Here is a 92,950-nt window from a genome sequence, read left to right on the forward strand (position 1 = left end):
GACCAACGCCGGCTCCGCGCTGATGGGCATCGGTTACGGCAGCGGCGACGGCCGCGCCATCAACGCGGCGCGCGCCGCCATCTCGAGCCCCCTCCTGGAGGCGTCCATCGAAGGCGCGCGCGGGATCCTGCTGAACATCTCCGGCGGGAGCGACCTCGGGCTGTTCGAGGTGAACGAGGCGGCCGAGATCATCCACGGCGTCGCGCATCCCGACGCGAACATCATCGCGGGCATGGCGATCGACGACGCGATGGGCGACGAGGTGCGCGTGACGGTCATCGCGGCCGGCTTCGACCGCTGGGACGAGGGCAAGGACCGCCGGGGCGGGCGCCGCGGCGAGGGGCTGGGCCTGGTCGACGACGACGTCTTCAGCCCGGGTGGCGACGACCTCGACCTCGAGGGCGACGACGACTTCGACGTCCCGTCGTTCCTCAAGTAGCCAAGGGGGGCGTGAGCGACACCGGGCACCATCGCGTCGGCGACGCCTACGTGGTGTTTACCGGTCGCGCGGCCGGCGACCTGGGCCACGCCGGCGACTACGTGCATGCGGTTCGCCCCGAGGTCCAGGCGCGGCGGCGTGCGGTCGTCGACCTGCCGTGGACGTGGCTGCGTCAGGCGCACGGCGAGGATGCCGCCGTCACCGACCGGTCGGGTTGCGCCCTCGCCGTCCTCACCGCCGACTGCGCGCCGGTCGCGCTGCTGGGGTCGAACGGCGTGGTGGGTGTGGCGCACGCAGGCTGGCGCGGCCTCGTCGCCGGCGTGCTCGAGCGCGCGGTCGAGGTGATGCGCGCGGCCGGCGCGGGCGACGTGCACGCGCTGCTGGGTCCGTGCATCCGGCCCGGGTGTTACGAGTTCGGCGCGGACGACCTCGCCCAGGTCGCGCGCCGTCTCGGCGACGGTGTGCGCGGAACGACGTCGACCGGTGCGCCGGCGCTCGACGTGCCCGCGGCCGTGCGCGCCGCGCTCGGGCGCGTCGGTGTCGTCGACGTGGGCGACGTCGGCATCTGCACCGCATGCTCTCCGGCCCACTTCTCGCACCGGGCCCGGCGCGAGCTCGGGCGCCAGGCGCTCGTCGTCTGGCGCGCGTGAGGTGATGGGAGCGATCGACGGTCGCGATTTGGCCGCGCGCTTCGCGCACGTGCGACAGCGCATCGAGCGCGCCGGTGGCGACCCGGCGCGCGTCACGCTCGTCGCGGTCACCAAGGGCTTCGGCCCCGAGGTGGTGGCGCAGGCGCGCGCGCTCGGCCACGTGGACTTCGGCGAGAACTACGCGGTCGATCTGGCGCGCAAGGCGGAGTCGCTGCCCGCGGAAGGCACGCGCTGGCACTACCTGGGCGCGGTCCAGCGCACCACCGCCCGCAAGCTCGGGGCGCTCGTGCACCTCTGGCAGAGCGTCGACGGGCCCGGCGCGGCGGAGCGCATCGCCCGGGCCGTGCCGGGGGCCCGGGTGCTCGTGCAGGTCAACGTGAGCGGCGAGCCGCGCAAGCTGGGTTGCACCTTCGACGCCGCGCCCGCGCTGGTGGCGGGCCTGCGCACGCTCCGCCTCGACGTGCGGGGCCTGATGGCCGTGGGGCCGGCCGGGCCGCCCGAAGCCGCCCGCGCCGGGTTCCGGCGCCTGGCCGAGCTGGCCGACCGCCTGGGCCTGGCCGAGCGCTCGATGGGCATGAGCGCCGACCTCGAGGTGGCGGTCGCCGAAGGGGCGACGATCGTGCGCGTGGGCACCGCGCTGTTCGGCGCTCGTCCACCGCGTCCGTAGCCGTTCGCATTAGTGTCCACGCCGAGGAGCCCCGGGGACCCGATCGCGGGGGAGATTTGAGATGGCTTCTGGAGCGCTGCGAAAGATGGGCGTCTGGCTCGGTCTGGTCGACGACGACGAGTACGACGAGTACGCGCCCTACGACGAACCGGCTTCCGCGCCCGTCCGCCGGAACGGCGCGCAGGTCGCGGTGGCCGAGCCGGAGGTGAGCGTCGCAGGTGTGCGGACGCTGCCACGCGACGCCTCCGGAATGCCCGACACGGTCAGCGTGCAGCAGGTGAAGCCGGCGGTCGTCCGACCCATCAGCCCGGTGCAGAGCGCCAAGGTCCACGTGGTCGCTCCGGGTGGGTTCAACGACGCGCAGGAGATCGGCGACAAGCTGAAGTCCAGCCTGCCGGTCATCGTCAACCTGCAGGGCTCCGACCGCGAGCTGTCGCGCCGGCTCATCGACTTCGCCAGCGGCCTCACCTACGGCCTCGGCGGTCAGATGGAGCGGGTGGCCGACCAGGTCTTCCTGCTGACCCCCACCAACGTCGAGGTCTCTCCCGAGGAGAAGCGGCGCCTGCAGGAACGCGGCCTGTACGGCACCTAGCGACGACGCCCTGTGGCCAACATCCTCTGTCCCCTGCTCCAGCTCTATCTCGTCGCGCTCTTCGGGCGCATCATCCTGAGCTGGTTCCCGATCTCGCCCGACAGCGCCATCGCGTCGATCTACGGCTTCCTGTACACGATCACCGAGCCGGTGCTGGCCCCGGTGCGACGGGTGATCCCGCCGATCGGGGGTGGGGGGATGGCCTTCGACCTCTCGCCGATCATCGTGCTCATCGTCCTCCAGGTGCTTCTCGCCCCGCTCCACTGCGCCGGGTTCCTGTTCGGCTGACGCTCGCAGCCCGCGGCGCCGTCCCCGGCGGTCCCGCGCCCGGCGATTAGCATTGCGCCATGGAGCTGACACCCCAGCGGTTGCGCGAGGTCGAGTTCAAGGAGCGCTGGCGGGGATACGACCCGGAAGAGGTCGACGACCTCCTCGAGCGGGTCGCGGCGGGGCTCGAGGACTTCGAGAACCGCGTCCGCCAGGCCACCGAGCGCGCGGTGCGTGCCGAGCAACGGGCGAGTGAGGGCAGCGACACCGACGAGACGTTGCGCCGCACGCTCGTGCTCGCCCAGCGCACCGCGGACGCTGCCATCGCCGACGCCGAGGAGCGCGCCAAGCAGTTGGTGGCCGACGCCGAGCATCAAGCCGCCACCATGGTGAGCGACGCCGAGACGGAGGCCCGGCGCGTCACCGAGGAGAGCGAGACGCGCCTGCGCGAGAACGTGAGCAGCCTCGAGTCCGCCCGCTCGACGCTCCAGCGCGACGTCGACACCATCGGCCGGTACCTCGCCGACGAGCGGGAGCGGATCCGCACCACGCTGCACGCGCTCATCCAGCGCATCGACGGCGACCTGCAGCCCGACGGGCCGGTGCCGGCGGCCAGCGAGGTCGAGGTGCCCGAGCCGGCACCCGCCGTCGACGAGGCCCCGCCCGACGAGGCGGACGAGGACGACCGAGCCGAGGCGCGGCCGGACGACGAGCACGAACCGGCGGCCATCGACCTGGCCGGGGCCGAGCGCGCCCCCGACCCCGAGGGCGACGCCACGCAGGCGCACGACGTGCTCGCGGACGAGAGCACCGACGAAGGCGCCGCCGCGGGGACCGCCGGCACGACGTCCACCGCCGGACCCGCGAGCGCGGCCGTCGCCGACCACGATCTGGTGCTGTCGGGCCCGGGCCGCGACATCGACACCGACGACGATGCGTTCTTCGCCCAGCTACGCGGTGCGCTCGACGACGACGAGCCGCTCGGGCCGCGCGACGACGAGCCGGTGCGGAATCACGTGGGCGCCTCGGGCCCCGCGCTGTTCGATCAGGAGGGCGCGGAAGAGGGCCGGCTCGGCCCGTTCCTGCGCCGCAAGCGCCGCGACAACTGACGACCTGCCGCGACTAACTGCGGTGGAGCTCGACGACGACGCGCTCGCCGTCGATGTCGATCGGGTGGCGGTGTGACGCAGCCGGGCCGAGGCTCGCCGTCTCCAGTGAGACGGCGAGCACCTCGCCCTTGATCCAGTCGCGGTGCGCGTCGACGGCAGCCGCCGAACGGGGCGCGGAGGACACGTCGAGACACAGCTCGATGCGGTCCGAGAGCGCGAGCCCGACGACGCGGCGCAGGTCGTTGAGCGCCCGCACGAGCTCGCGGGCGGTGCCCTCGAGTCGGAGGGCGTCGTCGAGGTCGAGGTCGATGGCCACCGCCCACGCCCCCTCCTGGGCGAGGGCGAAGTCCTCGTGCTCACGCGCCCGCACCTCGACGTCGTCGGGGCCGAGGCGCTCGCCCGCGACCTCGATGAAGCCCTGCTCGTCGAGCGCCTGCTTCAGCTCGGAGCCCGCGGCCGCGGCCAGCGCCTGCTTGACCTGGTTGACCCGCGGGCCGAGACGGGGGCCCAGGGCCTTGAAGTTCGGCACCACGGTCCACGACATGAGGCCGGCCAGCGACTCCACGTCCTCGAGCACCTTCACGTTCAGCTCGTCGGCCACCTCGCGGCGCACATCGTCGGACAGCTCGGCGCCCGGATGCAGCAGGAGGGCGCGGCGCAGGGGCTGACGCACGCGCACGCGGGCCTCGGTGCGGGCGGCGCGCCCGAGGCCGACCAGGCGCCGGCCCACGTCCATCTCGCTCGCGAGTGTCCGGTCGACGTCGCGTCCCGCCTCCGGCCAGTCGCTCAGGTGAACGGACGTCTCGCCGGTGAGCGCGGTGTAGAGCGCGTCGGCGAGGAAGGGGCAGAACGGCGCGAGCAGCTGAGCGGTCACGACGAGGCAGTGGTGCAGCGTGGCGTGCGCGACGGCGTCCGACGCCTTCCAGAACCGCGGTCGCGACCGGCGCACGTACCAGTTGGACAGGTCGTCCACGAAGGTGGCGAGGTGGGTGGCGCCGGTGAGCGCGTCGAAGTCGTCGAGGGCCTCCGTGACGGCGGCGATGGTGACGTCGAGCCGGTCGAGCACCCAGCGGTCGAGCGCGTGCGTCGGCCGGGGCGACTCGCCGGTGGGTGACCAGCCATCGAGGTCTGCGTACGTGGCGAAGAACGAGAAGACGTTCCACAGCGTGAGCAACGTCTTGCGCGCCGCCTCGCGGATGCCCTCTTCGGAGACGCGGCGACTGGTCCAGGGCGAGCCCGAGGCGAAGAAGTACCAGCGCAGTGAGTCGGCGCCGAAGCTCTCGAAGATGTGCCACGGGTCGATGACGTTCCCGCGCGACTTCGACATCTTCTGGCCGTCGCCGTCGACGATGTGACCGAGGCAGACGACGTTGCGGTACGGCGTCTCGCCGAAGACGAGGGTGTTGACCGCGAGGAGGGTGTAGAACCACCCCCGCGTCTGATCGATGGCCTCGCAGATGAAGTCGGCGGGGAACGCCTCCTCGAAGGCGCGGCGGTCGGCGAACGGGTAGTGGTGCTGGGCCGAGGGCATCGAGCCCGAGTCGAACCAAGCGTCGAGCACCGGCGTCAACCGCGTGGCACGCGCCGAGCAGTCGGCCTGGGGACACCGGAACGTGACGTCGTCGACGAACGGGCGGTGCAGGTCGAGGTCACCGAGGTCGCGCCCGGCGAGCTCGCCCAGCTCGGCGACCGAGCCCACACACGTGTCGTGCCCCTCGACGCAGCGCCAGATCGGGAGCGGGGTGCCCCAATAGCGGTCGCGCGAGACGGCCCAGTCGACGTTCTTCGCGAGCCAGTCGCCGAAGCGGCCGTGGCGGATGTGCTCGGGGTACCAGTTGATGATCTCGTTCTGGCCGACCAGGTCGGCCTGGCGGGCGGTCGTGCGCACGAACCACGCGGTCTTGGCCCAGTAGATGAGGGGAGTGCCGCAGCGCCAGCAGTGCGGGTACGAGTGCACGTACGGCTGCCGGCGCACGAGCAGGCCGCGCCGGTCGAGGTCGGCGATGATGTCCTCGTCCGCGTCCTTCACGAAGCGGCCCCGGTAGGGCGCGACGGTGGCGTCGAATGTGCCGTCGGGGCCCACCGGGTTGAGCACGGGCAGGCCCTCGACGCGTGCCGTCTCCATGTCGTCGGCGCCGAACGCAGGCGCCAGGTGCACGATGCCGGAGCCGTCGTCGGTGCTCACGAAATCGGCGGCGACGACGCGACCGCCGGTGTCGTCGAGGGGGAGGTAGTCGAAGGGACGCGCGTAGTGGCGGCCGACGAGGTCGCGGCCCGTGAGGCGCGCGACGACCTCGACGTCGTCACCCGCGCGCGCCGCCGCCATGATCAGGTCGCGGCCCCCGCGCGCGTCGCGCACGCGCACGTACGCGATGTCGGCTCCGACCGCGGCCGCGACGTTGGAGATGAGCGTCCAGGGCGTGGTTGTCCACACGAGCAGGTCCGCGTCGTCGTCGACGAGTGGGAAGCGCACGTACACGGACGGGTCGGTGACCTCGCGGTAGCCGAGCGCCACCTCGTGGGACGACAGCGCCGTGCCGCAGCGCCCGCAGTAGGGGACGACACGGCGACCCTCGTCGAGCAAGCCCTGGTCCCACAGCCGGCGCACCAGCCACCAGACCGACTCGATGTAGTCGTTGCTCAGGGTCCAGTACGCGTCCTTGGTGTCGATCCACACGGCCGCCCGTTGGGTGATCTCGGCGAAGTCCCCGACGTAGCGCTGCACCGACTCGCGACAGCGGTCGTTGAACTTGGCGATGCCGTAGGCCTCGATGTCGTCCTTGTGGTGGAAGCCCAGCTCCTTCTCGATCTCGAGCTCGACCGGGAGGCCGTGGCAGTCCCAGCCCCCCTTGCGGGGAACGTGGCGCCCGCGCATGGTCTGGAAACGCGGGTAGAGGTCCTTGAACACACGGGCCCACACGTGGTGCAGGCCCGGGCTCCCATTGGCCGTCGGCGGGCCCTCGTAGAAGACCCACGGAGGCGAGCCCTTGCGCAGGTTCTTCACCTGGTCGAAGAGCCCGATCTCGCGCCAGTGCGCGAGCATCTGCTGCTCGAGCGCGACGAGGTCGACTTGAGGGTCCACCGGACCGAACGGCACCGCCCTACAGTACGCGCGCATGGTCGACGACCTGTTTGTCATATCGGGCGAGAGTGAAGGTGGCGGGGACGGCGCCGAGCCGGCCGAGGCGACGGTGGTGCTGCACGTCCACGTACAGCCCGGCGCGGGGCGCACCGCGGTGGTGGGCCGGCACGGCAACGCGCTCAAAGTTCGGGTCGCGGCGCCCCCGCAGGCGGGTCGCGCGAACGACGCGAGCGCCGCGCTGCTGGCGGAGACGTTCGGCGTGGGGGCCGCCCAGGTCGAGCTCGTCGGCGGCGCATCGAGCCGGGAGAAGCGCTTCCGCATCAGCGGGATCGAGCTCGACGGCTTCCGGCGACGGCTGGAGCAGGTGGTCGAGGAGGGGAAGGCGGGACCCGGTCCCGAGGTTCGCCAAGGCATGCGCTGAGGTAGTCCGACCCCCGTGGTAGGGTGCGCAGCCTTTCGCCCCGGGGAGCCGTAACGATGCCGAGCACCGGCAGAGCGAGCAGAGCAGTCGCAGCCAGCAAGCCAGTCGCAGCCGGCAGGGCGCGTCCGGCGCGGGCCGCGGCCCGATCGACCCCAGCCAAGACGACGAAGGCGGTCAAGGCGGCGGCGCCCGCGAAGCCGGCCAAGGCGACGGGCCGAGCGGTCAAGCCGCCGGCCCCCACCGCGACCAAGCGGCCGCCGACGAAGGCCACGACCACCAAGGCCGCGGCGACCAGGACCGCCACCAAGGCGGGGCCCACCAGAGCCGTGCCCACCAAGGCGGTGCCGGCGAAGGGCAAGGCGTCGCCGCCCGCCAAGGTCAAGCCCGCGTCGGCCAAGCCCCTCCCTGCGAAGGCGGCACCCACGAAGACCGCACCCACGAAGGCCGCAGCTCCAAAGGCCGCAGTCGCAAAGCCGGTGCCCGACAAGGCGGTGGCGGCGAAGGCCACACCCGTCAAGACGGTGCCGGCGAAGGCGGCGAAGGAAGCGCCCGCCCCGAAGCCGGTGAAGACGCCGGCGCCGAGGAAGCCGTCGGCCGCGACGTTGCGGTTCTTCGAGAAGCAGCGCGAGAAGCTGCTGGAGGAACGGGCGACCTACACCCATCAGGCCGAGACGCTGCGGCTCGAGGCCGAGCAGCTGGCCGAGGAGATGGAGCCCGGCGACATCCAGTTCGACGAGGAGTCCGGCGAGGGCGCGACCATGAACGTCGAACGCGAGCGCGACCTGACGCTCAGCGCCCAGGCCTCGGCGGCCGTCGACGAGATCGATCGCGCGCTCGCCAAGATCGACGCGGGCACCTACGGCCTGTGCGAGCAGTGCGGCCAGCCCATCGTCCGAGCCCGGCTGGAGGCGCTGCCGTACGCCTCGCTGTGCGTCGCGTGCAAGAGCGGCGGGCTGTCGCGCCGGTAGGCCCGCCCGGCGGCGGCGACAACCCGGTGCGGCGGCGCTCTGGGCTCGTCGCCGTGGTGGCCGTGATCGTGATCGTCCTCGATCAGCTCACCAAGTGGTGGGCGCTACGGACGCTCGACGACCGCACCATCCACCTGGTCGGGTCGCTGCGGCTCGCGCTCACCTTCAACAAGGCCGGCGCGTTCGGGCTCGGCTCCAGCTTCGTGCCCGTCCTGGCCCTCGTCGCGGTCGGCGTGGTCCTGGTCGTCGTCGTGCGGGGCGAGACCAACACGCGGTTCGCGGTCGCGATCGCGTTGGGCCTGGTGCTCGGCGGCGCGTTCGGCAACCTCGGCGACCGCCTCTTCCGTGGCCCGGGGATGTTGCGCGGCGCGGTCATCGACTTCATCGACCTGCGGTGGTGGCCGGTCTTCAACCTCGCGGACTCGGCCATCACCTGCGGGTGCATCCTGCTGGTGCTGACCGCGGGGCGGCGTCGGGCCGAACCTTGAGGGAGACCATCCCGCGCGCGCTCGACGGTGAGCGCCTCGATCGCGTCGTCGCCCTGCTGACCGGCCTCCCGCGCTCGCGGGTCGCCGAGCTCGTCGACGCGGGCGACGTCCGCGTGGGAGGCGCGGCCGGCGGCTCGCGCTCCCGGCGGGTCGTCGAGGGCGAGGTGGTGGAGGTCGACCTGCCGCCGAGTGACGTCGAGGCCCCGCGGCCCGCGCCCGACGCGGGCGTCGCGTTCGACGTGGTCCATGCGGACGAGCACGTGATCGTGATCGACAAGCCCGCGGGCCTGGTGGTCCATCCCGGCGCGGGCAACGTCGGGGGCACCCTCGTCAACGGCGTGCTTGCGCGCTTCCCCGACGTGGCCGAGGTGGGCGATCCCGGTCGTCCGGGCGTCGTGCACCGGCTCGACCGGGGCACGTCGGGACTGCTCGTCGTGGCCCGCACCCCCGCGGCCCACGCCTCGCTCGTGGCCCAACTGCGCGCCCGTGCCGTGGAGCGGGCCTACGTCGCGCTGACCTGGGGCCACTTCGACGCCCCGGCGGGCCTGATCGACGCGCCCGTTGGGCGGGCCGAGGTCGACCGCACGCGCATGGCGATCTCGGCGCGCGGTCGCGAGGCGCGGACGCGGTTCCGTGTGCGCCGGTCGTTCACGCGTCCGGCCGAGCTCGCGCTCGTCGAGTGTCGGTTGGAGACGGGCCGCACCCACCAGATCCGGGTGCACCTGGCTGCGATCGGCCACCCCGTCGTGGGCGACACGCGCTACCGGGGGGCGCGGCCGTCGGTGCCGCTGGGGCGGCCGTTTCTGCACGCGTACCGCCTCGCGTTCGACCATCCCGCCACCGGCGCGCGTGTGGAGTACGACGCGGCGCTGCCGCCGGACCTGGCGGAGGTCGTCGCCGGGCTCAGGTGACGGCGGGCTCAGGTGAGGGCGTCGAGGGGCCGGCGCAGCCCCTGGGCCCGCGCCGCGATGTCGGCGAGGGTGAACGACAGCAGGTGCTGGCGCATGTGCTCGCCGACGTCGGCCCACAACGCGAGCAGCACGCACTGGCCCTCGTGGTCGCACGCGCCGTTCTGGTGCGGCTCGCCGAAGTCGCCGGCCACGATCGGACCGTCGACCGCGCTCACGATCTCGCTGAGCGTGATCTCCGCGGGGTCGCGCGCGAGCACGTAGCCCCCGCCCACGCCCCGCTTCGACCGCACCAGTCCCGCGCCCTTGAGCGCGAGCAGGATCTGCTCGAGGTAGGGCTGGGGGAGACCGGTGCGCTCGGCGATGTCGCGCACCGAGGTCGGGCCGGCCTCGTCGGTGTGGAGCGCGAGTGACAGCAGGGCCCGGCTCGCGTAGTCGCCCCGCGTGGAGACCTTCACGGGCCCATGCTACCGGCGAGGTACCCGTCTGTTGTCGGTTGTCCCCGTAGTCTCACGGTATGGATGCGGCCGCCGGCGGGGCTGACTGGCGCAGCGGGGAGGCGGGCCGCGGCGCGGGCCGCCCCGTCCTTCCCGCGTACGGCGGTGCGTGCATCGACGGCGTCATGCACGCACTCCTCATGGGGCCGACGCCGGCGTGGGTGCCCGCGCCCGCACGCGGCGCCCGCCAGACCGTGCTGCTCGTGCTCGACGGGCTGGGCTGGGAGCAGCTCACCGAGCGGGCGCGTCTGGCTCCCACTCTGTCGCGCATGACCGGCGGCCCCATCACCACGGTCGTGCCCTCGACCACGGCCACCGCGCTCACGTCACTGACGACCGGACTATCGCCCGCCAAGCACGGCGTCGTCGGCTACCGCGTCCGCGTCGAGGGCGACCAGGTGCTCAACGTCCTGCGCTGGCGCACGTCGGCGGGCGACGCCCGCGTCACGCTGCCGCCCGAGGACTTCCAGCTCGCCGAGCCGTTCGGCGGCGTCCACCCACCGGTCATCACGCGCGCCGAGTTCGCGGAGACGGGCTTCACGACCGCGCACCTGTCGGGCGTGCGGTTCTACGGCTGGCGCATGCCTTCCACCCTCGTGAGCACGGTGGGCCAGTTGCTGGAGGACGGCGAGCCCTTCGTCTACGCGTACTACGACGGTGTCGACAAGGTCGCGCACGAGTTCGGTCTGGGCCGGCAGTACGACGCCGAGGTCGCCGCGGCCGACCGCGTGTCTGAGGAGATCATGGCGCTCCTGCCACCGGACGCGGCGCTCGTCGTCACGTCCGACCACGGCCAGGTCGACGTGGGCGAGAACGTCGTCTCGCTCGCCACCGACGTGCTCGATCGGGTGACGATGCTGTCGGGCGAGGGACGCTTCCGCTGGCTCCACGCCCGTCCCGGACAGAGCGATGCGCTCGCGGCGGCTGCCCGCCGCTGTCACGGTGACCGGGCGTGGGTGCGCACGCTGGCGGAGGCGACGAGCGAGGGATGGTTCGGTGGCGACCTCACGGCCGACGGCATCTCCCGGCTGGGCGATGTCGTCATCGCGGCGCGTGACGCGGTCGCGTTCCTCGATCCCGGCGACACCGGCGAGGTCCACCTGCGCAGCCGCCACGGTTCGCTCACGTCGGCGGAGATGCTCGTCCCCTTGTTGGCCGCGCGGGCCTGATCGGGACTACGAAAGGGGGCATGTCCGACTCCCACACGCCCCAACCGCCCGAGCTCGTCGTCGTGCCCGACGGTGGCGGCACCGACGGGCAGGAGCAGGCCTCGGCGGCGATCGAGTCCGTCGCCGAGCCGGCCAAGGTGATGCGCATCGGCGCCATGGTGAAGGAGCTCCTCGAGGAGGTACGCCGGGCGCCGCTCGACGAGAAGGGCCGGGCCCGCCTCCGCGAGATCCACGAGACCTCGATCCGCGAGCTCGCCGAGGGCCTTTCCCCCGACCTGAAGGAGGAGCTGGCGCGCTTCTCCCTGCCGTTCGACGACAACGCGCCCACCGAGGCGGAGCTCCGGATCGCCCAGGCCCAGCTGGTCGGGTGGCTCGAGGGCCTGTTCCACGGCATCCAGGCCGCGCTCTTCGCCCAGCAGATGGCCGCGCGGGCCCAGCTGGAGGAGCTGAACCGCCGGGGCCTGCCCCCGGGCACCCGCTCCGAGCCGGGCCCCGAGCGCCCCGGCACCTACCTGTAGGCCCTGGAGGCCGGCAGGAGCAGGAGCGGGTCGGGAGAAGCCAGTGACGGGCCCTCGACGCGCCGACTAGAATCACAACTCTGTAACTCGTCCACAGGCCCTGTGGAGAACCTCCAGAACCGACGCGAGGGACGGAGCGGCCGCGTGCAGAAGACAGGCCCGGAGAACGCAGGCAGAGAGAACCCGGGCGGGGCGAGCTCGTTCACCCACCTGCACCTGCACACCGAGTTCTCCATGCTCGACGGCGCGGCCCGCATCGGGGAGGTGGTGGCCGCCGCGGTGGCCGACGGGCAGCCCGCGATCGGCATCACCGACCACGGCAACATGTACGGCGTCCTCGACTTCTACAAGGAGTGCCGGGCCCAGGGCATCACCCCGATCATCGGGACCGAGGCGTACATGGCCGCCGAGAGCCGTTGGGAGCGGCCCGTGCGGCGGGGGCGGGTCGACGACACCGGCGGCGACGTCGACGGTGGCGAGAAGCTCTACTACCACCTCACCCTGCTGTCCGAGAACGACGCCGGCTACCGCAACCTCATGAAGCTGTCGAGCGCGGCGTACCTCGAGGGCTACTACTACAAGCCCCGGCTCGACTGGGAGCTGCTCGAGCGGCACCACGACGGCGTCATCGCCACCACGGGCTGCCTCGGTGGCGTCGTGCTGCAGGCGCTGCTCGAGGGCGACGTCGAGAAGGCCACGGCGCTCGCGGCGCGGCTGCAGGACATCTTCGGGCGCGACAACCTCTTCGTCGAGCTCCAGGACCACGGGCTCGAGGCGCAGCGCCGCACCAACCCGCAGCTCATCGACATCGCGCGCCGGCTCGACGCGCCGCTGCTCGCCACCAACGACAGCCACTACACCCACCGCGACGACCACGTCGCCCACGACGCCCTGCTCTGCGTGCAGACCAACTCGTCGATGGACGACCCCAAGCGCTTCAAGTTCGACGGCGAGGAGCACTACCTCAAGTCCGCGGCAGAGATGCGGCGGCTCTTCGAGCACTGGCCGGAGGCGTGCGACAACACGCTGTGGATCGCGGAGCGCGCCAACGTCGAGATCGAGTTCGGCAAGCCCGAGCTGCCGTCGTTCCCGCTGCCCGAAGGCTTCGCCACCGACGCCGAGTACCTGCGCCGGCTCACGCTGCAGGGCGCCGAGCGGCGCTACGGCGCACCGGTGCCCGAGCAGGCGCGCGCTCGCGTCGACTACGAGCTCGGTGTCATCGCCGACATGGGGTTCTCCGCGTACTTCCTCGTCGTCTGGGACCTCATCCGCCACGCGCGCGAGAAGGGAATCCGGGTGGGCCCCGGGCGCGGGAGCGCGGCGGGATGCTGCGTGGCGTACTGCCTCGGCATCGTCGACCTCGACCCGATCCGCTACGACCTGCTGTTCGAGCGCTTTCTCAACCCGGGCCGCAAGCAGATGCCCGACATCGACATGGACTTCGACTCGCGTTACCGGGGCGAGATGATCCGCTACGCCACCGAGAAGTACGGCTGGGACCACGTGGCCCAGATCGTCACGTTCTCCACGATCAAGGCCCGGGCGGCGGTCCGCGACGCGGCACGCGTCCTCAACTACCCGTACGCGGTCGGCGACCGCATCGCGAAGGCGATGCCCGCGCTGATCATGGGACGCGACACGCCGCTGCGCGCGTGCCTCGAGCCCGAGGCGGGCCACGACGACGGCTACAAGATGGCCGGCGAGCTACGCGAGATGTACGCGGCCGACCCCGATGCCCGCAAGGTCATCGACGTGGCCAAGGGCCTCGAGGGCCTGCGGCGCCAGGACGGCATCCACGCGGCGGCGGTGGTGATCACCAACCAGCCGCTCACCGAGTACCTGCCCATCCAGCGCAAGCCCCTCACCGCGGCCGGCAGCGGCGACCGGGCCGCGAGCAGCGACCGGGCGAACGGCTCGATCGACGACGCGCCGATCGTCACGCAGTACGAGATGCACGGCGTCGAGGACCTGGGCCTGTTGAAGATGGACTTCCTCGGCCTGCGCAACCTCGACGTCATCGAGCAGACGCGCGAGATCATCCGCGAGTCCCGCGGCGTCGACGTCGACATCGACAGCGTCCCCCTCGACGACGAGCTCACGTTCGCGATGCTGCAGCGGGGCGACTCGATCGGGGTGTTCCAGCTCGAGGGCGGCCCCATGCGTGCCCTGATGCGCTCGCTCACCCCGACTTCGTTCGACGACGTGGCCGCGCTCGTGGCGCTCTACCGGCCGGGGCCGATGGCGGCCAACATGCACAACGACTACGCCGACCGAAAGAACGGCCGCAAGCCCATCACCTATCTGCACCCCGATCTCGAGGAGCTACTGGCGGACACGCAGGGCCTGATGATCTACCAGGAGTCGGTCATGCGCGTCGCCCAGAAGTTCGCGGGGTACACGCTCGAGGAGGCCGACAACCTGCGCAAGGCGTGCGGCAAGAAGATCCGCGCCCTCCTCAAGGCCGAGCGCCAGAAGTTCGTCGCCGGCTGCACCGCCCGGGGCTACGGAGAGCAGCTGGGCACCAAGCTCTTCGACGTCATCGAGCCGTTCGCCGACTACGCGTTCAACAAGAGCCACTCCTACGGCTACGGGTACGTCGCCTACCAGACCGCCTGGCTCAAGGCCCACTACCCGGTCGAGTACCTCGCCGCCCTGCTCACGTCGGTGAAGGACGACAAGGACAGGACCGCCGTCTACCTGGCGGAGTGCCGCGCCCTCGGCATCAAGGTGCTGGTCCCCGACGTCAACCTGTCGTCCTCGGACTTCATCGCGCGCGGCGACACCATCCCGTTCGGCCTCTCCGCCATCCGCAACGTGGGCACCGGCCTGGTCGCGCACGTGGTGAGCGAGCGCGAGCGCAACGGTCCCTTCGTCGACTTCTACGACTTCTGCGAGCGCGTCGACCCGATGGTGCTCAACAAGCGCACGGTCGAGTCACTCGTGAAGGGCGGCGCCTTCGACTGCCTGGGCCATCCCCGACGGGGGCTGCTCATGGTGTTCGAGCAGATCGTCGACCGCGTCCTCAACCGGCGCCGGCGCGAGGCCGAGGGCCAGTTCGACCTCTTCTCGGGCCTCGGTGGCGGGAGCGAGCGCCCCGGGGCGTCCGACGAGCGCGTCCCCATCCCCGACCACGAGTTCGACAAGTCGCAGCGCCTGGCGTTCGAGAAGGAGATGCTCGGGCTCTACGTGAGCGACCACCCGCTGATGGGCGCCGAGGCCGCGCTGCGCCGCGAGGTCGACTGCACGCTGGCGGAGCTGCGCGAGATGCGCGACGGCGATACCCGCTGGGTCGGCGGCGTCGTCACCGCGCTGAGCCGCAAGTACACCAAGAAGGGCGACCTCATGGCCGTCTTCACCCTCGAGGACCTGCAGGCCGCGGTCGAGGTGATGGTGTTCCCGAAGACGATGCACGAGTACGGGCCGCAGCTCGCCGACGACACCGTCGTGTGCGTCAAGGGTCGCCTCGACCTGCGGGAGGAGCCCGCCAAGATCATCGCCCTCGAGATCAGGCGCCCCGCGCTCGTGCTCGGCGACCAGCGCGAGCTGAGCCTCACGTTGCCGGTGCACTCGCTCACCTCGTCGCTCGTCGAGCGACTGAAGAGCGTCCTGCGGGAGCACCCGGGCGCCACCCGGGTGGTGCTGCACGTCGGCGACACGCGTATTCGCCTCCCCGACGAGTTCAACGTCGACGATCGCAACGGCCTCTGCGCCGAGTTGCGAACCCTCCCCGGACCGATTGGACTGATGGGCTGACGGCTGGCGTGGGAAGAACACGTTCTGCCCCGATAAACTGGTGGCAGGACTCACCCCGGGGAGCGCGCACGCACAATGGCGATCGAAGTCGACACCAAGGACTGCACCGCCCTGGGCGACGCCGAGCTGGCGGGGATGGCCGACATCTGCGCCGACGGCCCCGCCGGCTACGACGTGGGCTTGCTGTCGAAGCAGCGCGACGAGTGGGTGCTGGTCACCCAGGCCCGCGAGGGCAACCGGCTCCACGGGTTCTCGTTCTGCACGCTCGAGCGCATCGGCGGCACCCCGTGCGTGCTCGTGGGCATGGCGTCGGTGCGGCGCACGTCGAAACGCGACACCGTGCTGCGGGCGATCATGGGTGACCAGCTGCGCCGAGCCGTGCTGGCCTTCCCCGACGAGGACGTGCTACGACATCGTGCCCCGCCCCGGTCACAAGGCCACGGGCGAGGAGCGGGCATGGAGCCGGCGCCTGGCCAAGCGCTTCGGCGCCGAGGGCCGCATCGACGACCGCACGTTCGTGCTCAAGGGCGACGGCAACCGTCCGCCCGCAGTCGACGTCGAGAGCGTGAAGCCCGACGCCATCGACCCCGAGGTGCGCGCCTTCTTCGACCCGGTCGACGACAACCGCGGCGACGCGTTGATCGGCTTCGGCTGGGCGATGGCCGAAGACCTCGCATCGCTGCTCTGATCTGATCCGCTTCCGCGGCGGGACTCTCAGCGGCGGGGCAACAGGCCGGCCACGACCTTGTAGCAGTAGCCGTTCACCGGCGGGCTGAGCGCGACGAGCAGCCGGCCGGGGCGGAAGCCGAGGACGCGCGAGAGGTGCGCGGGGCCCCAGCGGTCGAGGGCGGCGGCAGCGCCGCGATCGGCGAGGGGGAGCACGTGGCGCAGGCCGCGCCATTCGAAGTGGCACTCGTAGCCGTGGTCCGTGGGTCGGAGTCGCGGTCCGCGCTCGGGCTCGACGATGGCCACCGACGGACGATCTCCGGTGAGCGTCCAGAACCGCACCGCGGGCCCGACGAAACCCAGGAGCGGGCGGCCGCGCGGGTGGTGGAGCGGTCGCAGGAGCCGTTCGGCCCGGCGCCCGGCCAGACGGCCGACCCGTCTTGGCGCGGCGGCGAGGTCGACCAACTCCGGGCGCGTCGCGTCGACCGGCGTCGCCGGTGCCGCGAGCTCGGCTGTAGCGAGGTCGAGCGGCGCGAGGCGCGCGAACGCGCCCTCGGGGTAGCGGGCCCGTACGAAGGCGCCCGACGCGGTGTCGACGCTCACACACGCGTGCGGCTCCGCCGCGAGCACGAGCATCTCGATGTCCACACGCTCGATGTCCACACGCTCGATGTCCACACGCTCGATGCCCACACGGCTCAGCACGGCTCCCCCCACGCCTCCATAGTGGGCGAGTCGCGCGCGCGTAGGGTGGACCCCGTGCAGTTCGACGACGTCGTCCGGCGCCGGCGGATGGTGCGCAACTTCGACGACCGGCCCGTGCCGGCCGACGTGGTGGAGCGCATCCTGGCCAATGCCCAGCGCGCGCCGTCGGCCGGGTTCAGTCAGGGTTGGGCGTTCCTCGTGCTCGAAGGTCGCGACGAGACGGCGCGCTTCTGGTCGGCGACATTCGACGACGATGCCGCGCGCGCCGCCTTCCGGTGGCAGGGCCTTTTCCGCGCCCCGTTGGTGATCGTACCGCTGGCGCACAAGCAGGCATACCTCGACCGCTACGCCGAGCCCGACAAGGGCTGGACGGATCGCGACGAGCGGCGCTGGCCCGTGCCGTACTGGGACATCGACACCGGGTTCGCGGCGTTGCTCATGCTCCTCACCGCCGTCGACGCGGGTCTGGGCGCGCTGTTCTTCGGCATCTTCACGCCCGACGCGTTCCGCGCCGCCTTCGGCGTGCCCGACGCCTACACGCCGATCGGCGCGCTGGCCATCGGCTGGCCGCGAGCCGACGAGCCCTCACCGTCGCTGCGGCGCGGTCGCCGGCCGGCCGCCGACGTCATCCACCGGGGACGCTGGTGAGCTGCGCGACCAGCGCGTCGGCGTCGTCGACCGGTCGCTTGCACGCGTAGTTCTCGCAGACGTACGCGAGGCCCGGCTCTCGTCCCTCGAACATCGGTGAGGGGTACGGCTCGCCCCACGCGAGCACCGCGTCGGGGAGATAGCGCGCCTGCACGGCGCGCACCAGCTCGGGTCGGTCGCCGACGACGGCGACCTCGCTGATCGACGACGTGGCGAGGTCGACGGCCGCGAGCAGGTGCGCGAACGCGGTCGGCTGCCGGACGAGCGGACCGGCGAGGAGGTCGATGATCGTGGTCGCCCGCTCCTCGTAGCGCGGCTCGCCGACCAGCGCGCCGAGGCGGAGGAGCGCGACGGCGGCGAGCGAGTTGGCGGCGGGCGTGGCGTTGTCGAGCACGTCCTTGGCACGCGTGATGAGGCGCTCGGCGTCGTGGCCCGTCGTGAACAGGCCGCCGCCGTCGTCGTCCCAGAACAGGTCGAGCATCGCGTCGGCGGTCTCGCGCGCCACGTCGGTCCAGCGGCGGCGCCCGGAGGCCTCACCGAGGCGGGTGAAGGCGTCGACCAGGGCGGCGTAGTCGGCCGCATAGGCGAGATGGTGGGCGCGTCCGGCGTTGAACGACCGCAGCCAGCGCCCGTCCACACCGCGGAGCCTCGCCAGCAGGAACTCGCCGCACGCGGTCGCCGCGTCCATCCAGTCGTGGCGCCCGGTGGCGGCCGCCGCCTCGGCCAGTGTGGCGAGGAACAGCGCGTTCCACTCGGTGAGCACCTTGTCGTCGAGCCCGGGGCGGACGCGCTTCTCGCGTGCCTCGAAGAGCACCTGCCGGGCGTGCTCGAGCCCGCTGTCGCGCGCGAGCGCACCGCGCTCGGGCAGGTGCAGGATGTTGGCGCCCTCGAAGTTGCCCGCCGCGGTGATGCCCCAGTGCTCGACGGCCGCACGCGCGTCGTCGCCGAGCAGAGCCGTGACCTCGTCGAGCGTCCAGACGTAGAACCTGCCCTCCTCGCCCTCGGAGTCGGCGTCCTCCGCGGAGTAGAAGCCGCCGTCGGCGTGACGCAGGTCGCGCAGCACGTAGGTGATCGTCTCGTCGAGCACCTGCAGGAAGCGCGGCTCGCCGCTGATCTGCCAGGCGTGGAGGTAGCACCGCCCGAGGAGCGCCTGGTTGTACAGCATCTTCTCGAAGTGCGGGACCAGCCAGCGGTTGTCGACGGAGTAGCGCGCGAACCCTCCGCCCAGGTGGTCGTAGATGCCTCCGGACGCCATGGCGTCGAGCGTCGTCACCGCGAGGTCCAGCAGCTGCGGGCGATCACCGCGCGCGGACGCGCGGAGGAGCAGCTCGATGCCCGTCTCGTGCGGGAACTTCGGCGCCCGGCCGAAGCCTCCCCACTGCCGGTCGAACTGCGATGCGAGCGCCTCGGTTGCGCCGTCCAACACGTCGCGCCCGACCTCACCGGCCGTCGCGTCGCTCGTGACCGTGAGCGTGCGGTCGAGCGCGGCCGTGAGCTTGTCGGCCTGCCCGAGCAGCTCGTCGCGCCGCGTCCGCCAGGCGTCGTCGACCGCGCGGCACACGTCGGTGAAGCTCGGCATGCCGTGGCGGGCCACCGGGGGGTAGTAGGTGCCGCCGTAGAACGGCCGTCGTTCGGGCGTGAGGAACATCGTCATCGGCCAGCCCCCCTGACCGGTCATCGCCTGCACCGCGTCCATGTAGACCGCGTCGACGTCGGGGCGCTCCTCGCGATCGACCTTCACGTTGACGAAGAGGTCGTTCATCAGCGCCGCGGTCTCGCCGTCCTCGAAGGACTCGTGCGCCATCACGTGGCACCAGTGACAGGCGGAGTAGCCGACGGAGAGCAGCACCGGCTTGTCCTCGGCGCGTGCCCGGGCGAACGCCTCGTCGCCCCACGGGTACCAGTCGACCGGGTTGTCCTTGTGCTGCTGCAGGTAGGGGCTGGTCTCGTCCGCCAGTCGGTTCACGACGCCCGAGCCTATTGTTCGCGGCATGGAACTCCGACTCGACGGAAAGACCGCGCTCGTCACCGGGGCGTCGAAGGGCATCGGCTTCGCCATCTCCAAGGTGTTCGCGGAGAACGGCGCCCGGGTGATGCTCTCGTCGCGAAAGCAGGAGGCCCTCGAGAAGGCGGCGGCCGGCATCGACGGCGAGACCGAGGTGTTCGCTGCCAACGCAGGCGACCCGGCACAGGCGGAGGCCTGCGTGGCGGCGACCGTGGAGCGGCTGGGCGGACTCGACGTCCTGGTCAACAACGCCGCGACCAACCCCTACATGGGCCCGGCGATCGACTGCGACCTGCCGCGTTACGACAAGACCTTCGACGTGAACCTGCGCGGTCCGTTCGTGTGGACCCAGCTGGCGTGGCGGGCCGCGATGAAGGCGCGCGGTGGTGTGGTGCTCAACATCGCGTCCGTCGGTGGCCTCAGCTTCGGCGGCGCCATCGGCACGTACGACAACACCAAGGCCGCCCTCATCCACCTCACCAAGCACCTGGCGGTCGAGCTGGCGCCGAAGGTGCGCGTCAACGCCATCGCCCCGGGGCTGGTGAAGACCGACTTCGCCCGCGCCCTCTGGGAGCCCGCGGAGGAGGCGGTGGCTTCACACGTGCCCCTGAAGCGACTGGGCGAGCCCGAGGACATCGCCCGGGCGGCGCTCTTCCTCGCCTGCGACGCCGCCTCGTGGGTCACCGGCGAGGTGATGGTGATCGACGGCGGCGCGCTCATCTCCCCCGGCTTCGGCGGGTAGCGCCGGCGTGCGTGTCGGCCTGTTCGTGCCGAGCGTGGCGCCGATCGCGACGCCCGAGTTCCTGACCGCCTTCGCCCGAGCGGCAGAGGACAACGGGTTCGCGTCGGTGTGGTTGGGCGAGCACGTGGTGCTCTTCGACGAGTACGAGTCGCTCTATCCGTACGCAGGTGACGGCAAGATCACCATCCCTGCCACGTCGGGGATGCTCGACCCCTTCGCCGCCCTCGGGTTCATCGCCGCGAGCACCGAGCGCGTGCGCATCGGCACTGCCGTGTGCCTGCTGCCGCAACGCAACCCGGTGGCGACGGCCAAGGAGATCTCGACGGTCGACTGGCTGGCCGCGGGGCGGCTCGACGTGGGCATCGGCATCGGTTGGCTGCGCGAGGAGTTCGAGGCGCTCGACGCCCCGTTCCCACAACGCGCCGCCCGTTGCCGCGAGTACGTCGAGGTGTGCAAGCGCCTCTGGTGCGACGAGGTGTCGTCCTACGAGGGCCGCTTCTACCGCCTGCCCGCGTGCCGCATGTTCCCCAAGCCGGTCCAGCAGCCGCATCCACCCCTGTACTTCGGCGGCGAGAGCGACGCCGCGCTGCGCCGGGTGGCCGACCTGGGCGACGGCTGGCACGCGTTCAACCTGATGCCCGACGCGGCGCGCGAGCGGGTCGCCGCGCTCCATCGCCTGCTCGACGAGCGGGGCCGCAGCCGCGCCGACGTCGACGTCACCGTCTCCCCGTACCTGGAGCCGGTTCGACCCGAGCACCTCGTGCAGTTCCGCGACGCGGGCGTCGACCAGCTCGTCCTGATGGCGTTCGCGCTCGATGCCGCGGGCATCCGCGACACCATCGGACGGTTGGGCGAGGAGTACTGCGCGCCCGCGACGAAGTTGTGACGTCGGGCCGAGCCGGCCCCTCGACCGCGTTCTTGTCGTACGCAGCCGTGCTCACGACGGTTGTCTACGACGAGAACGAGTGGGGGCCGGGCCCCGGCCAGGCGTGAACGGGTAGGCCGGGCGTGGTGAGCCCCTCCCACACGACGACGCGGCCGGGGACGGCGTCGGTGGCGAACAGCAGCCGCCCGTCGGCGCCACCGAAGCAGCAGTTGGTGGTGACGCCCTCGCCCTCGATCTCGAGGAACTCGACGTCCTTGCCGTCTTCGATCACCCGCACGCCGTGCTCGATGGTCGAGGCGACGTAGTAGCGGCCGTCACGGTCGAGGCAGAAGCCGTCACCCGCGCCGTGACCGAGCGTCTCGATGACCCACTCGCGGGTGCCGTCAGGGTTGAGCCGCTGCAGGCCGGCGCGCTCGATGACGACCAGGTTTCCCGCGAGGTCGAAGGCGATGCCGTTGCAGTACCAGAAGCCGTCGGCATGGGTGCGCAGGGTGCCGTCGCGCTCGTAGGCCATCACCCGCCCGACGAGCTCGCCCCTCGGCGGTGGGAAGTGCCCCGGGTCGGTGAAGTACACGACGCCGTCGTCCCCGACGCACAGGTCGTTGGGCGCGCGCAGCCCGTCGCGGGCGAGGTAGGTGACCTCGCCGTCCGCGCTCACGTGCTGCAGTCCCGGCGGCGCGAACCGCGGGGGCGGAGGGTTCTCGATCACGCCCGTCGCAGTGAGGTCGACGCCCCCGTTGTTGGTGACGAGGAAGCCGCCGTCGGCCGTCGGTGTCGCGCCGTTGGCGCCGCCGTCGGTGTCGGCCAGCAGCTCGCACCGCCCGGCTTCGGGCCAGACGCGCCAGAGGCAACCGCCCGTGACGCTCGTGACGACGAGGGTCCCGTCGCGCTCGCACCACACCGGGCCCTCCCCGAACTCGATGCCGTCGACGACGACCTCGGCGCGCACAGGTCGACGCTAACCGTTGGTCGGTGGAACATCCTCGTTCCTCGGCTGTTCCACCGCCATCTTTTCATGGAGCTGCGATCCTCCGCTGCGCTTCGGTTCTCGCTCAGGTGGCCGGACCTTGCCGCTGCGCGTGCGCGGCAGGTCGTCCACAAGCACCAGCTCACGCGGCGCCGCGGGCGCGGGGAGGTGCGCCTTCACGAGCGACCGGAGGTCGTCGAGGGTGGGTGGGTCGGAGTCGCGCACCGCGATCACCCAGGCCACGACCCGCTCGCCCCATTCGGGATCGGGCCGTCCGCCGACGGCGACCTCACCGACGCGCGGGTGTTGCCGCAGCACCTTCTCGATCGCGGCGGGCCACACGTTCTCGCCGCCCGTGATGATGAGGTCGGTCAGCCGGCCGTCCACGCGCAGGCGGCCCTCGCCGTCGAGCGAGCCCGCGTCACCGGTCGCGAGCCAGCCGTCGACCGTCTTCGGATCGGTGCCGTCGCGGTAGCCGCGCAGCAGCACCGGGCCGCGCACGAGGATCTGACCGTCGTCGGCGATGCGGGTCTCGACGCCGGCGAAGGGCCGGCCGTCGTACACGCACCCGCCGCACGTCTCCGTGAGCCCGTAGCTGGTGACGACGTTCGCAGGCAGCTCCCCGGGCACGGGCGCCCCGCCGAGCACGATGGCGCGGAACAGCCCGGGGTCGACGCGCGCGAAGGCGGTGGGGACGAGGGTGGTCAGCAGCCGGTGGCCGCGGGCCGCGACGTCGGCGGCAGTGCGCGCCACCGCGGTGGCGTCGAACCCGGCGTGCACGGTCAGGGGCGTGCCGGTGAGGAGCGCCTTGGTGACCACGCCGAGGCCGCCGAGGTGCGAGAGGGGGAGGCAGGCGAGCCATTCGTCCCCCGCGCCGGGGTCGACGCCGAGGGCGGCGTTGCCCGCCCGGGCCGAGGCGCCCACCGCTTCGTGGGTGAGCACGACGCCCTTGGGCTCGCCCGTCGAGCCGCTGGTGGCCACGACCAGGGCATCGCCGTCCTCGACCGCGTCGCCCGCCCCCAGGCGGCGCAGGACCCGCTCGCGTGCGGGCGCCGGGAGGCGGTGGTCGAGGGGCAGGACCGCGTCGCCCCGGTCCCACGCCCGGCGGAGGCCGGCCACGAACCCCTCGTCGGTCTCGACTGCCACCAGGCGGGGCACGGGCGGTAGCGTACGCGAGACCGTATGAGTGAACGCTCTAGGAGTGATCGCATGAATCGGGAGGGCGATGCTTTTGGCCTCGAGGGCCGGCAGGGCCCCCGCTGGCGTCCCTCGGGGGAGTACGGCGACATCCGCTACGAGGTGCTCGACGGCGAGGGCATCGCCAAGCTCACCATCTGTCGCCCCGAGGTGCGCAACGCCTTCCGGCCCCGAACGCTCTTCGAGCTCAGCCACGCCTTCAACGAGGCGCGCGACGACCCCGACATCGGCGTGGTCATCCTCACCGGGGAGGGCACCGAGGCGTTCTGCTCGGGCGGCGACCAGCGCGTCCGGGGCGACGACGGCTACAAGGACGACAAGGGGATCGGCCGGCTCAACGTGCTCGACCTCCAGGTGCAGATCCGGCGCACCCCGAAGCCGGTGATCGCCATGGTCGCGGGCTACGCCATCGGCGGCGGGCACGTCCTGCACGTCGTCTGCGACCTGACCATCGCGGCGGAGAACGCCCGGTTCGGGCAGACCGGCCCGCGGGTCGGGAGCTTCGACGGTGGCTACGGCTCGGGGCTCCTGGCACGCATCGTCGGTCAAAAGAAGGCGCGCGAGATCTGGTACCTGTGCGAGCAGTACGACGCCCAGGCCGCGCTCGACATGGGCCTGGTGAACAAGGTCGTGCCCCTCGAGCGGCTCGAGGAGGAGACCCTGGCGTGGTGCCGCCGGATGATGCAGCACTCGCCGCTCGCGCTCCGCATGCTGAAGGCGTCGCTCAACGCCGCGGACGACGGGCTTGCCGGCATCCAGCAGCTCGCAGGCGACGCCACCCTCCTCTACTACCTCAGCGAGGAGGCTCAGGAGGGCCGCAACGCGTACGTGGAGAAGCGCCGGCCCGAGTTCGATCGATACCCCAGACGCCCGTGAACCGGTGGGTCGCGGGGGCGCGGCCGCGCACGCTGCCGGCCGCGGTCGTGCCGGTCCTCGTCGGGTCGGGCCTCGCCGCGGGCGACGACCGCTTCGTCGGGTGGCGAGCCGCGTGCGCGTTGGCCGTCGCGCTCGCATTGCAGGTGGGCACCAACTACGCCAACGACTACAGCGACGGCGTGCGGGGCACCGACGACGTGCGGGTGGGACCGGTGCGGCTCGTGGCCGCGGGTCTCGCCGCGCCCGCCTCGGTGAAATGGGCGGCCTTCGCCTCGTTCGCGGTGGCCGCCGCCATCGGGCTGGTGCTGGCGGCGGCGGTGAGCTGGTGGCTCGTGCCGGTGGGAGCCGCCTGCGTCGCCGCGGGCTGGCTCTACACGGGGGGCCCGCGGCCCTACGGCTACTCGGGGCTCGGCGAGGTCTTCGTGTTCGTGTTCTTCGGGCTGGTTGCTACGGCCGGCACCGCCTACGTGCAGGAGGCGCGGCTCACCACCGCGATGGTGGTGGCCGGTGTGCCCGTGGGCCTGCTGGCCGCGGCCCTGCTCGTGGTCAACAACCTCCGCGACATACCGACCGACGCGGCGGCGGGCAAGCGCACCTTGGCGGTGCGCCTCGGCGACGACGCGACCCGCGCGCTCTACGTCGCGCTCGCGGTCGGTGCCTTTGCCATCGGCGCCTTCGCGACCGCGGTCCCGGCTTCGCTCTTCACGCTGCTCGTGCTGCCGTTCGCGGTGCCGCCGTCCCGGCGCGTGCTCCAGGGCGCGAAGGGGCCCGCGTTGATCGGCGTCCTCCAGGCGACGGCGCGTCTGCAACTGCTGTTCGGCGTCGTGCTCGCCGGAGCGCTGTGGGCGAGCTAGCCGCCGAGGAACGCCTCCAAGATCTCGACGAACGTGTCGGGACGCTCGAGGTGGGCGGCGTGACCCGCGTCAGCCACGAGCGCGACGCGTGCGTTGCGGCCGATCGCGGTTGCCATCTCGTGCGCGAGAGCGGCGAACGTGTCGTCGCGCTCGCCCGCGACCAGCAGCACGGGCATCTCCAGCTCCGCGAGGCGGTTCCAGAGCGGCTCCTGGGCGCCGGTGCCCGCGAGGCGGAGGCTGGCGGCCAAACCCGAGGCGGTGTTCGTACGGCGGTCGTCGAGCCCGCGCGCGTCGGGCGGGAGCGAGGCGAACAGCGGCTGGGACAGCCATTCGCGCAGGAACGCGTCCATGCCCTCGCGCTCGATGCGGGCCGCGCGCGCCTCGTCGTCGCGCCTTCGGTCGTCGCGTTCGACGTCGTCACGGATGCCGGCGGTGGCGCCTACCAGCACGAGGGCCTCGACGAAGTCGGGATGGGCGAGCGCCACGTGCAGGCAGAGGCGCCCGCCCATCGAGTACCCGACGTACGCGGCCCGTCCTCCCTGCTGGGCCACCAGCCGGGCGCCCTGCCACAGGTCGAGCGCCACGTCCGAGAGCTCGCCGTGGCCCGGCGCGTCGAGCGCGACGACGTCGTGCTCGCGTGCGAGCGCGTCGGCGACGACGTCCCACGAGCGGTGGGTCTGGGTGAACCCGTGGACGAGCACGACGCGGGTCATCGTCCATGACCGTACAGGCGACGTTCGCGGCGACGGTCGTCGACGAGTGGGTGCGCGCCGGGGTCACCGACGCGGTGCTCGCGCCGGGCTCGCGGTCGACGCCGCTCGCGCTGGCGCTCCACGCCCGCGCCGATGTCCGCGTGCACGTTCACCTCGACGAGCGCTCCGCGGGCTTCTACGCGCTCGGGCTCGGTCTCGCCACCGGAAACCCCGCCATCGTGTTGACCACCAGCGGGACGGCCGCCGTGGAGCTCCACCCGGCCGTCGTCGAGGCTCACCACGCGCACGTCCCGCTGCTGGCGTGCACCGCCGATCGTCCGCCGGAGCTGCACGACGTCGGGGCGTCGCAGGCCATCGACCAGGTCCACCTGTTCGGCCGGGCGGTGCGCTGGTTCGCCCAGCCCGGCGTGCCCGACGACGCGTCACGCGGCGCGTGGCGCTCGCTCGCGGCGCGGGCGGTGGCCGAGGCGCGGGGTGCCGGCGGCGCGCCGGGGCCGGTGCACCTCAACCTCGCGTTCCGCGAGCCGTTGGTGGGGGAGCCCGACGCGCTGCCACCCGCGCGACCCGGAGGCGGGCCGTGGCACACGGTGGAGCGGGCCGAGCCCGGGGCGCTCGACGTCTCGGATCGGGTCGCGGGGCGGCGCGGGGTCGTCGTCGCAGGCGCGGACGCGCCCAGGCCGCCCGTGGTGCACGGCATCGCCGAGGCGCTGGCCTGGCCACTCGTCGCCGACGCGCGGTCGGGATGCCGCGTGCCCGCCCGAACGACGGTGGGCGCGTTCGACGCGCTGCTCCGCTCGCCGGAGTTCGCGGCTGAGCACCGCCCCGAGGTCGTGCTGCGCCTGGGTGCGCCGCTCACGTCGCGCGTGCTCAACGAGTGGTTGGCCGCGTCCGGCGCGGATCAGGTGCTCGTGCACCCGCGGCATGCGTGGCTCGACCCCGATCGCACCGCGGCGACGGTGACCGCGTCGGTGACGGTGGCGCGGCCGGTGCCGTCTCCTCCGGGGTGGCTCGACGGGTGGATGGAGGCGGAGCGCCTCGCCCAGGCGACCATCGCGTCGGTGCTGGACGCGCACACGGCGCCCACCGAGCCCGGCGTCGCACGCGCCCTGCTCGACCTGCTTCCGAGCGAGGCCGTGCTCATGGTCTCGTCGTCGATGCCCGTGCGCGACCTCGAGTGGTACGCGCCGCCCCGCGAGGGCGTGCGGGTGGTGGCGAACCGCGGTGCGAGCGGCATCGACGGCGTCGTGTCGACGGCCCTCGGCCTCGCCGCGGGCACCCCCGGCCGGCGCACGTTCGCGCTGCTCGGTGATCTCGCGTTCCTCCACGACGCGGGCGGCCTGGTCGCGGCCGGCCGGCGCGACGTCGACTGCACGTTCGTCGTCGTCGACAACGACGGCGGTGGCATCTTCTCGTTCCTTCCGCAGGCCGAGCTCGTCCCGCCCGACGGCTTCGAGACGTTGTTCGGAACGCCGCACGGGCTCGACCTGGCGCGGGTCGCGACCGCCTACGGCGCGCCCGTCACCCGACTGGAGCGGCTCGACGAGCTGTGCTCCGCGCTCGACGGAGGCGGCGTGCGCGTGGTGCACGTTCGCACCGACCGGGCGGTGAACGTCGCCGTCCATCGCGAGATCAACGAAGCGGTGGCGGCCGCGCTCACGGCCGGACGACCGCGGCGAGGAGCGCCTGCAGCTTGAGTTGCGTCTCGGCGAGCTCGTCGTCGGGGTCGGAGCCGGCGACGATGCCGTTGCCCGACATCAACCGGGCCCGGTTGCCGCGCACCTCCGCGGATCGGATGCCCACCGCCCACTCGCCGTTGCCGCGGGCATCGACCCATCCGACCGGCCCCGCGTAGCGGCCGCGCGTCGAGCCCTCGAGGCGTGCGAGCAGCGCGAGCGCGGCGACCGTCGGCGTGCCCGCGACCGCAGGCGTCGGGTGGAGGCGGCAGGCGAGCGCGAGGGCCGAGGGTGCGGGGGCCGCGAGCCGGCCCTGGATCGTCGTGCCCAGGTGGGCCACGTTGCGGAGGGGGACGATCGCAGGCGTCGCCGGGATGTCGAGGCGGTCGCAGACGGGTCGCAGGGCCGCGGCCACGGCGTCGACGACGAGCCCGTGCTCGCGGCGATCCTTGCTCGAGGCCAGCAGCGCGCCCGCCAGCCGCGCGTCGGTCGCGGGATCGCCACTGCGGGCCACGGTGCCGGCAAGCGGCTGCGAGCGCACGTCGAGGCCGAGCCGGGCGACGAGCAGCTCGGGGCTGGCTCCCACGAAGCCGTCGACCGAGAACACCATGCACGACGGGAAGAGGGCGCGCAGACGACGCAGGATGTCGGGCACGACCAGGGGCCCGTCGGTCTCGACGTCGACCGCGCGCGCGAGCACGACCTTCTCCACCTCGCCGGCCTCGATCCGTGCCACGGCCTCCGCCACCGCCCCGCACCAGTCGGCGTGGCTGGGCACGGCGGTGAGGCGGAAGCCCGACGGCGAGCGGCGCGGACTTGCAGGGGCGGTGTCCGCGTGAGACGGGGTGTCGGGCGCTCCGATGGTCGTCTCCCAGACCACACCGTCCGCCGTGCGCCCGACGACGCGCTCGGGCACGATCAGCGCGGCCCCGCCGTCGGGCGTGAATGGCAGGGCGCCGATGGCGATGGCGCCCGTGCCCGGCACGTCGACCTCGTCCTGCTCGACCTCGATGGTGGCGAGGAAGTCGTCGACGAGTGCGGGTGGAAGACGGGTCGCGACGCCGCGGCCCGCGAGGCTCACCCCCTCGTGCTCCCAGAGCACGCCGTCCGCTCCCGCACAGCCGATAAGGTCGACGTCGGCCGGATCGACATCGAGGCGCACGGTGCGCGCCACCAAGCCGCCGCGACGCAACTGCGCAGTCAAGCGAGAGCGGGTCATGCTCTCGTCCCGGTGAGGAGCTGGGCGATGCCGCCGGCCAACCGTGTCCGGCGGAGGTCGGGGAACCCGGCCCGCAGGAACAATGCGGCGAGCTCGTCGGGCGGAGGCAGGTAGGCGACGGAGCGGGGCAGGTAACGGTATGCGTCGGGATCGGAGAGCCAGCCGCCGACGCGCGGTACGACCTTGCCGAAGTAGATGCCATGGCCCCAACGCACGACGGGGTTGGGGGGCTCGGCGGTCTCCAGCAGCGCGATGCGCCCGCCGGGCCGCACCACCCGTGCGAGCTCGCGGGCGAAGGGGTCGAGCGCGACCAGGTTGCGGAGCGCGAAGCCGCACGTGACGCCGTCGGCGACCGCGTCGGGAACGGGAAGGTGGAGCACGTCGGCGCGCACGAGCGGCGCCGTCGCGCGCGTCGCCGCGAGCATGCCCGCGGAGAAGTCGAACCCGATGGGCGACAACCCGCAGCGCGCGAGCTCGCGGCAGAGATCGCCGGTGCCGCACGCCAGGTCGAGCACGAGCGAGCCGGGTGACAGCTCCAACGCGGTGACGGTCCGCCGGCGCCAACCGACGTCCATGCGGAACGTCATGACCCGGTTCACGAGGTCGTAGCGCGGCGCGATTGCGTCGAACATGACGCGCACCGCGCGCGCCTTCTCCTCCCCCTCGGGTAGCCGGCTGTTGAGCCGGGTCACCCGGCCCCCTCGAGCCGGCGCTGGCTCTCGGCGGCCACCGCCGCCCGCTCCGCGTCCGCCCCCACGTGCTCGATGTGCTCCTCGGCCACCGCGAGCAGGGTGCGCCGGAAGTGGTGGCTCACCAGGTCGACGGTGGCAGGCAACAGGACGGCGAACGCCTCGACCAGCCGGGCCGCCGCGTCCTCCTCGTCGAGCCCCGCCGTACGCAGGGGCTGGCGCACGTGGGCGTCGAAGAGGGCGACGGCTCGCTCGGCCGTCTGCCTCATGCGGGCGTGGTGCTCACGCGCCAGCTCGAGGACCTCGGGCAGCGGTAGGCCCAGTTCGAGGAGCCGGAGGCCGGCAGTCGCCACCGCCAGGTCGCCCGGTGTGTAGGCGGGCCGGCCTTCGTGCCGCCGTCCGACCAGCAGGCCCTCGCGCTCGATGGCCTGCAGCAGGGCGACGGGGATACCGCTGCGGACGGCCAGCTCGTCGAGGTCGAAGAACTCCTCGACGGCCTCCCCGTCACCCTCTTCACCGGCCACCGCCTCGATCAGCGCCTCGTCGGCGGCGTCGAGCTCGCCGCGCACCAGCCGCCCGATGGTGGCCAGGGTGAAGCCCTTCGCCTGCAGCTCCCGGACCCGGTCGAGCCGGACCAGGTGGCCGTCGTCGTAGAGGGCGATGCGTCCGGTGCGGCGGGGCGGATCGAGCAGGCCCCGGGCCTGGTAGAAGCGGACGGTGTCGACCGAGACCTCGGCCCGGGCCGCCAGCTGCTCGACGCGATACTCCATGACCAATCACTCTACGAGTGATCACTCACGTTGTGCCCACTCGGACCGTCCTATCCTCGTGACCATCGTCAAGGACACCGACCCGGCCCGGCCGGCCCGTCAGACGGGAAGCAGGGCCCGCTTCCTCGTCTCGTTCCGCTACGCCTTCCGAGGCGTGTGCTGGATGGCGCGCCACGAGCCCAACATGCGGTTCCATCTGGTGGCGACCGCCGCGGTCGTGGGCGCGGCCGCCGGGTTCCGGCTGCCCATCGAGCAGTGGGCGGCGCTGGTGTTCGCGATCGCGCTCGTGCTGTTGGGCGAGACGCTCAACACCGCCATCGAGGTGGTGCTCGACCTGGTCCACCCCGAGGACGACGAGCGCGTCGGCGTGGTGAAGGACGTGGCGGCCGCGGCCGTCCTGGTCGCCGCGGCCGGCTCGGCGGTCATCGCCGCCATCGTGTTCGGGCCCCACGTGTGGAGGCTTTTCACGTGATGCTCGAGGCGACGGGGATCACGATCGACCTCGGCCATCGCGTGCTGTTGCGCGACGGGTCGTTCCGCGTCGCGTCCGGCGAGAAGGTGGGCCTCGTCGGGCCCAACGGCGCCGGTAAGACGACGCTGTTGCGCGTGCTCGCGGGCGACCTGAAGCCGACGGCCGGCAGCGTCTCACTGCCGTCCCATTTCGGTTGGCTGCGGCAGGACGTGCAGGCGCGGCCCGAAGAGGCGCACGAGGTGTCGATCGACCACCTGCTCGGCGGACGCGAGACGGCCCGACTGGCCGAGGAGCTGGAGGCGACGCGACTGCGGATCGAGCAGAGCGACGGCGTGCAGCGCGACCGGGCCGTCCGACGCTTCGCGAGCCTCGAGGAGCGCTTCCGCGTGCTGGGCGGCTACCGGTCGGATGCCGAGGCGCGCCGCATCGCGTCCGGCGTCGGGCTCGACGACGAGGCACTGTCGCGTCGGGTGGGCACCCTGTCGGGTGGGCAACGGCGCCGGCTCGAGCTGGCCCGACTCCTCTACGCGGGCGGCGACCTCCTCATCCTCGACGAGCCGACCAACCACCTCGACCTCGACGCCAAGGCGTGGGTCATGCAGTTCCTGCGCAGCACCCGATGCGCGGTGCTCGTGGTGTCACACGACATCGGGCTGCTCGACGACGCCATCGACCGGGTGCTGGCGCTCGAGGGCGGACGGCTCGACGTCTATCGCGGCACGTACACGCGCTTCCTCGAGCAGCGGAGGGCGCGCGAGGCGCAACGGGCCAAGGAGGCGAGCCTCTACGGCGAGAAGGTGGCGCAACTCAAGGCCACGGCCGAGCGCTTCCGCCACGGCAACGAGAACGTCGCCAAGAAGGCGAAGGCCATCGACTCGCGCCTCGAGCGCATGGCGAAGACGGCGCCGGTCGATCTGGTGCCGCGCCGCCGCAGGATCAGCGTGCGCTTCCCCGATCCGCCGCGTGCGGGCGACCTGGTGCTCACCGTCGAGGGGCTGGCCAAGGCGTACACCGCCGACCCCGTGTTCAAGGACGTGTCCTTCACCGTGGGCAGGCGGGAGACGTTCCTCGTGCTGGGGCTGAACGGTGCGGGCAAGACGACGCTGCTCCGGATCCTCGCGGGCGTCATCGACGCGGACAGCGGCACGTTCCGGCTCGGCGCCAACGTCGAGCTCGGGTTCTACGCGCAGGAGCACGAAGACATCCGCGACGGCGTCACCGTGCTCAACCACATGCGTGAGCGCGCCCCCACCACCGCGGTCCCCGCCCGCGGTGGAGGCGGCCCGTCGCACACCTCTGGAGGCATGCCCGACAAGGACCTGCGCGCCGTGCTGGGCCACTTCGGCCTCACCGGCGACGTCGCGTTCCAGGACGCGGCCACCTTGTCGGGTGGCGAGAAGACCAAGCTGGCGCTCGCCCGCCTCGTCGTGGGCCGGGCCAACCTGCTGCTCCTCGACGAGCCCACCAACAACCTCGACCCCCAGTCGCGCGAAGCGGTCCTGGCGGCGCTGCAGCACTACAAGGGCACGACCGTCCTCGTGTCCCACGACGCGGAGTTCGTCGCGTCGCTCGCGCCCGACCGGGTGCTCGTCATGCCCGACGGCGACGTGGTGCCGTTCGACGAGGGCGCGCTGGAGCTGGTCGAGCTCGCGTGACGGGGCCTTGACGATCTCTTAGGAACGGGGAGGAGACTGACCGTCATGCGGTCTGACGACGACGACGACCCCGGCCTGCCCATCCCCTTCGGCCCCGTGTCGAACGGCGAGTACGATCCGCCGCCGCTGACCGCGCTCGAGCGCGTCGCGCAACGCCGGGCCGTGGCGGAGTGCGACGCGAACGCCCGTCGCCTCGGCGTGAGCCGGCGCCAGTTCCTGCTGTCGGTCTGCGGAGCGGCCACGACCCTGCTCGCCATCCAGGCCTGCTCCGACGACAAGAGCAAGGGGAAGGCGGGCGGGAAGTTCAACCTTCCCACCACGTCCGCGCTCGACGAGAACGCGGCCCGCTCCCGGCTGGCCGGCGACGAGGTGATCTTCGACGTCCAGACCCACCTGCTCGACTACGACACGATCGACCCGGCGCATCGCCTGGGCCTGGGCCTGGCGGCGGCGTTCCCGCAACGCAACTGCAGCGACGCTTCCGAACCGCGCGACTGCTTCGACGCCCGGCATCTGCTGGAGCTGCTGTTCCTGCAGAGCGACACGACGATGGCGATCCTGTCAGCCATCCCGGTGGTCGGCGACCGCAGTCCGCTCTCGCCCGCGATCATGGCCGAGACCCGCCGTGTCACCGAGGCCCTCTGCAACGACGATCGTCTGTTGCTGCACGGGCAGGTCGCCCCCAGCGCCGGCCGCCCCCAGGCGAGCCTCGACGCGATGGACAAGGTGCTGGCGACGCATCCCGTCGTCGCGTGGAAGGTGTACACGCACGCGGGCGGACCGGGATGGTGGCTCGACGACCACGAGCCGGACGCGCCGCAGGTGGGCGAGGCCTTCATCCGCAAGGTCGTCGAGACGAAGGTGCCGCGCATCGCCGTGCACAAGGGCTTCGGGTCGATCGGGGGGAGCCAGGCCGGCTACGCCAGTCCGGTCGATATCGGGCCCGCCGCCAAGACGCACACCGACGTCGACTTCATCGTGTACCACTCGGGCTACGAGTCCGGCGGCAACGAGGGCCCGTACACCGCGAGTGCAGACCCGCAGGGTGTCGACCGGCTCATCGCCTCGCTGGAGAAGAGTGGCATCGGCCCCAACCAGAACGTGTACGCCGAGCTCGGCTCCACCTGGTTCAGCGTGATGCGCAACCCCAACCAGGCCGCGCACGTGCTCGGCAAGCTGCTCAAGCACGTCGGCGAGGACCGGGTGGTGTGGGGCACCGACACCCTCTGGTACGGCTCGCCGCAGAGCCAGATCCAGGCGCTCCGGGCCTTCGAGATCACACCCGAGTTCCAGGAGAGGTACGGCTACCCGGCGCTCACCCCGGCGATCAAGAACAAGATCTTCGGCGGCAACTCGATGCGACTCTACGGCGTGAAGCCCATCGAGACCAAGTGCGAGTTCACCCGCGCCGAGCTCGAGCAGGTCCGCAAGGAGCGGCCGGGCGGCAACGCCGCGCCGGGGCCGAAGACCGCGCGGGAAGCGGCCGCGGTCCGCGCCCGCGACTGGGCCTGGCAGATCAGCTGACGGGCGCCCCGCAGTGGCGGCACCGCGGGTAGGCGCGCGACGTCGGCCGCGCGCATGCGGGGCAACGGAACGCGGTGATCTGCCGCCCGCGCAGGCGACGGAGCGCGGCCCAGAGCGTGCAGCCCACTGCGAACGCGAGGAAGACCTCCAGCGCGTTGCCAACGGTCACCGTCGTAGTCTGGCGCCCATGGCGATCGACTTCACCCCGTTGCTTGACGTCGTGTTCCTTGACGTCGTGTTGCATGACGTCGCGGCCTGGCAGGGGACCGGCTCGTCGCAGCCCGCGCTCGGCGACCTCACGCTGTAGACGCGTTGCAACTGCCCGAGCCCGACCGCGCCGAGCTGCTCGACCTGGGCCGTACGACCATCCGCCTGTGGCAATGGGGCGACCCGACGCAACCCCCCGTCCTGCTCGTCCACGGGGGATGGGACCACGGGCGCATGTGGGACGGCATCGCCCCGAGGATCGCCGCCCTCGGCTACCACGCCGTCGCCATCGACGTGCGCGGTCACGGCGACAGCGGCCGGCTGCACACGAGCGGCACCTACTGGCAGATGTTCCAACTCGACCTCGCCCAGGTCGCCCGCCACCTGTCGTCGCTTCGTGGATCCATGCGCGACCCGGCCTTGCGCGTCATCGGCCACTCGTTCGGCGGCGGGCTCTCGATGTCGATGGCGGCGGGACTGCCCGATCACGTGGACAAGGTCGTCAACATCGACGGCCTCGGTCCGCCGCCGGAGATGATGATCGTCGAGGACCATGCGGCATCCGCGTCGCAGTGGATCAAGGACGCGGAGCGCCTCTGGTCGGAGCCCGCGCGCGAGTACGCGTCGGTGGAGGAGATGGCCCAGAAGCGCAAGGCGATCAACACCCGCCTCCCCACCGAATGGTGCTGGCACCTGGCCCGCCACGGCTCGAAGCCGGGGCCCCGCGGCGGGCTGGTCTGGAAGAGCGACCAGCACATGCGGCTGGGCTCGCCCGGTCCGTTCTCCGACGAGAGTCTGCGGGCGCAGTACGAGCGCATCCGTTGCCCGGTGCTCGTGCTGACCGGCACCGAGCCCGACCAGTGGAACGACCTCCCCGTCGCGGCGCGCGACGCGCGACTGGCCGCCATCCCCGACGTGCGGCATCACCAAATCGCCGGCGCCGGTCACTACGTGCACATCGAGCAACCCGACACGGTGCTCGCGCTCGTGGCCGAGTTCTTCGGCTCATGAGCGAGGACCGAAGCGAAGCGGAGGACCGCAGCTCCCATGTGGCAGGGCGGTCCAGCGGCCGAGGGACGAGGACGTTGGACCGGTGAGCGAGCACCGGTGAGCGCTCGGCTCTTCCTCCACGAGGTGGGTGACATCGACGGCGCCACGCGCTGGCGGGCGCTGGGCGCGGGCTGGCTGGTGCCCGACCTGCCCGGGCACGGAGTCGTCCCGCCCGAGGAGGGCGCGTACTACGCGCCGGGCGACGTCGCCCTCGTCGGCGTGCGGGCGCTCGCCGCCGCCGGGCTCGACGGTGAGCCTCCGCTGGTCGCGGGCCACGGTTGGGGCGCGTTCGGCGCGGAGCTGCTCGCGGCGGCGGGCCGGGCGTCGGCGCTCGTGCTGGTCGACGGCCTCGGCGGCCCGTGGGTGTCACGCAGCGAGCTGATCGACGCGCAGCACGCGTGGGTGCGTGCCGTGCTCGCCGATCCCGCCGCGCTCGCACCGCCACCTCCCGGCGCGCTCGACCCCCGCCTGCGTCACGGCTTCCCATCGATCTGGGAGCGCACCTTCACCGAGGCCCGGCGCCTCGCCATCACCGTGCCGGTGCTCGCGCTCGAGTCGCCCGCGTCGGTCACTCCGACCGACGAGCGCGGCTCGCGGGTGGCTGCGTTCGGCGGCGACGCGCGCGTCGAGGAGATCGCCGAGGCGTCGCCTCAGGCCGTGCTCGCGGCCTTGAGCGCCTGGTCACGCGCCCAGCGGTAGTCGGGCTTGCCCGACGGCGAGCGCACCACGTCGTCCACCAGCACGAGCGCACGCGGCACCTTGTAACCCGCGATGTGGGCGCGGCAGTGCTCGGCGAGCTCGTCGAGCGTCGGGCGTTCGCCGTCGCGCGGACGCACCACCGCGACGACCCGCTGGCCCCAGCGAGCGTCGGCCACCCCGACGACGACCGCGTCGAAGACCGCGGGGTGGGCCTTCAGCGCGGCCTCGACCTCCTCGGGGAAGACCTTCTCGCCTCCGGTGTTGATCGACACCGATCCGCGACCGAACACCGTGATGGTGCCGTCGGCTTCGATCGTGGCCATGTCACCGGGCACGGCCCAGCGCACGCCGTCGATCACCGGGAAGGTGGCAGCCGACTTCTCGGGGTCCTTGTAGTAGCCGAGCGGCACGCGGCCGCGTCGAGCGAGGCGGCCCACGACCCCCGACCCGGGCGCGACCGGCTGCAGGTTCTCGTCGAGCACGGTGGTGTCGTCGTTGACCGCGAAGCGCGGGTGGGCGCCGGCGCTCCCCGCGGTCGCGACCATCTGGCCCTGGCCGCCGGTCTCCGACGCGCCGAACCCGTCGATGACGAGGGTGGTCGGCAGCAGGCGGACGATCGCGTCCTTGAGCGAGGGCGAGAGGATGGCGCCGCCGGAGAGGATCATGGTCAGGGATGACAGGTCCCACGGGCGCTCCTGGCCCGCGGCCTCGAGCGCGTCGACGACCGGGCGGGCGAACGCGTCGCCGACGATGACGAGGAACGACACCCGTTCGTCGGCGATGAGTTGGAGCAGCCGCGGTGGGTCGAGGTGGTGGTCGGGCGAGATGACCACGCATCCGCCCGCGTAGAAGGCCCAGAACGCCACCCAGTGGGCGGTCCCGTGCATGAACGGGCACGCGGGCAGCGTCCTCCCGCCTCCCCGGCGCGCCGCGTCGACGATCAGCTCGGGACGCTCGATGCCCGGCCCACCGGGGTTCCCACCCTGCAGCGCGCCGAAGAAGATGTCCTCGTGCCGCCACAGCACCCCCTTCGGCATGCCGGTCGTGCCCCCGGTGTAGAGGATGTAGAGGTCGTCGCCCGAGCGGGGACCGAAGTCGCGGTCGGGTGACGCGGCTGCGAGCGCTTCCTCGTACTCGACGCCCTTCGCCAACGCGACACGCAGCTGCGGCACCTCGGCGCGGATCAGATCGAGGGTGGAGGCGAACTCCGGCTCGTGCACGACCGCCTTGAGGTCGGCGTCGGTGAAGAGGTAGCGGAGCTCGTCCTCGACGTAGCGGTAGTTGACGTTGACGGGAACCGCGCGCAACTTGAACGCGGCGAGCATGCCCTCGAGGTACTCGTTGCCGTTGTACATCCACAGGCCCACGTGGTCGGCCGGCCCGATGCCGCGCGCCGCGAGCGCGTGGGCCAGCCGGGTCGCCCGCTCGTCGAGCTCTCGATACGTGAGGCGGACGTCGCCGAACACGACCGCCTCGCGCTCGGGCACGGTGTCGCCGACCGCTTCGAACAGGTCGGCGAGGTTGAACGTGATGTTGTCGGCGGTCATCGGTCGCGCCGAACGTAGCCGTAGCGCGTAAGTTGCCGCCATGACACAGAACCAGCTGATCTTCGGGGCGTTCGTGCCCCAGGGGTGGAAGACGGAGCTCATCGGTATCGACGGGGCCGAGGCCAAGTGGGCCAAGGCGGTCGAGATCGCGGTGCTGGCCGAGGAGCTCGGCTACGACTCGGTCTGGGTCTACGACCACTTCCACAACGTGCCCCGTCCGGTCAACGAGGCCGTGTTCGAGTGCTGGACCACCGTCACCGCGATCAGCCAACGCACGTCGCGCGTGCGACTGGGCCAGATGGTGGGCTGCTCACCGTACCGAAACCCCGGGCTGCTGGCCAAGATCACGTCGAACGTCGACGTCATCAGCGGCGGCCGTCTCGACTGGGGCATCGGCGCGGGCTGGTACGACCACGAGTTCAAGGGCTACGGGTTCGAGTTCCCCGAGGCCAAGGTGCGCATCGGGATGCTGCGCGAGACGGTCGAGATCGTCCGTTCGATGTGGACCCAGCCCCACACCATCTACGAGGGTCGCCACTACAACCTGCAGGGCGCGCAATGCGACCCGAAGCCGTTGCAGGACCCGCACCCGCCGATCTGGATCGGCGGCGGCGGCGAGCAGCTCACCCTGCGCGTGGTGGCCCGGCACGCCGACCGGTCCAATTTCGGTGGCAGGCCCGACGAGTGGGCGCACAAGGCCGAGGTGCTCAAACGCCATTGCAAGGACGTCGGCCGCGACTACGACGAGATCGTGAAGACGATCTCGGGCGAGGTGTTCGTCCGGGAGACCGAGCAGGAGCTGGAGGCGGACTGGAAGGGATCGCTGTGGGGCGAGCCGTTCGGCGCGTACCGCGCCGGCAACCTCGTCGGCACGCCCGAGCAGGTGTGCGAGAAGATCCAGGCCTACGTCGACCGCGGTTGCACGGGCTTCGTGCCCTGGAACAACGACTACCCGTCCGACGTCACGCTGCGTCTGTTCGCGGAGAAGGTGATGCCCGAGTTCCGGTGAGGGCCGTACGCGACGTGCGGGCTACGCGTAGTAGCGGTACACCGCCTGGGCGACGCACGCGGGCTTCGTCTCCCCCTCCAGCTCGAACGTCAGGTCGATGGTCGCCTGCACGCCGCCCCCGCCGACGTCCTCGACGCCGGCGACCTGCGCGCCCATCCGCAGCTTCGAGCCGACCGGCACCGGGTTGGGGAAGCGGAGCTTGTTGAGCCCGTAGTTGAGGCCCATGGCCATGCCCGTCACGTTGAGCACCTCGCTCATCAGCCAGGGCGCGAGCGAGAGCGTGAGATAGCCGTGACCGATGGTGCGCCCGAAGGGGCCGTCCTTGGCCCGCTCGGGGTCGACGTGGATCCACTGGTGGTCGCCGGTGGCCTCCGCGAACGCATTGATTCGGTCCTGGGTGATCTCGTGCCAGTCGCTGTAGCCGAGGTGGTCTCCCACCGCGGCCTTCAGCCCCTCGATGCCGTCGATCGTCGTCGCCATGGCGGCAAGTTAGATCACAAGTCGAAGCTGCCGCCCGCCCGCCAGTAGAAGCCGTCGCGTCGCTCGAGGAAGCCGTCGTCGACGAGGTACCGGCGCAAGGTGGCGTAGTCGCCGTGCACCTTCCCGATCGTGAGGTTCACCGCCCGCTCGGGATAGATCTCGCCCGGCTCGAAGCGCTGGGCCAGCCAGTCGAGCACCACGAGGCGCTTGCCGTGTGACGCCGGGATCGAGGTGAGGCGTCCGTCCTTGACGAAGCGGCGCAGCACCTTCGCCGCCTCTTCTGGCGCGTCGAACTCGTCGTCGGGGACGGCCTTGGCCCGGGCCGCGGTGAGCCCGGCATCGCGGAGGCGCGCGGTAAGCAGGCGGTACCGGCCGTCCGCGTCCTCCACCAGCCCGCCGTTGACCAGACGGGTGAGCGCCTGTCCGACGGCCCGCGCCGGCAGTCCGGCGCGCTCCACCACCTCGGCGCGCGTCTCGGCACCGAGCGCCAGCGCGGCGACCACCTTGAGGCGGCGTTCGTCCGCGAGCAGGCCGAGCAGCCCGGTGGCGTCGCCCGAGCGGTCGTCAGAGCTGTCGTCCGATGGCATGGCACGACAAACGTAGGCTGCGCAGGATGGATTTCGACGACACGCCTGAGGACGCGGCGTTCCGGGGCGAGGCGCGGGCATGGCTCGCCGAGCACGTGGGCCCGTTCAAGGTCGATGCCGACCGGGGCGGCGAGTCGCTGATCTTCGCCGACGTGGAGGACACCGAGTACGTCGAGCGAGGCAAGGCCTGGCAGAAGGTGCTGTTCGGGGGCGGCTACGCCGGGCTCGGGTGGCCGACCGAGTTCGGCGGGCGCGGGCTGCCGATCGGCCAGCGCATCGTCTGGGGCCAGGAGGCGTCGGCCGCGGGCGCACCTCCCACCATCAACGTCATCGGCGAGGGGATGGCAGGGCCTACGATCATCGCCCACGGCAGCGAGGAGCAGAAGCGGCGCTACCTCGAGCCGCTGCTGCGCGGCGAAGAGATCTGGTGCCAGCTGTTCAGCGAGCCCGCGGCCGGCTCCGACGTCGCCGCCGTCACCACCCGGGCCCAGCGCGACGGCGACGAGTGGGTCGTCGACGGCCAGAAGGTGTGGACCTCGGCCGCCCACTACGCCGACTTCGGCATCCTGCTCACGCGCAGCAACTGGGACGTCCCGAAGCACCGTGGCTGCACCTACTTCATCGTCGACATGAAGGCGCCGGGCGTCACCGTGCGACCGCTGCGGCAGATGACGGGTGGTGCCTCGTTCAACGAGGTGTTCCTCGACGGTGTGCGGATCCCCGATACCCAGCGCGTCGACGCGGTCGGCAACGGCTGGGCCGTGGCCATTACCACGCTGATGAACGAGCGACTGTCGATCGGCGCCAACCTCGGTGGCAGCTCCTTCGGCTACGACCGCATGATCGGCGAGCTGCGGGAGCGGGGCGTGGCCGACGACCCCCACGTGCGCCAGCTGGCGGCCCAGATCTACATCGAGTCGAAGTGCCTGCAGTACCTCGGCTACCGGGCGGTGTCGAAGCTGATGCAGGGCCAGATCCCCGGGCCCGAGGGATCGGTGGCGAAGCTCCTGCTCGGCGGCACCGCGCGCAAGGCCGACCGTCTGCTCGACGCCATGCGCGGCCCGGCCGCCACCCTCCACGACCGCTTCACCGATCTCCAGCTCTTCATCCCCGCCATCGCCATCGCGGGCGGCACCGACGAGGTGCTGCGCAACATCATCGGTGAGCGCGTGCTCGGTCTGCCGGGGGAGCCCCGTGTCGACAAGGATGTCCCCTTCCGGGAGGTGCCCGTCGGCACGCTGGGCTGAACGCGTCGTGCGCGTTCGGTTACTTGAACCAGATGCGCTGGTAGTCGCGGCTCTGCGGGTGCAGGAGCAGCGCGACGAGCGCGATCTCGAACATCAGGTTGATGATGCTGTAGCCGAGGATGCTCGACCCGCTCAGGAGTCGCAGCACGAAGGGCAGGAACGCCATGGCCACGCCGACGCCGTAGCCCCACTTCTGCTCGTTGGCGATGCCGAAGCCGCCCGCCGCGCTGCCCACGATGATCAAGAGCCCGAACACCGAGAAGAGGCCACCGAAGATCGCGGTGAACGCGGCGTTGAAGTAGAGCAGGAACACGGCGATCTGCAGCGTCTGGGGCTGGGAGGGGTTCACCCACCGGCGGGTTTCCATGGGTGACAGTCTGGCAGCAGTCGTGCTCGCGGCCGGGGCAGGTGCCCGGCTGCGGCCGTTGACCCGCATCCGGCCCAAGGCGCTGTGCCCGGTGGGCAACGTGCCGCTGGTCGACGCCGCGATCGAGCGGGCCCGGCGCGTCACCCCGGCCGTGGCGGTCAACGTGCACCACGGGCGGGCGTTGCTCGAGGCCCATCTGGCCGGTCGGGTCCATCTCTCGATCGAGGCCGACCGGGCGTTGGGCACCGCGGGCGCGTTGGGCAACCTGCGGACGTGGCTCGCCGGGCGCCCCGCGCTCGTGCTCAACGCCGACGCCTGGCACGAAGCCGACCTCGCCCCCTTCGTGGCGGGTTGGGACGGCGAGCGCGTGCGACTGCTCGTGGTGGGAGACCGCGCCCTCGGTCCGAACACCTCGGTCGTGGCCGCGCTCCACCCCTGGTCCGACGTGGAGCGGCTCGACGCGGAGCCGTCCGGCCTCTATGCGCGCTCATGGCGCCGGCACGCGAGCGACGGACGGCTCGACGTCGCCGCGTACCACGGCCCGTTCCACGACTGCGGCACGCCCGCGCGCTACCTCGCCGCGAACCTGGCCGCATCCGGAGGTGCGTCGGTGGTGGGCGCGGCGGCGACGGTGGCAGGGGAGATCGACCGCTGCGTGGTCTGGCCGGGCGCGGCGGTGCGACGAGGCGAGCGGCTCAGCAACGCGATCAGGGCCGACGAGCGGACAACGGTGATGGTGCGCTGACCTCGCCCGCGAGCTGGCCGCACGCGGCCGCGATGTCGGTGCCGCGGTTGCGGCGCACGGTCACGTTGACGCCCAGCTCCCGCACGCGGTCGCGGAACTCGCGCACGCCGGCAGGGGGGGTGCCACGGGTCGCGAAGCCGGGCGTCGGGTTCAGGGGGATGAGGTTCACGTGGGCGCGCAGCGGCCGCGCGTACGCGGCCAGCTCGGCGGCGTCGGACGGACGGTCGTTCACGCCGTCGATGAGCGCCCACTCGAACGAGAGGCGCCGGCTCTTGGCGCGCAGATAGTCCTCGCACGCAGCGTGTAGCGCCGCGAGCGGGTAACGGCGGTTGACGGGCACCAGCCGGTCGCGCAGGCCGTCGTTGGCCGCGTGGAGCGACACGGCAAGGTTGACGGGCAGCCGCTCGCCCACGAGCCGGCGGATGCCGGGGACGATCCCGACCGTCGACAGCGTGAGGTGCCGGGCGGAGACACCCATGGCGCCGTGGAGGCGCTCGACCGCGGACCACACCGCGTCGTAGTTCGCGAGCGGCTCGCCCATCCCCATGAAGACCACGTTCGACACCCGCCGGGACGCGGAGCGACGGCGGGCCCACACGATCTGCTCGAGGATCTCCCCGGTCGTGAGCTGCCGGTCGAACCCGGCCTGCCCGGTCGCGCAGAACCCACAGGCCATCGCGCAGCCCGCCTGGGTGGAGACGCAGACGGTCGTGCGCGCCGGATAGTGCATCAGCACCGTCTCGATCGCGTGCCCGTCCGGGAGGGCGAGCAAGAGCTTCACGGTCGTGCCGCCGTCGCTGACCTGCTCACGCGCCAGGCTGAGCGCAGGTGGCAGCGCCTCGGCCAGCCGCGAGCGGAGCGTGCGGGGGAGATCGGTCATCGCCTCGATCTCCACGTTCCGGCGGTAGAGGCCGTCCCACACCTGTGCCACCCGGTACGGAGGCTCACCGGAGAGCTGCGACGCCAGCGTGTCGCGATCGACGTCGTAGCGCGTGGCCATACTGTCGAAGCTAATCGCCGCCGTTCAGCCAACCGCGCCGGGCGCGGTAGCGTTCCCGTCGATGGCCACCTCTCGTGAGGTCGTGCCGCAGCTGCGACCCGAGCATCACCACCGCGACATCCAAGGCGGCGCGGCGCGCGCGGCCATCTTCGGCGTGAGCGACGGGCTCGTGTCGAACGTGTCGCTCATCCTGGGGATGGCGGGCGCGGCGTCGACGCGACCCGGCATCGTTCGGCTGGCCGGCCTGGCCGGTCTCATCGCGGGATCGGTGTCGATGGCCGCGGGCGAGTTCATCTCGATGCGGGCGCAGCGTGAGCTCTTCGAGCGGGAGCTCGACATGGAGCGGCGCGAGATCCGTCGCCGTCCGTTCGTCGAGCAGGTCGAGCTGGCCGACATCTACGAGTCGCGCGGGGTCGAGCCGGAGACGGCCATGCAGCTGGCGGGCGAGATGATGCGCGACCCCGAGCTGGCGCTGGAGACCCATGCCCGCGAAGAGCTGGGCATCGACCCGAGATCGCTCGGATCGCCCCTCCGGGCAGCGGTCTCCTCGTTCGTCACCTTCTCCCTCGGCGCCCTGGTGCCGCTGCTGCCCTGGTTCTTCAGCCGCGGCACCGCGGCCACGGTCGCGTCGCTCGTGCTCGCGGGCCTGGCCGCGATCGGCGTCGGCTGCCTGCTGGCCCGCTTCACCGGCCGTTCGCGGCTGTTCACCGCATCGCGTCAGCTGGCGTTCTCGATGGTGCCGGCCGCGATCACCTACGGCATCGGCACGGCCGTCGGCGTGGGGGTCACGTAGCGCCGTTCGGCGAGGGCGCGCCCCCGGGCCCGTCGGCGGATTCGGGCGCCACGTCGATGACGTAGGCGCGGTCGACGTGGTCGACGGTGAAGCCCAGGTCCTCGTAGAGGTGGACGGCGGGCGTGTTGGAGCGGTCGACGTAGAGCATGCCCACGGTGATGCCCCGCGCGTGGAGCGAGTCGAGGCCGGCGAGCACGAGCGAGCGGCCCAGCCCCAGCCCCTGGAAGTCGGGGTCGACGGCGACCACGTAGATCTCGCCGAGCGGGGGGTCGTGGTCGTCGTGCACCTTGGTCCAGCAGAAGCCCGCGAGCCGGGGCGGGTCGCCGCGTTCGTGGAGGAGGAAGCCGGTGGGGTCGAACCACGGCTGCTGCTCGCGGCTCTTGAGGGTCTCGACGTCCCAGCCGCCCTGCTCGGGGTGCCACTCGAAGGCGCGGTTGTTGACCTCGAGCCACGCCGCCTCGTCGCACCCGGGCTCGAAGGCGCGCAGCTCGAGCTGCCACGGCTTGCCGACGGGCAGGGAGCGTCGCATCTGCAGCAGCTCGCGCCCGGAGGTGAAGCCCGTGCGCCCGGCGATGAGGTCGTGCTCGGAGCGGGGCTTGGGCACCCAGAGGTGCACGTGGCCCCCGCCCTCGCTGCGGACGATGGCGAGCGCCGCTTCCACGAGCGTGGTGCCGATCCCGGCCGCGCCTTCGCGATGGTGGGGGTCGACGACGAACTCGAGCGCCCACGACTGCGATCCCTTGGTCAGCTGGGCGAAGCCCACCGGATGGTGGTGGCCCGGCTCCCACGCCACCAGGCCCGCGAAGCCCTCCCGGCCGCCCTGCACCAGATCGAGCCACTGGTGGTCGCCGAGCGGTGCGTGGCCGTCGGCTGCGGTGGCCAGCTCGACGAGCTCGGACACCGCGTCGATGTCGCCCTGCGCCATCTGGCGCTTGATCTCGAGTCGGGCCACGGGCGAAGGGTACCGGGCACGCGCTCGCGGTCGGGGGTCTAGCCTCCGCGTCTGTGCCCCGGCCCCGCAGCCCGAGGGGTCGCGCCCGCGAGACGGTCGCCCGGTTGGCCCGGGAGTACCCGGGCTCGGCGGCCTCCCTCTGCGCTCTCAGCCACGACGGCCCGTTCCAGCTGCTCGTCGCGACGATCCTGTCCGCGCAGACCACCGACGAGCGGGTCAACCTGGTCACGCCCGCGCTCTTCGCCCGCTACCCCGGCCCCCACGACCTCGCGGCCGCCGATCCCGGCGAGGTGGAGGAGCTCATCCACTCCACCGGCTTCTTCCGCGCCAAGACCCGCAGCCTGGTGGGCATGGCGACGGCCGTGGTGGAGCGCTACGGCGGGCAGGTGCCGAGCGCGCTGGACGACCTCGTCACCCTCCCCGGCGTCGGGCGCAAGACGGCCAACGTGGTGCGCAGCGTCGCCTTCGACGCGCCCGGGCTGCCCGTCGACACCCACGTCGGCCGGCTCACCCGTCGGCTGGGCCTCACCACCGAGACCGACCCGGTCAAGGTCGAGCACGAGGTGGGGAGCCTGGCGCCGCCGGCCGAGTGGGGCGCGCTCAGCCTCCGGCTCATCCTCCACGGCCGGGCGGTGTGCCGGTCGCGCAAGCCCCGCTGCGACGTGTGCGTGCTGAACGACTTCTGTCCGTCGGCCTTCGCCTGACCACGCCCGCTCACACTTTCCTCATATCGGCCTGATTCGTCGCTCATGGGTGCCTTCGATCCTGAATGCGCCAATCACGCCCGCCCCGTCCCGGAGACAGGAACATGCTGAAGCGGAACATCGCAGTGCTCACCATCGGCGTCGTCGTGCTCGGCACCGGCGCCTACGCATGGGCACAGGGCGCGCCCCAGCGACCCACCACGACCACCCTCGAGCCGGGGAGCGCACAGCCGAAGTCGCGGCCCGGAGGGGCGCGCGGCGAGGCGCGACGGGCCCGTCGCTTCGCGCGCCGAGCCATCCACGGCGACCTGATCGTCCGCAGCAGGCAGGGCTTCGAGAACGTCACGTTCGACAAGGGCGACGTCGTGCGCCACAGCGCCACGTCGATCACCGTGAAGCGGGCCGACGGCGTCGAGGTCACCAAGACCATCGACGGGTCCACCCGGTTCAGGGGGATCCAGTCCGCCGACGGGATCGTCGACGGCCGGCCCGCGCTCGTCGTGGCCAAGGGCGAAACCGCCGTCCTCGTCGCCCAGCGGTCGGGCGACGCGCCGGCCCGCCCGCGGCTTCGCGATTCGGGGAACTTCCGCCGCCGGGGGACTACGGTTGTGGGAGGTGGGGAACAGGTACCCGCCACCTGACCCCCCTGGCGGTGTCCCGGGTTCCGCCGCCCGGACCGCCCGCTGACGGCGCCCCCAGGGGCGCCGTCAGTCGCGCCGCGTCGCGCGAGCGTGCGCGAGGCGGCGGACTGCCTCGCGCAACGAGCGCTCGACCTCGAACAGGTCGCTCGCGAGCAGGTCGTCCTCGGTGCCGGCGAGCGGCTCGGCGATGGCGGCCACCCGACTGGTGAGCTCGTCGAGCGCGGTGGTCAGCGACGACAGCTCGGCGAGAAGGGACGGGCTGGGATCCCCTGTCACACGGGAGCTGCGCTCCTCTGCTCCGCTTCGGTGCTCGCTCACCGGTCCACCATCCTTCTTCTCCGCCCTGCGCGCGCTGCTTCTAAGGCCCTCGCTCGGAAAGCCCGGTCTACCCGCGAACCGGTGCCACTACCATCGAATGGCTCATGCTCACCCGGCTCGACCTCCGTGGCCTCGACGGCGACCTGCGCTCGCGCCTGCCCCGCCCGCACGACAGCGAGGCGGCGCCGACCGACGCGGTGCGCGAGATCCTGGCCGAGGTGCGCAAGCGCGGTGATGCCGCGGTGCGCGAGTACACGCAGCGTTTCGACGGCGTGGCGCTCGACGACCTGCGCGTCGAGCTGGCAGAGCTCGCGGCGGCGCTGCGCGCGACACCGCCCGAGTTGCGCGAGGCGCTCGAGGTCGCGCAGGCCAACATCGTCGCGTTCCACCGCACGCAGCTGCGCCGCGACGGTCGTCACGAGCGCGACGGCGTGGTGGTGCGGGAGCTCCGACGCCCGGTCGACCGCGCCGGTCTCTACGTGCCGGGCGGTCGGGCCCGCTACCCCTCGACGGTGCTGATGACGGCGATCCCCGCGCGTGTCGCGGGCGTGGAGCAGCTGGTGCTGTGCGTGCCGCCCGACGCCGACGGGCGCGTCGCGTCGGTCACGCTGGCCGCCGCCGCGCTGGCGGATGTCGACGAGGTCTACAGCATCGGTGGTGCCCAGGCGGTGGCGGCCATGGCCTACGGCACCGACACCATCGGGGCCGTCGACGTGATCGTGGGCCCGGGCAACGTCTGGGTGGCCACGGCCAAGCGTGAGGTGGCGGCCGAGGGGGTGGTCGGGGTGCCGTCGGCCTTCACGGGCCCGTCGGAGGTGGTCGTGGTGGCCGACGACACCACGCCGCCCGCGCTCGCCGCCATCGACCTGATCGTGCAGGCCGAGCACGGCCCCGACGGCCTGGCCTGGCTCATCACCTGGTCGGAGCGCACGGCCGACGCCGTCACCCGCGAGGTCGCCCGGCGCGTGGCCGCCTCGCCGCGACGAGCCGACATCGAGAGCACCCTCACGGGCAACGGTTACGCGGTCGTCGTCGACGGGCCCGACCAGGCGATGACCGTGGCCAACCTGATCGCGCCCGAGCACCTGCAGCTGATGAGCGCCGACCCGGAGATGCTCGTGCCCCTGGTGCGCAGCGCAGGTGCGGTGTTCTGCGGGTGGTACGCACCCGCGTCGGTGGGCGACTACGTCGCCGGGCCCAGCCACGTGCTCCCGACGTTCGGCTCGGCCCGCTTCGCCGGCGCGCTGCGGGTCGACGACTTCCTGAAGCAGCTGCACGTGGTGTCGGTCGACGAGGCGACGCTCGCGCGCCTCGCACCGCACGTGGCGGCGATCGCCGAGGCCGAGGGGCTCGTGCACCACGCCGAGTCGGTGCGACTGCGGGGCGAGCTGTGAATCCCCGCGACGACATCGCGCTCATGGAGGGCTACCACTCGCCACAGCTCGACGTGAAGGTGCGGCTCAACACCAACGAGTCGCCGTACCCGCCGCCGCCCGCGTGGCTCGACGCGTTCGTCGACGAGCTCCGCGGGCTCGACTTCAACCGATACCCCGACCGCGACGCGCTCGACCTGCGCGCCGCGATCGGGGAGCTGCACGGGTTCGGCCCCGAGCACGTCTTCGTGGCCAACGGATCCAACGAGGTGCTGCAGTCGCTCTGCCTGGCGTATGGCGGTGCGGGGCGGTCGGTCGCGGTGTTCGAGCCCACCTACGCGCTGCACTCGCACATCGCGCGGGTCACGGGCACACGTGTGGTGGTGGGCGAGCGCGACGACGGCTTCGCGCTCGTCCTCGACGAGGCCGAGCGCGTGCTGCGCGAGACGTCGCCCGCGATCGTGTTCCTCTGCTCGCCGAACAACCCCACCGGCATGATCGAGCCCGACGAGGTGGTCGACGGCGTGCTCGCCGCCGCGCCGGGCCTGGTGGTGATCGACGAGGCCTACGGCCAGTTCGCCCCGCGCTCACACGTGGGGGCGGTCTCCGACACCGCGCCGCTGGTTGTCACCCGCACCTTCTCGAAGACGTGGTCGCTGGCCGCGCTGCGTCTCGGCTACTGCATCGCGCCGGTCGAGGTCGTGCGCACGCTCGAGCAGGTGGCGCTGCCGTACCACCTCGACGCGGCGAAGCAGGTGGCCGGCCGTCTGGCTCTGCGCCACGTGCCCGAGATGGAGGCGCGCGTTGCCGCGCTCGTCGAGGAGCGGGGCCGGCTGACGGCCGGCCTCACCGAGCTGCCGGTCGACGTGTGGCCGTCGGGCGCCAACTTCCTGCTGTTCCGCCCACGCGCGGTCGACGGGCAGGTTGCCTGGCAGGGACTGGTCGACCGGTCCGTGCTGGTGCGCAACTGCGCATCGTGGCCCGGGCTCGCGGGATGCCTGCGCGTCACCATCGGCACGCCCGATGAGAACGACGCGTTCCTGAAAGCGCTCGACGAGGTGTTGTCGTGAGCGCCCGTCGTCGCGCCACGGTGTCGCGGAACACCAAGGAGACGTCGATCGACGTCGACCTCGACCTCGACGGGTCGGGCGTGGTGGCCGTCACCACCGGCCTCCCGTTCTTCGACCACATGGTCGGCCAGCTGGGCAAGCACGGCGGCTTCGACCTCACGGTCAAGGCGGAGGGCGACCTCGACGTCGACGCCCACCACACCGTGGAGGATGTCGGCATCGCGCTGGGCCACGTGCTGGGTCAGGCTCTGGGCGACAAGACGGGCATCCGCCGCTTCGCCTCGATGTCGCTGCCGCTCGACGAGGCGCTGGTCGACGTCGCCCTCGACCTGTCGGGACGTCCCTTCCTGCACTACGAGGTCGAGCCCGGCCGCGAGCCGCTGGGCAAGCCGCCGTTCGACCCGCAGCTGGCGGAGGAGTTCTGGCGGGCGTTCGCCACATCGGCCGCGATCACGCTGCACCTGCGCCTGCGCAGCGGCAAGAACCCCCACCACATCCTCGAGGCTTCGTTCAAGGGAGTGGCCCGTTGCCTGCGCGACGCCGTGCGCATCGAAGGCGGGGGGGTGCCCTCCACCAAGGGCACGCTGTGATCGCGGTCCTCGACTACGGGATCGGCAACCTGCGCTCGGCCCAGAAGGCGCTGGAGCGGGTGGGCGCCGACGCGGTCCTCACCGACGACCCCGCCACGATCGGAGCGGCCGACGGGGTCGTGCTGCCGGGCGTCGGCGCGTTCGGGCGCTGCATGGAGGCGCTTCACGCCACCGGGCTCGACGAGCTGGCGTGGCGCGCCGTCGACTCGGGCCGCCCCTTCCTCGGCGTGTGCATCGGCATGCAGTTGCTGTACGCCGCGTCCGACGAGGACCCCGGAGTTGCCGGCCTCGGTGTGCTCGAGGGGTCGGTTCGACTGCTTCCCGACACCGTGAAGCGGCCCCAGATGCAGTGGAACGTGCTCGAGCACGACGGCGCGGCGCGGATGCTCGCGGAGCTCGATGACCCGATGTGGATGTACTTCGTCCACTCCTACGCGCCGGAGATCGGCGCGGACGTGGTGGCCACGTGCGACTACGGCGGTCCGGTCGTCGCCGCGGTCGAGCGGGACAACGTGTGGGCGACGCAGTTCCACCCCGAGAAGTCGGGGTCGGCCGGGCTGCACCTGCTGCGCAACTTCGTGGCTGTGTGCGAACGCGCCCGCCGCTTCTGATGGACCTCTACCCGGCCATCGACCTGCGCGGCGGACGCGTGGTGAACCTGGTCCAGGGCGACTTCGGGCGCGAGACCGCCTATCGCGACGACCCGGTCGCGGTCGCCAAGGACTACGAGGCCGCGGGCGCCCCGTGGATCCACGTGGTCGACCTCGACGCGGCGCGGGGCACGGGCCACAACCGCGAGTTGGTCGCTTCGATCGCGGCCTCCGTGCAGACGCCGGTCCAGTGTGGCGGCGGGGTGCGCGACGATGCCGCCGCGGAGGCGCTCCTCGACGCGGGTGTGCGCCGGGTCGTGATCGGCACCGCGGCGGTCGAGGACCCCGACCTCGTCGGGCGACTGGGCGCGCGTCACCCCGGCCGCGTGGCCGTCGGCCTCGACCACCGCGACGGCGAGGTGCGCGTGCGCGGCTGGGTCGAGGGCTCGGGGGCGCGGCTCCTCGACCTCGTGACTGCACTCGCGGCGACCGGCGCGGCCGCGGTGGTCGTCACCGACATCGGGCGCGACGGCATGCTCGCGGGCACCGACGTCGACGGGTTGCGCGCGGTCGTGCGCACCACCCACCTGCCCGTGATCGCGTCGGGCGGTGTGGGCTCGCTCGACGACCTGCGCGCCCTCGGCGGCACGGGCGTCTCGGGTGTCATCGTGGGTCGGGCCCTCTACGAGGGCGCGTTCACCGTGCAGGAGGCCGTCGCCGCGCTGCGCTCGGTCGATGGCAGGTCGGTGTGAGGAGCACCCGGGTGATCCCCTGCCTCGACGTCGACGCGGGGCGCGTCGTCAAGGGCGTCAACTTCGTGAACCTCGTCGACGCGGGTGATCCTGTCGAGCTCGCCGCCCGCTACGACACCGAAGGTGCCGACGAGGTCGTGTTCCTCGACATCACCGCGTCGTCGGACGCGCGCGACACCATCGTCGACGTCGCCCGGCGCACCGCCGAGCAGGTGTTCATCCCGTTCACCGTCGGTGGAGGCGTGCGCACGGTCGACGACGCCCGGCGCCTGCTCCGCGCCGGCGCCGACAAGGTGGCGGTCAACACGGCCGCCATCGCGGACCCGGCGCTCATCACCGCGACGGCGAGGGAGTTCGGTGCCCAGTGCGTCGTCGTGGCCATCGACGCCCGCCGGCGGCCCGCCGGAGGCTTCGGCGTCTACACCCACGGCGGGCGCAACCCCACCGAGCTCGACGCAGTGCGATGGGCCGCCGAGTGCGAGCGGCGCGGAGCGGGCGAGATCCTGCTCACGTCGATGGACCGCGACGGGACGCGCGACGGCTTCGACCTCGAGCTCACCCGCGCGGTCGTCGACGCGGTCGGTGTTCCCGTCATCGCGAGCGGCGGCGTCGGCACGCTCGAGCACCTGGCCGAGGGCGCGCTCGAGGGCGGCGCCGACGCGGTGCTCGCCGCATCGATCTTCCATTTCGGCGAGCACACCGTGCGCGCCGCCAAGGAGCACCTGACGTCGCGCGGCCTCGTCGTCCGCCCGGCCTGACGTCCTGAGGTCGCTTCTTGTCTACGACAAGAAGTGGTTGATGAACTCGACCGCGAGCTCCACCACGCGGTCGGTGCGGCCCACCAGGAAGTGGTCCGCGCCCGGCACGACCTGGATTCGGGTGTTCGTCCACGACGCGACCACCTCGGCCGCGGACTCGGGCGAGCGGAACTGGTCGCGCTCCGGCACCAGGAGCAGTGTCGGGCGGGGGTCGGTCGCGGCCGCCACGTGCTCGGCGTGGCGCAACGGCGGCGCGACCGCGAACCAGCCGGCGTGGCGCGCGTCGTAGACCGCGAGCGACGTGTCGGCGCCGAACGACCAACCCCCGAGCACCAGCGGTAGATCAAGTCCGAGCCCCTCCAGGGCGTCCAGCCCGGCGACCACGTCGAGGCGCTCGGCCCGGCCGTTGTCGTGCGTGCCCTCCGACGCGCCGACGCCACGGAAGTTGAAGCGCAGGGCAGCCACACCGGCCGCCGGTAGGCCCGCGAACAGCGCGCCGATCACGATCGAGCGCATGTTCCCGCCGTGGAGGGGGTGTGGATGGGCGAGCACGACCGCGGCGTGCGCGCCGTCGGGGACCTGCAGCTCACCCTCCAGCGTGAGCCCGTCGGCGGTCTGCAGCTGGACGGTTTCGATGGCCATCAGCTGCGAACGGTACCGTCGAGGTCATGAGCGAGGCGGCCGAGAAGCAGCCCATCAAGATGGTCAACGACCGGATCCTCGTGCAGATCCCGTCGGCCGAAGGCGAGCGGAAGTCGCGCGGTGGCATCTTGATCCCGGCCACCGCCCAGGTGTCGAAGCGCCTCGCGTGGGCCGAGGTCGTCGCCGTGGGGCCCCACGTGCGGAACCTCGAGCCGGGCGACTCGGTGCTGTTCAACCCCGAGGACCGCTACGAGGTCGAGGTCCGCGGCGAGGAGTACCTGATCCTGCGCGAGCGCGACATCCATGCCGTCGCCTCCGAACGCATGGACGGCGGCACCGGGCTCTATCTCTGACGGCGACGGCGACAATCCCGCCGGGCAACGCCTCGGCCGCCACTACCATCGCCATCGTGCTCGAGGAAGACATCGCCGAGGTCGCGTTCAACGCCGACGGCCTCGTCCCCGCCATCGTGCAGGAGGACGGCACCGGCAAGGTGCTCATGATGGCCTGGATGAACGAGGCCACGCTGCGCGCCACGCTCGAGACGGGGCGCATGACGTACTGGAGCCGGTCGCGCCAGGAGCGCTGGGTGAAGGGCGACACGTCCGGTGATCGTCAGTGGCTGCGGCGGGCCTACTACGACTGCGACGGCGACGCGCTGCTCTTCGTCGTCGAGCAGGACGGCCGCGGTGCGTGCCACACCGGTGAGCGCACCTGCTTCTTCCGTGCTTTCGAGCTGCCGGCCCTCGCGACACCGGCCTCCGAGACGCGTGACGACCACTAGTCCGTCGCGCGACGACTTCCGGGTCCTAGCGCGCAAGTACACGGTCGTGCCCGTGTGGCGTGAGGTGCTGGCCGACCTCGTCACACCCGTTGCCGCGTTCCTGCGCCTCGTGGGCGACGGGCCCGGCTTCCTCTTCGAATCGGTCGAGCACGGCGAGCGGTGGTCGCGGTTCTCGTTCGTGGGCCGCAACCCGTCGGCCACGATGGTCGCGCGGGGCGGTCGTCTCTCCGTCGAGGGCACCTTGCCGGAGCGCGTTCCGCGCGATCGCGGCGTGCTGCGGGCGGTCGAGGAGCTCCTCCGCCTGTACCGCTCGCCGTCACTGCCCGATCTGCCGCCGCTGCACGGCGGCGTGGTGGGTTACATCGGCTACGACGTCGTGCGCGAGGTCGAGCACCTGCCCCACGTCCCGCCCGACGACCTCGGCTTCCCCGACGCGGTGCTCTCGGTGATCGGCCAGCTCGCGGCGTTCGACCACTGGCGCCAGCGGGTCACGCTCATCGAGAACGTGATGGTGCCCGACGGCGGCGATGGGCGACCGGCCGCGGACGACGCCGCGCTCGACCGGGCATACGACGACGCGGCCCGCCGGCTCGACGCACTGGCCGCCGACGGCGCCCGCCCACTCGCGGAGCCCGTGGTCGAGCCGCCCCGCGTCGACGATCCGCTGCCGACCGTGCGGTCGGCGATGGGCTCGCGCCCCTACTGCGACGCGGTCGAGGTGGCCAAGGAGCACATCCTGGCGGGCGACATCTTCCAGGTGGTGCTGTCGCAGCGCTTCGACCTCGAAGGCGGCCTCGATGCCGAGCCGTTCGACGTGTACCGGGTGCTCCGTCAGGTCAACCCCAGCCCCTACATGTACTTCTTCCGACATCCCGAGGTGACGGTCGTGGGCTCGTCGCCCGAGCCGATGGTGCAGCTGCTCGAGGGCAAGGTGATCTCCCGTCCCATCGCAGGCACCCGGCGACGGGGCCGCACCGACGCAGAGGACCGACGCCTCGCGGGTGAGCTCAGCGAGCACCCGAAGGAGCTGGCGGAGCACATCATGCTCCTCGACCTGGCGCGCAACGACGTCGGTCGGGTCGTGCGGTTCGGCACCGAACGGGTGGACGAGATGATGACGCTCGAGCGTTACAGCCACGTGATGCACCTCACCTCACAGGTGTCCGGAGAGCTGGTCGAGACCAAGGGCCCGATCGACGTCCTCCGGGCCACGCTGCCCGCGGGAACCGTTTCGGGTGCCCCCAAGGTCCGGGCGATGGAGATCATCGACGACCTCGAGCCGACCAAGCGCGGCCCGTATGCCGGCGTGGTGGGCTACTTCGACTTCTCCGGCAACCTCGACACCGCGATCGCGATCCGCACGATGTTCGTCACCGCGGCCGGGCGGGCGTCGGTGCAGGCGGGCGCGGGCATCGTGGCCGACAGCGATCCCGAGGCAGAGGACGAGGAGTGTCGCAACAAGGCCGCCGCGCTGCTGGCGGCGGTCCCCGCGGCGCGGCGCATGGGGCGGGTGCGCGATGGATGAGGCGAAGGCGGACTACCACGCGCTCCGACACGACGTGGGGGCCGTGTGGCTCCCGCGCGACTTCGTGCAGGTCGCCGGCCCTGAGGCCGAGGCGTACCTGCAGGGCCAGCTGAGCCAGGACGTGGCAGCGATCGCGCCCGCGTCCTCGGCGTGGTCGTTCCTCCTGCAACCGCAGGGCAAGGTCGACGCGCTCGTGCGTGTCGTGCGCCACGCGCCCGACCGTTTCACGCTCGACGTCGACGGCGGCTTCGGCGACGCAGTGCTCGCCCGCCTCCTCCGGTTCAAGCTGCGCACCAAGGCGGACATCGAGGCGCTCGACTGGCGCTGCCTCGCGCTGCGGGGGCCGCGCGCCCACGAGGTCGCGAGCGACGGCCTGCCCACCGACTGGCCCGGGTTGCCCGGCGTCGACCGGCTCGGCCCCGATCCGGCCGTGCCCGAGGGAGTGCGGCTCTGTGCGCGCGACGCCTACGAGGTCGTACGCATCGAGGCCGGCGTACCGGCGATGGGCCACGAGCTGACCGAGCGCACGATCCCGGCCGAGGCGGGTCAGCACGTGATCGACCGGGCCGTCAGCTTCACCAAGGGCTGCTTCACGGGCCAGGAACTGGTCGCCCGGATCGACTCGCGCGGCGGGCGCGTGCCGCGGCTGCTGCGCGGTGTGGTGACGGACACGGGCGCCATCCCGCCGGAAGGAGCCACGGTCGAGGTCGACGGCGCCGCGGCCGGCACGCTGACGAGCGTGGCCCCGTCGCCCGGCGGTGGCGCGGTCGCACTCGCGTACGTGAAGCGCGACGTCGCTCCGCCGGCCGCTGCCGCGATTCGATGGGACGGCGGCGAGCGGGAGGGCGGCGACGCCCGTGCGCGACTCGAGGGACTGCCCCTCGTATCGTGACGGGGTGCGGCATCGGCTCCTCGTGTCACTGCTCGTGGTTGCGGCCGGTGTCGTCGCATGCGCCAAGACCAGGGAAGAGGCGCTGCCACGCGTGCCGCCGACGGTGCCGACCACCAGCACGACGGTGATCGACTACAGCACGGTGCCGCTCGGCGCCGTCGCGACCAAGACCACGACCACCGTGAACCAGGGCCCGGGCCGCGCCCGCCTGTCCGGGACGGTCGTGGGGCCCGACGGCCCCGTGCCCCTGGCCACGGTGCGCGTCGAGCGACTGCAGGACGACGCGGTCGTCTTCAAGGGCGACATCTTCACCGACGCCACCGGCAAGTGGCGCACCGGTCGGCTGGTGGGTGGCCGGTGGCGGGCGCGTGCGTGGCGGGCGCCCGACCTGGCCGACGTGAATCCCACGACCGTGTTCCTCGAGGCCGGCCAGGCCAAGTCGGTCCCGCTCACGCTCGATCGCTTCGGGGCACCGGCGGTGACCGCTTCGATGGCGCCTGATCCTCCGATGCTCGGCGCGAACTCCAACCTCGTCGTCGCGGTGAGCACCGCGTCGGTCGACGCCGAGGGAATCGTGCGGAGCACGCCGATCCCGAACCTGCTGGTCCAGCTGGTCGCGCCGAACTTTCTCATCTCGAACATGAGCCCGTTGCCCACCGACGCCGACGGACGCGTGGCCTGGACCGTCCTGTGCCGGTCGCCGGGACCATCGGGCCTGTTCGTCAACCTCCAGAACGGCTCACCGCAGCCCATTCACGTGGGGGACTGCGTCGAGCCGCCGCCCCCGCCGCAGCCCCCGGTCCCGCCCGCGTAGGGGTCGTCGCCCAGCCGGTCAGGCGACGATGACCGCCTGCGTCTGCGTCGACCGACTGACGAGCTTGCCGCGGTCTTCCGTCACGTCGGTCTGCACGACGATCGTCGTGCGGCCGACGTGCACGGGCGCGCTCGTGATCCAGATCCGCCCGGCCCGGACGGCGCGGAAGAAGTTCGTCTTCGACTCGATGGTGGCCGTGCCGGCGCCGGGCGGGAGGTTCAGCGCCGCGCAGACCGCGCCCATCGAGTCGGCTGCGGCCATGAGGAAGCCTCCGTGCAACATCCCGGCCGTCGTGCAGCGCTCCGGAGACCACGCGGCGCGGGCCCGCACCTCCTCCGGTCTGGCCGAGACGATCTCGAGGCCGAGCTCCTTCGCGAACGGCATCTGGTCGTGCGCCATTGCCGTGGCGGCGGTATCGGTCGCGGCGTCGGGCTCGTCCATCGGCGCGACGCTAGTGGTCGCTCGGTCGTTCCCTCAGGCACGCGCCCAGGGCTTGAGGACCACCACCATGCGGGCTCCGTGACCGTCGGCGGGCTCGGCGCGAACGGTCGCACCCATGGCGTCGACCAGCTCGCGGACGATCGAGAGACCGAGGCCCGACCCCACCTGTCGGGCGGGCGTGCGCGTCGACGTGAAGAAGCGTTCGAACACGCGGGGCAGATCGTCCGCGGGGATCCCGGGGCCGTCGTCGGCCACCCACAACACGACCGCGCCGTCGGCGCGCGCCGCGCCCACGGTGATCGCGGCCGATGCGAACTTCAGCGCGTTCTCGACCAGGTTGGCGACGACCTGTGCCAGCCGGTCGGGATCGGCGGTGGCCAGCAGGGCGCCGTGGCCGTTCGTCACCACGTCGAGCTGCACGTGCGCGTCGTCGGCCGCGGGGCGGAAGCCCTCGGCCGTCTCGGTCACCACCTCGGCCACATCGGTGGCACGCACGTCGAGCGAGAAGCGCCGCGCATCGAGCTTGGCCAGCTCGAGCAGGTCGCGCACCAGGCGCTCGAGGCGACGCGACTCGGCGGTGATCACGGCCGCAGCCTGCGCGTTGTCGGGCGCCTTGCCCTCGGCGATGGCCTCGGCGAAGCCCCGGATCGAGGTGAGCGGGGTGCGGAGGTCGTGCGACACCGCGAGCAGAAACTGCCGCTCGAGCCCACGCGAGCGCTCGAGGGTCTCGGCCATCGAGTTGATCGACCGTGTCAGCGTCGCCAGCTCGTCGTCGCCGCGAGGCTCCGGAAGGCGCGCGGACAGATCGCCCGCCGCGATCCGGCGGGTGGCCCGCTGCGCATCGCGGAGTGGGCGGGTGAGACGAGAGCCCAACACCGAGGCAACCGCGACGGCTGCGCCCAGGGTCACGATGGCGGCCAGCGCGAACCACCGCCCGCCCGAGCGGAGCCCGGTGTCGGGCTTACGCGTGAGGACCACGACGCGCGCCCCCGGACGGGTGGAGGGGACGCGTGCCGCGGCGAAGACGAGGTTGCCGTGCGCGCCCGAGACCACACGACCGGCGAGCAGCGCCTCCAGGTCCAGGTCGCTGTCGGTGACACCCGCGGGCAGCGCGGTGGCGCGGTTGCCCAGGGCTCCGAACGTGACGACCTCGGCTCCCTGGAGACGGAGCGCGCGCCGGAGGAGCTGGGTGACCGCGGGACGGCGCGTCCCCTGCAGGCTGGTCGCGACGTCGACCACCCGCTGCTCGAGGTCACGGCGGGTCTCCCGGCGCGCCCCGAGCTGGGTCAGCACGAGCGTTCCCACGCCCGCCAGCAGCAGCGCACCCGCGATCATCCCGACGATGGCGACGGTGAGTCGCCGGGTCATGTTGGCTCGATGCAGGCGCGCTCAGTCGAGGCGATAGCCGACACCCCACACGGTGGAGAGCGGCAGCGCCTCGCCGAGCTTCTTGCGCAACTGCCGCACGTGCACGTCGACCGTGCGCTCGTCGCCGTACCAGTCGGGTCCCCAGACACCATCGAGGAGCTGCTGGCGCGTGAGCGCGAGCCCGGAGTTCTCCGCGAGGAACTTCAACAGGTCGAACTCGCGCGTGGCGAGCGCAACGACCTGACCGTGCACCCGTACCTCGCGCCGGGCGGCGTCGACCTCGACGGTGCCCACCACGATCTCGGCTCGCTCGCGCACGGGCGCTTCGGAGCGGCGCAGGATGGCGCGTACCCGGGCCACGAGCTCGCGCGGCGAGAACGGCTTGGTGACGTAGTCGTCGGCGCCCATCTCGAGCCCGAGCACACGGTCGATCTCACCGTCGCGCGCGGTGAGCATCAGCACGGGGAGCCCGCCGTCGGAGCGGAGCTTGCGGCAGACGGCCAGCCCGTCGACCTCGCCGGGCAAGCCCACGTCGAGGATGACGAGCCGCGGCCGCTGGTCGCGCACCGCGCGCAGGCCCGCCTCGCCGTCGCGGGCCTGGACGACCCGGAAGCCCTCCTCGCGCAGATAGAGCTCGACGAGATCCGCGATGTTCTGGTCGTCCTCGACGACGACGATGGTGCCCGCCGCGCTTCTCTGGCCATCGGTTCGCCTGCCCGTCGGTTGCCCGCCCATCAGACGGATATCGTCGCGCTACCCGTGTGAGGAAAGTGTGAGCCCCGGCTGAGCATTCTCGACGACATCGTGGCGGCCCACCGCCAGGCCGCCGCCGCCGACGCCCGCTCCTTCGACGCGCTCGTGGCCGATGCGCGCCTGCTCCCGCCCCCCCGGCCCTTTCGCGACGCGCTCGCGCGTGGGCACGCCCTGATCGCCGAGGTGAAGCGCCGCTCTCCGTCGAAGGGTGAGCTTGCCCCCGACCTCGTGCCCGGCGTGCTCGCAAAGGCGTACGAGGCGGGCGGCGCCGCCTGCCTCTCGGTATTGACCGACGCGGAGTTCTTCGGTGCGCTGCCGACCGACCTGGGCGAGGCGCGCGCGGCATGCGAGGTACCCGTCCTCCGCAAGGACTTCACGGTGTCCGAGCGCGACGTCTGCGACGCCCGCATCATGGGGGCCGACGCGGTGCTGTTGATCGCAGCTGCGTTGAGCGATGACGAGCTGTCCCGCTTCGGCGCGGTGGCGCGCGGGCTCGGGCTCGCCACGCTCGTCGAGGTGCACACGGAGCACGAGCTCGAACGCGCGCTCGCCGCCGGCGCCGACCTCATCGGCGTGAACCAGCGCGACCTCACCACGTTCGTGGTCGACGACCGGCTCGCGGCCCGGCTGCGCGAGCACATACCCGACGGCGTCGTCACCGTCGCCGAGTCGGGCATCCGCGACGGCAGCGACGTGACGCGCCTGTTCGCGGCCGGCTACGACGCGGTCCTCGTCGGAGAGTCGCTCGTGACCTCGCCCGACCCCACCGCCGCTGTCCGACAGATGCTGAGAGGAGCGTCCTGATGCGCTGGACCCTGCCACCCGAACGTGTCCCCGCTGCCTGGTTCAACGTGATCCCGCACCTGCCGACCCCGCTGCAGCCACCGCTACACCCTGGCACCAAGGAGCCCGTCGGCCCGGACGACCTGGCGCCGTTGTTCCCGATGGCGCTGATCGCCCAGGAGGTCTCGGCCGAGCCGTGGATCGACGTCCCGGGTGAGGTGCTCGACGTGCTGCGCCTCTGGCGGCCGACGCCCCTCGTGCGGGCCCGCCGGCTCGAGCAGGCGCTGGGCACGCCCGCGCGCATCTACTACAAGGACGAGTCGGTCTCGCCCGCGGGCTCGCACAAGCCCAACACCGCGGTGCCGCAGGCGTTCTTCAACCGCGCCGAGGGCGTCACCCGGCTCACCACCGAGACCGGTGCGGGCCAGTGGGGCAGCGCGCTCGCGTTCGCGTCGCAGCTCTTCGGCCTCGAGTGCAAGGTGTACATGGTGCGCGCCTCGTACCACCAGAAGCCCTACCGGCGGGTGCTCATGGAGCTCTGGGGCGCATCGGTGGTGCCGTCGCCCGTCGACGACGACGAGCACCCGGGCTCGCTCGGGTCGGCGATCAGCGACGCGGTGCGCGATGCCGCGGCGCGCGACGACTCGCACTACTCGCTGGGGTCGGTGCTCAACCACGTGCTGCTGCACCAGACCGTGATCGGCCTCGAGGCCAAGGAGCAGCTGGCGGCCGCGGGCGAGGAACGGCCGGACGTCGTGATCGCGTCGTGCGGTGGCGGTTCCAACCTCGGCGGCATCTCCCTTCCGTTCGTGCCCGACGACGGCGTGCGCGTCATGGCGGTCGAGCCGTCCTCGTGCGCCACGCTCACGTCGGGCCGCTTCGACTACGACTTCGGCGACGTGGCGGGCATGACGCCGCTGCTGCCGATGTACACCCTGGGTCACGACTTCATCCCGCCCCCCATCCACGCGGGTGGGCTGCGGTATCACGGCGACGCGCCGATCATCAGCAACCTGGTGCAGGCGGGGCGCATGGAGGCGGTGGCGTACCCGCAGGGCAAGGTGTTCGAGGCCGCCGTGCAGTTCGCCCGCACCCAGGGATCGGTGCCCGCGCCCGAGACCAGCCACGCCATCTGCGCGGTCATCGACGAGGCGCTGCTCGCCAAGGAGGAGAGTGCGGAGCGGGTGATCCTCTTCAACTACTCGGGTCACGGCCTGCTCGACCTGCAGGCCTACGACGACTTCCTGAACGGCCGCCTCGACGCGAGCACCTGACGCAGTGGGCAACGACTCGGTCGTCTTCGACCGCGCCGCCGCGTTCTACGACCGCACACGCGCGCTCGCGCCGGCGACGATGGACGCCGTGGTGGCCCGTCTCGCGCGTGAGCTGGCGGGCAGAGGCCCGGTGCTCGAGCCCGGCGTCGGCACCGGGCGGATGGCGCTGCCGCTCGCCGCCGCGGGCGTCGACGTGACCGGCCTCGACCTGTCGGAGCCGATGCTGTGCGAGCTGGTCGCCAAGCGCGACAGTCAGACGCGAGGGGCCGGCGGGCGCGTGCCGCTCGTGCGGGGAGACGCGACCCGGCTGCCGTTCCCCGCCGGCGCGTTCGGTGGGGCATATGTCGTGCACCTGCTCCACCTCGTGCCCGGTTGGGCCGCTGCCGTCGCCGAGCTCGTGCGCGTGGTGCGACCGGGCGGCGTGGTCCTCGTCGAGATGGGCAACACCGGAGGCGGGGTGGCAAAGGAGATCAACGAGCGGTTCGAGCGGGCGACCGGCATCGAGCGCCGGCATCCCGGCCTCATCGCCGGTCCAGAGCGGCTCGACGTGGAGATGGCAGCACACGGCGCCCGTCTGCGTCTGCTCGAGCCCGTTGTCGAGGAGCGCACGATCAGCCCCGACCGGTTCATCGCGCGGCTGGAGGACAACGTCTTCAGCTGGACCTGGGCGCTCGACGACGCCACGCGGCACCGCGCCGGAGCGGAGGTGCGGGCATGGGCGCTCGAACGGTTGGGCTCCCTCGACCGGCCCCAACCCGCCACCGTCACGGTCGCCTACCGCGCGTACGACCTGGCTTGACCGGGTCGTCCGGTAGCGTTCGACCGTGTTCGTCAAGGTGTGCGGCACCACGAGCGAGGAGGACGCGCTGCTGGCGGTGGCCATGGACGCCGACGCCGTCGGCTTCGTCTTCGCCCCCTCGCCGCGGCAGATCTCGCCCGCGCTGGTGGCCGACATCGTCAAGCGCCTGCCACCGGAGATCATCACCATCGGCGTCTTCCGCAACGAGTCCCCCGCGCGTGTCGTCGAGATCGTCAACAAGGTGGGCCTCAAGGGTGCGCAGCTGCACGGCCGTGAGACGCCAGAACAGGCGCGATGGGTGCGCCACCGGATCCCCGTGCTCATCCAGGCGTTCGCGACCGGTGATCCCGCCATCGAGGGGGCGGCCGACTACGGCGCCGACGCGGTGCTGCTCGACGCGCCCACGCCCGGCTCCGGTCAGGTGTTCGACTGGAAGCTGGCGGAGGGCGCCCCCGACGGTCTCCGCCTGATCCTGGCCGGCGGTCTGACGCCCGAGAACGTGGGCGACGCCATTGCCGCCGTCCATCCGTGGGGTGTCGACGTCGCCACCGGTGTCGAGTCCGAGCCCGGCCGCAAGGACCCGCGCAAGCTGCGCGCGTTCGTCGCCACCGCCCGCGCCGCGGCCACGCCACCGCACACGAGCGTCCGCGAAGGTCCCTTCGACTGGCAGGAAGAGCTCGACCTGTGACGCCCTCCGATCTCATGGCCGAGCCGACGCCCGAAGGGCGCTTCGGCGACTTCGGCGGACGGTTCCTGCCCGAGGCGCTCGTGCCTGCGTACATCGAGCTGGAGAAGGCGTTCCGGTCGGCGTGGGGCGATGCGTCCTTCCGCGAGAGCTACGCCACCGTCCTGCGCGACTACGCGGGCCGGCCCACGCCGGTCACCGAGTGCCGGCGCCTCTCCGAGCAGCTCGGCGTGCGCGTGCTGTTGAAGCGCGAAGACCTCACGCACACCGGGTCGCACAAGATCAACAACGTGATCGGGCAGACGCTCCTCGCCCGGCGCATGGGAAAGCCGCGTGTCATCGCGGAGACGGGCGCGGGCCAGCACGGGGTCGCCACCGCCACCGCGTGCGCCCTCTTCGGGCTCGAGTGCGTCGTCTACATGGGCGAGGTCGACATCCATCGCCAGGAGCTGAACGTCTTCCGCATGAAGCTCCTGGGCGCGGAGGTCGTGCCGGTCTCGTCGGGCAGCCGCACGCTGAAGGACGCGATCAACGACGCCATGCGCGACTGGCTGGCGAGCGTCGAGACCACGTACTACTGCCTCGGATCGGTGATGGGCCCGCACCCGTACCCGTGGATGGTGCGCGAGCTGCAGCGCGTGGTGGGCGAGGAGGCGCACGCGCAGTGCCGCGCCATCCTCGACGGCGCCGACCCCGACTACGTCGTCGCGTGCGTGGGGGGAGGCTCCAACGCCGCGGGCACCTTCGCGGGCTTCGTCGACACCGGCGCGCGCCTGGTGGGCGTCGAGGCCGCCGGTGGTGCGGCCGTCGGGCGGGGCGTGCCGGGCGTCGTGCACGGCTCGAAGTCGTTCCTCCTCCAGGACGAGCACGGCCAGGTGCTCGAGGCGCACTCGATCTCTGCCGGTCTCGACTACCCGGGTGTCGGTCCCGAGCACGCGCACCTCGCGGCGTCGGGCCGGGCGACGTACGAGTCGGCGGGCGACCAGGAGGTGCTCGACGCGCTCCAGCTGCTGGCGCGCACCGAGGGCATCATTCCCGCCCTCGAGCCGGCCCACGCGGTCGCCTGGCTCGTGCGCGCCGCGCGCGCCGGCACCGTCCCCGCCGGGTCCACGGTGCTCCTCACCATGTCGGGTCGCGGCGACAAGGATGCCGAGCAGGTCATGAGCCTGCTGCGCCCGAGGTGACGCGGTGACGATCGAGTCGACGCTGCGGGCCCGCCGCGACGCGGGACACAAGCTCCTGGTGCCGTACGTGACCGGCGGTCTCGGGCGCGACTGGGTCGACGTGGTCCGCGCCGTGGCCGCGGCCGGCGCCGATGCCATCGAGATCGGCATCCCGTTCTCCGATCCCCTGATGGACGGCCCCGTGGTCCAGGAGGCGACGCGTCAGGCGCTCGAGCTGGGGGCGACGCCCGTGGGCGTCGTCGGAGCGCTCGGGGCTGTCGACGCGGGGGTGCCGCTCGCGGTGATGACCGCGTACAACATCGTGTTCCACGCCGGGCACGAGCGCTTCGCGCGCACGCTCACGGCCAACGGTGTCACCGGCGCCATCCTGCCCGACCTCCCGGTCGACGAGCTCGGCGACTGGGGTCCGACCGCCGCGCGCGCCGGCGTCGAGACGATCCTCCTCGCCGCACCGACCACGCCCGACGATCGCCTCGCGCGCATCTGCGAGCACTCGCACGGCTGGGTGTACGCGGTGGGGGTGCTGGGTGTCACCGGTGAGCGCGATTCGCTCTCGGCGAGCGCGTCCGTCATCGCCAAGCGCTTGAAGGCGATCACCGACAAGCCCGTCCTCGTCGGCGTCGGCGTGTCCACGGCCGAGCAGGCGATCGAGGCGTGCGAGGAGGCCGACGGCGTCATCGTGGGCAGCGCGCTCGTGCGACGGTTGCTCGAGGGTGCCGGCCCCGAGGGCGCGGCGGCGTTCGTGTCCGAGCTCCGTGCCGGGATCGACCGCGGGCGAGGTTGACGAACCGCGTGGCGTGCGAGCTCTGCGAAGCGGCGCGCATCACCCCCTGGCACCACGAGGACGACGTGTGCTGGGTGGCGGACTGCGAGATCTGCGACGTGCCGATGGTGGTCTGGAAGCAGCACGGCCCCGAGCCGCCGCCCGCCGATCGCGAGCACATGCTCGGCCGACTCCATGTGGTGGCGACGGCGCGGTTCGGAGCCGACGGCTACCACGTCGACGCGGTGATGCGCCAGATCCCCGATCACTTCCACGCTCACGCGCGCGACCCGCACTGGTGGTCGCGTCGTTTCGGCGGCGCCCGGCGCTCGGGGCTCTGAGTCGCCGCCCCGGCGTCAGCCGGTGAGGATCGCCGGGAGCTCTGCGACGCTGTCGATGATGTGGGTGTGGGGCGCCCGCTCGAGCTCGGCGCGATCGTGCGCGCCGCTCAACACGCCCGCCACCACGCCGGCGCCCGCTCGGGTCCCGGCGAGGAGATCGCTCGTCGTGTCGCCCGCGACGGCGACGTCGCGCACGTCGTCGACGCCGAGACGGAGCAGTGCGCTGAGGATCATGTCCGGGTACGGGCGGCCGCGGCCCGCGTCCTCGGGCGAGAGCGCGAGGTCGATCGAGCCCCGCCAGCCCAGCGCGTCGATGATGCGGTCGCGCGTCGACGCGCTGAAGCCGGTGGCGAGGCACAGGCGGACGCCGGCCGCGCGGAGGTCGGCCAGCGCCGTCTCCGCTCCCGCGATCGGCCCGATCTCGCCGCGGTCGACTGCCGCGTCGAACGCCCGCTCGAAGCGGCGGTTCGCCGCCCGCGCCGCTTCCTCGTCGCCGTCGAACAGCGACCGGAACACGACGATCTTCGACTGACCCATGGTCGCGCGCACGTACTCGAGCGCCCGCTCGGTGCCGTCGCCGAGCTGCGATGACACTGCGTCGATGAACGCTCGCTCGACCGCGCCGTCGTCGCTCACCGTGGTGCCGGCCATGTCGAGCACCGCCAGGCGGATCACGCGTCGAGCCCGGCGAAGGTCTCCTCGGCAACCGCCGGCGCGAGCGTCATTCCCCGGCCGCCGAGCCCGGTGACGATGACCACGTTGTCGCCGGGCACGCCATCGACGAGGCCGGCGCGGTGGACGACCCGGTCGTCGGTGGACTGCGAGTACACCCCGGCCCACCGCCGCCGGACCGGGGGCAGCGGCGCGCCCAGGATGCGTTCCGCCCGCGCCAGCAGGTAGGCGTACGCCTCTTCCTGGACCGCGAAGTCGAACGGCTCGTCGTAGGCGTGGGTGTCTCCGATGGTGAGCTCGCCGTTGGCGCGCTGCACGAGCAGGAGCTGCATGTGGTGACGCGCCACGATCTCGACCGGTGGGTGGAGCCCCGCGAGCGAAGGCAGCTGGAAGGCGGGGTAGTAGCGCAGCGACTCGCCGTCGGCGATCGACGTGGCGAGGGCCGGTTGGAAGCGGGCGGTCTGGCACATCTGGAGACGGCAGCGCCGGAGGGGCGCGCCGGTCAGGTGTCGGGCGGCCACGCCGTCGTAGGCGTCGCCCGTCGCCAGCACCACGACATCTGCTCGATGGCGCTCGCCCGTGTGGTCGACGACCTCGGTGCCGTCGATGCCGACCACGTTGCGGTTCGGAAGGAACCGGTACCCGCCGCGCGCATGGAGGTGGGCGCGGATGGCGGGCAGCGCGAGGCGGGGCTCGAGCACCGCGTCGCGTTCGCAGAAGAGCGCCCCCTCGATCTCGCCGCGCACGGCGGGGTTGACCGCGCCCACCTCGACCGGGTCGAGCAGCTTCATCCCCCGGGCCGCAGCGTCGGCCTGGGCAACCATCTCCTCCATCACCGCCAGCTCGGCGGGATGAAGGGCGACGGTGAGCGAGCCGTTGGGCCGGAAGCCCACACCGGGCACTTCGGCGCCGATCGCCTCCCACAGCTCGCGGGAGCGCAGCGCGAGCGCCAGCTCCGCGCCCCGGGCCCGCCCGCTCACCCAGACGAGGCCGAAGTTGCGCACCGATGCCTGCCGCGGCTCCGCGTCGCGATCCAGCTGTACGACGTCGACGCCCCGGCGGCGGGCCATCCACGCGTGCATGGTGCCCACAACGCCGCCGCCCACGATCGCAACCGTCGTCACGGGTCGGTTCTAGCCCAGGTCTCGCACCGCGCCGGGCGCCACGCGCTGCAATCTCGGCCGGGCGGCCGAGTTCACGCGACCTTCGTCGGCTGTTCTCCTGGGCGCAACATCGGTGGGCGGCGGCCACGCTGTGCAAGCGGACGGCCGGGAACCCGATCGAAAAGGCCACGTCACCGAGTACCGCACTCCGATCGTCGCCACGTAGCGCGAAGCCCGACGCCACCGTGGCGGTGGGGCGGGTCGGACACGCCGGGCCCGGCGGGTTTCGGACCCGTTCGGTTGCCGCTACGGTCGCATGCGGCCTCGCAACCTCGGCCGGCGACCGGGGAACGAGGGGGATGGGAAGCGAAGGAGGGGAAAGAGATGCCGGAACCCATGATCCGTTGCCCCGTCTGCGATGGGACCACACCGGCGTCTTGGCGACACGGCTTCGGGGCGGACCAGGTCTACGTGTGCCGCGAGTGTGGCGAGAGCATTCGCGCCGAGCTGGTCGAGAGCAGACCGGCGGGCGGCCGCTGAGCCTCGGCCTGGGCCTGGCCGCGCTCGGCCGGCCGGGCTACGTCAACCTGGGTCATGCCGACGACCTGGGCGGCCGCTACGACGAGCAGGTCATGGAGCGTCGGTGCCACGACGTCCTCGACGCCGCCTGGGTCGGGGGCATCCGTCACGTCGACGCGGCTCGGTCGTACGGCCTCGCCGAAGCATTCCTCGCATCATGGCTCGCGCAACGAAAACGCGAGCCCGGCGCGCTCGCCGTCTCGTCCAAGTGGGGGTACACGTACACGGCCGGCTGGTCGGTCACGGCGGCGCGCCACGAGGTGAAGGACCACTCGCTCGCGACGCTGACGCGTCAACTGGCGGAGAGCCGTGCGCTGCTCGGCGATCACCTCGACATCTACCAGGTGCACTCGGCGACGCTCGAGAGCGGCGTGCTCGACGACGAGCACGTGCTCGACGCGCTGGCGGTGCTTCGCGACGACGGCTCCCTCACCGTCGGTCTCACGACGAGCGGGCCCGATCAGGCGGTCGTCGTGCGGAGGGCGCTCGAGATCGAGCGCGACGGCCGGCGGCTCTTCGCGTCGGTGCAGTCGACGTGGAACCTCCTCGAGCAGTCCGCGGGTGCCGCCCTCGCCGAGGCCCACGCCGAGGGGATGCTCGTCATCGTGAAGGAGGCGCTCGCCAACGGGCGCCTCACGGGGCGCAACCGCGACCCCGCGTTCGCCCCCGCGTGGGCGCGGCTGACCGACCTGGCACAAGGTGCTGACGGGAGCACGGTCGCGCTCGCCGCGGCCCTGAGCCGCCCGTGGGCCGACGTCGTGCTGAGCGGAGCCGCTACCGTCGAGCACCTGAGGGCCAACCTGGCCGCGACCACCACCGCCGGCGCCGCCGGCGGGACCAGCACCGCCGAAGACGTCCTCGCGGAGTGGGCCGAGGCGCCCGAGATCTACTGGTCGGTGCGGCGGGCGTTGCCCTGGAACTAGCGGTTCAACAGAGAGCACAGGAGAAGACGTGGACGTCGGCGTGCAGATGTTCTCCACCGATCTGGCCATTCGGCCCGACGCGCTGGCGCGCGAGGCAGAGGCGCGGGGCTTCGACGCGCTGTTCCTCCCCGAGCACACGCACATCCCCACGTCCCGGCGCACGCCGTACCCGGGCGGGGGCGAGCTACCCGACGAGTACTCGCGCACGTACGACCCTTTCCTCGCGCTCACAGCTGCGGCCGTCGTCACGGAGCGGCTCCAGCTCGGGACAGGGATCTGCCTCGTGGGCCAGCGCGACCCGATTCTCCTCGCGAAGGAGGTCGCGTCGATCGACGTCCTGTCGGGCGGCCGGTTCGTGTTCGGCATCGGCTACGGCTGGAACGAGGACGAGATGGAGAACCACGGGCTGGCTCCCGGGAAACGCCGCGCCGTCGTACGGGAGAAGATGCTCGCCATGGAAGCCCTGTGGACGCAGGACGAGGGCGGTTTCGACGGCGAGCACGTGCACCTCGCGCCGAGCTGGTCGTGGCCCAAGCCGTTGCAGCAGCCGCGTCCACCCGTCCTCATCGGAGGCGCGGCCGGGCCCACGCTCTTCCGTCACATCGCCGAGTTCGCCGACGGGTGGATCCCGATCGGGGGCGGCGGGCTCTCCGACGGCCTGGCTCGCCTGCGTGAGGAGTTCGACCTCGCCGGTCGCGATCCCGCTTCGGTGCAGGTGACGGTGATCGGGGCCGAGCCGAGCCCGGGCAAGCTCGACCACCTCGCGTCGCTCGGCGTCGGGCGCTTCCTGATCGGTCTCCCGCCCGCTCCCGCAGCGACCGTCGTGCCGTTGCTCGACCGCTTCGCGGCGGCGCTCGGTGACCTTCAACACTGAAGGGGTTCCGACCGAGCACCACCATCCGGCCGCGCGACGGCGCGCCGCGAGCGTCGTGATCGTCAACACCGGTGACGGCAAGGGCAAGTCCACGGCCGCGTTCGGTGTCGTGGTGCGAGCCGTCGCCCGCGACTGGCAGGTGGCCGTCGTGCAGTTCGTGAAGTCGGGGGAGTGGCGGGTGGGCGAGGAGGCGGTGTGCCGCGATCGCCTGGGCGTCGAGTGGTGGGCGATCGGCGAGGGCTTCACGTGGGACTCCGACGACCTGTCGCGCGACCACGCCGTCGCCCGGGAGGCCTGGGCCCACGCCCAGGCGACCATCGCGGCCGGGCGCCACCGTCTGGTCGTCCTCGACGAGATCACCTACCCGATCAACTGGGGCTGGATCGACGGTGCCGAGGTGGCGGAGGCGATCACCGCGCGCCCCGCGGCCGTGAACGTGGTGTGCACCGGCCGCGACGCCCCGCCCGCGCTCGTCGACGTGGCCGACACCGTCACCGAGATGCGCAAGATCAAGCACGCCTACGACGCCGGCGTCATCGCCAAGAAGGGGATCGACTATTGAGCGTGCTGCTCGAGCCCGACCGGCGGTCGTATCCCGGCGGGGGCGGTGCAACTCGCCCCGCGCTCGCCTGGCGGCTGCCCGCCGACACGATCGCCATCGCGAGCGCGGTGCTCGGCGGCGGTCTCGGCCCTCGGGACTGGATCGTGAACGTCCAGGTCGCCCTCGACTACGGCAACGACGACGACCCCGCCGCCGACGTTGCCGTCATCGCCAAGGGTCTCGGTCTCGATGCGGGTCGGGGCGTGGGCCTGCTCACTGCCGTGCCCGTGCTCGACGTGAAGGTCGGCGTGGACGCAGGTGTCGAGTGCGCGGCGACGGTCGGAGTGTCCACGCCCACCTGGGCGGCCGCGCCCGACGGCGCCTGGTCACGGTGGACGCCGGGCACGATCAACCTCGTCTGTTGGGTTCCCGCGCCGCTCGCCGATCCCGCGTTGGTCAACGCGGTCGTCACCGCCACCGAGGCGAAGACGCAGGCGCTCTGCGAGGCCGGCGTGCCCGGCTCAGGAACCGCGTCGGATGCGATCGTCGTCTGCTGCCCGATGGGCGGTGTCGAGCCTTATGGCGGTCCGCGTTCGCGATGGGGCGCGCGGCTCGCGCGCGCCGTCCACGACGCGGTGGCATCCGGCGCCGCGTCAGCGCTGGGCCCGGAGCGGTGATCACGCTCGTGCTGGGTGGCGCCCGCTCGGGCAAGTCGGCCGTCGCCGAGGGGCTCGCCTCCACGCTCGCCGGTGGCGACGGTGCGGTCACCTATATCGCGACAGCGATCGCTCGGGGCGACGCCGACTTCGCGGCGCGCATCCGCGCCCATCAGAACCGTCGCCCGGCATCGTGGTCGACGGTGGAAGCGGGCGCCGATCTCGTCGGCGCGCTCGGCTCCCTCGATGACGACGCCGTCGTGCTCGTCGACTCCCTCGGCACGTGGGTCGGCGCCCAGCCCGAGCTCGCGGTCGACATCGACGACCTCGTCGCGACGTTGCGCGCCCGGATGGGACCGTTGGTGCTCGTGTCGGACGAGGTCGGCCTCGGCGTCCACCCCAGCACCGCAGCAGGCCTGCGGTTCCGTGACACGCTCGGCGAGCTCAACGTCGCCGTCGCCGAGATCGCGGACGACGTCCTCCTCGTGGTGGCGGGCCGCGTGCTCCCTCTCGAGCGCCCATGAGGCGCGCCATCGCCTTCCTGACCCCGTTGCCGGTCGGCGGCGGTCCGCCGAACGGCATCACGTTCGACTGGTTTCCTCTTGTCGGCGCGCTCATCGGCCTCGGTGTCGGGAGCGCCTGGTGGCTCGCGGACCTCGCGTTCCCTCCTACGGTCGCGGCCGCGCTGGTGCTCGTGGCCGACCTCGCGTTGACCGGGATGCTCCACGTCGACGGGCTCGCGGACGCGGCCGACGGACTGGTTCCCCACCACCGCGACACCGCGCGGCGGCTCGAGGTGATGGCCGCACCCGACGTGGGTGCGTTCGGGGTGGCCGTCGTCGTCGTCGTCCTGCTCCTGCGGTTCGCCGCGCTCGCGTCGCAGCCCGTGTCGGTGCTCCTGATCGCCGGGCTCTGGTGCGGTTCGCGCACGGTGATGGCGGTCGGCGCACGCGCGTTCCCCTACGCGCGGGCCGAGGGCGGTCTGGCCTCTGCGTTCACCGGCGGCGACTGGCGGCCCGTCACCCTCTACGGGATCGTCGCGGCGCTGGCGCTCGGGGCGCTCGCCGACGGCCGCCGAACGGGCGTCGCGGTGGGCGCCTCCGTCGTCGCCGGTCTCGTCGTGCTGGTCGCGGCCCGCCGGCGCATCGGCGGCTACACGGGCGACGTGCTGGGTGCCGCGGGCATCGTCGGCGAGACGGTCGGCTTGCTCGTTGCGGCGGCCAAATGGTGAGTCGCGCGGATCCACTGGGCGCCGCGACCGGTGTGCTCCTCGATCGTCTCGTCGGGGAGCCGCCGGTCTCGCCGCACCCGGTCGCGGTCCTCGGTCGCGCCCTCGACGCGATCGAGCGAGCGGTCTACCGCGACCACCGCGTCGCCGGCGCGGTGCACGCCGCGTCGGGCGTCGTGATGGGCGCGGGCACGGGCACCGTCATCGGCTCGACGGCTCTCGCGACGTATGTGGCCGTCGCGGGCCGGGGGCTGAGCGACGCGGCCATGGCGGTCGACACCGCCCTCGCCGGTGGCGACATCGAGCGCGCCCGGTCGCTCATTCCCGCGCTGGTCGGTCGCGACCCGTCGACCATGGACGCCAAGGAGCTGTGCCGGGCCGCGGTCGAGTCCGTCGCCGAGAACACCGTCGACGCGGTCGTGGCCCCTGCGTTCTGGGGTGCCGTGCTCGGCGCGCCGGGCGCGCTGGGCTACCGGGCGGTGAACACGATGGACTCGATGGTAGGACACCCCTCCGCCCGCTACGCGCGCTACGGCTGGGCGTCGGCCCGGCTCGACGATGTCGCCGGTTGGCTGCCGGCGCGGGCGACGGCGGCGCTCGTGGCCGCGGTGCGTCCCCGCGCGGCGGGCGCGATCTGGCGGACGACGCGCCGGGATGCATCGCACCATCCTTCCCCCAATGCGGGCGTCGCCGAGACCGCCTTCGCGGCTGCACTGGGGCTGCGGCTCGGTGGCGAGAACCGTTACGGCGACCGCGTCGAGGTGCGCCCTTCGCTCGGCGACGGGCGGCCGCCCGAGCGGCACGACATCGGGCGGGCCGTGCGCCTGGCCGGCGACGTCGGGCTCGCGCTCACCGCCGGGCTGGGCGCGCTGGGCGCGGTGCAGCGCCGGCGTCGCCGAATCGGGCACCGATGATGTTCAAGGCGATCCTGTTCGACGTCGGTGACACGCTCGTGGTCGCCCAGCCCGCCGCGACTCGGGTCGACGACCTGGTCGCACGCCCCATCGGCCGGCCCGCCCGTGATCTCACCGCGCTACGAAGTGCGGGTATCCGCTTGGGTGCGGTCACCAACGTGCAGGTCATGGGGGAGGCGGACGTGCGCGCGTTGCTCGCAACGATCGGTGTCGACGAGCTGCTCGAGGTGGTCGTGACTTCGACGGCGGTGGGTGCTGAGAAGCCCGACCCACGCGGGGTCCTCCACGCCCTCGAGTCGCTCGGGGTCGGACCGAGCGAGGCGCTGTTCGTGGGCGACGAGGACGCCGACGCCGGCGCGGCAGCAGCCGCGGGCGTCGCTTTCGCTCGAGTCGACGCGGCAACCACGGCAGCTGACGCGGTGCGCGCCGCGCTGACCGAGAGCGATGGCGCCTTCGCCGCCGCAGCTGCCCTCGTGGGCCCGCTCGACACAGTCGCCGGAGTCGCAGCGGGGGAGCACCACGACCGGCTCACCAAGCCGCGTGGCGCGCTCGGCCGGGTGGAGACCCTCGGCGTGCAGTTGGCGGCGATCGCGGGTGAGGAGCCTCCGCCGATCCCGGCACCGGCGGCGGTGGCGGTGTTCGCCGGCGACCACGGCGTGGTGGCGCGCGGGGTCACACCCTGGCCCCAGGAGGTGACCGCCCAGATGGTCGGCAACTTTGTCGCCGGTGGCGCGGCCATCAACGTCCTCGCCCGTCAGGTCGGCGCCCGCGTCACCGTCGTCGATGTCGGCGTCGCCACCGAGCTCGACGGGCTCGCCGGCTCGCCGGAGCTGCTGCGCCGCAATGTGCGCCGCGGCACCGCCGACCTGGTCGCGGGTCCCGCCATGACGCGGGCGGAGGCCATCGCGGCGCTCGACGTCGGCGCGGCGGTCGCGACCGACCTGGTCGCGGACGGCGCCCGGGCCCTGGTCACGGGAGAGATGGGCATCGGCAACACGACGCCGTCGGCGACGCTCATCGCCGCCGTCACAGGACGTTCCGCGGCGCTGGTGACCGGGAGGGGAACGGGCATCGACGACGTCACCCTCGCGACCAAGGTCGCGTGCGTCGAAGCCGCCCTCGCCCGCATCGGTCCCTCGGCCGCCGCCGACTCCGTCGGTCTGCTCGCCGAGGTCGGTGGTCTCGAGATCGCGGCGCTGGCCGGCTTCGTCGTGGGGGGCGCCAGTCACCGCGTGCCCGTCGTCGTCGACGGCGTCATCGCCCTCGCCTCGCTCCTGGTCGCGTGCGAGGTGTGCCCGCGTGCGGTCGACTACGCCATCGCCGGCCACCGCTCCACCGAGCCCGGCGCGGCCGTCGCGCTCGCCCACCTCGGCCTCGAGCCCGTGCTCGATCTCGGGCTCCGCCTCGGAGAGGGGTCCGGGGCCTGCCTCGCCCTCCCCATCGTGGAGGCGGCCGCTCGCATCCTCGGCGAGATGGCGACGTTCGACGCCGCAGGCGTGACCGACAAGGGATGACGCCCGCGAGTTCGCGTGCGGCGAACCTGATCTACTTCTACCGGCCGACGTTGACCGACAGCTGATCGAGGAGGTGGGGTCGCGATGCTGGACCCTCGGCAGACGGTGGTGTTCCGCTGGCTCGCGTCAGGTGACGCGGGCGACGTCGACGCGTTCGACGACCTGCTCCACGCGGACGCCGTCGTGCACGCGCCGCTTGGGCTCTCAACCGCGAGCGCCGCCGAGGAGAAGGCCGTCTGGCAGGACGGGCTGAAGGCGATGCCCGACCTCCGCCACGAGGTTCAGGAGGTCGTCGTCGACGGCGACGTCGAGATGGCCAGGGTCGTCGTCACCGGCACCATGGGGGCAGGGTTCGCCGGTCTCGAAGGGACCGGCCGCAGCTTTCGGATCGATCAGGCCGTGATCACGCATCTGCGCGACGGCAAGGTGATCGAGGCGTGGGAGATCGCCGACATCGCAGCGCTTCGCGAACAGGTCGCCGGCTGACTCCCGAGATCAACTCGAGGGCCGTCTCCGTCCCCTCGATTGCTTCGCTCGTCTGGAGCTCGACGACCGGCACGACGCGTGGCGCTGACGCATCTGATCGACACGAGCGTGTTGACCCGGCTCCGTCACGAGGCCGTGCGCGCCATAGTCGAGCCTCTTGCCTCGTCGGGATCGCTCGCTCGGGCTGGGATCACCGATCTCGGGAGCGGCTGCTCCGCCCGGAGCGCCAAGGAGTGGGACCGGGCGGTTGGCTCGCTCGACACCTTCGAGCTCATCGAGACCTCCGCTGAGCACGTTCGCCGCGCTCGACAGGTCCAACGGCTCCTGGCCGCAAAGCAGCGCGGCGGTGAAGCTCAAGTCGTCGCCCATGTGGAAGCGTCGGGGCGTTCTTCTGTGCGGCCTCGACCTCGCTGTCAGTGCCCCGGAGCGGGCGATCTCGCGCGTCGCGGGACGAAGCGCATGGGGGCGTCGCCAGCAGCTAGAGAGCTAGGCCGGCGGCCCGGCGGGCCCGCTCCACCAGCGCACGGGCCGGGCAGCCCGCTAGGTGGTCATTCACTAGGCCGCAGGCCTGCATCAGGGCATAGAGCGTGGTCGGGCCGACGAAGCGAAAGCCGCGGCCTTTGAGGATGCGGGCCAGGGCCACGGACTCCGGCCGCGTCGAGGGCACATCGTCCCAGCTCGCGGGCGGCGGAGGCTGGGGGCTCGGGACGTGCCGCCGCACCAGCGCATCGAGCGGCTTCCCGTCGGCGCGCAGAGCCACGGTGGCCGCGGCGTTGGCCAGCGTGGCCTCGATCTTTCTTCGGTTGCGGACGATGCCGACATCGGCGAGCAGGCGCTTGACATCGGTCTCATCGAAGGCGGCGACGGTGTCGGGGTCGAAGTCGGCGAAGGCGGCTCGAAAGGCGGGGCGCTTGGTGAGGATCGTCCGCCACGACATCCCGGACTGGAAGGCCTCCAGGCTCAGTTTCTCGAACAGCCCGCGCTCGTCGAGCACCGGGAAGCCCCACTCTTCATCGTGGTACGGCGCGAAAAGCGGGTCGCCGTCCCCCCAGCAGCGCGCCATCTTGGCTACCGCCGGCGTCATCAAACTCCCGTCCGGCTTGATTCTTGCCTCTTCATGTGACAGCTCTTGTCAGGTTTCCAGAACGACAGCGTCGGAGGGCGCCGGACCGCCGGCTCGGGTTCAAACGCCGAGGCCGCCGCGTGAGCGAACTGTTCGACTACTTGGTGTTGCTGTTGTGCAGCTCCGCGAACTTGGGCTCAGGCGTGTCGGGGGGGAGGTGCGGCTTGACGACCTCGTTGAACCAGGCGTCGTGCTGATCGATCGAGTCCCAGATCTCAATCACCGTGATACCGCCGTCTTCCACGATGGGGTAGTGGGCGACAAAGCCGTCGGCCTCACGCTGAGAGGGCATGGCTCCAGCGGCGACTTTGTCGTACACCTCTGCGGGCATGCCGGGCGCGTGATGCTGCTTTAGGACTGTCATAGAAGCCCTTCGCTGGGGACTCGGATGCCGAGACCTCGACATGCTGCCAGAGGCGGTCTCTCCGCTAGGAGGCGACTGACAATCGCGCGCCCGCCCAGATTGGCTTCGTCAAGCGCGCGGGTTGCCGGCTCGACGCCGGTAGCCGGGCGCACTTGTCGACCGAGGGGAACCATCGCTCGTGATCGACGCCGCCCCCCCCCGATCGTGAGGGAAGATGCGCGTCTCGCACGCGAGCGTCTCTCTGCCTATCGTGACCGTCATGTTGAAGCCCGGAGACAAGGCACCCAACTTCACTCTGATCGACCAGCACGGCGAGAAGTTCAGCCTCTCCGGCTCGCTCAAGCGCACCAAGGCGTCGCACCTGATCTACTTCTACCCAAAGGCCGACACCCCCGGGTGCACGACGCAGGCGTGCGGGCTGCGCGACATCGCGGACCAGGTCGGCGACACCGAGATCATCGGCATCAGTCCCGATTCCCCCACCCGCCAGGCGCGTTTCGACGAGAAGTACGGGCTTGGGTTCCGCCTGCTCGCCGACGAGGACCACGCCGTCGCCGAGGCGTACGGCGTCTGGGGGGAGAAGAGCATGTACGGCAAGAAGTTCATGGGCATCGTCCGCTCCGCGTTCCTCGTCGACGCCAAAGGCAAGGTCGCCGAGGCGTGGTACAAGGTCTCGCCCAAGGACACACCCACGAACCTGCTCGCCGCGCTCGACGCCGGTTGACTCAGGTCGCGATATCGCGGCGACGGAACAGCAACGTGGCCACGGCGGCAACGGCGGCGATGTAGACGACGATGGTCAGAGTGGCCGTCACGGTCGAACGGGTGAACGACAGGCCGTTCACGCGACCGCCGGTCAGGAAGATGGTGGCTTCTCGCTGATGAAACAGCGGCCGAGCCACGGCTTCCACGCGCGCAGCACTCCCTCCACCACGTTGAGGTAGACGAAGGCGGCACCCAGCGCGACGGCGGTGTTGCGCCCGATCATCGCGAGCGACGCGCCGAGCGCCGCGGCCAGTCCGGTGAGGACCGCGCTGCGCGTCACGCCGCCGACCAGGCCCCACCACCAAGCGCTGCCGTCGATCAGCTCGCGTTCTCGGTGGTCGACGACGGCCCCGGCGTCGACCCGACCCGGTTGGCGCGGGGCGCCGACATCCAGGACATGCGCGACCGGGTGGAGGCGGTCGGCGGCGTGTTCGAGGCGAGCTCGACCCTCGGGCGCGGCACCGTCGTCTCGGGTTGGGTTCCGCGTCACTGAGGGGGCGCGGACCAGTCCTGCCGTTCGTTCTCTGCCATCTTGCGTTGACGGAAGGCGGCCGCGGCCGCCCCGACGCCCGCCAGCAGGACGAGCCGCCGTCCGCGGCGTCTGCGACGCGCCACGCGCCTGCGAAACCGTAGGAGAGGCACGCGCTCAGACTATCGTCGCCTCGAGCCCGGATGGCGTAATCGGTAAACGCGATGGTCTCAAACACCATTGTCCGCGAGGGCGTGCGGGTTCGAGTCCCGCTCCGGGCACCAACTCTTTTGAGCCGTTCGACCTATGGATTCGCGCGCGTTGGTCGGACACGCTGGCGGGATCACGGGCGGCGGAGCCCTGTACGGCGGAGCAGTAGGGGCAGGCGCGGCCGGGCGTCAAGCCCCCGAGGGTCGCGGCCAGGGGGGTCCACGACCCTCGGGGGCGGGGCCACCGGCCGCGTCGCACCCCACTGGCGTTGCCCGCTTCCCCGTCTCATAGGGTGGGGCCGTGGTCGATCGCTACGACCTCGTCATCGTGGGCATGGGCTCGGGCGGCATGGTCGGCGCGGAGTTCGCGGCCACCATCGGCGTGCGGACCGCGGTCGTCGAGCGGGCTCGGGTCGGCGGCGACTGTCTGTGGACCGGGTGCGTGCCGAGCAAGGCGCTGCTGGCGTCGGCCAAGGCCGCCCACGTCATGCGCACGGCCGACAAGTACGGCCTGCCGTCGGTCGTGCCAGAGGTCGACACCGAGCTGGTGTGGAAGCGCATCCGGGCGATCCAACACGACGTGGCGTCGACCGACGACGACCCGAAGCGCTACGAGGACATGGGCATCGACATCCTGCGGGGGACGGCCCGGCTCACGGGCCCGAACACCCTCGACGTCGACGGGCGCACGGTCGAGACCCGCTACGTGCTGCTGTGCACCGGCAGTCGCCCGGCGGTGCCGGGGATCGAAGGCCTCGCCGGCACGGGCTTCATCACGAGCGAGAACCTCTTCGAGCTCGAGCGGGCACCCGAGAGCACGGTGATGATCGGCGGCGGCCCCATCGCCATCGAGATGGCTCAGGCCTTCACCCGCCTCGGCATCCGCACGACCGTGCTGCAGAAGGGCTCCGAGATCCTTCCGCGCGACGAGCCGGACCTGGTGCAGATCCTCACCGCCAGGCTGATCGACGAGGGGGTCGACCTCCGGCTCGACGTCGACACCGAACGGGTGACGGTGGACGCCGGTTCCAAGACGGTGCACGGCCGCGAGAGGGGTGAGCCCGCGAGCTGGACCGCCGCCGAGCTGCTCGTCGCGGTGGGCCGGCGCCCCAACATCGAGGGCCTCGGCCTCGAAGAGGTCGGCATCGCCACCGGCCCACGCGGCATCACGGTCGACGATCGCATGCGCACCAACCTGAAGTCGGTCTACGCCAGCGGCGACGTCGCCGGCCGCTTCCTCTTCACCCACGCCGCGGCCTACGAGGCGGTGCGCGCCATCCGCGACATGTTCTTCCCGGGCAAGGGCAAGGTGCGCGACTCGGTGCCGTGGTGCACCTTCACCGACCCCGAGCTCGCGCACGCGGGTCTCACCATCGCCGAGGCACGCGCCCGGTTCGGTGACGACGTCGACGTGTGGCACCTCGACCTCGCGCACTCCGATCGCGCCCGGGCAGACAGTGCGACCGAGGGCTCCATCATCATCGTCACGGCCAAGCGCCAGAAGATCGTCGGCGCCCACATCCTGGCTCCGTCAGCGGGGGAGATGATCCACGAGCTCGCGCTCGCCATCACCGAGGAGCTGAAGCTCAATCAGGTGGCCGCCCTCATCCACGTCTACCCGACGCTCTGCACCGGCATCGGACAGCTCGCCGGCGAGGCTGCGTTCGAGGGAGCCAAGCGGCTCCGCTGGCTCGTTCGGTAGGAACGGCGCGGCGCGGCGCGCGCCGGTCAGTCGTTGCCCTCCCCGCCCCGCCCCTTGCCCGGCTTGTCATGAGCCCCGCGGCGCGGCGCGGTGGTCACGGGCGTGGTGACGGGAGGCGAGGTCGGCGGGGAGGTCACGACCGTCGTGGCGACGGGCGGTTCGATTCGAGCCGGCGCGCGGGTGCGGTCGTACGCGATGAGTGCGGCGAGCACGATCGCGCCCACGATCGCGGCGACGGCCGCGAGCACGACCCAGCGAGGGCGACGCTCCCGAACCGGCGCGACCGGAAGCACCCGCGTGTCGTCCCCGTCGGTTCGAACCGCGAGCGCGGCGGCCATGGCCGCGGCGGAAGGGAAGCGTGCGTCCGGATCGCGCGACATCGCCCGCTCGACCACGCCGGCGAGGCCCGCGTCGACCTCGGGTCGCACCTCGGCCAGTGGACGATGCGTTCCCTCCTGGATCGATTGAGCCACCGCGAGGGGCACGTCGCCCGCGAACGGCTTGGCGCCGGCGAGCGCCTCGTAGAGCACGACGCCCAACGAGTACAGGTCGGATCGCGGTGAGGCCGGCGCGCCGTCGAGCCGCTCGGGTGCGAGGTATGCCGGTGTCCCGATGAGATGGCTCGCGCTGGTGGGATCGGCGTCGATGCTCGTGGCGATCCCGAAGTCGGCGATCTTCGCCGAACCGTCGGCAGTGAGGAGGATGTTCCCCGGCTTCACGTCGCGGTGCACGATGCCCGCGGCGTGGGCTGCGCTCAGCGCGCCGAGGACGTCGTGCGCCAGCCGTCGCACCCACTCCGGGTCGGCGGGGCCCGCGCGCAAGCGGTCGGCGAGCGTCTCACCGGGCAGGCGCTCCATGACGATGAACGCGGCGCCGTCGTGGTCGCCCGAGTCGTAGACCGCGACGGCGTTCGGATGGGTGAACGACGCCGCGGCGCGGGCCTCGGCCTCGAAGCGGCGGCGGACATCGGGCTTGACCGCCATGGCCGGGAGCAGGAGCTTGACGGCCACCTCCCGGTGGAGCCGGCGGTCGGAGGCGGCGTACACCTCGGCCATCCCGCCCCGACCGAGGCGCTGTCGGGTCTCGTATCGCTCCGCGATCACCCTGCCTGTCTCCGTGGTCGCCACCGCGCGAGCGTACCCAGCCGCCCGGCGTGCGAACGCAGCGCAGGCACCGGTACCGTCTCGCATGGCAGACGTCCAGGGCACGTGTCACGAGCGGTTCGGGCCGGTGCGCCGCGCGTTCGAGCGCAACTTCGACGAGCTCGGCGACATCGGCGCGGCGGTGTCGGTTCACCTCGACGGCGAGACGGTCGTCGACCTGTGGGGTGGCGTCGCCGACCCGGCGACGGATCGGGCGTGGACGCGCGACACCGCTGCACTCGTGTTCTCCACCACCAAGGGCCTCACCGCCGTCTGCGCGCTCCTGCTCTGGCAGCGGGGTGAGCTCGATCTCGACGCACCGGTCGCGGAGGTGTGGCCCGAGTTCGCGGCGGCGGGCAAGGGCGCGGTGACCACCCGTCACCTGCTGAGCCACCAAGCCGGTCTGCCCGCGTTCGACCTGCCGATCACCGTCGAGGAGTGCCACGACGCCGACCTCGTCGCAGCACGGCTGGCGGCGCAGGCACCGACTTGGGAGCCCGGCACCGCCCACGGCTATCACGCCCTCACCTACGGATGGCTGGTGGGGGAGGTCGTGCGGCGGGTGAGCGGGCGCCGCGTCGGGCGCTTCCTCGCGGAGGAGGTGACGGGCCCGCTCGGCCTCGAGACCTGGCTGGGCCTGCCGCTCGAGCTCGAGCCACGCGTCGCCCGCCTGCAACCGATGCGCCTCGACGATCTCGCAGCGATCCAGCTCGACGAGCGCACGCAGGCGCTGACCGCCGCGCTGCTCGACCCCGACACGTTGACGCACCGTGTGTTCTTCAACCCGCCCGTCGATCTGAACGGCGAGGCCTTCAACTCACCCGCGCTCCACCAGGCCGAGTGGCCCGCGGCCGGCGGCATCACCACCGCCCGCTCGCTGGCCCGCCTCTACGGTGAGCTGGCGTGCGACCGCCTGCTGGATCCGGCCACGCTCGATGCCGCGACCACCCCGATCGTCGACGGTCCCGACCGGGTGCTGATCGTCCGCTCCTCGTTCGGGCTCGGGTTCGCGCTGCCGTCCGAGGTCGTGCGCTACGGGCCGGCCGGCCGCGGGTTCGGGCACGACGGTGCGGGGGGGTCGGTCGGCTTCGCCGACCGCCGGGCAGGTATCGGCTTCGGCTACGTCATGAACCAGATGGGCATCTCGCTCGGCGTGGACGAGCGGGTGGACGGGCTCGTGCGTGCCGTCTACGCCGGCTTGGGAGAGGCCTGAGCGCCGCACGAGACCGACGGCGAGATCATCGGCGTCCGACCCGGCTCAGCGCCTGAGCGCCCGGGCGACTCCACGCACGCGCTCGTCCTGCTCGATCTGGTCGAGCGCGAGGGGAAGTGCCCTCGACCAGTTGCCGGCTTCGGTGGTGCCGGGAAGGTTGGGCCGCTCCTCGACGGCCAGCGCGTCGTCGAGCGTCGCCGCCAACAGCGCCGACGGGGCACGGGCGAGCGCGCGGTAGGTGCCCGCCACCACGGCGTCGACCGGCGCGTCGTCGTCCACGTCCGCCAGCGACCGAACGCGCGCGCGCAGCTGTGCCTCGCCCTCCTCGTTGGCACGCATGCCGGCCTCCCTTTGGCGGACGAGGTCGCGCCCCGTCCACAGCCCGGCGAGCGTCGGGAGGTCGTGCGTCGTCACCGCCGCCAGCGCGTTCTCCGGTAGCGCGCCCGGGTCGCCGGGCTCGAAGTAGAGCAACCGGTACGACAGCACGCGGCGCCGAGCCAGGTCGGCGCGCACGCCCTCCTCCACCGTCCCGAGGTCCTCACCCACGACGAAGGCCCGGGCCCGATGGCTCTCGACCGCGAGGATGTCGAGCAGGTCGGCGGCGGGGTACCGCACATAGGTGCCTTCGTCGGGCCCGCACCCATCGGGCACCCAGAAGAGGCGGAACAGGCCCATGACATGGTCGACGCGCAGCCCTCCGGCGTGCCGGAACCCGGCGCGCACGGTCTCGATGAACGGCCCGTAGCCGGCGGCGCGCAGTCGCCACGGGTCGAACGGGCGCAGCCCCCAGTCCTGGCCACTGGTGTTGAACTCGTCGGGCGGGGCCCCGACCGAGACGCCGTTCGCGTACGCGTGATGGTCGACCCACGCGTCGGCTCCGTCGGGGTCGACACCCACGGCGAGGTCGTGCACCAGCGCGAGCTCGCGCGACGCGACCTCGAGTTGGTGGTCGAGCGACCATTGCACCCACATGTGGAACCGCGCGCGATCGGGATCGGCGTGCCCACGCTCTCGTCGGGCGCAGAAGTTCGCGTAGCCCACGAGGGACTCGGCCTGCTCGGCGACGTAACGGTCGAAGGCTGCATCACCGGAGAAGCGGCCCCATTGGCGTTCGAGCGCCTCGACCTTCAGTCGGTAGATCGCGTCGCGGTCGACGTGGCGGTCCGCGTTCATCGCCCGAGCCGTCTCGTTGAGCTGCTCGTCGTCGACGCGCAGGTGCAGCAGGTTCCGGAAGCGCCGGCTGCTCGGGTAGTAGGGGCTCGGCTGCTGCGGCACACCGGGCGATGGCGCGTGCAGCGGGCTCACCAGCACCATGCCCGCCCCGAGATCGCGCGACCAGCGCGCCAGTCGCCCGAGATCGTCGAGGTCGCCGATCCCCCAGCTCTCCCGCGAGCGCAGGGCGTAGAGCTGCACCGCCCAACCCCACGTGTGGAGGCGCTCGGGCAGGAAGCACATGCGCGGGCTCACGATGAGGCGGGTGACGTGGTCGTCGCGGTGCGTGACGAGCCGGTGGTAGCCGACGGGCAGGTCGGGGGGCAGCGCGTCGACGATGTCGAGCTCGCCGCCGTCCTCCGTGAGCAGCCGGGCCGGCGCGTCGAGCCGCGGCGGCGGCTCGCCCGCCCCGATGCACCGCACGTGTTCGTCGCCCGCGGGCGGCTCACCGTCGGCGCCCATCGCCTCGAGCACGGCATCGAGCGTGGTGCCCGGCACCTCACGCCATGCACCGGACGCGTCGCGGTAGCCCGTCGCCACTCCCCACCGCGCCGCCCGGGCTCTGTTGTTCGAGGCTCTCGTGCTCAATGCTGGACGTTCGACGGCACGCCACCGGCGCGCGCGGGCAACAGCCGCCCGTGCACCATGGCGATCCCCACGATCGTGAGCGCGCCGCCCACCACGAGCCCGACCTCGAACGCCTCGTTCAGGAACACCACGCCGACGGCCACGGCCACGACGGGCACGAGGTAGGTGACCACCGACGCCTTGGTGGAGCCGAGCTCGGCGATCGACCGGTAGTTGACGAGATAGGCGATGCCCGTGCCGACGACGCCGAGCAGAACGATGCTGAGCGCGCGCGTCGGCGTCAGCTCGAAACCCTGAGCCGCCGTCGTGACTGCAGCGACCGGGAGCAGGATCACCGTCGCCACCAGCAGCTGGCCGCCGGCGATGACGACGGGCTCGATGTCGGCGACGTGGCGTTGCGCGTAGGTGAAGCCGAAGCCGTAACACGCGGAGACGCCGACGACGGCCAGCTCGCCCCAGAGCGACGACCCGGTGACGTCGCCGCTCCCGACGCCCGCGGCCACGCCGACGCCGACGAAGCCCAGCAGGAGCCCTGCGAGCTGCGCGCGCGTCAGGCGCTCACCGAGCAGCGCTGCCGTCAGCATCGCCGCGAACAGGGGGGTGGACGCGTTGAGCACCGCCGCGAGGGCAGACGAGATGTGCTGTTCGGCCCAGGCGAGCAGCGTGAAGGGCACCGCGTTGTACGTGACCGCGAGCACCACGAAGTGTCGCCACTGGGCGCGTTCGGACCGTGGTGGCAGCGCGGTTCGGCGGGCGCGCAGCACCACCAGCAGGACCCCGGCACCGAGGGCGACGCGGAGACACGCCACCGTGGCCGGCGTCATTCCCCGCACGGCCACCTTGATGAACAGGAACGACCATCCCCAGATGAAGGCGAGGACCATCAGGCGCCGCACCCGGCGAGTGTAAGGGCGGCCCCGGCACGCTCCGCACGGTTTAGACTGCTCGTCCCATGTCACGTTGGTTGCTCGAGCGTCGGTTGTCGGATCTCGCCGAGCGGCTGAAGCGCACGAAGGCCGAGCTCGCCGTCGTCGACGAGCAGCTGGCCTTCTTCGCCGAAGCCGCCGACGAGGCGCGGCTGCGGGCCCTGGTGTCCGAGACGCCACTCGCCGAGCGCGAGAACCACGAGGCCCAGAAGCATGCTGACGCGATGGCGCGTGAGCGCGCGGCCATCCTGTCGTCGATCGCCGAGCTCGAGCGATCCCAGGACGAGCTGCTCGACCGGCTCGTCGCAGAGTCGAAGTAGCGCGACCGAAGGAGCGAACGACTTGGCCGTGCGCGTCGTCATCGCGGAGGACGAAGCCATCATCCGCCTCGACCTCAAGGAGATCCTCGAGGAGGAGGGCTACGAGGTCGTGGGCGAGACCGGCCGGGGCGACGAGGCGGTCGAGCTGGTCAAGCAGCTCGAGGCCGACCTCGCGATCCTCGACATCAAGATGCCCGGGCTCGACGGGCTGGAGGCCGCCCGGGAGATCTCGGGCGAACGCCGGGCCGCGGTTGTCATCCTCACCGCCTTCAGCCAGCGTGACCTCATCGAGCAGGCACGCGATGCGGGCGCGGTCGCCTACCTCGTGAAGCCGTTCCAGAAGCACGACCTGCTGCCGGCCATCGAGGTCGCGCTCGGACGGTTCGAGGAGAGCAAGGCCCTCCACCGCGAGGTCGCGAGCCTCGAGGAGCAGCTCGCGACGCGCAAGGTCGTCGACCGGGCGAAGGGGATGCTGATGGACCGCTACGGGCTGTCGGAGAACGACGCCTTTGCGTTCATTCAGAAGACCGCCATGCGCGAGCGGGTGACGATGAAGATCGTCGCCCAGCGCATCATCGACGGCGAGCTGCACCCCTAGCTCGGAGCACGACTAGTTCGCAGCGACGTAGAGCTGGTCCGCGAGGGCGGGCCCGAGCGCGATGGTTCCGTCGTGCAGCTGGAGGGTGAGGGTGCCGTCCGGCGCCTTCGACTGCACCTCCGCGTCGACGCCCGGCACGAACCCGTGCTCGCTCAGGTACACGAGGGAGTCGGCGTCGCTCTCGACCTGTTCGGTGACCCGCTCGAGGCGAACGCGATCGCCGGGCGCCGACTCGGAGAGCGCGTGCAGGTCGAACCGCGGCACGCCCATGCCCGGGATGGGGTTGCCGTGCGGACAGGTGGTGGGGCTCTCGAGCAGCTGCACCAACCGCTCCTCGACCTCGTCGGAGATCACGTGCTCCCAGCGGCCCGCCTCGAGGTGGGCCTTGTGCCAGTCGAGGCCGATCACATCGGTGAGCAGACGCTCGGCCAGGCGGTGCTTCCGCACGACGCTCTCGGCTCGGGTCCGACCCTCCGGGGTCAGCACGATGGTGCGGTTCGTGACCAGCACGTAACCGTCGGCCTTCAGACGTCGCACCGTCTCCGACACGGACGGGGCCGAGTGACCGAGGCGCTCCGCGAGTCGCGCCTGGATCACCTGCGCGCCCTCTTCATCGAGCGAGTGGATGGCCTCCAGGTACTCCTCGACGGGGGGATGGAAGCCGTCGGACATGGTTTTCATGCTACTGCCGCGTCCCCGCTCCGAGGCTCACGTCGGCGCGACGGTGAACGCGCCCTTCATGCCCCGGGCCTGGTGGTCCGCCACGTCGCAGATGTAGCGGTACCTGCCGGGCACCGCGAAGGTGAGCGTCGCCGTACCGGTCTTGCGGGGGTCCGTCTGATCGATCTGACCGAGCACCTTGTTGTCGGGGGTGAACACCTCCAAGTCGTGCGGCTGGTGACCTTCGTTCTTCATCACGAAGCGGATGGTCTCGCCGGCTTTGATGCCCGGGTCGGCGAGCTGGAACGAGTAGTCGACGGCCGTGAGCTCGACGTCGCGGTCGGCGGCCTTGGTGCCGGCCTGAACCGCGCCTCCCTTGCCGACGACGGTGATGCGGGCCCGGATGCCATTTCCCTTCTGCCCCGGCTTGCAGCCGAGCTGGTAGTCACCTGCAGCCAGGTCGACCGTAAGGGTACGGCTCGTGCCCGGCCCCACGTTCTCGACCTCGTCGATCACCTTGTCGCCCTCGCCGAACACGTACAGCTCGGTCGTCTGCTTTCCCTTGTTCGTCACCTCGAAGGTGAGCTTGCCCGCGTCGAGCCGCGTCCGTGCCGGTACGCACGTCGTGTCGGTCGAGGTGACGGCGATGGCGTTGCTCGACGACGAGGTGCACCCGACAGCACCGATCGCGAGCGCGACGAGTGCGACGGCCGTCGAGCGCGCGCGCGTCGCGATCACCTCGAGGCCGCGGCCGGCGCGCGCGCCGGAGCGGGCGCGGGAGCCGTGGAGGTGGCGGCCCGCGCAGGGCGGAAGAAGAGGAGCAGGGTGGGCACGACATAGCCGACGTACGCGACCAGCTGGAGCCACGTGGTGACCGGGCTGAAGTTGAACACGCCCTTGAGCAACGTGCCGTACCAGCTCGACGGGGGGACGGCAGCCGACACGTCGAACGCGAGGCGGTGCAGCCCGGGCAGGACCGACGCCTCCTGCAGGTCGTGGAACCCGTAGGCGAGGACCCCGCCCGCCACCACCACGAGGGCGGCGCCGGTGAAGGTGAAGAAGGTGGCCAGGTTGATCCGCACCGACCCCTTGTAGAGCAGGAAGCCGGTGATCGTGGCGGTGACGAGGCCGAGGACGGCGCCGGTCACCGGTCCCGCGCCCGATCCCGCGGCCGAGACCGCGGACCACACGAACACCGCCGTCTCCAGGCCCTCGCGGCCGACCGCGACGAACGCCATCAGCCCCAGCGCGGCCGTGCCGCCCGCGATCGCCGTGTCGAGCTTGCCTTGGAGCTCCCCCTTCAAGAAGCGCGCCTGGCGCCGCATCCAGAAGATCATCCAGGTCACGAAGCCCACCGCCGCGATCGACATGAAGCCGCCGAACGCCTCGCGGGCCTCGAAGCTCAGCGAGTGGGAGGTGTAGGTCAGGAGCGCGCCGACCCCGAGGCTGGCCGCGACCGCGATCACGACGCCGGTCCATATGGGGGCCAGGTGCTCGCGATTGCCCGTGCGGACCATGTAGGCCACGAGGATCCCCACGACGAGAGCCGCCTCGAGCCCCTCGCGCAGACCGATCAGGAAGTTGGGGAACAAAGTCAGCCGTCCATGGCGTGGCGTGGCGGAGGGTGTTAGGTACTCCTTACCCTGAGAGCAAGGTAACCCGAATTCTGACATCGCGTCAAGCCGCGACTGACGCGGGTGTCAGTGAGCGGGCAGGCTTACCATGCGGCCGTGCCCACCGTGCTGCTCCTCGACGGGAACTCGCTCGCGTACCGGGCGTTCTTCGCCCTCCCGACCGACATGGCCACCGCCTCCGGTCAGGTGACCAACGCGGTGTTCGGCTTCACGTCGATGCTCGTGAACCTGCTGAAGGACCACCGCCCGGACGGGATCGCCGTGGCGTTCGACCTCCCGCAACCCACCTTCCGGCACGAGCTGGTGGCGGACTACAAGGGCGGGCGGGCCGAGGCGCCTGACATCCTGCGGCAGCAGATGGGGCTGGTGCGTCAGGTCGTCGAGACGTTGCGGGTGCCCATCCTCGAGGTCCCCGGCTTCGAGGCGGACGACGTGATCGCCACCCTCGCCACCGAGGCCCGCGACAAGGGGATCGATGCCATCATCGTCACCGGCGATCGCGACACCTACCAGTTGGTCGAGGACCCGCACGTCAGGGTGCTCTACAACCGGCGAGGCGTGAGCGACTACGCGCTCTACGACGAGGCGGGGATCAAGGAGCGCACCGGCGTCACTCCCGAGCAGTACCCGATCTACGCCGCGCTGCGCGGCGACCCGTCCGACAACCTTCCCGGTGTGCCGGGTGTTGGCGAGAAGACGGCGGCCAAGCTCATCAACGAGTACGGCGATCTCGACGGTGTCTTCGCCAACCTCGACAAGCTCACGCCGAAGCTCCGCGAGAGCCTGAAGGCGCACGAGGCCCAGGTGCGCTCGAACGCGCTGGCCACGCCGCTGGTGCGCGACGTCGAGCTCGACGTCGACGTGGCCGAGCTGCGCATGGGTGCGTGGGACACCGAGGAGGTGCGCAAGCTCTTCGGCTTCCTCGAGTTCCGCACGCTGTGGGACCGACTGCTCGAGGCGGTGGGGCCCGAGCAGGCGGCGGGGCCCGCGGTCACCACGACCGCGGTGCTCGAGGCTGATGTCACCGTCGTGCGGAGTCCGTCCGACGCGGCCGCCCTCTTCGACCGGCTGGCGAAGACCGACGCCCCGCTGCCCGTCGCCGCGACCTGGGCGGGCATCGAGGGCCGTTCGACGCTAATCGGCCTGGCGTTCGCCACCGGTGAGACCACCGCGTCGTTCGTCGGCGGCGAGCTGCTCGACGCACCCGAGGTCGCGCGCGCGCTCGCGGCGCTCGTCGGCACGGGCGGCCGCCCGGTGCAGGCTCACCGGGTGAAGGAGCTCATGCGCGGACTCGACGGGTTCGGCGTGGACCTCCGCGCCGTCGACCTCGACACCGCGGTCGGCGCGTACCTCGTCGACCCCGCGGAGTCGCAGTACCTGCTGGAGGACCTCGCCGCCCGCTACGCCGGTCTCGAGCTGCGCTCGCCCGACGCGCCGCCGCCCGACCAGCTCGACCTCGACGGCTCGGGCACCGACCCGGCGGACGATGCCGGCCGCCGGGCGCTCGCCGTTGCCCGGCTGGCGCCCGCACTGGCCGAAGCCATGGACGCGCGCAAGCTGCGCGCGCTCTACGACGACGTCGAACGTCCGTTGATCGGCGTCCTCGCGCGCATGGAGAAGGTCGGTGTCGGCGTCGACGTCCCCTACCTGCGCGAGCTGGCCGACGGGCTCGAGTCCGAGGTGCGCCGGCTCGAATCCGAGATCCAGGAGGCGGCGGGCCACGCCTTCACCGTCAACTCCACCAAGCAGTTGCGCTCGGTGCTCTTCGACGAGCTCGGCCTGCAGCCGCAGAAGAAGACGAAGACCGGCTTCTCGACGGACGCGGCGTCACTCGAGAAGCTGCGCGGCCAGCACCCCGTGATCGAGCTGTTGTTGCGCTACCGCGAGGTCGAGAAGCTGCGCTCGACCTACGGCGAGAACCTGCTCGCCTACGTGGGCGACGACGGGCGCATCCACGCCACCTTCAACCAGACCGTGGCGCGCACCGGCCGGCTCAGCTCCGACGCGCCGAACCTGCACAACATCCCGATCCGCCGGGAGGAGGGCCGGCGCTTCCGTCGCGCCTTCGTGCCCGCCGAGGGTCACGAGCTGCTCGTGGCCGACTACAACCAGATCGAGCTGCGCGTGATCGCCCACCTGGCCGAGGACCCCGGGCTCGTCGAGGCGTTCACCTCGCGCCAGGACATCCACACCACGACCGCGGCGCGCGTGTTCAGCATCGACCCGGCCGACGTCGACGTGGAGAAGCGATCGAAGGCGAAGATGGTGTCGTACGGGCTGGCCTACGGCATGGAGTCCTACGGGTTGGGTCAGCGCCTCGGCATCCCCACCGAGGAGGCGGCGTTGATCCTCGCCGCGTACTTCGAGGCGTTCCCGCGCGTGAAGGACTACATGGACCGCGTCGTCGCCGAGGCGCGCGACCGGGGCTACACCGAGACGCTGTTCGGTCGGCGTCGTCTGATCCCCGAGCTCTCCTCGTCGAACTACCGGCTGCGACAGGCCGGCGAGCGCCAGGCGATGAACGCCGGCATCCAGGGTCTGGCGGCCGACATCTTCAAGGTCGCGCTCGTGCGCCTCGACCGTGCCCTCGAGGAAGGTGGTCACCGGAGCCGGATCATCCTCCAGGTGCACGACGAGGTGCTGCTCGAGGTGCCACCGGACGAGCACGCGCTCGCGGCCGAGCTCACCCTCGAGGCCATGCGCGGCGCGTGCGAGCTGCGGGTGCCGCTCGAGGTGAACCTGGCGTTCGGCCCGAGCTGGGCGGACGCGAAGGGTTAGGACGCGAAGAGTTGGCTAACCCTTCTGGCGCTCGATCTCGTCCTCGATCCGCCGCAGCCGCATGAACTTCTCGAAGCGCACGTCCTCGTCGTCGTCGACGCGCTCGGTGAGCTCCCGGGTGAGACGCGCGTGCTCCGCGTTCAGGTCGGCGATGGACAGGAGCGACGGCGGCGGGGCCGACGGCTGTGCGGCCGGCGCCGCGGCCGCGGCGGGCGCGGGGGTGGCCTCCGACGGCGGGGCGGGCGCGAGCGGGTCTGCGGCGACCGGCGCTGCGCCCACCGGCGGGGCCGGCGGGGCGGGCTTGAAGCGCTTGTCGAGCTTGTAGGCGACGACCATCAAGCCCGCGGCGCCGACGAAGAACATCGGGCGGGGGAGGACACCGGTAACGGCCAGCAGCATCACGAGGATGGCGATGCCGCCACTGATGAGGCCGCCGGGTGGCGACTGCGACACCCGGGTGGCAAGTCCGATCTTGTCTCGTTCCGAGGAAGCCGAATGCTGCGACATGCGGCCCCAGAATACGGGGTCCGCGATCGACGCCTGTGCACCGGTGCACCATGGAGTCGTGGCGAACGAGTTCAAGCCGGGTCACCCGGTGGTCTTCTGGTTCTTCATCGTGGTCCTGATCTTCGGGTTCGTCTCCGGCACGAAGGCGCTGATCACGATCGACACCTGCAAGACCCCCACGTCGGACGTCAAGCACTGGCGCGTCATGCCCCCCGAGTGGGTCTGCAGCGCCGGCAGGTTCGAGTGGTCGCGGTGATCGGCGGTTGAGACGAACCTGACGTGACGTGAGCCCGCCAGCTCGAGCGCACTGGTTCGAGCCGCTGGCCGAGTTCATGGGACCGGCCTACCTCCGGTACTCCTTCACCAAGGGGACCGAGCAGGAGGTCGGGTTCCTCGTCGATGCCCTCGGCCTGCAGCCCGGGCACCGCGTGCTCGACGTGGGGTGCGGCCCGGGCCGCCACGCGAACGCGCTCGCCCGGCGCGGCATCGAGGTCGTCGGTATCGACATCTCGCAGACCTTCGTCGACCTCGCCACCGCCTCGGCGCCCGCCGGCGCGTCGTTCGTGCGCGCGGACGCCCGCCGGCTCGACTACGACGGTGAGTTCGACGTTGCCCTGTCGCTGTGCCAGGGCGGCTTCGGGCTGGTGCACGACGACGAGGACGACGACCGGGCGGTGCTCGACGGCATGTCCCGGGCGGTGCGACCGGGTGGTCGGGTGGCGCTCAGCGCGTTCTCGGGCTACTTCGCGGTGCGCTTCCTCGAGGCGGACGACGTCTTCGACGCCGCCACCGGGGTGAACGTCGAGCACACCACCGTGCGCAACGAGGCGGGGGAGGAAGCGAGCTTCGAGCTCAGCACGTCGTGCTACACACCGCGTGAGCTGCGCCTGCTCGCCACCGCGGTCGGCCTGCGCGTCGAGCACGTGTGGTCGGTGACACCGGGTGCGTATCGAGCCGCCGCGCCCGACCTCGAACAACCCGAGTACCTCCTCGTCGCGGAAAGGCCGGGTGGTACGATCCCCCGTCGGTGACCGAGTGGCTCGAGTCACCCTCTCCCGCACGCAAACCCAAACCGTGGGCGGGGGCTGTCCGGAAAGAAGGCGACCCCACGTATGTCCGACCAGGCCGACGAGCAGGCGACCACCGACGCGACCCAGGAACTCGAAGCGGCTGACACCGCCGACGACGATTCCGGCGAGTACACGCCGAGGCAGGTGGTGGCCGACGACCTCGACGGCCTCTCGTTCGAGGACGCGATCGCGGGAACGATCGTCGAGTTCGACGACGGCGACATCGTGAGGGCACCGTCGTCAAGGTCGACAAGGACGAGGTCCTCCTCGACATCGGGTTCAAGTCCGAAGGCGTCATCCCCGCGCGCGAGCTGTCCATCCGCCACGACGTCGATCCCGGCGAGATCGTCTCGCTCGGCGAGGAGATCGAGGCGCTCGTCCTCCAGAAGGAGGACAAGGAGGGGCGGCTCATCCTCTCCAAGAAGCGCGCCCAGTACGAGCGGGCCTGGGGCACCATCGAGAAGATCAAGGAGAACGAGGGCGTCGTCTCCGGTCCGGTGATCGAGGTGGTGAAGGGCGGCCTCATCCTCGACATCGGACTGCGCGGGTTCCTTCCCGCATCGCTCGTCGAGCTGCGCCGGGTGCGCGACCTGCAGCCCTATGTCGGGCGCAACCTCGAAGCCAAGATCATCGAGCTCGACAAGAACCGCAACAACGTCGTGCTCTCGCGCCGAGCCTGGTTGGAGGAGACGCAGAAGGAGCAGCGCGAGGAGTTCCTCGAGAACCTCAAGATCGGCGAGGTGCGGCGGGGCACGGTGTCGTCGGTGGTCAACTTCGGCGCCTTCGTCGACCTCGGTGGCATGGACGGCCTCGTGCACGTCTCGGAGCTGTCGTGGAAGCACGTCGACCATCCGTCGTCGGTCGTGCAGGTCGGCGACGAGATCGACGTGCAGGTGCTCGAGGTCGACCTCGACCGTGAGCGCATCAGCCTCTCGCTCAAGGCCACCCAGCAGGACCCCTGGCAGGAGTTCGCCAACGCCCACCGCGTCGGCGAGCTCGTGTACGGGCGGGTCACCAAGCTCGTGCCCTTCGGCTCCTTCGTGCAGGTCGGCGAGGGCATCGAGGGACTGGTGCACATCTCCGAGATGGCGGTGCACCACGTCGACCTGCCCGAGCAGGTGGTCACGCCCGGCGAGGAGCTCTGGGTGAAGATCATCGACCTCGACCTCCAGCGCCGGCGCATCAGCCTGTCGATCAAGCAGGCCGCCGAAGGTGGGGTCGTCGCCGAGGAGTACCGCGAGCACTTCGGCGAGCACGCCTACGACGAGCAGGGCAACTACATCGGTCCCGAGGTGGCGGCGGGCTTCGAGCCCGAGACCGAGGCGCAGAAGGCATGGGCAGAGGAGTACGCGGCCCAGTACGGCACCGACCCGACCGCGGCGTCGCCGGAGGGCGCGCCCGCTCCCGCCTCCGTCCCCGCCCCGGAGGCCGCCGCCGATGTCGAGCCGGGCGCGGCGGCAGACGCGGCGGCCGAAGCCGAGCCGGAGCGCGGTCCAGAAGCAGGCGGCGCGGCCGAAGGTGGCGCACCCGTCGAGCCGTAGGTCGGTGGTGCCTCCACCGGGGGACCGCGACCGCCACCACCGCCGTCGCCGTCAGGCGGGACCAACCGGTAGCACCCGACCCCGCCCGTCAGGCGCCAGCCCTTGGATTTCAGCGCATGGTGGAACGCGCACAGGCGCTGGAGGTTGTCGAGCGCGGTGGGCCCGCCTCGCGCGAAGGGAACGCGGTGGTCTCGCTGCAGGCGCGTGTCGGCGTCGCACCGCTCGATCACACAGCTGCGGACGCGCACGGCCAGCGCCCGCCGTTGCTCGACATCGACGTAGCGCGTGGCGCGCGTCACCGCCTTGATGTCGACACCGTGGGT

The 92,950-nt window shown here is 72.1% G+C and carries 98 protein-coding genes, 1 tRNA gene and 3 pseudogenes (1 of these 102 cut by a window edge); 68 read left to right on the forward strand and 34 right to left on the reverse strand.

Annotated features, from left to right (window positions below):
• The 6 genes from ftsZ to E6G06_05620 all read left to right on the forward strand — a co-directional run.
• On the forward strand, positions 1 to 439 hold the 3' portion of the coding sequence (gene ftsZ / locus E6G06_05595; protein TML92521.1) for a cell division protein FtsZ. 647 nt of this gene lie to the left of the window's left edge; the window shows 439 of its 1,086 coding nt (coding positions 648-1,086); the start codon falls outside the window, past its left edge; its stop codon occupies positions 437 to 439.
• An 11-nt stretch (positions 440 to 450) separates the two neighbouring features.
• The gene (locus tag E6G06_05600) at positions 451 to 1,089 is read left to right on the forward strand and encodes a polyphenol oxidase family protein (GenBank protein ID TML92522.1); all 639 of its coding nucleotides are present in this window, start codon (positions 451 to 453) and stop codon (positions 1,087 to 1,089) included.
• A gap of 4 nt (positions 1,090 to 1,093) precedes the next feature.
• Positions 1,094 to 1,756: a YggS family pyridoxal phosphate-dependent enzyme gene (locus E6G06_05605; GenBank protein ID TML92523.1), complete on the forward strand. Its 663-nt coding sequence runs from the start codon at positions 1,094 to 1,096 to the stop codon at positions 1,754 to 1,756.
• A 61-nt stretch (positions 1,757 to 1,817) separates the two neighbouring features.
• Positions 1,818 to 2,348, forward strand: a complete 531-nt coding sequence (locus E6G06_05610) for a cell division protein SepF (GenBank protein TML92524.1) — start codon at positions 1,818 to 1,820, stop codon at positions 2,346 to 2,348.
• A 12-nt stretch (positions 2,349 to 2,360) separates the two neighbouring features.
• Entirely contained in the window at positions 2,361 to 2,636 is a 276-nt protein-coding gene (locus tag E6G06_05615) for a YggT family protein (protein TML92525.1), read from the forward strand.
• A gap of 59 nt (positions 2,637 to 2,695) precedes the next feature.
• On the forward strand, positions 2,696 to 3,724 hold the full coding sequence (locus tag E6G06_05620; protein ID TML92526.1) for a DivIVA domain-containing protein: 1,029 nt from the start codon (positions 2,696 to 2,698) through the stop codon (positions 3,722 to 3,724).
• 13 nt (positions 3,725 to 3,737) lie between these two features.
• Here E6G06_05620 and E6G06_05625 read toward each other — a convergent pair whose 3' ends face one another.
• Positions 3,738 to 6,842, reverse strand: a complete 3,105-nt coding sequence (locus tag E6G06_05625) for an isoleucine--tRNA ligase (protein TML92527.1) — start codon at positions 6,840 to 6,842, stop codon at positions 3,738 to 3,740.
• On the opposite strand from E6G06_05625, the gene E6G06_05630 reads away from it, so the two are divergent.
• From E6G06_05630 to E6G06_05645, 4 genes are read left to right on the forward strand one after another with little or no spacing between them, the layout of a single operon-like run.
• Complete coding sequence (locus E6G06_05630) at positions 6,841 to 7,227, forward strand: YggU family protein (protein ID TML92528.1); 387 nt, start codon at positions 6,841 to 6,843, stop codon at positions 7,225 to 7,227. The two genes, E6G06_05625 and E6G06_05630, sit on opposite strands and share 2 nt — an antisense overlap.
• 56 nt (positions 7,228 to 7,283) lie before the next feature.
• A complete protein-coding gene (locus E6G06_05635) occupies positions 7,284 to 8,195 on the forward strand; it encodes a hypothetical protein (GenBank protein TML92529.1) in 912 nt (303 codons plus the stop codon).
• Positions 8,093 to 8,683, forward strand: a complete 591-nt coding sequence (lspA, locus tag E6G06_05640; GenBank protein ID TML92530.1) for a signal peptidase II — start codon at positions 8,093 to 8,095, stop codon at positions 8,681 to 8,683. Before E6G06_05635 ends, lspA begins: the two co-directional genes overlap by 103 nt.
• An 8-nt stretch (positions 8,684 to 8,691) precedes the next feature.
• Positions 8,692 to 9,594, forward strand: a complete 903-nt coding sequence (locus E6G06_05645) for an RluA family pseudouridine synthase (GenBank protein ID TML92616.1) — start codon at positions 8,692 to 8,694, stop codon at positions 9,592 to 9,594.
• Between the two features lie 8 nt (positions 9,595 to 9,602).
• Here E6G06_05645 and E6G06_05650 read toward each other — a convergent pair whose 3' ends face one another.
• Positions 9,603 to 10,049: an Rrf2 family transcriptional regulator gene (locus E6G06_05650; protein ID TML92531.1), complete on the reverse strand. Its 447-nt coding sequence runs from the start codon at positions 10,047 to 10,049 to the stop codon at positions 9,603 to 9,605.
• Between the two features lie 59 nt (positions 10,050 to 10,108).
• Here E6G06_05650 and E6G06_05655 point away from each other — a divergent pair, with 59 nt between their 5' ends.
• The 3 genes from E6G06_05655 (at position 10,109) to dnaE (ending at position 15,528) form a co-directional block, all read left to right on the forward strand.
• A complete protein-coding gene (locus E6G06_05655) occupies positions 10,109 to 11,257 on the forward strand; it encodes an alkaline phosphatase family protein (GenBank protein TML92532.1) in 1,149 nt (382 codons plus the stop codon).
• A 20-nt stretch (positions 11,258 to 11,277) separates the two neighbouring features.
• Positions 11,278 to 11,775 carry a bacterial proteasome activator family protein gene (locus tag E6G06_05660; GenBank protein TML92533.1) on the forward strand — a complete coding sequence of 166 codons (498 nt, stop codon included), beginning with the start codon at positions 11,278 to 11,280 and terminating at the stop codon, positions 11,773 to 11,775.
• Positions 11,776 to 12,009: 234 nt separating this feature from the next.
• On the forward strand, positions 12,010 to 15,528 hold the full coding sequence (dnaE, locus tag E6G06_05665) for a DNA polymerase III subunit alpha (protein TML92617.1): 3,519 nt from the start codon (positions 12,010 to 12,012) through the stop codon (positions 15,526 to 15,528).
• A 167-nt stretch (positions 15,529 to 15,695) separates the two neighbouring features.
• On the opposite strand, the gene E6G06_05670 is transcribed toward dnaE, so the two are convergent.
• Positions 15,696 to 15,884, reverse strand: a complete 189-nt coding sequence (locus E6G06_05670) for a hypothetical protein (GenBank protein TML92534.1) — start codon at positions 15,882 to 15,884, stop codon at positions 15,696 to 15,698.
• 59 nt (positions 15,885 to 15,943) lie between these two features.
• On the opposite strand from E6G06_05670, the gene E6G06_05675 reads away from it, so the two are divergent.
• Positions 15,944 to 16,216 carry a hypothetical protein gene (locus E6G06_05675; protein ID TML92535.1) on the forward strand — a complete coding sequence of 91 codons (273 nt, stop codon included), beginning with the start codon at positions 15,944 to 15,946 and terminating at the stop codon, positions 16,214 to 16,216.
• Positions 16,217 to 16,242: 26 nt separating this feature from the next.
• Here the strand turns inward: E6G06_05675 and E6G06_05680 are convergent, their stop codons facing one another.
• The gene (locus E6G06_05680; GenBank protein TML92536.1) at positions 16,243 to 16,899 is read right to left on the reverse strand and encodes a hypothetical protein; all 657 of its coding nucleotides are present in this window, start codon (positions 16,897 to 16,899) and stop codon (positions 16,243 to 16,245) included.
• Positions 16,900 to 16,953: 54 nt separating this feature from the next.
• Here E6G06_05680 and E6G06_05685 point away from each other — a divergent pair, with 54 nt between their 5' ends.
• Positions 16,954 to 17,547 (forward strand): nitroreductase family protein, encoded by a 594-nt coding sequence (locus E6G06_05685; protein ID TML92537.1) that lies wholly within the window; start codon positions 16,954 to 16,956, stop codon positions 17,545 to 17,547.
• Here E6G06_05685 and E6G06_05690 read toward each other — a convergent pair.
• Complete coding sequence (locus E6G06_05690) at positions 17,525 to 19,540, reverse strand: thioredoxin domain-containing protein (GenBank protein TML92538.1); 2,016 nt, start codon at positions 19,538 to 19,540, stop codon at positions 17,525 to 17,527. The genes E6G06_05685 and E6G06_05690 overlap by 23 nt on opposite strands.
• Here E6G06_05690 and E6G06_05695 point away from each other — a divergent pair.
• On the forward strand, positions 19,539 to 20,294 hold the full coding sequence (locus E6G06_05695; GenBank protein ID TML92539.1) for an SDR family oxidoreductase: 756 nt from the start codon (positions 19,539 to 19,541) through the stop codon (positions 20,292 to 20,294). The genes E6G06_05690 and E6G06_05695 overlap by 2 nt on opposite strands.
• A 7-nt stretch (positions 20,295 to 20,301) precedes the next feature.
• Positions 20,302 to 21,180: an LLM class F420-dependent oxidoreductase gene (locus E6G06_05700; protein ID TML92540.1), complete on the forward strand. Its 879-nt coding sequence runs from the start codon at positions 20,302 to 20,304 to the stop codon at positions 21,178 to 21,180.
• Between the two features lie 64 nt (positions 21,181 to 21,244).
• Here the strand turns inward: E6G06_05700 and E6G06_05705 are convergent, their stop codons facing one another.
• Together E6G06_05705 and E6G06_05710 are read right to left on the reverse strand one after the other, a co-directional pair.
• Positions 21,245 to 22,129 (reverse strand): SMP-30/gluconolactonase/LRE family protein, encoded by an 885-nt coding sequence (locus E6G06_05705; GenBank protein ID TML92541.1) that lies wholly within the window; start codon positions 22,127 to 22,129, stop codon positions 21,245 to 21,247.
• Positions 22,130 to 22,138: 9 nt separating this feature from the next.
• Positions 22,139 to 23,266 carry a long-chain fatty acid--CoA ligase gene (locus E6G06_05710; protein TML92618.1) on the reverse strand — a complete coding sequence of 376 codons (1,128 nt, stop codon included), beginning with the start codon at positions 23,264 to 23,266 and terminating at the stop codon, positions 22,139 to 22,141.
• Between the two features lie 90 nt (positions 23,267 to 23,356).
• Here E6G06_05710 and menB point away from each other — a divergent pair, with 90 nt between their 5' ends.
• Positions 23,357 to 24,220, forward strand: a complete 864-nt coding sequence (gene menB / locus E6G06_05715) for a 1,4-dihydroxy-2-naphthoyl-CoA synthase (protein ID TML92542.1) — start codon at positions 23,357 to 23,359, stop codon at positions 24,218 to 24,220.
• Positions 24,217 to 25,074, forward strand: a complete 858-nt coding sequence (locus tag E6G06_05720; GenBank protein TML92543.1) for a 1,4-dihydroxy-2-naphthoate polyprenyltransferase — start codon at positions 24,217 to 24,219, stop codon at positions 25,072 to 25,074. Before menB ends, E6G06_05720 begins: the two co-directional genes overlap by 4 nt.
• Here E6G06_05720 and E6G06_05725 read toward each other — a convergent pair.
• Positions 25,071 to 25,787 carry an alpha/beta fold hydrolase gene (locus E6G06_05725; protein TML92544.1) on the reverse strand — a complete coding sequence of 239 codons (717 nt, stop codon included), beginning with the start codon at positions 25,785 to 25,787 and terminating at the stop codon, positions 25,071 to 25,073. The genes E6G06_05720 and E6G06_05725 overlap by 4 nt on opposite strands.
• A gap of 5 nt (positions 25,788 to 25,792) precedes the next feature.
• Here E6G06_05725 and menD point away from each other — a divergent pair, with 5 nt between their 5' ends.
• Complete coding sequence (gene menD, locus E6G06_05730) at positions 25,793 to 27,481, forward strand: 2-succinyl-5-enolpyruvyl-6-hydroxy-3-cyclohexene-1-carboxylic-acid synthase (protein TML92545.1); 1,689 nt, start codon at positions 25,793 to 25,795, stop codon at positions 27,479 to 27,481.
• Here menD and E6G06_05735 read toward each other — a convergent pair.
• Genes E6G06_05735 through E6G06_05745 form a run of 3 tightly spaced genes read right to left on the reverse strand, consistent with a single transcriptional unit; the run spans position 27,441 to position 30,138 of the window.
• On the reverse strand, positions 27,441 to 28,679 hold the full coding sequence (locus tag E6G06_05735; GenBank protein TML92546.1) for an isochorismate synthase: 1,239 nt from the start codon (positions 28,677 to 28,679) through the stop codon (positions 27,441 to 27,443). The two genes, menD and E6G06_05735, sit on opposite strands and share 41 nt — an antisense overlap.
• Positions 28,676 to 29,311 carry a ubiquinone/menaquinone biosynthesis methyltransferase gene (locus tag E6G06_05740; GenBank protein ID TML92619.1) on the reverse strand — a complete coding sequence of 212 codons (636 nt, stop codon included), beginning with the start codon at positions 29,309 to 29,311 and terminating at the stop codon, positions 28,676 to 28,678. Before E6G06_05740 ends, E6G06_05735 begins: the two co-directional genes overlap by 4 nt.
• A 56-nt stretch (positions 29,312 to 29,367) precedes the next feature.
• Entirely contained in the window at positions 29,368 to 30,138 is a 771-nt protein-coding gene (locus tag E6G06_05745) for a MerR family transcriptional regulator (GenBank protein ID TML92547.1), read from the reverse strand.
• Between E6G06_05745 and E6G06_05750 the strand changes: the two genes are divergently transcribed.
• From E6G06_05750 to E6G06_05770, 5 genes and pseudogenes are all read left to right on the forward strand, one after another.
• Entirely contained in the window at positions 30,137 to 30,610 is a 474-nt protein-coding gene (locus E6G06_05750) for a diacylglycerol kinase family protein (GenBank protein TML92548.1), read from the forward strand. The two genes, E6G06_05745 and E6G06_05750, sit on opposite strands and share 2 nt — an antisense overlap.
• Entirely contained in the window at positions 30,607 to 32,265 is a 1,659-nt protein-coding gene (locus E6G06_05755; protein TML92549.1) for an ABC-F family ATP-binding cassette domain-containing protein, read from the forward strand. The genes E6G06_05750 and E6G06_05755 overlap by 4 nt, the downstream gene beginning before the upstream one ends.
• A 45-nt stretch (positions 32,266 to 32,310) precedes the next feature.
• A complete protein-coding gene (locus E6G06_05760) occupies positions 32,311 to 33,789 on the forward strand; it encodes an amidohydrolase (protein ID TML92550.1) in 1,479 nt (492 codons plus the stop codon).
• A gap of 312 nt (positions 33,790 to 34,101) precedes the next feature.
• Entirely contained in the window at positions 34,102 to 35,007 is a 906-nt protein-coding gene (locus tag E6G06_05765; GenBank protein ID TML92551.1) for an alpha/beta hydrolase, read from the forward strand.
• Positions 35,008 to 35,183: 176 nt separating this feature from the next.
• A pseudogene (locus tag E6G06_05770) lies at positions 35,184 to 35,288 on the forward strand (J domain-containing protein).
• A gap of 408 nt (positions 35,289 to 35,696) precedes the next feature.
• Here E6G06_05770 and E6G06_05775 read toward each other — a convergent pair.
• Entirely contained in the window at positions 35,697 to 37,277 is a 1,581-nt protein-coding gene (locus tag E6G06_05775) for an acyl-CoA synthetase (protein TML92620.1), read from the reverse strand.
• 55 nt (positions 37,278 to 37,332) lie between these two features.
• On the opposite strand from E6G06_05775, the gene E6G06_05780 reads away from it, so the two are divergent.
• The gene (locus E6G06_05780; GenBank protein ID TML92552.1) at positions 37,333 to 38,301 is read left to right on the forward strand and encodes a TIGR03560 family F420-dependent LLM class oxidoreductase; all 969 of its coding nucleotides are present in this window, start codon (positions 37,333 to 37,335) and stop codon (positions 38,299 to 38,301) included.
• Positions 38,302 to 38,322: 21 nt separating this feature from the next.
• Here E6G06_05780 and E6G06_05785 read toward each other — a convergent pair whose 3' ends face one another.
• A complete protein-coding gene (locus E6G06_05785; GenBank protein TML92553.1) occupies positions 38,323 to 38,781 on the reverse strand; it encodes a MaoC family dehydratase in 459 nt (152 codons plus the stop codon).
• Between the two features lie 14 nt (positions 38,782 to 38,795).
• Positions 38,796 to 39,368, reverse strand: coding sequence for a DUF2087 domain-containing protein (locus tag E6G06_05790; protein ID TML92554.1), 573 nt, complete (start codon positions 39,366 to 39,368; stop codon positions 38,796 to 38,798).
• A 26-nt stretch (positions 39,369 to 39,394) separates the two neighbouring features.
• On the opposite strand from E6G06_05790, the gene E6G06_05795 reads away from it, so the two are divergent.
• On the forward strand, positions 39,395 to 40,615 hold the full coding sequence (locus E6G06_05795; GenBank protein TML92555.1) for an acyl-CoA dehydrogenase: 1,221 nt from the start codon (positions 39,395 to 39,397) through the stop codon (positions 40,613 to 40,615).
• Positions 40,616 to 40,634: 19 nt separating this feature from the next.
• On the opposite strand, the gene E6G06_05800 is transcribed toward E6G06_05795, so the two are convergent.
• Complete coding sequence (locus E6G06_05800; protein ID TML92556.1) at positions 40,635 to 40,982, reverse strand: hypothetical protein; 348 nt, start codon at positions 40,980 to 40,982, stop codon at positions 40,635 to 40,637.
• Here E6G06_05800 and E6G06_05805 point away from each other — a divergent pair.
• Entirely contained in the window at positions 40,981 to 41,727 is a 747-nt protein-coding gene (locus E6G06_05805) for a hypothetical protein (GenBank protein ID TML92557.1), read from the forward strand. The genes E6G06_05800 and E6G06_05805 overlap by 2 nt on opposite strands.
• On the opposite strand, the gene rlmN is transcribed toward E6G06_05805, so the two are convergent.
• Positions 41,690 to 42,727: a 23S rRNA (adenine(2503)-C(2))-methyltransferase RlmN gene (gene rlmN / locus E6G06_05810; protein TML92558.1), complete on the reverse strand. Its 1,038-nt coding sequence runs from the start codon at positions 42,725 to 42,727 to the stop codon at positions 41,690 to 41,692. The genes E6G06_05805 and rlmN overlap by 38 nt on opposite strands.
• A gap of 61 nt (positions 42,728 to 42,788) precedes the next feature.
• On the opposite strand from rlmN, the gene E6G06_05815 reads away from it, so the two are divergent.
• On the forward strand, positions 42,789 to 43,520 hold the full coding sequence (locus E6G06_05815; protein TML92559.1) for a hypothetical protein: 732 nt from the start codon (positions 42,789 to 42,791) through the stop codon (positions 43,518 to 43,520).
• Here E6G06_05815 and mshD read toward each other — a convergent pair.
• On the reverse strand, positions 43,513 to 44,472 hold the full coding sequence (gene mshD, locus E6G06_05820) for a mycothiol synthase (GenBank protein ID TML92560.1): 960 nt from the start codon (positions 44,470 to 44,472) through the stop codon (positions 43,513 to 43,515). The genes E6G06_05815 and mshD overlap by 8 nt on opposite strands.
• Before the next feature lie 53 nt (positions 44,473 to 44,525).
• On the opposite strand from mshD, the gene nth reads away from it, so the two are divergent.
• Together nth and E6G06_05830 are read left to right on the forward strand one after the other, a co-directional pair.
• Positions 44,526 to 45,176 carry an endonuclease III gene (gene nth / locus E6G06_05825; protein ID TML92561.1) on the forward strand — a complete coding sequence of 217 codons (651 nt, stop codon included), beginning with the start codon at positions 44,526 to 44,528 and terminating at the stop codon, positions 45,174 to 45,176.
• Positions 45,177 to 45,280: 104 nt separating this feature from the next.
• Entirely contained in the window at positions 45,281 to 45,817 is a 537-nt protein-coding gene (locus tag E6G06_05830; protein ID TML92562.1) for a hypothetical protein, read from the forward strand.
• A 66-nt stretch (positions 45,818 to 45,883) separates the two neighbouring features.
• Here the strand turns inward: E6G06_05830 and E6G06_05835 are convergent, their stop codons facing one another.
• Positions 45,884 to 46,135 (reverse strand): hypothetical protein, encoded by a 252-nt coding sequence (locus E6G06_05835; GenBank protein ID TML92563.1) that lies wholly within the window; start codon positions 46,133 to 46,135, stop codon positions 45,884 to 45,886.
• A 104-nt stretch (positions 46,136 to 46,239) separates the two neighbouring features.
• Between E6G06_05835 and hisD the strand changes: the two genes are divergently transcribed.
• Genes hisD through hisF form a run of 6 tightly spaced genes read left to right on the forward strand, consistent with a single transcriptional unit; the run spans position 46,240 to position 51,268 of the window.
• Positions 46,240 to 47,529, forward strand: coding sequence for a histidinol dehydrogenase (hisD, locus tag E6G06_05840; protein ID TML92564.1), 1,290 nt, complete (start codon positions 46,240 to 46,242; stop codon positions 47,527 to 47,529).
• Positions 47,530 to 47,552: 23 nt separating this feature from the next.
• Positions 47,553 to 48,578, forward strand: a complete 1,026-nt coding sequence (gene hisC, locus E6G06_05845) for a histidinol-phosphate transaminase (GenBank protein ID TML92621.1) — start codon at positions 47,553 to 47,555, stop codon at positions 48,576 to 48,578.
• On the forward strand, positions 48,575 to 49,168 hold the full coding sequence (hisB, locus tag E6G06_05850; protein TML92565.1) for an imidazoleglycerol-phosphate dehydratase HisB: 594 nt from the start codon (positions 48,575 to 48,577) through the stop codon (positions 49,166 to 49,168). Before hisC ends, hisB begins: the two co-directional genes overlap by 4 nt.
• Entirely contained in the window at positions 49,165 to 49,779 is a 615-nt protein-coding gene (hisH, locus tag E6G06_05855; GenBank protein ID TML92566.1) for an imidazole glycerol phosphate synthase subunit HisH, read from the forward strand. The genes hisB and hisH overlap by 4 nt, the downstream gene beginning before the upstream one ends.
• Positions 49,779 to 50,510 carry a 1-(5-phosphoribosyl)-5-[(5-phosphoribosylamino)methylideneamino]imidazole-4-carboxamide isomerase gene (gene hisA / locus E6G06_05860; GenBank protein TML92567.1) on the forward strand — a complete coding sequence of 244 codons (732 nt, stop codon included), beginning with the start codon at positions 49,779 to 49,781 and terminating at the stop codon, positions 50,508 to 50,510. Before hisH ends, hisA begins: the two co-directional genes overlap by 1 nt.
• On the forward strand, positions 50,507 to 51,268 hold the full coding sequence (gene hisF, locus E6G06_05865; GenBank protein ID TML92568.1) for an imidazole glycerol phosphate synthase subunit HisF: 762 nt from the start codon (positions 50,507 to 50,509) through the stop codon (positions 51,266 to 51,268). The genes hisA and hisF overlap by 4 nt, the downstream gene beginning before the upstream one ends.
• A gap of 21 nt (positions 51,269 to 51,289) precedes the next feature.
• Here hisF and E6G06_05870 read toward each other — a convergent pair whose 3' ends face one another.
• Positions 51,290 to 51,910 carry an alpha/beta hydrolase gene (locus E6G06_05870; protein ID TML92569.1) on the reverse strand — a complete coding sequence of 207 codons (621 nt, stop codon included), beginning with the start codon at positions 51,908 to 51,910 and terminating at the stop codon, positions 51,290 to 51,292.
• Between the two features lie 26 nt (positions 51,911 to 51,936).
• Here E6G06_05870 and E6G06_05875 point away from each other — a divergent pair, with 26 nt between their 5' ends.
• Genes E6G06_05875 through E6G06_05895 form a run of 5 tightly spaced genes read left to right on the forward strand, consistent with a single transcriptional unit; the run spans position 51,937 to position 55,925 of the window.
• A complete protein-coding gene (locus E6G06_05875) occupies positions 51,937 to 52,263 on the forward strand; it encodes a co-chaperone GroES (GenBank protein ID TML92570.1) in 327 nt (108 codons plus the stop codon).
• 47 nt (positions 52,264 to 52,310) lie between these two features.
• Complete coding sequence (gene hisI / locus E6G06_05880) at positions 52,311 to 52,694, forward strand: phosphoribosyl-AMP cyclohydrolase (protein TML92622.1); 384 nt, start codon at positions 52,311 to 52,313, stop codon at positions 52,692 to 52,694.
• Positions 52,681 to 54,219, forward strand: coding sequence for an anthranilate synthase component I (locus E6G06_05885; GenBank protein TML92571.1), 1,539 nt, complete (start codon positions 52,681 to 52,683; stop codon positions 54,217 to 54,219). The genes hisI and E6G06_05885 overlap by 14 nt, the downstream gene beginning before the upstream one ends.
• On the forward strand, positions 54,212 to 55,111 hold the full coding sequence (locus tag E6G06_05890) for a folate-binding protein YgfZ (GenBank protein ID TML92572.1): 900 nt from the start codon (positions 54,212 to 54,214) through the stop codon (positions 55,109 to 55,111). The genes E6G06_05885 and E6G06_05890 overlap by 8 nt, the downstream gene beginning before the upstream one ends.
• A gap of 4 nt (positions 55,112 to 55,115) precedes the next feature.
• Positions 55,116 to 55,925: a carboxypeptidase regulatory-like domain-containing protein gene (locus E6G06_05895; protein ID TML92573.1), complete on the forward strand. Its 810-nt coding sequence runs from the start codon at positions 55,116 to 55,118 to the stop codon at positions 55,923 to 55,925.
• A gap of 18 nt (positions 55,926 to 55,943) precedes the next feature.
• Here E6G06_05895 and E6G06_05900 read toward each other — a convergent pair whose 3' ends face one another.
• The 3 genes from E6G06_05900 to E6G06_05910 all read right to left on the reverse strand — a co-directional run bounded on the left by E6G06_05900 (position 55,944) and on the right by E6G06_05910 (position 58,469).
• The gene (locus tag E6G06_05900) at positions 55,944 to 56,324 is read right to left on the reverse strand and encodes a PaaI family thioesterase (GenBank protein TML92623.1); all 381 of its coding nucleotides are present in this window, start codon (positions 56,322 to 56,324) and stop codon (positions 55,944 to 55,946) included.
• 75 nt (positions 56,325 to 56,399) lie between these two features.
• The gene (locus E6G06_05905) at positions 56,400 to 57,734 is read right to left on the reverse strand and encodes a HAMP domain-containing protein (GenBank protein TML92574.1); all 1,335 of its coding nucleotides are present in this window, start codon (positions 57,732 to 57,734) and stop codon (positions 56,400 to 56,402) included.
• Positions 57,735 to 57,755: 21 nt separating this feature from the next.
• The gene (locus E6G06_05910) at positions 57,756 to 58,469 is read right to left on the reverse strand and encodes a response regulator transcription factor (GenBank protein ID TML92575.1); all 714 of its coding nucleotides are present in this window, start codon (positions 58,467 to 58,469) and stop codon (positions 57,756 to 57,758) included.
• A 48-nt stretch (positions 58,470 to 58,517) separates the two neighbouring features.
• Here E6G06_05910 and trpC point away from each other — a divergent pair, with 48 nt between their 5' ends.
• The 7 genes from trpC to E6G06_05945 are packed head-to-tail and all read left to right on the forward strand — an operon-like array spanning position 58,518 to position 64,316.
• A complete protein-coding gene (gene trpC, locus E6G06_05915; GenBank protein ID TML92576.1) occupies positions 58,518 to 59,291 on the forward strand; it encodes an indole-3-glycerol phosphate synthase TrpC in 774 nt (257 codons plus the stop codon).
• The gene (locus E6G06_05920; GenBank protein ID TML92577.1) at positions 59,291 to 60,544 is read left to right on the forward strand and encodes a TrpB-like pyridoxal phosphate-dependent enzyme; all 1,254 of its coding nucleotides are present in this window, start codon (positions 59,291 to 59,293) and stop codon (positions 60,542 to 60,544) included. The genes trpC and E6G06_05920 overlap by 1 nt, the downstream gene beginning before the upstream one ends.
• 4 nt (positions 60,545 to 60,548) lie before the next feature.
• Positions 60,549 to 61,343, forward strand: coding sequence for a class I SAM-dependent methyltransferase (locus tag E6G06_05925; GenBank protein ID TML92578.1), 795 nt, complete (start codon positions 60,549 to 60,551; stop codon positions 61,341 to 61,343).
• A gap of 25 nt (positions 61,344 to 61,368) precedes the next feature.
• Positions 61,369 to 62,031 (forward strand): phosphoribosylanthranilate isomerase, encoded by a 663-nt coding sequence (locus tag E6G06_05930; protein TML92579.1) that lies wholly within the window; start codon positions 61,369 to 61,371, stop codon positions 62,029 to 62,031.
• A 14-nt stretch (positions 62,032 to 62,045) separates the two neighbouring features.
• A complete protein-coding gene (gene trpB, locus E6G06_05935) occupies positions 62,046 to 63,212 on the forward strand; it encodes a tryptophan synthase subunit beta (protein TML92624.1) in 1,167 nt (388 codons plus the stop codon).
• Positions 63,213 to 63,216: 4 nt separating this feature from the next.
• A complete protein-coding gene (trpA, locus tag E6G06_05940) occupies positions 63,217 to 63,996 on the forward strand; it encodes a tryptophan synthase subunit alpha (protein ID TML92580.1) in 780 nt (259 codons plus the stop codon).
• A gap of 8 nt (positions 63,997 to 64,004) precedes the next feature.
• Positions 64,005 to 64,316, forward strand: coding sequence for a hypothetical protein (locus E6G06_05945; GenBank protein ID TML92581.1), 312 nt, complete (start codon positions 64,005 to 64,007; stop codon positions 64,314 to 64,316).
• Positions 64,317 to 64,331: 15 nt separating this feature from the next.
• On the opposite strand, the gene E6G06_05950 is transcribed toward E6G06_05945, so the two are convergent.
• Positions 64,332 to 64,967, reverse strand: coding sequence for a phosphonatase-like hydrolase (locus E6G06_05950; protein ID TML92625.1), 636 nt, complete (start codon positions 64,965 to 64,967; stop codon positions 64,332 to 64,334).
• 20 nt (positions 64,968 to 64,987) lie between these two features.
• Positions 64,988 to 66,070: an FAD-dependent oxidoreductase gene (locus E6G06_05955; GenBank protein ID TML92626.1), complete on the reverse strand. Its 1,083-nt coding sequence runs from the start codon at positions 66,068 to 66,070 to the stop codon at positions 64,988 to 64,990.
• Between the two features lie 380 nt (positions 66,071 to 66,450).
• Between E6G06_05955 and E6G06_05960 the strand changes: the two genes are divergently transcribed.
• The 9 genes from E6G06_05960 (at position 66,451) to E6G06_06000 (ending at position 73,806) form a co-directional block, all read left to right on the forward strand.
• Positions 66,451 to 67,593, forward strand: coding sequence for an aldo/keto reductase (locus E6G06_05960; GenBank protein ID TML92582.1), 1,143 nt, complete (start codon positions 66,451 to 66,453; stop codon positions 67,591 to 67,593).
• 28 nt (positions 67,594 to 67,621) lie between these two features.
• Positions 67,622 to 68,467 (forward strand): LLM class F420-dependent oxidoreductase, encoded by an 846-nt coding sequence (locus tag E6G06_05965; protein TML92583.1) that lies wholly within the window; start codon positions 67,622 to 67,624, stop codon positions 68,465 to 68,467.
• A complete protein-coding gene (cobO, locus tag E6G06_05970) occupies positions 68,451 to 69,029 on the forward strand; it encodes a cob(I)yrinic acid a,c-diamide adenosyltransferase (protein ID TML92584.1) in 579 nt (192 codons plus the stop codon). The genes E6G06_05965 and cobO overlap by 17 nt, the downstream gene beginning before the upstream one ends.
• Before the next feature lie 5 nt (positions 69,030 to 69,034).
• Positions 69,035 to 69,685, forward strand: coding sequence for an adenosylcobinamide amidohydrolase (locus E6G06_05975; protein TML92627.1), 651 nt, complete (start codon positions 69,035 to 69,037; stop codon positions 69,683 to 69,685).
• A complete protein-coding gene (locus E6G06_05980) occupies positions 69,682 to 70,188 on the forward strand; it encodes a bifunctional adenosylcobinamide kinase/adenosylcobinamide-phosphate guanylyltransferase (GenBank protein TML92585.1) in 507 nt (168 codons plus the stop codon). The genes E6G06_05975 and E6G06_05980 overlap by 4 nt, the downstream gene beginning before the upstream one ends.
• Positions 70,185 to 70,895, forward strand: a complete 711-nt coding sequence (gene cobS, locus E6G06_05985) for an adenosylcobinamide-GDP ribazoletransferase (protein ID TML92586.1) — start codon at positions 70,185 to 70,187, stop codon at positions 70,893 to 70,895. The genes E6G06_05980 and cobS overlap by 4 nt, the downstream gene beginning before the upstream one ends.
• On the forward strand, positions 70,889 to 71,806 hold the full coding sequence (gene cobD / locus E6G06_05990; protein TML92587.1) for a cobalamin biosynthesis protein CobD: 918 nt from the start codon (positions 70,889 to 70,891) through the stop codon (positions 71,804 to 71,806). Before cobS ends, cobD begins: the two co-directional genes overlap by 7 nt.
• Complete coding sequence (gene cobT / locus E6G06_05995) at positions 71,803 to 73,320, forward strand: nicotinate-nucleotide--dimethylbenzimidazole phosphoribosyltransferase (protein ID TML92588.1); 1,518 nt, start codon at positions 71,803 to 71,805, stop codon at positions 73,318 to 73,320. The genes cobD and cobT overlap by 4 nt, the downstream gene beginning before the upstream one ends.
• Positions 73,321 to 73,404: 84 nt before the next feature.
• Complete coding sequence (locus E6G06_06000; protein ID TML92589.1) at positions 73,405 to 73,806, forward strand: ester cyclase; 402 nt, start codon at positions 73,405 to 73,407, stop codon at positions 73,804 to 73,806.
• A gap of 478 nt (positions 73,807 to 74,284) precedes the next feature.
• Here E6G06_06000 and E6G06_06005 read toward each other — a convergent pair whose 3' ends face one another.
• Both E6G06_06005 and E6G06_06010 read right to left on the reverse strand, forming a co-directional pair.
• Positions 74,285 to 74,890 carry a DNA-3-methyladenine glycosylase I gene (locus tag E6G06_06005; GenBank protein TML92590.1) on the reverse strand — a complete coding sequence of 202 codons (606 nt, stop codon included), beginning with the start codon at positions 74,888 to 74,890 and terminating at the stop codon, positions 74,285 to 74,287.
• Between the two features lie 136 nt (positions 74,891 to 75,026).
• Positions 75,027 to 75,260: a hypothetical protein gene (locus E6G06_06010; protein TML92591.1), complete on the reverse strand. Its 234-nt coding sequence runs from the start codon at positions 75,258 to 75,260 to the stop codon at positions 75,027 to 75,029.
• Between the two features lie 292 nt (positions 75,261 to 75,552).
• Between E6G06_06010 and E6G06_06015 the strand changes: the two genes are divergently transcribed.
• Positions 75,553 to 76,017: a thioredoxin-dependent thiol peroxidase gene (locus tag E6G06_06015; protein ID TML92592.1), complete on the forward strand. Its 465-nt coding sequence runs from the start codon at positions 75,553 to 75,555 to the stop codon at positions 76,015 to 76,017.
• Between the two features lie 132 nt (positions 76,018 to 76,149).
• Here the strand turns inward: E6G06_06015 and E6G06_06020 are convergent, their stop codons facing one another.
• Positions 76,150 to 76,338, reverse strand: a complete 189-nt coding sequence (locus tag E6G06_06020) for a hypothetical protein (GenBank protein TML92593.1) — start codon at positions 76,336 to 76,338, stop codon at positions 76,150 to 76,152.
• A 386-nt stretch (positions 76,339 to 76,724) separates the two neighbouring features.
• On the opposite strand from E6G06_06020, the gene E6G06_06025 reads away from it, so the two are divergent.
• Positions 76,725 to 76,811 (forward strand) — tRNA-Leu (locus E6G06_06025).
• A gap of 226 nt (positions 76,812 to 77,037) precedes the next feature.
• A complete protein-coding gene (locus tag E6G06_06030; protein TML92594.1) occupies positions 77,038 to 78,438 on the forward strand; it encodes a pyridine nucleotide-disulfide oxidoreductase in 1,401 nt (466 codons plus the stop codon).
• A gap of 26 nt (positions 78,439 to 78,464) precedes the next feature.
• Here E6G06_06030 and E6G06_06035 read toward each other — a convergent pair whose 3' ends face one another.
• Positions 78,465 to 79,628 (reverse strand): serine/threonine protein kinase, encoded by a 1,164-nt coding sequence (locus E6G06_06035; protein TML92595.1) that lies wholly within the window; start codon positions 79,626 to 79,628, stop codon positions 78,465 to 78,467.
• On the opposite strand from E6G06_06035, the gene E6G06_06040 reads away from it, so the two are divergent.
• Positions 79,627 to 80,793 (forward strand): beta-lactamase family protein, encoded by a 1,167-nt coding sequence (locus E6G06_06040; protein TML92596.1) that lies wholly within the window; start codon positions 79,627 to 79,629, stop codon positions 80,791 to 80,793. The two genes, E6G06_06035 and E6G06_06040, sit on opposite strands and share 2 nt — an antisense overlap.
• A gap of 45 nt (positions 80,794 to 80,838) precedes the next feature.
• On the opposite strand, the gene E6G06_06045 is transcribed toward E6G06_06040, so the two are convergent.
• Both E6G06_06045 and E6G06_06050 read right to left on the reverse strand, forming a co-directional pair.
• Positions 80,839 to 82,593 carry a 4-alpha-glucanotransferase gene (locus E6G06_06045; protein TML92597.1) on the reverse strand — a complete coding sequence of 585 codons (1,755 nt, stop codon included), beginning with the start codon at positions 82,591 to 82,593 and terminating at the stop codon, positions 80,839 to 80,841.
• Positions 82,590 to 83,489 (reverse strand): EamA/RhaT family transporter, encoded by a 900-nt coding sequence (locus E6G06_06050; GenBank protein ID TML92598.1) that lies wholly within the window; start codon positions 83,487 to 83,489, stop codon positions 82,590 to 82,592. The genes E6G06_06045 and E6G06_06050 overlap by 4 nt, the downstream gene beginning before the upstream one ends.
• 56 nt (positions 83,490 to 83,545) lie before the next feature.
• On the opposite strand from E6G06_06050, the gene E6G06_06055 reads away from it, so the two are divergent.
• Both E6G06_06055 and E6G06_06060 read left to right on the forward strand, forming a co-directional pair.
• Positions 83,546 to 83,839 carry a hypothetical protein gene (locus tag E6G06_06055; GenBank protein ID TML92599.1) on the forward strand — a complete coding sequence of 98 codons (294 nt, stop codon included), beginning with the start codon at positions 83,546 to 83,548 and terminating at the stop codon, positions 83,837 to 83,839.
• Positions 83,733 to 84,437 carry a response regulator gene (locus E6G06_06060; protein ID TML92600.1) on the forward strand — a complete coding sequence of 235 codons (705 nt, stop codon included), beginning with the start codon at positions 83,733 to 83,735 and terminating at the stop codon, positions 84,435 to 84,437. Before E6G06_06055 ends, E6G06_06060 begins: the two co-directional genes overlap by 107 nt.
• 12 nt (positions 84,438 to 84,449) lie before the next feature.
• Here E6G06_06060 and E6G06_06065 read toward each other — a convergent pair whose 3' ends face one another.
• The 3 genes from E6G06_06065 to E6G06_06075 are packed head-to-tail and all read right to left on the reverse strand — an operon-like array spanning position 84,450 to position 86,689.
• Positions 84,450 to 85,109 carry a metal-dependent transcriptional regulator gene (locus E6G06_06065; protein ID TML92601.1) on the reverse strand — a complete coding sequence of 220 codons (660 nt, stop codon included), beginning with the start codon at positions 85,107 to 85,109 and terminating at the stop codon, positions 84,450 to 84,452.
• A gap of 36 nt (positions 85,110 to 85,145) precedes the next feature.
• Positions 85,146 to 85,835, reverse strand: a complete 690-nt coding sequence (locus E6G06_06070; GenBank protein ID TML92602.1) for a hypothetical protein — start codon at positions 85,833 to 85,835, stop codon at positions 85,146 to 85,148.
• Complete coding sequence (locus E6G06_06075) at positions 85,832 to 86,689, reverse strand: iron transporter (protein ID TML92603.1); 858 nt, start codon at positions 86,687 to 86,689, stop codon at positions 85,832 to 85,834. Before E6G06_06075 ends, E6G06_06070 begins: the two co-directional genes overlap by 4 nt.
• Positions 86,690 to 86,827: 138 nt before the next feature.
• Here E6G06_06075 and polA point away from each other — a divergent pair, with 138 nt between their 5' ends.
• Positions 86,828 to 89,509: a DNA polymerase I gene (gene polA, locus E6G06_06080; GenBank protein TML92604.1), complete on the forward strand. Its 2,682-nt coding sequence runs from the start codon at positions 86,828 to 86,830 to the stop codon at positions 89,507 to 89,509.
• 143 nt (positions 89,510 to 89,652) lie between these two features.
• Here the strand turns inward: polA and E6G06_06085 are convergent.
• Positions 89,653 to 89,745: pseudogene (locus E6G06_06085) on the reverse strand (polysaccharide deacetylase family protein).
• A gap of 329 nt (positions 89,746 to 90,074) precedes the next feature.
• Here E6G06_06085 and E6G06_06090 point away from each other — a divergent pair.
• The 3 genes and pseudogenes from E6G06_06090 (at position 90,075) to rpsA (ending at position 92,627) form a co-directional block, all read left to right on the forward strand.
• Positions 90,075 to 90,272: a hypothetical protein gene (locus E6G06_06090; protein ID TML92605.1), complete on the forward strand. Its 198-nt coding sequence runs from the start codon at positions 90,075 to 90,077 to the stop codon at positions 90,270 to 90,272.
• 76 nt (positions 90,273 to 90,348) lie between these two features.
• Entirely contained in the window at positions 90,349 to 91,047 is a 699-nt protein-coding gene (locus E6G06_06095) for a class I SAM-dependent methyltransferase (GenBank protein ID TML92628.1), read from the forward strand.
• A gap of 81 nt (positions 91,048 to 91,128) precedes the next feature.
• Positions 91,129 to 92,627: pseudogene (rpsA, locus tag E6G06_06100) on the forward strand (30S ribosomal protein S1).
• The last annotated feature ends 323 nt before the right edge of the window (positions 92,628 to 92,950 follow it).

The organism is Actinomycetota bacterium, from assembly GCA_005888325.1.
Classification (GTDB): Bacteria; Actinomycetota; Acidimicrobiia; order Acidimicrobiales; family AC-14; genus AC-14.

Coding starts and splice junctions, on each gene's coding strand:
- E6G06_06055 (TML92599.1), top strand. CDS start 83,546: ATGTCACGTTGGTTGCTCGAGCGTCGGTTGTCGGATCTCGCCGAGCGG.
- E6G06_05660 (TML92533.1), top strand. CDS start 11,278: ATGTCCGACTCCCACACGCCCCAACCGCCCGAGCTCGTCGTCGTGCCC.
- E6G06_05875 (TML92570.1), top strand. CDS start 51,937: ATGAGCGAGGCGGCCGAGAAGCAGCCCATCAAGATGGTCAACGACCGG.
- E6G06_06015 (TML92592.1), top strand. CDS start 75,553: ATGTTGAAGCCCGGAGACAAGGCACCCAACTTCACTCTGATCGACCAG.
- E6G06_05800 (TML92556.1), bottom strand. CDS start 40,982: ATGGAAACCCGCCGGTGGGTGAACCCCTCCCAGCCCCAGACGCTGCAG.
- cobT (TML92588.1), top strand. CDS start 71,803: ATGATGTTCAAGGCGATCCTGTTCGACGTCGGTGACACGCTCGTGGTC.
- E6G06_06060 (TML92600.1), top strand. CDS start 83,733: ATGCTGACGCGATGGCGCGTGAGCGCGCGGCCATCCTGTCGTCGATCG.
- E6G06_06010 (TML92591.1), bottom strand. CDS start 75,260: ATGCCCGCAGAGGTGTACGACAAAGTCGCCGCTGGAGCCATGCCCTCT.
- E6G06_05655 (TML92532.1), top strand. CDS start 10,109: ATGGATGCGGCCGCCGGCGGGGCTGACTGGCGCAGCGGGGAGGCGGGC.
- E6G06_05790 (TML92554.1), bottom strand. CDS start 39,368: ATGCCATCGGACGACAGCTCTGACGACCGCTCGGGCGACGCCACCGGG.
- E6G06_05920 (TML92577.1), top strand. CDS start 59,291: ATGCGCTGGACCCTGCCACCCGAACGTGTCCCCGCTGCCTGGTTCAAC.
- E6G06_05760 (TML92550.1), top strand. CDS start 32,311: ATGCGGTCTGACGACGACGACGACCCCGGCCTGCCCATCCCCTTCGGC.
- dnaE (TML92617.1), top strand. CDS start 12,010: ATGCTCGACGGCGCGGCCCGCATCGGGGAGGTGGTGGCCGCCGCGGTG.
- E6G06_06005 (TML92590.1), bottom strand. CDS start 74,890: ATGACGCCGGCGGTAGCCAAGATGGCGCGCTGCTGGGGGGACGGCGAC.
- E6G06_05955 (TML92626.1), bottom strand. CDS start 66,070: ATGCACGCGTGGATGGCCCGCCGCCGGGGCGTCGACGTCGTACAGCTG.
- E6G06_06035 (TML92595.1), bottom strand. CDS start 79,628: ATGCGAGACGGTACCGGTGCCTGCGCTGCGTTCGCACGCCGGGCGGCT.
- trpB (TML92624.1), top strand. CDS start 62,046: ATGGCCGAGCCGACGCCCGAAGGGCGCTTCGGCGACTTCGGCGGACGG.
- E6G06_05830 (TML92562.1), top strand. CDS start 45,281: ATGCTGAAGCGGAACATCGCAGTGCTCACCATCGGCGTCGTCGTGCTC.
- E6G06_05780 (TML92552.1), top strand. CDS start 37,333: ATGACACAGAACCAGCTGATCTTCGGGGCGTTCGTGCCCCAGGGGTGG.
- E6G06_05725 (TML92544.1), bottom strand. CDS start 25,787: ATGACCCGCGTCGTGCTCGTCCACGGGTTCACCCAGACCCACCGCTCG.
- E6G06_05900 (TML92623.1), bottom strand. CDS start 56,324: ATGGCGCACGACCAGATGCCGTTCGCGAAGGAGCTCGGCCTCGAGATC.
- E6G06_05870 (TML92569.1), bottom strand. CDS start 51,910: ATGGCCATCGAAACCGTCCAGCTGCAGACCGCCGACGGGCTCACGCTG.
- E6G06_06000 (TML92589.1), top strand. CDS start 73,405: ATGCTGGACCCTCGGCAGACGGTGGTGTTCCGCTGGCTCGCGTCAGGT.
- E6G06_05605 (TML92523.1), top strand. CDS start 1,094: ATGGGAGCGATCGACGGTCGCGATTTGGCCGCGCGCTTCGCGCACGTG.
- E6G06_05620 (TML92526.1), top strand. CDS start 2,696: ATGGAGCTGACACCCCAGCGGTTGCGCGAGGTCGAGTTCAAGGAGCGC.
- E6G06_05890 (TML92572.1), top strand. CDS start 54,212: ATGGATGAGGCGAAGGCGGACTACCACGCGCTCCGACACGACGTGGGG.
- menD (TML92545.1), top strand. CDS start 25,793: ATGACCGTACAGGCGACGTTCGCGGCGACGGTCGTCGACGAGTGGGTG.
- E6G06_05635 (TML92529.1), top strand. CDS start 7,284: ATGCCGAGCACCGGCAGAGCGAGCAGAGCAGTCGCAGCCAGCAAGCCA.
- menB (TML92542.1), top strand. CDS start 23,357: ATGAATCGGGAGGGCGATGCTTTTGGCCTCGAGGGCCGGCAGGGCCCC.
- hisC (TML92621.1), top strand. CDS start 47,553: ATGGAGGGCTACCACTCGCCACAGCTCGACGTGAAGGTGCGGCTCAAC.
- E6G06_05910 (TML92575.1), bottom strand. CDS start 58,469: ATGGGCGGGCAACCGACGGGCAGGCGAACCGATGGCCAGAGAAGCGCG.
- E6G06_05695 (TML92539.1), top strand. CDS start 19,539: ATGGAACTCCGACTCGACGGAAAGACCGCGCTCGTCACCGGGGCGTCG.
- E6G06_05960 (TML92582.1), top strand. CDS start 66,451: ATGGGAAGCGAAGGAGGGGAAAGAGATGCCGGAACCCATGATCCGTTG.
- rlmN (TML92558.1), bottom strand. CDS start 42,727: ATGGCCACGCGCTACGACGTCGATCGCGACACGCTGGCGTCGCAGCTC.
- E6G06_05610 (TML92524.1), top strand. CDS start 1,818: ATGGCTTCTGGAGCGCTGCGAAAGATGGGCGTCTGGCTCGGTCTGGTC.
- E6G06_05785 (TML92553.1), bottom strand. CDS start 38,781: ATGGCGACGACGATCGACGGCATCGAGGGGCTGAAGGCCGCGGTGGGA.
- E6G06_05630 (TML92528.1), top strand. CDS start 6,841: ATGGTCGACGACCTGTTTGTCATATCGGGCGAGAGTGAAGGTGGCGGG.
- E6G06_05905 (TML92574.1), bottom strand. CDS start 57,734: ATGACCCGGCGACTCACCGTCGCCATCGTCGGGATGATCGCGGGTGCG.
- E6G06_05740 (TML92619.1), bottom strand. CDS start 29,311: ATGTTCGACGCAATCGCGCCGCGCTACGACCTCGTGAACCGGGTCATG.
- E6G06_05815 (TML92559.1), top strand. CDS start 42,789: ATGGCCACCTCTCGTGAGGTCGTGCCGCAGCTGCGACCCGAGCATCAC.
- hisA (TML92567.1), top strand. CDS start 49,779: ATGGACCTCTACCCGGCCATCGACCTGCGCGGCGGACGCGTGGTGAAC.
- E6G06_05805 (TML92557.1), top strand. CDS start 40,981: ATGGGTGACAGTCTGGCAGCAGTCGTGCTCGCGGCCGGGGCAGGTGCC.
- E6G06_05950 (TML92625.1), bottom strand. CDS start 64,967: ATGGCCGGCACCACGGTGAGCGACGACGGCGCGGTCGAGCGAGCGTTC.
- cobS (TML92586.1), top strand. CDS start 70,185: ATGAGGCGCGCCATCGCCTTCCTGACCCCGTTGCCGGTCGGCGGCGGT.
- E6G06_06065 (TML92601.1), bottom strand. CDS start 85,109: ATGTCCGACGGCTTCCATCCCCCCGTCGAGGAGTACCTGGAGGCCATC.
- hisD (TML92564.1), top strand. CDS start 46,240: ATGCTCACCCGGCTCGACCTCCGTGGCCTCGACGGCGACCTGCGCTCG.
- E6G06_05625 (TML92527.1), bottom strand. CDS start 6,842: ATGCGCGCGTACTGTAGGGCGGTGCCGTTCGGTCCGGTGGACCCTCAA.
- E6G06_06040 (TML92596.1), top strand. CDS start 79,627: ATGGCAGACGTCCAGGGCACGTGTCACGAGCGGTTCGGGCCGGTGCGC.
- E6G06_05745 (TML92547.1), bottom strand. CDS start 30,138: ATGGAGTATCGCGTCGAGCAGCTGGCGGCCCGGGCCGAGGTCTCGGTC.
- E6G06_05670 (TML92534.1), bottom strand. CDS start 15,884: ATGATCGCCCGCAGCACGGTGTCGCGTTTCGACGTGCGCCGCACCGAC.
- E6G06_06095 (TML92628.1), top strand. CDS start 90,349: ATGGGACCGGCCTACCTCCGGTACTCCTTCACCAAGGGGACCGAGCAG.
- E6G06_05795 (TML92555.1), top strand. CDS start 39,395: ATGGATTTCGACGACACGCCTGAGGACGCGGCGTTCCGGGGCGAGGCG.
- E6G06_05735 (TML92546.1), bottom strand. CDS start 28,679: ATGACCCGCTCTCGCTTGACTGCGCAGTTGCGTCGCGGCGGCTTGGTG.
- E6G06_05690 (TML92538.1), bottom strand. CDS start 19,540: ATGCCGCGAACAATAGGCTCGGGCGTCGTGAACCGACTGGCGGACGAG.
- E6G06_05750 (TML92548.1), top strand. CDS start 30,137: ATGACCAATCACTCTACGAGTGATCACTCACGTTGTGCCCACTCGGAC.
- cobD (TML92587.1), top strand. CDS start 70,889: ATGGTGAGTCGCGCGGATCCACTGGGCGCCGCGACCGGTGTGCTCCTC.